Source organism: Bradyrhizobium sp. 17 (genome assembly GCF_023073515.1).
Lineage (GTDB): Bacteria > Pseudomonadota > Alphaproteobacteria > Rhizobiales > Xanthobacteraceae > Bradyrhizobium > Bradyrhizobium canariense_D.
Genome location: NZ_JADPJQ010000113.1, coordinates 39491 through 152472, shown reverse-complemented (window position 1 = coordinate 152472; position 112982 = coordinate 39491). Strand labels below are relative to the sequence as shown.

106 protein-coding genes, 1 tRNA gene and 1 pseudogene (2 of these 108 running past the window's edge) are annotated in these 112982 nt (G+C 64.0%); 53 read left to right on the top strand and 55 right to left on the bottom strand.

Going from position 1 to position 112982, the window contains the following annotated elements; genetic code table 11:
• Positions 1–5, bottom strand: the start of a protein-coding gene (locus IVB13_RS23385) for a hypothetical protein (protein ID WP_247490721.1). The gene continues 475 nt to the left of window position 1, outside the view; the window shows 5 of its 480 coding nt (coding positions 1–5); its start codon is at positions 3–5; the stop codon falls past the left edge of the window.
• Positions 1–624: the 5' portion of a hypothetical protein gene (locus IVB13_RS23380; RefSeq protein WP_247490719.1), read on the bottom strand. The gene continues 3 nt to the left of window position 1, outside the view; the window shows 624 of its 627 coding nt (coding positions 1–624); it begins with the start codon at positions 622–624; its stop codon lies beyond the left edge, outside the window. Before IVB13_RS23380 ends, IVB13_RS23385 begins: the two co-directional genes overlap by 8 nt.
• On the bottom strand, positions 614–859 hold the full coding sequence (locus tag IVB13_RS23375; protein WP_247490718.1) for a helix-turn-helix domain-containing protein: 246 nt from the start codon (positions 857–859) through the stop codon (positions 614–616). Before IVB13_RS23375 ends, IVB13_RS23380 begins: the two co-directional genes overlap by 11 nt.
• Before the next feature lie 315 nt (positions 860–1174).
• On the opposite strand from IVB13_RS23375, the gene IVB13_RS23370 reads away from it, so the two are divergent.
• Positions 1175–1738: a DUF5625 family protein gene (locus IVB13_RS23370; RefSeq protein ID WP_247490715.1), complete on the top strand. Its 564-nt coding sequence runs from the start codon at positions 1175–1177 to the stop codon at positions 1736–1738.
• Positions 1739–1901: 163 nt separating this feature from the next.
• On the opposite strand, the gene IVB13_RS23365 is transcribed toward IVB13_RS23370, so the two are convergent.
• On the bottom strand, positions 1902–2207 hold the full coding sequence (locus IVB13_RS23365) for a hypothetical protein (protein WP_247398498.1): 306 nt from the start codon (positions 2205–2207) through the stop codon (positions 1902–1904).
• Between the two features lie 196 nt (positions 2208–2403).
• Positions 2404–2682 (bottom strand): hypothetical protein, encoded by a 279-nt coding sequence (locus tag IVB13_RS23360; protein ID WP_247490712.1) that lies wholly within the window; start codon positions 2680–2682, stop codon positions 2404–2406.
• Positions 2683–3250: 568 nt separating this feature from the next.
• Here IVB13_RS23360 and IVB13_RS23355 point away from each other — a divergent pair.
• Positions 3251–3568, top strand: a complete 318-nt coding sequence (locus IVB13_RS23355) for a hypothetical protein (protein WP_247490710.1) — start codon at positions 3251–3253, stop codon at positions 3566–3568.
• 511 nt (positions 3569–4079) lie between these two features.
• Here IVB13_RS23355 and IVB13_RS23350 read toward each other — a convergent pair.
• Both IVB13_RS23350 and IVB13_RS23345 read right to left on the bottom strand, forming a co-directional pair.
• A complete protein-coding gene (locus tag IVB13_RS23350) occupies positions 4080–4442 on the bottom strand; it encodes a hypothetical protein (RefSeq protein ID WP_247490708.1) in 363 nt (120 codons plus the stop codon).
• Between the two features lie 108 nt (positions 4443–4550).
• A complete protein-coding gene (locus IVB13_RS23345; protein ID WP_247490706.1) occupies positions 4551–4979 on the bottom strand; it encodes a hypothetical protein in 429 nt (142 codons plus the stop codon).
• Positions 4980–6023: 1044 nt separating this feature from the next.
• Here IVB13_RS23345 and IVB13_RS23340 point away from each other — a divergent pair.
• From IVB13_RS23340 to IVB13_RS23325, 4 genes are all read left to right on the top strand, one after another.
• Complete coding sequence (locus IVB13_RS23340) at positions 6024–6890, top strand: hypothetical protein (RefSeq protein WP_247490704.1); 867 nt, start codon at positions 6024–6026, stop codon at positions 6888–6890.
• 450 nt (positions 6891–7340) lie between these two features.
• Entirely contained in the window at positions 7341–8048 is a 708-nt protein-coding gene (locus IVB13_RS23335) for a hypothetical protein (RefSeq protein ID WP_247490702.1), read from the top strand.
• Positions 8035–8562 carry an antitoxin Xre/MbcA/ParS toxin-binding domain-containing protein gene (locus IVB13_RS23330; RefSeq protein WP_247490700.1) on the top strand — a complete coding sequence of 176 codons (528 nt, stop codon included), beginning with the start codon at positions 8035–8037 and terminating at the stop codon, positions 8560–8562. The genes IVB13_RS23335 and IVB13_RS23330 overlap by 14 nt, the downstream gene beginning before the upstream one ends.
• A gap of 30 nt (positions 8563–8592) precedes the next feature.
• Complete coding sequence (locus IVB13_RS23325) at positions 8593–9174, top strand: RES family NAD+ phosphorylase (protein WP_247490685.1); 582 nt, start codon at positions 8593–8595, stop codon at positions 9172–9174.
• A gap of 6 nt (positions 9175–9180) precedes the next feature.
• Here IVB13_RS23325 and IVB13_RS23320 read toward each other — a convergent pair whose 3' ends face one another.
• From IVB13_RS23320 to IVB13_RS23305, 4 genes are all read right to left on the bottom strand, one after another.
• Positions 9181–9729, bottom strand: coding sequence for a hypothetical protein (locus IVB13_RS23320; RefSeq protein WP_247490683.1), 549 nt, complete (start codon positions 9727–9729; stop codon positions 9181–9183).
• Positions 9730–9841: 112 nt separating this feature from the next.
• Entirely contained in the window at positions 9842–10060 is a 219-nt protein-coding gene (locus tag IVB13_RS23315) for a hypothetical protein (protein ID WP_247490681.1), read from the bottom strand.
• Between the two features lie 95 nt (positions 10061–10155).
• A complete protein-coding gene (locus IVB13_RS23310; RefSeq protein WP_247490679.1) occupies positions 10156–11163 on the bottom strand; it encodes a hypothetical protein in 1008 nt (335 codons plus the stop codon).
• 12 nt (positions 11164–11175) lie between these two features.
• Complete coding sequence (locus IVB13_RS23305; RefSeq protein WP_247490677.1) at positions 11176–11367, bottom strand: hypothetical protein; 192 nt, start codon at positions 11365–11367, stop codon at positions 11176–11178.
• Positions 11368–11709: 342 nt separating this feature from the next.
• Between IVB13_RS23305 and IVB13_RS23300 the strand changes: the two genes are divergently transcribed.
• Positions 11710–11783: transfer RNA gene (locus tag IVB13_RS23300), tRNA-Gly, on the top strand.
• Between the two features lie 4 nt (positions 11784–11787).
• Here IVB13_RS23300 and IVB13_RS23295 read toward each other — a convergent pair.
• Complete coding sequence (locus IVB13_RS23295) at positions 11788–12780, bottom strand: alpha/beta hydrolase (RefSeq protein ID WP_018460107.1); 993 nt, start codon at positions 12778–12780, stop codon at positions 11788–11790.
• Between the two features lie 188 nt (positions 12781–12968).
• On the opposite strand from IVB13_RS23295, the gene IVB13_RS23290 reads away from it, so the two are divergent.
• The gene (locus IVB13_RS23290) at positions 12969–13550 is read left to right on the top strand and encodes an XRE family transcriptional regulator (RefSeq protein WP_247490675.1); all 582 of its coding nucleotides are present in this window, start codon (positions 12969–12971) and stop codon (positions 13548–13550) included.
• Positions 13551–13560: 10 nt separating this feature from the next.
• Entirely contained in the window at positions 13561–14028 is a 468-nt protein-coding gene (locus tag IVB13_RS23285; protein WP_085384941.1) for a GNAT family N-acetyltransferase, read from the top strand.
• A gap of 1 nt (position 14029) precedes the next feature.
• Here IVB13_RS23285 and IVB13_RS23280 read toward each other — a convergent pair whose 3' ends face one another.
• Entirely contained in the window at positions 14030–14557 is a 528-nt protein-coding gene (locus IVB13_RS23280) for a DUF1003 domain-containing protein (protein WP_018460104.1), read from the bottom strand.
• A 111-nt stretch (positions 14558–14668) separates the two neighbouring features.
• Here IVB13_RS23280 and IVB13_RS23275 point away from each other — a divergent pair, with 111 nt between their 5' ends.
• From IVB13_RS23275 to IVB13_RS23240, 8 genes are all read left to right on the top strand, one after another.
• A complete protein-coding gene (locus IVB13_RS23275; protein WP_247490673.1) occupies positions 14669–15727 on the top strand; it encodes a LacI family DNA-binding transcriptional regulator in 1059 nt (352 codons plus the stop codon).
• An 82-nt stretch (positions 15728–15809) separates the two neighbouring features.
• On the top strand, positions 15810–17264 hold the full coding sequence (gene xylB / locus IVB13_RS23270; RefSeq protein ID WP_018460102.1) for a xylulokinase: 1455 nt from the start codon (positions 15810–15812) through the stop codon (positions 17262–17264).
• Positions 17265–18587: a xylose isomerase gene (xylA, locus tag IVB13_RS23265; protein ID WP_026233946.1), complete on the top strand. Its 1323-nt coding sequence runs from the start codon at positions 17265–17267 to the stop codon at positions 18585–18587.
• A gap of 12 nt (positions 18588–18599) precedes the next feature.
• The gene (locus IVB13_RS23260; protein WP_007597833.1) at positions 18600–19358 is read left to right on the top strand and encodes an ATP-binding cassette domain-containing protein; all 759 of its coding nucleotides are present in this window, start codon (positions 18600–18602) and stop codon (positions 19356–19358) included.
• A complete protein-coding gene (locus IVB13_RS23255; protein ID WP_018460100.1) occupies positions 19358–20440 on the top strand; it encodes an ABC transporter permease in 1083 nt (360 codons plus the stop codon). The genes IVB13_RS23260 and IVB13_RS23255 overlap by 1 nt, the downstream gene beginning before the upstream one ends.
• A 94-nt stretch (positions 20441–20534) precedes the next feature.
• Positions 20535–21467, top strand: coding sequence for a sugar-binding protein (locus IVB13_RS23250; RefSeq protein ID WP_247490671.1), 933 nt, complete (start codon positions 20535–20537; stop codon positions 21465–21467).
• A gap of 103 nt (positions 21468–21570) precedes the next feature.
• On the top strand, positions 21571–22548 hold the full coding sequence (locus IVB13_RS23245) for an aldo/keto reductase (RefSeq protein ID WP_247490669.1): 978 nt from the start codon (positions 21571–21573) through the stop codon (positions 22546–22548).
• A gap of 3 nt (positions 22549–22551) precedes the next feature.
• Positions 22552–23400 (top strand): amidohydrolase family protein, encoded by an 849-nt coding sequence (locus IVB13_RS23240; RefSeq protein ID WP_018460097.1) that lies wholly within the window; start codon positions 22552–22554, stop codon positions 23398–23400.
• Between the two features lie 21 nt (positions 23401–23421).
• Here IVB13_RS23240 and IVB13_RS23235 read toward each other — a convergent pair whose 3' ends face one another.
• Complete coding sequence (locus IVB13_RS23235) at positions 23422–24225, bottom strand: RimK-like protein (RefSeq protein WP_018460096.1); 804 nt, start codon at positions 24223–24225, stop codon at positions 23422–23424.
• A gap of 400 nt (positions 24226–24625) precedes the next feature.
• Between IVB13_RS23235 and IVB13_RS23230 the strand changes: the two genes are divergently transcribed.
• The 3 genes from IVB13_RS23230 (at position 24626) to IVB13_RS23220 (ending at position 27668) form a co-directional block, all read left to right on the top strand.
• Positions 24626–25399 carry a ferredoxin--NADP reductase gene (locus tag IVB13_RS23230; RefSeq protein ID WP_018460095.1) on the top strand — a complete coding sequence of 258 codons (774 nt, stop codon included), beginning with the start codon at positions 24626–24628 and terminating at the stop codon, positions 25397–25399.
• A gap of 218 nt (positions 25400–25617) precedes the next feature.
• Positions 25618–27327: an FMN-binding glutamate synthase family protein gene (locus IVB13_RS23225; protein ID WP_198957634.1), complete on the top strand. Its 1710-nt coding sequence runs from the start codon at positions 25618–25620 to the stop codon at positions 27325–27327.
• 98 nt (positions 27328–27425) lie between these two features.
• Entirely contained in the window at positions 27426–27668 is a 243-nt protein-coding gene (locus IVB13_RS23220) for a PilZ domain-containing protein (protein ID WP_018460093.1), read from the top strand.
• A gap of 212 nt (positions 27669–27880) precedes the next feature.
• On the opposite strand, the gene IVB13_RS23215 is transcribed toward IVB13_RS23220, so the two are convergent.
• A complete protein-coding gene (locus IVB13_RS23215) occupies positions 27881–29176 on the bottom strand; it encodes a hemolysin family protein (RefSeq protein ID WP_085349708.1) in 1296 nt (431 codons plus the stop codon).
• A gap of 237 nt (positions 29177–29413) precedes the next feature.
• Between IVB13_RS23215 and IVB13_RS23210 the strand changes: the two genes are divergently transcribed.
• Positions 29414–31489 (top strand): HAMP domain-containing methyl-accepting chemotaxis protein, encoded by a 2076-nt coding sequence (locus IVB13_RS23210; RefSeq protein ID WP_018460091.1) that lies wholly within the window; start codon positions 29414–29416, stop codon positions 31487–31489.
• Positions 31490–31508: 19 nt separating this feature from the next.
• On the opposite strand, the gene IVB13_RS23205 is transcribed toward IVB13_RS23210, so the two are convergent.
• The 3 genes from IVB13_RS23205 to IVB13_RS23195 form a co-directional block, all read right to left on the bottom strand.
• Positions 31509–33491, bottom strand: a complete 1983-nt coding sequence (locus tag IVB13_RS23205) for a carbohydrate porin (protein ID WP_026233943.1) — start codon at positions 33489–33491, stop codon at positions 31509–31511.
• A gap of 393 nt (positions 33492–33884) precedes the next feature.
• Positions 33885–34148, bottom strand: a complete 264-nt coding sequence (locus IVB13_RS23200) for a hypothetical protein (RefSeq protein WP_007597808.1) — start codon at positions 34146–34148, stop codon at positions 33885–33887.
• Positions 34149–34287: 139 nt separating this feature from the next.
• Positions 34288–35094 carry a creatininase family protein gene (locus tag IVB13_RS23195; protein ID WP_085358543.1) on the bottom strand — a complete coding sequence of 269 codons (807 nt, stop codon included), beginning with the start codon at positions 35092–35094 and terminating at the stop codon, positions 34288–34290.
• A gap of 138 nt (positions 35095–35232) precedes the next feature.
• On the opposite strand from IVB13_RS23195, the gene IVB13_RS23190 reads away from it, so the two are divergent.
• Genes IVB13_RS23190 through IVB13_RS23170 form a run of 5 tightly spaced genes read left to right on the top strand, consistent with a single transcriptional unit; the run spans position 35233 to position 39592 of the window.
• Positions 35233–36255: an ABC transporter substrate-binding protein gene (locus IVB13_RS23190; RefSeq protein WP_026233942.1), complete on the top strand. Its 1023-nt coding sequence runs from the start codon at positions 35233–35235 to the stop codon at positions 36253–36255.
• 10 nt (positions 36256–36265) lie between these two features.
• Positions 36266–37096 (top strand): ABC transporter ATP-binding protein, encoded by an 831-nt coding sequence (locus IVB13_RS23185; protein ID WP_085358545.1) that lies wholly within the window; start codon positions 36266–36268, stop codon positions 37094–37096.
• Positions 37093–37911, top strand: a complete 819-nt coding sequence (locus IVB13_RS23180) for an ABC transporter permease (RefSeq protein WP_018460086.1) — start codon at positions 37093–37095, stop codon at positions 37909–37911. Before IVB13_RS23185 ends, IVB13_RS23180 begins: the two co-directional genes overlap by 4 nt.
• Entirely contained in the window at positions 37911–38900 is a 990-nt protein-coding gene (locus tag IVB13_RS23175; protein WP_018460085.1) for a 2-hydroxyacid dehydrogenase, read from the top strand. The genes IVB13_RS23180 and IVB13_RS23175 overlap by 1 nt, the downstream gene beginning before the upstream one ends.
• A complete protein-coding gene (locus tag IVB13_RS23170) occupies positions 38900–39592 on the top strand; it encodes an AprI/Inh family metalloprotease inhibitor (RefSeq protein WP_026233941.1) in 693 nt (230 codons plus the stop codon). Before IVB13_RS23175 ends, IVB13_RS23170 begins: the two co-directional genes overlap by 1 nt.
• Positions 39593–39659: 67 nt before the next feature.
• On the opposite strand, the gene IVB13_RS23165 is transcribed toward IVB13_RS23170, so the two are convergent.
• The gene (locus tag IVB13_RS23165) at positions 39660–41054 is read right to left on the bottom strand and encodes a peptidoglycan-binding protein (RefSeq protein WP_018460083.1); all 1395 of its coding nucleotides are present in this window, start codon (positions 41052–41054) and stop codon (positions 39660–39662) included.
• Between the two features lie 253 nt (positions 41055–41307).
• Here IVB13_RS23165 and IVB13_RS23160 point away from each other — a divergent pair, with 253 nt between their 5' ends.
• Both IVB13_RS23160 and IVB13_RS23155 read left to right on the top strand, forming a co-directional pair.
• Positions 41308–41682, top strand: coding sequence for a hypothetical protein (locus IVB13_RS23160; RefSeq protein WP_018460081.1), 375 nt, complete (start codon positions 41308–41310; stop codon positions 41680–41682).
• A gap of 163 nt (positions 41683–41845) precedes the next feature.
• Positions 41846–42166, top strand: a complete 321-nt coding sequence (locus IVB13_RS23155; protein ID WP_026233940.1) for a glycine zipper domain-containing protein — start codon at positions 41846–41848, stop codon at positions 42164–42166.
• Here the strand turns inward: IVB13_RS23155 and radC are convergent.
• The 3 genes from radC to IVB13_RS23140 all read right to left on the bottom strand — a co-directional run bounded on the left by radC (position 42163) and on the right by IVB13_RS23140 (position 45234).
• Positions 42163–42876, bottom strand: a complete 714-nt coding sequence (radC, locus tag IVB13_RS23150) for a DNA repair protein RadC (protein WP_018460079.1) — start codon at positions 42874–42876, stop codon at positions 42163–42165. The genes IVB13_RS23155 and radC overlap by 4 nt on opposite strands.
• A 101-nt stretch (positions 42877–42977) precedes the next feature.
• A complete protein-coding gene (gene map, locus IVB13_RS23145; RefSeq protein ID WP_018460078.1) occupies positions 42978–43796 on the bottom strand; it encodes a type I methionyl aminopeptidase in 819 nt (272 codons plus the stop codon).
• 121 nt (positions 43797–43917) lie between these two features.
• Entirely contained in the window at positions 43918–45234 is a 1317-nt protein-coding gene (locus IVB13_RS23140) for a mechanosensitive ion channel domain-containing protein (protein ID WP_026233939.1), read from the bottom strand.
• Positions 45235–45445: 211 nt separating this feature from the next.
• On the opposite strand from IVB13_RS23140, the gene IVB13_RS23135 reads away from it, so the two are divergent.
• Together IVB13_RS23135 and IVB13_RS23130 are read left to right on the top strand one after the other, a co-directional pair.
• A complete protein-coding gene (locus tag IVB13_RS23135) occupies positions 45446–47239 on the top strand; it encodes a potassium/proton antiporter (RefSeq protein ID WP_018460076.1) in 1794 nt (597 codons plus the stop codon).
• A gap of 337 nt (positions 47240–47576) precedes the next feature.
• On the top strand, positions 47577–47837 hold the full coding sequence (locus IVB13_RS23130; RefSeq protein ID WP_018460075.1) for a PepSY domain-containing protein: 261 nt from the start codon (positions 47577–47579) through the stop codon (positions 47835–47837).
• Between the two features lie 258 nt (positions 47838–48095).
• On the opposite strand, the gene modC is transcribed toward IVB13_RS23130, so the two are convergent.
• The 4 genes from modC to mepA form a co-directional block, all read right to left on the bottom strand.
• Positions 48096–48758 (bottom strand): molybdenum ABC transporter ATP-binding protein, encoded by a 663-nt coding sequence (gene modC / locus IVB13_RS23125; protein ID WP_018460074.1) that lies wholly within the window; start codon positions 48756–48758, stop codon positions 48096–48098.
• Between the two features lie 2 nt (positions 48759–48760).
• A complete protein-coding gene (modB, locus tag IVB13_RS23120; RefSeq protein ID WP_018460073.1) occupies positions 48761–49456 on the bottom strand; it encodes a molybdate ABC transporter permease subunit in 696 nt (231 codons plus the stop codon).
• 11 nt (positions 49457–49467) lie between these two features.
• Positions 49468–50250 carry a molybdate ABC transporter substrate-binding protein gene (gene modA / locus IVB13_RS23115; RefSeq protein ID WP_018460072.1) on the bottom strand — a complete coding sequence of 261 codons (783 nt, stop codon included), beginning with the start codon at positions 50248–50250 and terminating at the stop codon, positions 49468–49470.
• A gap of 221 nt (positions 50251–50471) precedes the next feature.
• Positions 50472–51416 carry a penicillin-insensitive murein endopeptidase gene (gene mepA, locus IVB13_RS23110; RefSeq protein WP_026233938.1) on the bottom strand — a complete coding sequence of 315 codons (945 nt, stop codon included), beginning with the start codon at positions 51414–51416 and terminating at the stop codon, positions 50472–50474.
• A 459-nt stretch (positions 51417–51875) separates the two neighbouring features.
• Between mepA and IVB13_RS23105 the strand changes: the two genes are divergently transcribed.
• On the top strand, positions 51876–54047 hold the full coding sequence (locus IVB13_RS23105; protein ID WP_247490666.1) for an EAL domain-containing protein: 2172 nt from the start codon (positions 51876–51878) through the stop codon (positions 54045–54047).
• A gap of 53 nt (positions 54048–54100) precedes the next feature.
• Here the strand turns inward: IVB13_RS23105 and IVB13_RS23100 are convergent, their stop codons facing one another.
• Together IVB13_RS23100 and IVB13_RS23095 are read right to left on the bottom strand one after the other, a co-directional pair.
• A complete protein-coding gene (locus IVB13_RS23100) occupies positions 54101–54841 on the bottom strand; it encodes a hypothetical protein (RefSeq protein ID WP_018460068.1) in 741 nt (246 codons plus the stop codon).
• 206 nt (positions 54842–55047) lie between these two features.
• Complete coding sequence (locus IVB13_RS23095; protein WP_026233937.1) at positions 55048–56202, bottom strand: acyl-CoA dehydrogenase family protein; 1155 nt, start codon at positions 56200–56202, stop codon at positions 55048–55050.
• Positions 56203–56479: 277 nt separating this feature from the next.
• On the opposite strand from IVB13_RS23095, the gene IVB13_RS23090 reads away from it, so the two are divergent.
• Positions 56480–57859, top strand: coding sequence for a TAXI family TRAP transporter solute-binding subunit (locus IVB13_RS23090; RefSeq protein ID WP_051113073.1), 1380 nt, complete (start codon positions 56480–56482; stop codon positions 57857–57859).
• A gap of 154 nt (positions 57860–58013) precedes the next feature.
• Here IVB13_RS23090 and IVB13_RS23085 read toward each other — a convergent pair whose 3' ends face one another.
• From IVB13_RS23085 to IVB13_RS23080, 3 genes are all read right to left on the bottom strand, one after another.
• Entirely contained in the window at positions 58014–59123 is a 1110-nt protein-coding gene (locus IVB13_RS23085; RefSeq protein ID WP_253075226.1) for an amidase family protein, read from the bottom strand.
• Positions 59123–59620, bottom strand: a complete 498-nt coding sequence (locus IVB13_RS40060) for an amidase family protein (protein ID WP_253075158.1) — start codon at positions 59618–59620, stop codon at positions 59123–59125. Before IVB13_RS40060 ends, IVB13_RS23085 begins: the two co-directional genes overlap by 1 nt.
• A 108-nt stretch (positions 59621–59728) precedes the next feature.
• Positions 59729–60190, bottom strand: a complete 462-nt coding sequence (locus IVB13_RS23080; RefSeq protein ID WP_018460065.1) for a GNAT family N-acetyltransferase — start codon at positions 60188–60190, stop codon at positions 59729–59731.
• Positions 60191–60691: 501 nt separating this feature from the next.
• Here IVB13_RS23080 and IVB13_RS23075 point away from each other — a divergent pair.
• Positions 60692–60865, top strand: a complete 174-nt coding sequence (locus IVB13_RS23075) for a hypothetical protein (protein ID WP_007604975.1) — start codon at positions 60692–60694, stop codon at positions 60863–60865.
• 14 nt (positions 60866–60879) lie between these two features.
• Positions 60880–61089: a hypothetical protein gene (locus IVB13_RS23070; RefSeq protein WP_085352004.1), complete on the top strand. Its 210-nt coding sequence runs from the start codon at positions 60880–60882 to the stop codon at positions 61087–61089.
• 20 nt (positions 61090–61109) lie between these two features.
• Here the strand turns inward: IVB13_RS23070 and IVB13_RS23065 are convergent, their stop codons facing one another.
• Positions 61110–61448, bottom strand: coding sequence for a response regulator (locus tag IVB13_RS23065; RefSeq protein WP_018460063.1), 339 nt, complete (start codon positions 61446–61448; stop codon positions 61110–61112).
• Between the two features lie 166 nt (positions 61449–61614).
• Between IVB13_RS23065 and IVB13_RS23060 the strand changes: the two genes are divergently transcribed.
• Positions 61615–62388 carry an SDR family NAD(P)-dependent oxidoreductase gene (locus IVB13_RS23060; protein ID WP_018460062.1) on the top strand — a complete coding sequence of 258 codons (774 nt, stop codon included), beginning with the start codon at positions 61615–61617 and terminating at the stop codon, positions 62386–62388.
• A 268-nt stretch (positions 62389–62656) separates the two neighbouring features.
• Here the strand turns inward: IVB13_RS23060 and lepA are convergent, their stop codons facing one another.
• Positions 62657–64468, bottom strand: a complete 1812-nt coding sequence (lepA, locus tag IVB13_RS23055) for a translation elongation factor 4 (RefSeq protein ID WP_018460061.1) — start codon at positions 64466–64468, stop codon at positions 62657–62659.
• 126 nt (positions 64469–64594) lie between these two features.
• On the opposite strand from lepA, the gene IVB13_RS23050 reads away from it, so the two are divergent.
• Positions 64595–66220 (top strand): glycosyltransferase family 39 protein, encoded by a 1626-nt coding sequence (locus tag IVB13_RS23050; protein WP_026233935.1) that lies wholly within the window; start codon positions 64595–64597, stop codon positions 66218–66220.
• 15 nt (positions 66221–66235) lie between these two features.
• Here the strand turns inward: IVB13_RS23050 and IVB13_RS23045 are convergent, their stop codons facing one another.
• The 5 genes from IVB13_RS23045 to IVB13_RS23025 all read right to left on the bottom strand — a co-directional run bounded on the left by IVB13_RS23045 (position 66236) and on the right by IVB13_RS23025 (position 70229).
• Positions 66236–66553 (bottom strand): HPr family phosphocarrier protein, encoded by a 318-nt coding sequence (locus tag IVB13_RS23045; protein WP_018460059.1) that lies wholly within the window; start codon positions 66551–66553, stop codon positions 66236–66238.
• Complete coding sequence (locus IVB13_RS23040; protein ID WP_007597752.1) at positions 66550–66951, bottom strand: PTS sugar transporter subunit IIA; 402 nt, start codon at positions 66949–66951, stop codon at positions 66550–66552. The genes IVB13_RS23045 and IVB13_RS23040 overlap by 4 nt, the downstream gene beginning before the upstream one ends.
• A gap of 133 nt (positions 66952–67084) precedes the next feature.
• The gene (locus IVB13_RS23035; RefSeq protein WP_018460057.1) at positions 67085–67609 is read right to left on the bottom strand and encodes an HPr kinase/phosphatase C-terminal domain-containing protein; all 525 of its coding nucleotides are present in this window, start codon (positions 67607–67609) and stop codon (positions 67085–67087) included.
• A complete protein-coding gene (locus IVB13_RS23030; RefSeq protein ID WP_018460056.1) occupies positions 67606–69411 on the bottom strand; it encodes a sensor histidine kinase in 1806 nt (601 codons plus the stop codon). Before IVB13_RS23030 ends, IVB13_RS23035 begins: the two co-directional genes overlap by 4 nt.
• 116 nt (positions 69412–69527) lie before the next feature.
• The gene (locus IVB13_RS23025) at positions 69528–70229 is read right to left on the bottom strand and encodes a response regulator transcription factor (protein ID WP_007597749.1); all 702 of its coding nucleotides are present in this window, start codon (positions 70227–70229) and stop codon (positions 69528–69530) included.
• A gap of 242 nt (positions 70230–70471) precedes the next feature.
• On the opposite strand from IVB13_RS23025, the gene IVB13_RS23020 reads away from it, so the two are divergent.
• The 3 genes from IVB13_RS23020 (at position 70472) to IVB13_RS23010 (ending at position 75795) form a co-directional block, all read left to right on the top strand.
• On the top strand, positions 70472–71221 hold the full coding sequence (locus IVB13_RS23020) for a DUF2470 domain-containing protein (protein ID WP_026233934.1): 750 nt from the start codon (positions 70472–70474) through the stop codon (positions 71219–71221).
• 63 nt (positions 71222–71284) lie between these two features.
• On the top strand, positions 71285–73879 hold the full coding sequence (locus tag IVB13_RS23015; protein ID WP_026233933.1) for a CHAT domain-containing tetratricopeptide repeat protein: 2595 nt from the start codon (positions 71285–71287) through the stop codon (positions 73877–73879).
• Positions 73880–74178: 299 nt separating this feature from the next.
• Positions 74179–75795 carry a phosphoenolpyruvate carboxykinase gene (locus tag IVB13_RS23010; RefSeq protein WP_018460052.1) on the top strand — a complete coding sequence of 539 codons (1617 nt, stop codon included), beginning with the start codon at positions 74179–74181 and terminating at the stop codon, positions 75793–75795.
• Positions 75796–75944: 149 nt separating this feature from the next.
• On the opposite strand, the gene IVB13_RS23005 is transcribed toward IVB13_RS23010, so the two are convergent.
• The gene (locus IVB13_RS23005; protein WP_018460051.1) at positions 75945–76760 is read right to left on the bottom strand and encodes a thioesterase family protein; all 816 of its coding nucleotides are present in this window, start codon (positions 76758–76760) and stop codon (positions 75945–75947) included.
• Positions 76761–76854: 94 nt separating this feature from the next.
• Complete coding sequence (locus tag IVB13_RS23000) at positions 76855–79371, bottom strand: glycogen/starch/alpha-glucan phosphorylase (protein WP_247490664.1); 2517 nt, start codon at positions 79369–79371, stop codon at positions 76855–76857.
• Positions 79372–79589: 218 nt separating this feature from the next.
• Here IVB13_RS23000 and IVB13_RS22995 point away from each other — a divergent pair, with 218 nt between their 5' ends.
• Entirely contained in the window at positions 79590–79835 is a 246-nt protein-coding gene (locus IVB13_RS22995; RefSeq protein WP_240544159.1) for a hypothetical protein, read from the top strand.
• A gap of 63 nt (positions 79836–79898) precedes the next feature.
• On the opposite strand, the pseudogene IVB13_RS22990 reads toward IVB13_RS22995, so the two are convergent.
• Positions 79899–80188 (bottom strand): annotated as a pseudogene (locus IVB13_RS22990) (GIY-YIG nuclease family protein).
• 188 nt (positions 80189–80376) lie between these two features.
• Here IVB13_RS22990 and IVB13_RS22985 point away from each other — a divergent pair.
• Entirely contained in the window at positions 80377–80808 is a 432-nt protein-coding gene (locus tag IVB13_RS22985; protein ID WP_018460048.1) for a hypothetical protein, read from the top strand.
• A 156-nt stretch (positions 80809–80964) separates the two neighbouring features.
• Here the strand turns inward: IVB13_RS22985 and IVB13_RS22980 are convergent, their stop codons facing one another.
• Both IVB13_RS22980 and pyrE read right to left on the bottom strand, forming a co-directional pair.
• Entirely contained in the window at positions 80965–81741 is a 777-nt protein-coding gene (locus IVB13_RS22980; protein ID WP_247490662.1) for a DUF2865 domain-containing protein, read from the bottom strand.
• Between the two features lie 272 nt (positions 81742–82013).
• A complete protein-coding gene (gene pyrE, locus IVB13_RS22975; protein WP_018460046.1) occupies positions 82014–82577 on the bottom strand; it encodes an orotate phosphoribosyltransferase in 564 nt (187 codons plus the stop codon).
• Between the two features lie 199 nt (positions 82578–82776).
• On the opposite strand from pyrE, the gene IVB13_RS22970 reads away from it, so the two are divergent.
• Positions 82777–83403, top strand: a complete 627-nt coding sequence (locus IVB13_RS22970) for a glutathione S-transferase family protein (protein ID WP_018460045.1) — start codon at positions 82777–82779, stop codon at positions 83401–83403.
• Positions 83404–83443: 40 nt separating this feature from the next.
• On the opposite strand, the gene IVB13_RS22965 is transcribed toward IVB13_RS22970, so the two are convergent.
• The 3 genes from IVB13_RS22965 to IVB13_RS22955 all read right to left on the bottom strand — a co-directional run bounded on the left by IVB13_RS22965 (position 83444) and on the right by IVB13_RS22955 (position 88559).
• Positions 83444–84079, bottom strand: a complete 636-nt coding sequence (locus IVB13_RS22965) for a LysE family translocator (RefSeq protein WP_018460044.1) — start codon at positions 84077–84079, stop codon at positions 83444–83446.
• 121 nt (positions 84080–84200) lie between these two features.
• On the bottom strand, positions 84201–87281 hold the full coding sequence (gene polA, locus IVB13_RS22960) for a DNA polymerase I (RefSeq protein ID WP_247490660.1): 3081 nt from the start codon (positions 87279–87281) through the stop codon (positions 84201–84203).
• Positions 87282–87491: 210 nt separating this feature from the next.
• Entirely contained in the window at positions 87492–88559 is a 1068-nt protein-coding gene (locus tag IVB13_RS22955; RefSeq protein WP_026233930.1) for an acyltransferase family protein, read from the bottom strand.
• 193 nt (positions 88560–88752) lie between these two features.
• On the opposite strand from IVB13_RS22955, the gene IVB13_RS22950 reads away from it, so the two are divergent.
• The 3 genes from IVB13_RS22950 (at position 88753) to IVB13_RS22940 (ending at position 94632) form a co-directional block, all read left to right on the top strand.
• On the top strand, positions 88753–90069 hold the full coding sequence (locus IVB13_RS22950; protein ID WP_018460041.1) for a UDP-glucose/GDP-mannose dehydrogenase family protein: 1317 nt from the start codon (positions 88753–88755) through the stop codon (positions 90067–90069).
• Between the two features lie 147 nt (positions 90070–90216).
• Positions 90217–92694, top strand: coding sequence for an ATP-dependent helicase HrpB (gene hrpB / locus IVB13_RS22945; RefSeq protein ID WP_026233929.1), 2478 nt, complete (start codon positions 90217–90219; stop codon positions 92692–92694).
• Between the two features lie 294 nt (positions 92695–92988).
• The gene (locus tag IVB13_RS22940; protein ID WP_018460039.1) at positions 92989–94632 is read left to right on the top strand and encodes a lysine--tRNA ligase; all 1644 of its coding nucleotides are present in this window, start codon (positions 92989–92991) and stop codon (positions 94630–94632) included.
• A gap of 171 nt (positions 94633–94803) precedes the next feature.
• Here the strand turns inward: IVB13_RS22940 and IVB13_RS22935 are convergent, their stop codons facing one another.
• Positions 94804–95457: a helix-turn-helix transcriptional regulator gene (locus IVB13_RS22935; RefSeq protein ID WP_018460038.1), complete on the bottom strand. Its 654-nt coding sequence runs from the start codon at positions 95455–95457 to the stop codon at positions 94804–94806.
• 204 nt (positions 95458–95661) lie between these two features.
• On the opposite strand from IVB13_RS22935, the gene IVB13_RS22930 reads away from it, so the two are divergent.
• Positions 95662–96006 (top strand): DUF952 domain-containing protein, encoded by a 345-nt coding sequence (locus IVB13_RS22930; RefSeq protein WP_018460037.1) that lies wholly within the window; start codon positions 95662–95664, stop codon positions 96004–96006.
• Positions 96003–97100 carry a quinone-dependent dihydroorotate dehydrogenase gene (locus tag IVB13_RS22925; protein ID WP_018460036.1) on the top strand — a complete coding sequence of 366 codons (1098 nt, stop codon included), beginning with the start codon at positions 96003–96005 and terminating at the stop codon, positions 97098–97100. The genes IVB13_RS22930 and IVB13_RS22925 overlap by 4 nt, the downstream gene beginning before the upstream one ends.
• 132 nt (positions 97101–97232) lie before the next feature.
• On the opposite strand, the gene IVB13_RS22920 is transcribed toward IVB13_RS22925, so the two are convergent.
• The 5 genes from IVB13_RS22920 to IVB13_RS22900 form a co-directional block, all read right to left on the bottom strand.
• The gene (locus tag IVB13_RS22920) at positions 97233–98558 is read right to left on the bottom strand and encodes an MATE family efflux transporter (protein WP_026233928.1); all 1326 of its coding nucleotides are present in this window, start codon (positions 98556–98558) and stop codon (positions 97233–97235) included.
• Position 98559: 1 nt separating this feature from the next.
• The gene (locus tag IVB13_RS22915; protein WP_247490658.1) at positions 98560–99294 is read right to left on the bottom strand and encodes an MBL fold metallo-hydrolase; all 735 of its coding nucleotides are present in this window, start codon (positions 99292–99294) and stop codon (positions 98560–98562) included.
• A gap of 21 nt (positions 99295–99315) precedes the next feature.
• The gene (locus tag IVB13_RS22910) at positions 99316–99618 is read right to left on the bottom strand and encodes a DUF6460 domain-containing protein (protein ID WP_018460033.1); all 303 of its coding nucleotides are present in this window, start codon (positions 99616–99618) and stop codon (positions 99316–99318) included.
• A 119-nt stretch (positions 99619–99737) separates the two neighbouring features.
• Positions 99738–101396, bottom strand: a complete 1659-nt coding sequence (locus tag IVB13_RS22905; protein ID WP_018460032.1) for an ATP-dependent DNA ligase — start codon at positions 101394–101396, stop codon at positions 99738–99740.
• Positions 101393–102430, bottom strand: coding sequence for a ligase-associated DNA damage response exonuclease (locus IVB13_RS22900; protein ID WP_018460031.1), 1038 nt, complete (start codon positions 102428–102430; stop codon positions 101393–101395). Before IVB13_RS22900 ends, IVB13_RS22905 begins: the two co-directional genes overlap by 4 nt.
• Before the next feature lie 65 nt (positions 102431–102495).
• On the opposite strand from IVB13_RS22900, the gene IVB13_RS22895 reads away from it, so the two are divergent.
• The 4 genes from IVB13_RS22895 to pdeM all read left to right on the top strand — a co-directional run bounded on the left by IVB13_RS22895 (position 102496) and on the right by pdeM (position 108290).
• Positions 102496–103422, top strand: a complete 927-nt coding sequence (locus tag IVB13_RS22895) for a methyltransferase domain-containing protein (protein WP_018460030.1) — start codon at positions 102496–102498, stop codon at positions 103420–103422.
• A 114-nt stretch (positions 103423–103536) separates the two neighbouring features.
• Positions 103537–104766 carry an ABC transporter substrate-binding protein gene (locus IVB13_RS22890; protein ID WP_085384950.1) on the top strand — a complete coding sequence of 410 codons (1230 nt, stop codon included), beginning with the start codon at positions 103537–103539 and terminating at the stop codon, positions 104764–104766.
• A 222-nt stretch (positions 104767–104988) separates the two neighbouring features.
• Positions 104989–107565: a ligase-associated DNA damage response DEXH box helicase gene (locus IVB13_RS22885; RefSeq protein WP_018460028.1), complete on the top strand. Its 2577-nt coding sequence runs from the start codon at positions 104989–104991 to the stop codon at positions 107563–107565.
• 53 nt (positions 107566–107618) lie between these two features.
• Positions 107619–108290 (top strand): ligase-associated DNA damage response endonuclease PdeM, encoded by a 672-nt coding sequence (gene pdeM, locus IVB13_RS22880; RefSeq protein ID WP_018460027.1) that lies wholly within the window; start codon positions 107619–107621, stop codon positions 108288–108290.
• On the opposite strand, the gene IVB13_RS22875 is transcribed toward pdeM, so the two are convergent.
• Entirely contained in the window at positions 108287–109150 is an 864-nt protein-coding gene (locus IVB13_RS22875; protein WP_026233925.1) for a LysR family transcriptional regulator, read from the bottom strand. The two genes, pdeM and IVB13_RS22875, sit on opposite strands and share 4 nt — an antisense overlap.
• 99 nt (positions 109151–109249) lie before the next feature.
• On the opposite strand from IVB13_RS22875, the gene IVB13_RS22870 reads away from it, so the two are divergent.
• Together IVB13_RS22870 and IVB13_RS22865 are read left to right on the top strand one after the other, a co-directional pair.
• Entirely contained in the window at positions 109250–110161 is a 912-nt protein-coding gene (locus IVB13_RS22870) for a DMT family transporter (protein ID WP_247490656.1), read from the top strand.
• Positions 110162–110173: 12 nt separating this feature from the next.
• The gene (locus IVB13_RS22865; protein WP_247490654.1) at positions 110174–110950 is read left to right on the top strand and encodes an MBL fold metallo-hydrolase; all 777 of its coding nucleotides are present in this window, start codon (positions 110174–110176) and stop codon (positions 110948–110950) included.
• A 144-nt stretch (positions 110951–111094) separates the two neighbouring features.
• On the opposite strand, the gene IVB13_RS22860 is transcribed toward IVB13_RS22865, so the two are convergent.
• Both IVB13_RS22860 and IVB13_RS22855 read right to left on the bottom strand, forming a co-directional pair.
• Positions 111095–111865: a TIGR02186 family protein gene (locus IVB13_RS22860; protein WP_018460023.1), complete on the bottom strand. Its 771-nt coding sequence runs from the start codon at positions 111863–111865 to the stop codon at positions 111095–111097.
• Entirely contained in the window at positions 111862–112779 is a 918-nt protein-coding gene (locus tag IVB13_RS22855; RefSeq protein WP_018460022.1) for a sulfite exporter TauE/SafE family protein, read from the bottom strand. The genes IVB13_RS22860 and IVB13_RS22855 overlap by 4 nt, the downstream gene beginning before the upstream one ends.
• Between the last annotated feature and the right edge of the window lie 203 nt (positions 112780–112982).

Below are 112982 nucleotides of genomic sequence, written 5' to 3'. Positions count from 1 at the left end.
GACATGGACAGTGTCCCCTGTTGCGAGTGAAGGATGGCCGCCGAGTGTGACGCCCGCCGACTTCGCCATGCTGATAGCCATTTTTGAGGACATGCGGATAATCGAGGTCTGCGCCGCGATCCGATCCCCCTTGAACGACTCATGCCACGGGTTATTGCGGGTCTCTGCGATCGGCTTGTCGTCGCTGTCTTTCTTTGCAACGACGGAGCCGGGACGTTTGCCGGGCGTCAAGCTCACGCCGTCACTGCCCCACCGCTCAGCCATTTCGAGATACGCGGCTTGGCTTCCTAATTCGTTTCTCAACTTGCCGCGCGCCGTCAATGACGGGCGCTCGCCGAAGGCGGCTTCGGCAAGAACGGCCATTTCATCAGCCTCAGCGTAGAAATAGTGAGGCCGGGTATCCTTCAGCGTCGCGATGGCTTCTGCGAGGGAGAGACCATTCCACGCCGGATCGCTGCCGCGGTAAACCAACTCGCTTGACCCGCTCGCTGCGTCATAGACGTGAACGAATTGGGGAGCCTGCTGATCGAGGAATTCGAGCACCGCGCTGGGGCGCACGCCCGCTTCCCGTAGCATTGGCTCGGCTTCAGTCCGTCCATCACGGTAGGTATGCTCAATCGGCATGTTGCTTGTCCTTTTGTTCCCGCGGCTGGCGCGACTTCGTCGTACGGCGCGGCTTCCAATGCTTGCGAACCCAGTCGACGAGATCGATCGTCAACACGCGCACAGCGATGCCGCGTTGATAGGCCCGCAGCTCGTGCGACCTGACCGCATTCAAGATGTGGCGCTCGTGCACGCCGAGAAGCTCGGCTGCCCGCAACAGGCTCACTGCGATGGGTTGTGCTTCAACTTTGATCATGCCGCTATTATCGCGCTCTTCGGATTCGGCGACAACTAGCGTTTTCGATCAGAATTTACCCACGTCCAAACCACCAATTAGACGCGCGTTCGAGGCTACCGATGCGGGAGGTTTCAAGAAGAACGGCTGACGAGAAAGGCGGCCGTTGATATGTCTATTGGGCAAACTCGGAAGTCGGCGGGTGCAGGGTAGATGGTCTGCTCGGCCACTGTGAGCGGACATCATCGGACCCGCTGTTCAGGTCTGCGAAGGGCCAGAAGCAGAAGCGGCGGCCCGTTTACCAGAGGTTAGGACTGCCTGTAGCACAAGCAAGCGATGCGGACGCGGACGTGGCATCGAACGCTTGGTGCGGTACTGCTCTTCCTGCTGGCAGCCGGTGTCTTCCGAGTTGCTGGGGGCTGGGTGTACGGCGAACCTCCGTATGTCCAATACTTAAAATGGGCGCACCATGACATCCCGCGATTTTCCGTTCCGGTGCTGCTTGTCGAGGGAAGACCCTTCACCTTTCAAGCCCGCATCATCGCAAAGAAGCGATATCAGCTGAACCTCGTCGTGTATTTCACGGGAGCAGAGGAGGAGTCTGCTCTTGCGGCTCTCCTTGGCGGTCCCGTCGCACAACCGATCAACGCAGGCTCGCCTCCCGGCAAGCTGCCGACGACATTTCGCGTAACCGTCCGGGATCAGGAGAACCGCGTCGTGCATGATCAGACGGGTAATTCGGACGGGATCGTCGCATCAACAGCTTTCTCCCGCGCTCGTGAACTCGCCTTGTTGCCGCTGGATGAGGGTCTCTACACTCTGAGCATTACGCCCTTGATAGAAGTGTCGGCATTAGCTCCATTCCGGACCGAGATCGAGCTCACTTACTCGGGAAAATAGTCGTCGTGCAGGCGGCGGTCCAAGTGAGCTATGGGTCAAAGGCGGCGGTCCGCGTCGGAGACAACTACTTCTGCTCTGCTCCTGACTCCAGACCTGCCGATGCAGTGCGCCAAACGACGCGATGGGCCCAAAAGGCGACATTCAAGAGCGAAGCCGTTGACCCTCAGCGTGTGCGTGTCTCTCCCTCGATGGTGTTCCACTCTTCTGTAATCGTGACTCGAAGTACGCCAGGAGGGGCAACGCCCACTTTTGCAGAGTCAAGATCAGCTAGGGGAGGACTACACACTTTGATGAAGTAGTCGACGGCATTGCCGCTTACCTTGTCGGCGGGCTCCTGAACCTCAGGTGCGTGCGTTCGGACACAAGCTTTGAGATTGGTAATGATCTCACGCAGCTTCTCGTTTTGCCCTATCTCTGCCGAAGCCGACCAAGGCACGATTGCAAGCAACAGCGTTACCGCAATTCTCATTTGCGCATCCATTGATAGGAGAACCGCGTAAGTGAACTCCCACAATGGGGCTCAAATGCGGGCAAGCTCATCGTCCGATTTGGGTCACCAGCGACGAACTGGCGCTCGGGTGCGAACTTCCGGTCTGCTCCTGTGAGCCGACATGCACCGATACCCCGCCAACGGAAGCGATGGGCCAATTGCCGAAGTGATCGCCTCAGATGGGGTAGCGCCACTTCAATGCGCGGCGCACAAAAAGGAGCGCTGTGATCACGGTGATTAGGGCCACAAGATACACGACGACTGCCGACTGTTCGTGCGGCAAATAAGCCGGGGCAAACATGAGCATCAATAGAGCGCAAAGGAGCGCAGTCTGGGCGTAGAATAGCGGCGAACGCAGCATGCCCGTTGGCTTCAATTCCGCAAGCCGGTCGCCAGCACGCGTCGTGCGACGGTAAAGAAACAATAAAATTAGGAACGCGAAAATCCATTCCATGCAACAGAGCTACCACCTCAGGATTTAGGAGGGCTCAACGTGCTATTGAAAAAGCAATGTATGTCTGGCTTGGGTCGCAGGCTGACTTCGGCACCTGCTTGACCTCGGCTCGGCTTATCTCCTGAAGGCAGACATGGCGGGCCTGTAAGCGAAGGTCAGCAACGGGCCATAAGCGGATTTAATAGTCCGCAAACCCTAATCGTGACAGAGCTGCCAACTAAGAGGGGCCTCGTGCTACTTTAGCGGGCATGTCGCCTTTCAGCATTCGCTCCATCCTTATGCTCGTCCTCGTCGTTGGGGGCACGTCAAGCGCCTACATGTTCCTTGGCCTCAGCCTCGTCGTGGTACTGATAGCATTATGCCTAGCCTGCCTTGTGTACGTTCCACTCGCAAAGCGCTACGGATGGGGCAATGAGCGGCGTCTCGCGAGACATCTCAGTCGTCCGCCGTTCGAAGATGAAAGCCGCAGAGCCGGTTAACGGCGTATGCGCGAGCAGTTCCATCTAAACAAGAGTGGGACGCCTCGCCAGATCTGGATAGCCTCATCGGTTTTCGGAAAGCGCAGAGAATGGTACCGGCAGATTACGTTTTTGGCTTCGCTATCGCATTGGTCGTAGCGCTAAACCTTTATCTTGGCCCGCGTATCGAGAGCGGGCGCGTCGCTATGCAGTGGAGCGCGAATGGTGAACCAACCTGGAACGCTCCGAAATGGCTCGCTTTGTGGGGGATGATCGCCTTCATGGCGGTCGTTCGCCTCTTCATCTGGTTGGCTTCGACATATGCCCCGCAGCATGTGCATGGTGCTGAGTTAGGGATAGTCCTTTTCTCACTGATCGCCGCTGGTTCTCACCTTTTGGTTTTGATGAAGGCGAGAGCGCCCCGCTGAAAGGCGCGAAAGTCAGCTTCGGGTCAATCGCGTCGCTCTGGCGCGCCGCGGTTCACTTCCGGTCCATTCCGAAGAGCGGACGTCCTCGGCGTCGAGCGACGAAACCGTTCGGGTAGACGAGCCTGGACAGGTCTGGAGCTAACGGCTAGTCGGACGCATGGGTTGGATACCGAATTGGCTGCGCCGGGCAGATGTTAAACTACGGCCTAGGGCCGGCGCGCGGGTCGACGTCCAGCCGCTGTCCGAGCGCGGCGGCCGATGGCTCAAGGCGAATCTGTTTCACTTCCCCGGAGCGGTGTGGTCTCGGAAGCGCGGATGCGTAGAGCTGTCGGACGGCGACGTGATCGCGCTGCATCTCGTTGTCGAGCGCATCACATCTGCCGGGCTGAAGGTGCGGTTCTCTGGACGCCTTCGCGGCTGGGACGGGTTGTCGCCTGTCTGGACGGTCCTGGCGCGCGGGAAGCGTTAGGTGTTTGGCTAAAGGCCGGCTCACACTCTAGCACTACAAGCTTCAGGTAGATGGAGTAGCGTCGGAAGCGGTCGCTCGGATATATTCGATCGCCGCCAGATGACCCGCGTAGCCGAACATTCCTGCAAGCGGAACGAAGATCGCGCATGTAACAACCGAGGCTTTGATCTTCAGCAGAAGAAACAGCGCGCCAGAGGCCCATGCGATGCCCAATAGGGCGCACGCAAAATTGCTGTCGTCTCCGCTGAGTTGCGCAATCAGAACCAAGAGCACAGTGAGCGCGACGCCCGTAATCAGCGCAGCATCCCAGCTCCAATAGTGCCAGACCACGAGACAAACCAACACAATCTCGGAATAGACGAGATTGGTATCAGCCTGACGAGGCCGGCGTTTGGTAGCACTCATTTGACATTATCTCGCGAGGTTGTGCCTAAAAGTGGCACAGACCTGCCCCAATGCAAGAGGAAGACCATTTGGCGGTTAGCGAATCGTTGAGAGCTCGGCTGGGGCTGGTCACTTTCGCCGGGCGAGCTGCTTCAGTGTAGCGGCTGGGCGCTTGCCAGCTTTTTGGCACTTGCTGCACACGAGTCGCGAGGCGAGATCATGGACAAAGGTTGTCGGTGGGCGCCGTAGCTCGGCAAGGTCGACGGTGCGCGCGTTGTGGCAGCGCGAGCATTCGAGTTCCAAGATTGGGTAGCCACCATTGAGGGCTTGCGTAATCATCGGAGATGGGTCGACGGGAGCGGCCGGCTTCGACCATCGGCGCTCATTCCAGCTCTGGCAGAGAAGATCGTCGGCCTCGCGGATCAACGCCTCGCCCTGTGCGCGCCGCTCGGCCGATCGCTCAGCAAAGATGACCGTCATGGCTTCCGACTTGGCCAACTCTTTCGTGTAGGCCTTTCGATCGCCGCCGGAGAGGAGTGGAGGGGGTCGCCGTGTCATCCCGCGAGGGTAGCCGGGGTGATCGACGTGGTCGAGCGGATCACCATGTGAGTATCGGGCCTAATCTCTGCCCGTGACGCCGTGACGCTTGTGACACCTACCTCTATAGAGGCTCAAACGAACTACGGTATTTCAGTAGGGCTATATGGTAGGGGTCCGGGAAATGGGGGTCACAGGTGTCACTGCTGTCACAAGGGCTCGTTGCACTATGGGCTTTTTGGACAAAATGGAGCCCGGGTTTTGATAATTGGCGATCGAGCGCTCGGTGGTCGCCAAAAGTGGGCCGTTAACCTTAGCAATTAACCAAAATCAATCGTGAACATCGCAAGGGTTACTTTCAGTTCGCCCTTGCTCGCGCGCGCCGTGGTCTCCGAACAATTTTAATCAAAGGCCTTCTTTCGGGTGGTCCGAACACTCGCCTACATCTCGGAAATACCGAAGTGTAGTTGAGGTCGTTTGTGCACTTACGACCACCACCTATGCGAGAGTTAACAAATCCCTAATGCGTCGGGCACATGGCTGGGGCGGATCGGCGCGAGCCATGCATTTGCTCAGCAAACAGGCTGGCACGCGGCTTGCGCGAGGCGCAAAAGATTCCATAACGGGTACTATGCGAACCCGCTTAACCAAGATGGGCCACGTTGCCTCCGGCTTGGGCAATATCATGGTTAGGAAATCGTTGACGCCAACGAACAGCGATCTCGTGCTGAGCGAGATCAGGTCACCCGAGATTACGCTGCGCATAGGAGGAGCGAGGAAGTCCGTGGAGCAGCCACGGGGTAGGACCCAGCTTAGCGGCCGTCTCCGAAGTTCACTGTGTGCCCTAGCGTAAGCTCTCGATTTCTACGGAACGTCCAAATCGAAAAAATAAGAAAGACGGGCGAAACCCCGAAAGTCGGTCGAGCGCAGTTGAGATAAAATTCACCGCGACTCGTTTTCGAGGCTTCGAGTGGCCGTTAAGCCATTCATGCAAAGCCATTGTATACCTCCGCTGGCATATTGCCTTTGCCCAACAAGAAGATTGTTTTGGCTGGGGACCGATCGATGCAATTCACAAAGGCAGAACGTATTTCGTTGAAGCTGCATCCAGAGCTGAACGAGAGGTGGGTGCAAGACTTGATCGCCAGCGACCCGAATATTCTCGGCCTTGGCGACCTTGTGCTCCGTGACAAGGAAAGGATGCAGCCCCGGGCGGGTCGACTAGACCTTTTGCTTCAGCAGCCGGAAGGAAAGCAGCGCTACGAGGTAGAGGTACAGCTTGGTCCGACCGACGAAACCCACATCATCCGCACGGTAGAGTACTGGGACATCGAACGGAAGCGGTACCCGCAGTATAATCATTGTGCGGTGTTGGTGGCGGAGGACATAACCAGCCGCTTCCTCAACGTCGTGTCGCTCTTCAATGGCTTTATTCCGCTGATCGCTCTGCAGATGCAGGCTCTCCAAGTCGGGCAGCACACCACGTTGGTCTTTACGAAAGTGATGGACGAACTTTCCCGGGGACCAGTGGACGAAGATGAAGATGCGGCAGCGACCCCCACCGATCGGCCTTATTGGGAAAATAAGGGCACCAAAGCGACCGTCCAGCTCGCCGACGAACTGCTGTCGATCGCGCGCGAGATCGATCAATCCTTGGAGCTGAAGTACAACAAAATCTACATCGGCCTATCCAGAGCGGGGCAGCCATTCAACTTTGTAATCTTCCGTCCTAAGAAGAAACACATCCGAGCCGAGATTCGGCTACCACGGGCGGACGATGTAGATGCAAAGATAGAGCAGGCCGGTCTCGAAACGATGGACTATGACGAGACCTATCAGTCATATCGCCTTCCCCTTGGTGCCGACGACATTGCCAAGCACAAAAAATTGTTGCTGGAGCTTATGCGGGCCGCTTATCAGGGGCGCGTGTAGCCGCAGCGGGCCAGCTTTGCGGCAGTGCGGTGCGGCGGGCTTCAGGTGCCGTCCAGCCGAGCCAGGGAGGTCCTTTGTGACGTTTCTGCGCGATCGTGAACACATCGGCAGACGAACCGCGTATGGACAGCGGTGGATCCTTCGAGGAACGCGGCCGCAAAGCCGGCCGCGTCTACTGGGTCTCCGGGTCGTGTCGCCGCTGGCACCCGCCAAGGGTCGCGAGCTGCGCATGCCGGAGGAAATGGCTTTCAGGCACGCGTTGGGCAGGGGCCTTAGAAGGGCGAGCTACGCAAGTCTAGGCCGATCATCTTTCTCCCGGCATAGCGCTAGCATCCCCACCCTTTAACAAGACCGGTCGTATTTACTGGTTCTATCAAGCGCAGTTCTGTCGGCATTGCAGCAGGCCGGCCCGTTGGCTACATTAGCAAGGGCAGAGGAAGCGAGATCACCGTGGCAAAGTTCAGGTATAAGGTCCTGCGGGAGTTCATCCACGTCCAGCAGTATTTCGACGGCATCGCGCTCGAATGGCGAGACCTGCCGCCCCGCTTCTTTAAGTCGCTCCATGGCGCGCTAGCAGAGCGGCTGAATATTCAAGCTTCCGAGCTGAGCGCCAATCCAAGCTCGCGATTGAGTGAGGTGTATGCCCGGTACAATGTCTATGGCGGAAGCTCGGCAGTGACGCTTTTTGCCGACCGAATCGCATTCGATTTTCCGGGTATCACCGGTAGCGACCTTCCGCTGATTTACGAGATCATGGGGGCCGTCCATGACAATTTTCCCGCGGCATTTCCCGAACTCAAATTTGGTCGCGCTGAAGTACAGGACCTTTGCCATTTCGATCTCGGTTCGCAAGATCAGGTAAGCGCATTTTTTGAACGGTTCGTGTTTCAGTCCGTGAGCGATTCCTTCAAGGACTATCCATCGCAGATCACCTTTGGTCCGAAGTTTCAGGTAGTATCGGAAGACGGTCGATTTCGGAGCAGTGCTTTTGTTGAGTCGAGCGCTCTGTCTTCCACCGCGATATTCGGCTCAATCAATTCGACGTTGGCGATGACCGAGGGTTCGAAGCCTTTCCTCGAAAAAGCGCAGTTTATGCAGTCTCTCACACAGCGCTGCCTCAACGGCCTTGATCTGGAGATCGACAATGTCACTTCGTAATGAGGCTGTCGCCTTCGAGCCGCCGCAGCGAGAACAGCGCGAGCTGAGGCCGGCGAACGGCAACTATCCCTCCATCGCTCGCGCTCAGCTTGGTGGCCTTTCTCAGGGCTTAGGAGAGGCGCCGTGGACGCCGGTGCTGCTGCGCCCAAATGCGAACCTGAATGTTCGGCGAGGAGCAATCGAGGGGTTTGTACGCACTTGCGAGCGCTGGAAGCTTTCTCAGGCTGAGCAGGTTTTGCTCCTCGGGTATGGCGGTGATGAACGGGCCGCGCAACCCATCTTCATGGGGCGAACCCGTCCCTCGCAAGATATCCGAGACAGAACCGGATACGTGCTGAGCATCAGCATTGGGCTAGCTGCACTGTACAACGATTCGATTGATGCCGAGATTGATTGGCTGAGGCGGCCTCACGCGACACTTGGTGGCGCGACGCCCCTGGACTTCATGCTCGACGGGAGGATGTTGAGCATGATTCGCGTGCACGACCTGGTAATGATTGAACGAGGACTTTAAGTGCTTGCCGGTTTTGCAAGCGAGCACAGAGTGCTCAACGTCGCCCGTTTGGTCTCTGTTCCATCTAGAAACCTCAATGCGATTCTGGTTTCGAGAGGTATTCCGCTTGAAGACCTGGATGCTGTTGAGGCGGCGCTGCTCGCTGTTGGCCCCGTCATAACAGCCGCCGATGCAATCCGCTTCACGTTCGCGCGCACGCCGATTCCGCCTCAACGATTTAACACGGCCCACTTTCCGGCGCTCTACACAGCGGTCGATGAACCCACGTGCTTGGCTGAGATAAAGCACCATTTGCGCTTCGCCGTGACGGAACAACGATATTATCAGTTTCTGCATGTGACCTTCACAGGCTCGACGTTGGTGACGGCTGGACACGAAGAGGAACATACGGACCTCGTGAGTCCGACTGAGGCAGGCTACACATACTGCCGGGCGCTCGCGACAGAAGCCCGTGCTGCCGGCAATGATGCCCTCTACGCCTCGTCGGCGCGAAACCCGGGTGGGATTTGTGTGCCGATATTCTCCGAGCCAGCTCTGTCGGCTGCATCGATCACGACAACGGTCCGATTTAGTTTTGACGGTGCTAACGTGCAGCATCAACTGCTGCCGTGATTTTGGCTATAACTTCACAGTGCCCGTGAAGATCAGGTAGGCATAAGCAGCGAGAGCGGCAAAGGCGGCGAGCGAGAGCAGATAAACTGCCGAAATCAAAGCAGTATGCCCTCGAAGTTTTCCCAGAGCTGTCTTGTCATTTTCGTTGTGCTCTATTGTAAACAGTCCGGGAAATGTGGCGCCCTCAACATCGAGCCGTCTATAATCGGCGAACAGGAATTGCTGTTCGAGCAGCATCAGAGCGCGCTCGGCAACGTCGATCATTTGTCGGTTTCGCCGATCAAGCCCAAGAAACACCAGGACGAGCAGGCCCCCGGCACATGGAGCAATTATGCTGGGAGAATAACCGAGATAAGTACGCTCCTTAAGAAGGTAGAAGCATCCGCCAAATACGAATGGCGACAAGATTACAAAAAAATGAAAGAGCTGGGTTCTCTGTCGCGCATGAAGGTCGAAATATCGCCACGACAGCTCGAAGCGCATCTTTTCAAATTCCATCGTTGCGCGGGCGTCTTCCGGGGGCGGAGTTCGCGATAAAATGTCAGTAAGAGGCATTGTTGCACCTAGTCGGAGCCAAGGTTAATTGATGAGAATAGGTTAGCATATCGGCGGCACCGGAGCCCGCGAGCGCAATCGCCAATGCAGGAATGATGGCCAACCGAAGCATTCAGCGTTTGACCGGTGCCCAGTTCGAAAACAAGCGGCGCGCGGTGCGGCGCGCTCTTCGCCACGCGTCAATCTCATCAGCGAGCGCACGAATGGTTCGCTCACCTTGGCGCGGCGATTGGACGATCATGGCGCGAAGGTATTGCGCGGCGAAGGCGTCGCTGTCGCCGCCCTGTCGCTCGATCTCGATTGCGATCTGTTGAATGCGGCGCTCGCGCACCGCTCTATCCGTTTCCCTCATGCTCGCCAAGCCTAGAGCGGGCCGGGGTGGAGTCAAGGGATGCAAATGTTGAGCTGCTCTACTCTGCACCGCTGCTATTTTGGCTTCCACGCCTTGGCCGTGGTTGTTGAGACCATCTTGGTTGTTGGGCTCTGATTTAGGGCGATGGGATTTGCGATGCATCGCTCCCAGATGCGATTAAATTCCAAATGGAACAGGTGATAGAAGCCATCCGCGTTTGGCGTAACAGAGACGAGCCAGACTGGGGTCTGATCCACGTGAGGTCCACCCGGTAAATAGTACTGCACCCAAACTGTCGAGTTTGTGATGATCAGCTTCCAATTGGGCTGTCCCTCATAGTAGCGCCCCTCGACAGAATAGGCTTGGTTGCGAAGGGTCCTCAGTCGCTTGACTGATTCTTTGATAGCTTTCTCATAGTCGTTTGAATTGATGCCAACGGCTGCGGCTCGCCCCTTCATCTGCTTGCTGCCTGGTTGGCACAGAATTACTCGAATGTTGCCGCGGAAGTTCTGGAGAGCGTCGTGCAGGGGAGCACCCGGCCTTCCGAACGTATCGATACCATTCGCTCCGAGGATGTAGACGAACTTATTTTCAGGGCTAAGGATTTCCTCGCAGAGGGATTTCCATGGGGCGCCCTCTTCATTCTGCTTGGCGTGTGGGAAGCGGCCTTCAATCCCGGCCTGAGTTACAAGTGCATAGTTTGCATCCGCGCCACTGAGAATGGAACTTTGCAGATTCAAAATCGAATGAGCACGCGACAGTAAGAACCCGAGGACGACCGTGACGACAACCAACAGGAGGATCACTGTCGACAGGAGAGGATGGTCGACGACAGCATCGTACGGTTTTGAAATCAGCCAATCTTGCACAAGGGCCGGCATTCCCTTGGCAGATTTCCAGAGGAGCGCTACCGCTTCATCATGTGTTGGAACATGGTCCAGACTGTAGAAGTTTTGCACAGCGGACAGCGCGTACACGCCCGCAGCAGCGAGAAGAAGACTGCGCACATACTTCCAGCCTTCCGAGAACGCGTCGGTGGCCAAAGTTTTAGCGCCGGATTTGATCCTCGTTGGTAGATTCACCGACGCCCGCCCTTAAGCGGCGCGATGTTCTCCAGAAATCTTGCCGCGCCTGAACTGCGGCGCGAGCACCGGTCGATCCAAATTGATTTTAGACTCATCATAATGAAGCTTTGCGTCCACATAGCGGGAACCAAGGAAAATCCCCCCGGCCACCGCGCCTAAGACGCCGCCAGCTATGCTTGCAACGGTAATGGCTTCAAACATGAAATTCCCCCGGGTTCGGTCTGGTTACCATCTCGGGTTGCACTCCCCTAGAGTGACTTAAGTCGGTAAATGAAATATTGTGTTCCGTTGCACATTCGCAACACCCCCGCAAGCATTTCTTCGCGGAGGGAATGAACGCTCATAACAACGGACCGTTCCCTGCTGGGAGCTGCGTGACCCTGTCGATTGCTTGCGTCCCACAGAATTCGATCACGGCGGCGCACGCGCCAGCCCTTGATCGAACTCCTCGCGCCTGTATGGTGAGGGTAGATTAGCGGCCACACGATGGCCACATGGTCGAAAATCGCGAATCCGACTAAACACTTGATTTAATAGAGATTTGCGGGCGTAGTTCAATGGTAGAACGGCAGCTTCCCAAGCTGCATACGAGGGTTCGATTCCCTTCGCCCGCTCCATCCTTTAGTTCGGCAGGCTCCGCAGAAATTCCACGATCGCCGCGTTCACCTCCGCCGGCCGTTCCTGCTGCGTCCAGTGTCCGCACCCCGGTAGCATCTTGATCTCGCGTAATTGCGGCACCCATTGCTTCATGTTGGCAACGTGCTCGGCGGCGCCAGGGAAGGCCATGACCATGTCGTAGTCGCCGGCGATGAAGAGCGAGGGCACGACCACCTTGACGCCCTCGAAGGCGCCCATCAGCTCCCAGTTGCGATCGATGTTGCGATAGTAGTTGAGCGGTCCGCGAAACCCACTATGGGCAAATTCGGCGCCGTAATAGTCGAGGTCCGCGCTGCTCAGCCACGACGGCAGCGGCACCTGCACCTTCGGCAGCATGCCGTCCTTGCGAGAGACCATGCCGACACCGGCGGTCCGCCCTTGACGCTCGGCATTGGCGCGGATCACCGCCGCGCCTTCGCCGGAACCGCCATAGAGCATCGCGCCGAGCGTTGCGCGCGTATCCCTTTCGAATTCTGCTTCGGCGACACCCGGCTCCTGGAAATACAGTTGATAGAACTGCGCATCCGCCGTCTGTGGCATTACGCTCGTCGGCCGCACCGGACTGCGTGGTCGATAGGGCACGCTAAGAATGGCGGCGGCGCGGAAGCGGTCGGGCCGCAGGCGCGCCGTGTGCCAGGCGATCGTCGCGCCCCAGTCGTGCCCGACGATGACGGCGTCCTTCGCCTCGAAAGCGTCGAGCACGCCGACGAGGTCGCCGACCATGTGGAGGATCGTGTACTGGTCGATCGCTTCGGGCCGGTCGCTCTTGCCGTAGCCGCGCATGTCAGGGGCGACCGCGTGGAAACCGGCTGCCCCCAGCGCCTCGAGTTGGTGACGCCAGGAGTACCAACCTTCCGGAAAGCCGTGGCAGAGCAGCACCATCGGCCCCTTGCCCTGCTCGGCGACGTTGAGGCTGATGCCGTTGGCCTTGATCGTCCGCTGCGTCGGTTCGCCCATGTCGCCGCCTCCCGGTCATCGTCGTTGGGTCTATCCTAGTCGGCCCTATAGGCTCCGCAAAGTTTCTAATATATTGGCCCCTCGCTTCCGGCACGCACGCATCGCCCAGCTTAAGCTTCTCGCGGCCCTGATGGGTGCGGTCCTCGTGTCGGCAATGTTCGGATCAGAGACCAGGACCTGTAAAGAAAATGGACCAGCAGAAACTCGATCGCGCGATCGGTCGTCGCTTGAAGACGCTGCGGACGCAGGCCGGCATGACGCTGAATGAGCTCGCAGGCCGCGCCGGCGTCAGCCGAGCGATGATCGGGCGGGTGGAGCGGGCGCAGAGCAGCGCGACGGCTGCGCTGCTGGGAAAACTCTGCGCCGCGCTCGACGTGTCGCTCAGCGACGTCGTCGCGCTGGCCGAAAAGCCGCCGGAGCGGCTGGTGCGGCTCGCCGACCAGCCGCACTGGCGCGATCCCGACAGCGGCTATCGCCGCCGTCACGCGTCGCCCACGGACGCGGCGAGCGGCATCGAGATCATCGTCGTCGATTTGCCGGCCGGTGCGCGGGTGCCATACAGCCCTTGGGGCCGCAATGCCTTCACCCAGCAGCTCCTGATGCTGGAGGGCGCGATCGCCGTGCACATCGACGCCAAGGCGGTTCGCCTGCGCGAAGGCGACTGTCTCGACTTCGATGTGATGCGCGCGGTGATCTTCGAGAACGAGACCAGACAGGACGCGCGCTACGTCATCATCACGCGCCGCGGCGCGTCCTACGGCAAGATGTGAGACCGTGACGATGCAGATCCGCACCGGCGACACCTTTGATCCGCGCGTCATCGCGCTGCTCGATCATCACGTCACGGCGGCGCGGGCGCAGACCGCGCCGGGCAGCGCCCATGCGCTCGATCTCTCCGGACTGCGCGCGCCCGACATCGCGTTCTGGACCGGCTGGGACGGCGAGACGCTGGTCGCCGTCGGTGCGCTGAAGACGCTGTCAGCCGAGCACGGCGAGGTGAAGTCGATGCACACGCTCCAGACCACGCGGCGGCGCGGCTTTGGCGGTGAGATGCTCCGCCACATCGTCACAGAAGCCCGCGCGCGCGGCATGGCGCGGCTCAGCCTCGAGACCGGCTCGTGGGACTATTTCAAGCCGGCGCTCGCGCTCTACCGGGCGCATGGCTTTGTCCTCTGCGGCCCGTTCGAGGGCTATGTCGAGGATCCCAACAGCCTGTTCCTGACCCTCGACCTGTCGGCCAGCCGATAGCTCAGGAGCGCGTCTCCTCGATCCTGTCGAGCACGCGCTCGGGAGCGATGTCGCGGCTTGCCTCCTCCAGATCCCGTTTCGAGTCGGGCTGGACATCGAGCCGCTCGGCGATCTGCGTAAGGAGGCGGGCAACCTTGGTCAATTCGTGCTCGGCGAGAAGGCTGATCTGGAGATCGAGATCGGCGCGCTTGTCCGCTGCTGCACTCATGCGGTTCTGCGAGATCAGCACGAATGTCGACAGGAAGATCGCCTCGACCGAAGCAATCATCGCCAGCACTACGAAGCTCTCGTCCCAGGCCGGGATTCCCGGCAGCCAATGCAGATTGGCGATGATCCAGAAGCCGAACACAGCGACATGGAGATAGACGAACGCCATGCTGCCGGTGAACGCCGTGATCGCATCGGCAAGCTTTTCCTGACCCTTGGCAGCGCGCTGCTCCCGGCGGCGGCGCTCGACCAGAGCCTGGATGTTGCGCTCGAGCGTCGGGCTCAATCCCTCGCCCGGATCATGGGTGATATCGTTATGCACAGGGCGGCAACGGCGGACGGGAAAGGCTGTTCCTGGGCTGAGCTGCGGGAAAATGCTGCCGCCTCTCAAAATGAGTTGCGTACCTCAAAACACCTCTGCTAGCCTTCAGCCATGGCCGAGACGCTCACCACGACCGCGCTGACGCTGAAGGACATCGCCCGCCAGGCCGGCGTCAGCCTCGCGACGGTGGACCGCGTCCTGCACAATCGGGCGGGCGTGCGGCCGGATACGGTCCGGCGCGTCAAGGAGGCGATCGAGCGCAATTCGTTCCAGCCGCACGTGGCCGCCGCCGAGCTCGCCCGCGGCCGCGCCCGCCGTTTCGCCTTCGTGATGCCGTCGGGGCCGAACCCGTTCATGCAGCAGATCCAGGATTATCTCGGCGAGATGTCGGGCTGGTTGTCGTCCCGCCGCCTTGGCGTCGAGACCGTCGCGACCGACGTGTTCGATCCGTCCATGCTCGCGGCATCCCTGGAAGGGCTCTCGGATGATTACGACGGTGTCGCTGTGGTGGCGCTGGATCATCCCAGGGTCCGCGCCGCGATCGACGATCTCGTCGATGCCGGCGCCAAGGTCGTGACGCTGGTCTCGGACGTGCCGTCGTCGCGCCGGCACCATTATGTCGGCATCGACAACATTGCTGCGGGGCGGACTGCCGGCGCGCTGGTCGGGCGGCTGGTCGGACAAAAGTCCGGCAAGGTCGCGATCGTCGCGGGCTCGCAGGGCCTGCGCGATCATGCCGAGCGCATTTTTGGCTTCAACCAGGTGATGGCGTCGGAATTCCCCGGCCTCACCGTGCTGCCGGTGCTCGAAGGGCGCGACGAGGACGCGCGTTCGGAGCAGGTGTTGACGCGGCTGTTGAGCCGGCATGCCGACATCGTGGGTCTTTATAATGTCGGCGCCGGTACGCAAGGCGTCGCCAACGCGTTGAATGAAAAGGCGTTGAGCGATGCCAGTCGCGACAAGCAGGCGGTGTTCGTCGGACACGACCTCACCGCGTTGACGCGTCGGCTGCTGCTGCAGGGCGTGATGCATGCCGCGATTTCGCAGAACCCCGGACATGAAGCGCGCGCCGCCGTACGTGTGCTGCTCGCGCTCGCCCGTGGCGAGCCGATCTTGCGCGAACAGGAGAAGATCAGGATCGACATCGTGATGCGGGACAATCTGCCTTAGCGGCAGGTGGAATTCAAAACGACCCGTTGCGGGTAAGGCGACTTTGAGTTCGCGCACCGCAACAGGCGAAAGGGAGGACGGCGTGTATCTCGGAATCGACATCGGCACATCGGGTGTGAAAGCGGTGCTCGTCAGCGAAGCCGGCGCTGTTGTCGCGACGGCGGCGCGCGAGCTTGCGCTGTCGCATCCGGCGCTGCTGTGGTCCGAGCAGGATCCCGATGCCTGGGTCGATGCGGCGGTCGGCGCGGTCGACGATCTTGCCGCCCGCCATCCCCGCGAGGTCGCGCGGGTGCGCGGCATCGGACTATCCGGCCAGATGCATGGCGCGACGCTGCTGGACGAGGACGGAGCGCCGCTGCGTCCCGCGATCCTCTGGAACGACGGTCGCTCGCATGCCGAATGCGTCGCGCTGGAGCGGCGCTGCCCGTCGTTGCATACGATCGCCGGCAATCTGGCCATGCCCGGCTTCACCGCCCCGAAGCTGCTCTGGGTCGCCAGGCACGAGCCGAAAATCTTCGCGCGCGTCGCAAAGGTGCTGCTGCCGAAGGCCTATGTCCGCTATCGCCTGACCGGCGAGATGGTCGAGGACATGTCGGACGCGGCCGGCACGCTATGGCTCGACGTCGGTCTGCGCCGCTGGTCGCCCCTGCTGCTGCATGCCACCGGGCTCGATCTCCATCACATGCCACGCCTGGTCGAGGGCAGCGACGTCAGCGCGACGCTCGCGCCGGACTACGCTCAACGCTGGGGCATGACTAGGGATGTCGTGGTCGCCGGCGGCGCCGGCGATAATGCCGCGAGCGCGATCGGGCTCGGCGCCATCGCGCCGGGCGATGCGTTTCTGTCGCTTGGCACATCCGGCGTGGTGTTCCGCGTCACCGATCGGTTTGCACCGGCGCCGGCCGCGGCGGTCCATGCGTTCTGTCACGCGCTGCCCGGCCGCTGGCATCAGATGGGCGTGATGCTGTCGGCGGCGGCTTCGCTGGCCTGGCTCGCGGGCGTGATGGAGACGCCGGCGCCAGCGCTGCTGGCGCCGCTCGGCGAGCGCGTCGATGGACCGAGTCCGGTCAAATTCCTGCCTTATCTCGACGGCGAGCGCACGCCGCACAACGATGCCGCCGCCAGCGGTGCCTTCGTCGGCCTGCGCGGTGCGACCGGGCGCTCCCAGATCGTTCAGGCCGTCCTCGAAGGCGTCGCCTTCGCTGCGCGCGACAATCTGGCGGCACTGAGCGCGGCGGGCGGGCCGCTTCCCGAGGTTGATCTCGTCGGCGGCGGCTCGCGCTCGCCGCTGTGGGCGCAGATCTGCGCCGATGTGCTCGGCATCCCCGTCCACCGCGTCGAGGAGGGCGAGGTCGGAGCGGCGCTCGGCGCCGCCAGGCTCGGACGGCTCGCCGCCACCGGCGAAGACGCGGCTGCGGTTTGCACCCGTCCGCGGCGGCTCGCGAGCTTTACGCCTCGCGCATCGGTCAGCGCGGCCTATGACGAGGCCTATCGCCGCTGGCGCGAACTTTATCCCGCGTTGAAGGAGTGTGCCTGAGTGACTGCGTCAGTGAAATTCTTCGATACAAGCGTACCTGTCGCCTTCGCCGGCGGAGATGCCGGCAACACGCCTGCCTTCCGCTGGTACGACAAGGACCGCCTCGTCCATGGCCGCAGGATGGAAGACCATCTGCGCTTTGCGGTCTGCTATTGGCACTCGTTGTGCTGGCCCGGCGGCGATCCCTTTGGCGGCGAGACGTTCCTGCGGCCCTGGCATCACGGCGCCGATGCGATGGCGCAGGCGCGCGCGAAGGCCGACGTCGCCTTCGAGCTGTTTCGCCTGCTCGACGTGCCCTTCTTCACCTTCCACGACGTCGATGCGGCGCCGGAAGGCAACTCGCTTGGCGAATCTGTTGCCAACCTCAATGCCATCGCCGATCTGTTCGAAGCGAAGATGGCCGCAAGCAAGGTGCGCCTGCTCTGGGGCACCGCCAATTTGTTCACGCATCGCCGCTACATGGCGGGCGCGGCCACCAATCCAGACCCGGAGATATTCACCTATGCCGCCGGCCAGGTCCGCGCCGCGCTGGAGGTGACGCACAGGCTCGGCGGCCAGAACTACGTGCTGTGGGGCGGGCGCGAGGGCTACGAGACGCTGCTCAACACCGATCTCAAGCGCGAGCTCGACCAGCTCGGCCGCTTCGTCTCGCTGGTGGTCGAGCACAAGCACAAGATCGGCTTCAAGGGACCGATCCTGATCGAGCCGAAGCCGAAGGAGCCGACCAAGCACCAATATGATTTCGACGTCGCCACCTGCTACGGCTTCCTCGCGCGTTACGACCTGCTGAAGGACGTCAAGCTCAACATCGAGCAGAACCACGCCATCCTCGCCGGCCACTCCTTCCATCACGAGGTCGCGCTGGCGGAGGCGCTGGGTGTGTTCGGCTCGCTCGACATCAACCGCGGCGACGATCTGCTCGGCTGGGACACTGACCAGTTCGCGATGAACGTGCCCGAGCTTGCCCTGGTGTTCCACGAGCTCCTGAGCCGCGGTGGCTTCAGCTCCGGCGGGCTCAATTTCGACGCCAAGATCCGCCGCCAGTCGATCGATCCCGACGATCTGATCCATGCCCATGTCGGCTCGATGGATGCCTGCGCGCGGGCGTTGCTCGCCGCTGCGGACATGCTCGACGCCGGCGTGCTCACTGGGCCGCTCGCGAAACGCTACGAGGGATGGGCCGGGCCTGAAGGCCGCGCCATTCTCGGCGGCCAGCGCTCGCTTGCCGAACTTGCCGACCGCGCGCACGGCCCGGGCTTTGACCCGCAGCCGCGCTCGGGCCGGCAGGAATATCTGGAATCCCTCGTCAACCGCTACGTCTGAGGAAGGCCGCTGATGACAAATGCACAAGCGACACCGGTCCTCGAGCTGACCGGCATCGGCAAGGAGTTCGGCGCGATCCGCGCGCTGCATGATGTCGACATGCAGGTCCTCCCCGGCGAAGTCGTCGGCCTGATGGGCGACAACGGCGCGGGCAAGTCGACGCTGGTCAAGATCATCGCCGGCAATTTCCGCCCCAGCCACGGCGAAATCCGCTTCGCCGGCAGCGCCGTCCATTTCAACCGGCCCGTCGATGCCCGCGGCGTCGGCATCGAGGTGGTCTATCAGGACCTTGCGCTCGCCGACAATCTCACCGCAGCGGCCAACGTGTTTCTCGGGCGCGAGCTGAAGCGCAGGATCGGGCCGTTCGCGTTGCTCGACCACAAGGCAATGGCGGCGCGTGCGCTGGAGCTGTTCGGCGAGCTGCGCTCGGAGACGCGCCCCGACGATCTCGTCAAGCAGATGTCGGGCGGCCAGCGCCAGGCGGTTGCGATCGCGCGGACGCGGCTCTCCAACGCGAAGCTGGTGATGATGGACGAGCCGACGGCCGCGATCTCGGTCCGCCAGGTCGAGCAGGTGCTCGGCCTGATTCACCGGCTGAAGGAGCAGGGCGTTGCCGTGATGCTGATCTCGCACCGCATGCCCGACGTGTTCGCGGTGTGCGATCGCGTCATCGTCATGCGCCGCGGCGAAAAGCGGGCCGACAAGCCCATCCACCAGACCTCCCCCGAGGAAGTCACCGCCCTGATCACCGGCGCGAAGGAGGCGGCGTGATGGCCATGCCCATGGAATCTCCGATCACCTTCTCGAACATCGGCAAGATTAGATGGTGGCAGCGCGGCATTTTCGCGTCCCAGACCGGCTATGTCCTGCTCGCGCTGGCGGTGCTGCTGGTGGTCATGCATTTCGCCAGCCCGTACTTCTTCACCGAGGGCAACATGCAGAACGTGGCGAAGAATTTCTCCTTCATCGCTATCGCTACCCTCGGCGTCACCTTCGTGATCATCACCGGCGGCATCGATCTGTCGGTCGGCTCGATGATGTGCTTCTCCGCCATGATCACCTCGATGGTGATGACCGAGCTGTCGGCGCCCGGCTCGCCGGCGGGATCCCTGTTCGTGCACATGGCGGCCGACGGCAAGACCGTGCTCGCCAATGTCCCTGGCCTGATCCTGGTGGTCTCGCTCCTCGCCGGCCTCGGCGTCGCGCTGCTCGCCGGCCTCGTCAACGGCTTCTGTATCGCGGTGCTCGGCCTGTCGCCGTTCGTCACCACCCTCGGCATGCTCTCGATCGTGCGCGGGCTCGGCTATGTCGTCTCCAACGGACGGGGCAGCTTTCCCGGTGGGCCGGATGCCGGTTATTTCTACGCGCTCACCTCCGGCGACGTGCTCGGCGTGCCCGTGCCATTCATTTATCTGATCGTCCTCGCGCTGGCGATGGCCGTGGTGCTGCACCACAGCTCGTTCGGCCGTCACGTGTTCGCGCTCGGCGGTAACGAGAAGGCGGCCGAACTCACCGGCATCCCGGTCGTGCGGGTGAAGATCGAGGTTTATGTGATCTGCGCGCTCGCCGCAGGCCTCCAGGGCATCATCATCTCGGGCTGGCTCGGATCGGCGCCGGCCAACATGGCGACGTCCTACGAGCTCAACGTGATCGCTGCGGCCGTCATCGGCGGTGCCAATCTCGCCGGCGGCATCGGTGGTCCACTCGGCGCCATCGTCGGCTGCGTGCTGCTCGAGGTGATCCGCAACGGCCTCGTGCTCGCCCAGGTCAGCTCCTACTGGCAGCAGACGCTGGTGGGCGTGATCATCATCCTGGCCGTATTGGTCGACCGCATCCGCTCGCGGATGATCTGAAACGACGTCGTTCCGGGACGGCAACGAAAATGCCGCCTGTCCACTTCCCGGACGATCTTGAGAGGACAGGCGCCAAAGAAGGGTGGAGGAGACGATGAGGAAATTTCTACTTGCCGGCATCGCGGTGGCGATGATGGCTACGCCGGCGTTTGCCGCAAACTACCGGTTCGTGATCGTGCCCAAGGCGATGAACAATCCGTTCTTCGACTTCGCGCGCGACGGCTGCCTGAAGCGTGCCAAGGAGCTCGGCAATATCGAGTGCATCTACAAGGGGCCGGTCGAGCACGAGCCGGCGACGCAGGCCCAGATCATCCAGGACTTCGTCACCCAGAAGGTCGACGGCCTCGCCATCTCGGTTGCCGACGTCGCGGCGATGACCAAGTCGATCGACGCGGCGACCGCGGCCGGCATCCCTGTCATCACCTTCGACGCCGATGCGCCCCGCGCCAAGCGCATCGCCTATATCGGCACCAACAACAAGGAGTTCGGCGTCGCCCTCGGCAAGGAGCTCCTGAAGCTGCGGCCCGACGGCGGCAAATACGCCATGGTTTCGGGTGGTCCCGGCGCCAAGAACCTCGCCGAACGCGTTGACGGCGTGCGCGAGGCGCTGAAGGGCTCGAAATGGACCGAGGTCGCGGGCTCTCCAACGTTCTGCAACGACGATCCCGCGCTGGCGGTTCAGCAGATGACTGACATGCGTACCGCGACGCCCGACCTCGCCGCAATCGTTCCCATCGGCGGCTGGCCGATGTTCGCCCCCAAAGGCTTCAAGGCCTTCGCGTCCAGGTACAAGAAGGATATCGATTCCGGCAAGTTCACGCTTGTCGTGGCCGATACGCTGAAGATGCAGCTCGAGCTGTTGCGCGATGGCTACGCCAATGCGCTGGTCGGCCAGCGTCCGTTCGAGATGGGCGAGAAGGCGATGGACACGCTGCTCGCCATCAAGAGGGGCGAGAAGGTGCCGGAGATCGTTTATACCGGCCTCGATCTCGTGACCAAGGACAACGTTGCGCAGATGTTGAAGTAGGAGCGTCGCCAGCCCCACGCTCCTGCGTGCCTCTCCCGCTTGCGATTTTCGCAAGCGGGAGAGATGATTTTGGCTGTTGGGGAGGACTGTTGAGGCAATGGGAATGAAAAGGTCGCGGCTCGGCTCGCTCGATGTCACCTCATTCGGCCTCGGTTCTGCCCCGCTCGGCGGATTGTTCACCCCCGTCAGCGATGCCGATGCGGAAGCGACCATCGCAAGCGCCTGGTCGCTCGGAATCCGCTTCTTCGACACCGCGCCGCTCTACGGCTTTGGCCTCGCGGAGCGATGCCTTGGCGCATTCCTGCGGCAACAACCCCGTGACTCCTACGCGATCTCGACCAAGGTCGGCCGTCTACTGCGTGCGCCCGATGGCGCTGCCGCCGAGGACGAGCATTACAAGGGCACGTCGCGCGAGCGGCCGGTGTTCGATTTCAGTTATGACGGCGTGATGCGGTCGGTGGAGGAAAGCCTGGCGCGGCTTGGGCTCGACCGCGTCGATGTCCTGCTCGTGCATGATCCCGACGATCACTATGACGACGCCGTCGCCGGCGCCTTCCGCGCGCTCCAGCGCCTGCGCGGGGACGGTACCGTCAAGGCGATCGGTGCCGGCATGAACCAGTCGGACATGCTGGTCCGGTTTGCAGAGGCCGTTCCGGTCGACTGCTTCCTGCTCGCCGGCCGCTACACGCTGCTCGACCAGGGCGCGCTGGATGCGCTGTTCCCGGTCTGCGCGGCGAAGAATATCGGCATCCTGCTCGGCGGCATCTACAACAGCGGCATCCTGGCCAATCCGCACACGGGCGCGAAGTTCAATTATCAGGATGCCGATGCGGCACTCGTCGCCCGCGCGCTCACGCTCGACGAGCTCTGCCGCAAGCACGGCACCGAGCTGAAAGCCGCCGCGCTGCAGTTCTGCATGGCCCATCCGGCAGTCACGGTCGCCGTGACGGGCGCGCGCAACGCCGCGGAAATTGCCGACAACATCGCGATGTCGGAGATGGCGGTGCCGGCGGCGTTCTGGCAGGAGCTGCGTGGGCGAAAACTCGTCGACGCCCGCGCGCCATTGCCGGCCGGAGCGTAAGGCATGATCGTCGACGCTCACCAGCATTTCTGGGATCCGGCGCGCGCCGACTATCCCTGGATGGACGCGCCCGAGCTCACGCCGATCCGGCGTGCCTTCGGTCCGGCCGATCTCGCGCCGCTTTTGAGCGCGAACGGCATCGACGCGAGCATCCTGGTGCAGTGCCGCTCCGCGCTGGCTGAGACCGAGGAATTCCTGCGGATCGCGCATGCGACGCCCTCGGTGATCGGCGTCGTCGGCTGGGCCGATCTGACCGACGCTGCACTTGGCGATACGCTGGAGCAGTTGCGTGCTTCGCCCGGCGGCGACAAGCTGGTCGGCATCCGCCACCAGGTCCATGACGAGGCCGACTCGGATTGGTTGTTGCGCGAGGACGTTCAGCGCGGCCTCACGGCCGTGTTCGCGCACGATCTCGCCTACGATTTCCTGGTCCGCACCCGCGAGCTGCCGGCCGCGATCGCAACCGCGCAAGCGTTCCCGCAGGCGCGCTTCGTGCTCGACCACGCAGCCAAGCCGCCGATCGCCGATGGCGGAAGCACTGGATGGTCCAACGGCATCGCGGCACTCGCGGCCTGCGGCAATGTCTGGTGCAAGGTCTCGGGGCTGGCGACGGAAGCGGTGTGGAGCGACTGGAATGCGGAACGGCTGTTTCCGTTCGTCGCGCACGCCGCGACATGCTTCGGCGAGGATCGCCTGATGTTCGGCTCGGACTGGCCGGTATGTTTGCTCGCGGGGAGCTATGGTGAGATCACGGGCGCGCTGGGGGCCTGCCTGATGAAGCTCGGGCCGCAGGTGCGGGAGAAGGCGTTCGGCGTGAATGCGAAGGCTGCGTATCGGTTGGCGATTGGTTGAAGCCGCCAGCGCGCGTGTCGCTCAGTGTTTGTCCCCAAACACCCGATCCAGCGCCGCATCGTACGTCGTCTGCACCAGCTCCGGATGCAGCTTCGCCAGCGCCTCCATCATCACGCCGGAATTGATCTCGAGCACGCGCCAGACGCCGTCGACGTGCACGAGGTCGATCGAGGCGAAGGTGATGCCGATGGCCTTGGCGGCGTTGATGGCGAGCTTTGCGCAGGCTGTGCGAAGATCGCCGTCCTGCATCAGCACGGGCTTCGCGCCCGCATCGAGATTGTGCCGCCAACCCGAGCCACGCTGCTTGCTGTAGACGACGAGTGGCACATCATCGAGCAGGACCACGCGTACTTCGTCCTCGATCACGGCATAGGGTGAGATCACGAGTCCGGCGCTCATCGAAAAGGCTTCGCCAACCGCATGATCGAGCTCTGTTTCCGTCGTGACCCTGAAGACGGATCGTCCCGACGTCCCCTCGTTCGGCTTCACCACCACGCCTTGCGGATTGTCGCCAAGCAGCGCCAGCATTGCCTCTCGCCAGCCAACGCCGACAACCTTCTCGCCCAACTTCGGATTGAGGAACAGGCGATGGGGAATGCAGGGCACGCCCTCGAGCGCCAGCACCTCGGCGGTGGCCGATTTGTCATTGGCCAGGCGGTGCGCGATGGCGCTGTTGAGGCCGATGTCGTAGCCGAACGCGAAGTGGCGCTGCTCGCCCCGGCGCATCGCGAGCAGCCAGCCATCGGCGCGGACATCGAGCGCGATGCCATGGGTTACGCAATAGCGCTTGATCGCCTGCACGAAGATCCGCTCGCCGCTCGCCATCTGTCTCTGTCGCCGGTCCTAGTCGCCAGTTCCGGTCGATCTTGGCGCCAAAAGCCGCAAAAATCGGGGAAACGACGCTAAACGGGGGTGAAATCAGAGCTATTCTTAATGAAATTCTCGCGAGCGCTACGGAAATTAAGTGCTGTATTCGAGCCTGGGAGGGAAAAGAAATTGCCTTCCGAATGCGCTGGACAGCAGATCCATTAATGATGTGACCATTTCCGCCGCAAATGCCGGTTTGACCGGCATCAATTGCATCCGGAACGAGGTTGATTATTGGTCTCAATGGCGTAGATCACACTCGCGAAATCCTCCGCCATGGCAATGGTGTCCGCTCCGCTTTCAGGGGCCGGGCAACGCTTTTGCCCTAAAACCGCAATTATTCGGAATATCGAAAATCATGAGCGCGTTTTACCGAGAGAAGGTTCTTTCCGTCCAGCACTGGACCGACACCCTGTTCAGCTTTCGCGCAACCCGCGATTCCGGCTTCCGCTTCCAGAACGGCCAGTTCGCGATGATCGGCCTCGAGGTTGAGGGCCGCCCGCTGCTCCGCGCCTACAGCATGGCGAGCGCTAATCACGAGGAAGAGCTCGAGTTCTTCTCGATCAAGGTTCAGGACGGCCCGCTGACGTCGCGTCTCCAGAAGATCAAGGAAGGCGACACCATCCTGGTCGGCCGCAAGGCGACCGGCACGCTGATCACGGACAATCTCATTCCCGGCAAGCGGCTGCTGCTGCTCTCGACCGGCACCGGCCTCGCGCCCTTCGCCAGCCTGATCAAGGATCCCGAGGTTTACGACCAGTTCGACAGCATCGTGCTGGTGCACGGCTGCCGCCAGGTCTCCGAGCTCGCCTATGGCGAGAAGCTCGTCGCCGGTCTTCGCGAGGACGAACTGTTCGGGGAGTTGCTCGCGGACAAGCTCATCTACTACCCGACCGTGACCCGCGAGCCGTTCAAGAATCGCGGCCGCATCACCGACCTCATCAGCTCCGAGCAGATCTTCAACGACATCGGCCAGGGTCCGCTCGACATCGCGACCGACCGCATCATGATGTGCGGCAGCCCGGCGATGCTCGAAGAGCTGAAACTGATGTTCGAAGGCCGCGACTTCGTCGAGGGCTCGGGCAACAAGCCCGGCCATTTCGTGATCGAAAAGGCGTTCGTCGAGCGGTAGGCCCTCTCGGTCTCGTCCTGGCAAAAGCCAGGACGCTTGCCTGAGTAAAGCGCCTTGACCGGTTAATGCCCGTCCCTCCCGAGCCCTGCTGCACCGCAGCAGCCCGCCCATCGGGCTGATTGATTTGTCCCCGCCGAATTCGCTAGCGTGAAACAACCGCCGCGTCATATCCGTATGACAGGCGCGGGCGTATCGTACCGCCTCATGCTGGCGAGAGGATGGGAATCGTGGCCGACGAGAACAAAACGCAGGAATCGCCCAACCCGTCGGTCAAACGGCTGCCGCTGGCGGAAGAGGGGATCATGGAAACCCTGCTGCTGCCATTCTCTCCGCGCTTCATCGTCCTGACGATCTGCGCGGTGGTCACTGCGCTGCTGACCGGCATCGGATTTGCCGATGGCAAGATCTTCGACATTCTGCTGATCCCGATCCTGATCTTCGGCGCGCTGACGGCGCTTGGCGTCCGCGACCTCATGCAGAAGGGCCACGCCGTTCTGCGCAACTACCCGATCTCGGCCCATATCCGTTTTTTGCTCGAAGAGATACGCCCGGAGATGCGGCAGTATTTCTTCGAGAGCGAGAAGGACGGCATGCCGTTCTCGCGCGACATCCGTGCGGTGGTCTATCAGCGCGCCAAGATGCAGCTCGACAAGCGTCCGTTCGGTACCCAGGAGGACGTCTACCGCCAGGGTTATGAGTGGATGCATCACTCGGTCTCGCCGAAGACGCATGCCGAGGAGAAATTCCGCGTCACTATCGGCGGCCCGGATTGCGCCAAGCCGTATTCGGCTTCGGTATTCAACATTTCCGCCATGAGTTTTGGCGCGCTCAGCCCGAACGCCGTGCGCGCGCTGAATGCCGGCGCCAAGAAGGGCGGCTTCGCGCACGACACCGGCGAGGGCGGCTTCAGCCCCTATCACGCGGAGATGGGCGGCGACATCATCTGGGAGATCGGTTCGGGCTATTTCGGCTGTCGTCATCTCGACGGCGCCTTCGATCCCGAAGCCTTCGCGCGCGTCGCGACCCAGGACCAGATCAAGATGGTCGAGCTCAAGATCAGCCAGGGCGCCAAGCCCGGTCATGGCGGCGTGCTGCCGGCGGCGAAAGTCTCGGAGGAGATTTCCAAGATCCGCGGGGTCGCCATGGGCGAGGATTGCATCTCGCCGGCCTCGCATCGCGCCTTCTCGACGCCTGTCGGCATGATGAAGTTCATCGGCGAGATGCGAAAGCTCTCCGGCGGCAAGCCGACGGGCTTCAAGCTGTGCATCGGTCATCCGTGGGAATTCCTGGCGATCTGCAAGGCGATGATCGAGACCGGCATCTATCCCGACTTCATCGTTGTCGACGGCAACGAGGGTGGCACCGGCGCCGCGCCGCTGGAGTTCATGGACCATCTGGGCATGCCGATGCGCGAGGGCGTCAGTTTCGTCCACAACGCGCTGATCGGCATCAACGCGCGCGACCGCATCAAGATCGGCGCCTCCGGCAAGATAGCCACCGCGTTCGACATGGCGCGCGCCATGGCGATCGGCGCGGACTACTGCAATTCGGCGCGCGGCTTCATGTTCTCGCTCGGCTGCATCCAGTCGCTGAGCTGCCACACCGACCGCTGCCCGACCGGCGTCGCGACGCAGGACCCGACGCGGGCGCGCGCACTCTATGTGCCGCTCAAGATCGACCGCGTGCACAATTATCACCTGGCGACGCTGCACTCGCTGACCGAGCTGATCGCCGCGGCCGGTCTCGAACATCCGCAGCAGCTGCGCCCGATCCACTTCTCCCAGCGCACCTCGACGACGGACGTGAAATCCTTCGCGCAGCTTTATCCGTCGCTGCGTCCGGGCGAACTGCTCGAAGGCACCGAAGACCCACGCTTCCGGGACGCCTGGCGGATGGCACGGACGGAGACGTTCCAGCCGGCGCTGTAGGACGCCGGTCCACTTGCAGGGCCGCGGCCGCGCGCGCAAAAGCATCGCGAGGGGGGTGCGTTTAACGTTTGATTCAACTTTGGGTGTAGATTGTTCCCATGGACGAGCGGCGCGACAAGGCAAGGCATCGCGTGCTGAAGGCCGGAACGATCGAGTTCGGCGGCGGCGGCGCGATCGACTGCACTATCCGCAACCTGTCAGATACCGGCGCCGCGCTCGACGTCAGCAGTCCCGTCGGCATCCCCGACCATTTCAGCCTGCTTGTGCGGGCCGACGGAAAACATCTCGCCTGCACCGTGATCTGGCGCAAGGAAAAGCGGATCGGGGTGAGGTTCGGGTGAGGGTCTAGAGTTTGGCGCAAGCTCTAACCACAAACTCCGCCGTCGTCCCGGACAAGCGCCAGCGCAGATCCGGGACCCATACCGCGTGATCTGTCGATCATGCGCAGACAGCAGCACCGCGCAACTACCAGTCTTCGCCAAGCTCAATCCTGTGGCTATGGGTCCCGGATCTGCGCTCCGCTTCGCTGCGCTTCCGGGACGACGAGAGTGGCTCACCCCGTCTCTACTTCGCTCCGCCGGCTCGCCAGAATCTTGTCGATCCTCCGCCCGTCGAGATCGACCACCTCGATGTGCCAATCGCCAAAGTCGAAGGCGTCGCCGACATCAGGCAGCACGTTGAACTGTTGCAGCACGAGGCCGGCGACGGTGTTGTAGCGGTGCGGCGGCAGTTCGATGCCGAGCAGCTCGCCGAATTCGTCGACCGGCATCCAGCCTGAGACCAGCAGCGAATCGTCCGCGCGCTTGACGTAGGCCGGTTCCGGCGGGCCTTCCTCGGAATGGAAGGCACCGACAATGGATTCCAGAATGTCAGCCGTCGTCACGATGCCTTCGAAGGCGCCGTATTCGTCGTAGACGAGGCCGACATGCACCGGTGCAGCCTTCAGGATCGCCAGCACGTCGCGGGCATCGGCCGAGGCGGGAATGCCGGGCGCCTCGCGGACCAGCACGCGCAAATCCGGCGTGCGCTCGTTCATGAAGGCCACCAGCAGGTCCTTGGCTTGAAGCACGCCAATCGGCTTGTCGCGGTCGCCGTCGGACACCGGAAAGCGCGAATGCGGACTCTTGGCGATGGTCGCTTGAATGCTTTCCGGCGTATCGTTCAGGTCGATCTCGTTGACCTCCGTGCGCGGCGTCATAATCGCGCCGACCGGCCGGTCGCCGAGCCGCATCACGCCCGCGATCATCTCCTTTTCACCTGACTCGAGCACGCCTGCGTTTTCGGCTTCGCTGACGAGATGATGGATCTCATCTTCTGACACTTTTTCTTCAGACTTGCCGCCATGGCCGAGCAGCGTGAGGATCAGCTTGCCGGAGAGATCGAGCAGGAAGACCAGCGGCAGCGAGACCTTCGCAAGCACGTGCATCGCGGGTGCAACCCTGACCGCGATGCTCTCGGGGTCGCGCAGCGCCACCTGCTTCGGCACCAGCTCGCCGACGATCAGGGTGGCGTAGGTGATGAGCGTGACGACCAGCCCCACTCCGACGATGTCGGCAATTCCTGCGGACAGGCCGAGCTCGAGCAGCCATTGCGTCAGCCGCTGTCCGAGCGTCGCGCCCGAGAACGCGCCGGAGAGCACGCCGACCAGCGTGATCCCGATCTGCACCGTCGAGAGGAATTTGCCGGGATCGGCCGCGAGCGTCAGCGCCCGCTCGGCGCCGCGGACGCCCTTGGCGGCGAGCATCGACAGCCGGGCCGGGCGCGACGAGACCACGGCCAACTCGGACATGGACAGCAAGCCGTTGATGACGATCAGGACGACGACGATGGCGAGTTCGGCGGAGAGCATTGATGTTCCGAGGTAAGGGAGTGTGGCGCGGATGGCCGCACAGGTCTTGATATAGGTATTCGAGGAAGAAATGCCGATGATTCTGTCCCATCGGGCATCGCGAAGGAACTTCGGCGACCCCGTCCCCGAAGGCACTCCCCAATACCCCGCGGAACTACGGGCATGCCGTTGCTTAACGGGCTCTTAGCGGCCACCAGCTAGGTCTCGGCATTTGCAGGAATGTATTCGGGGATCAGAATGCGGATCGGGAAGCTCTTTGCGCTGTCGATGCTGACGGTGACGGTGTTTGCAGTCATCCTTGGCGCCGAGGTGCTGATACCCCAGGCGCGCATCTTCACGAACCGCTCCGATGCGATCAAGACGGTCGAGGCCTTCGGTGCGACCCTGATGGTCAGTCAGCACGTTGCCGGCCTTCGTGCTCCCTACATTTCCCCGATCTTCCAGGAGAATTCTGCGACGCAGGTCCAGATCGAAGCCGCCGCAAAGGCGGCGAAAGCGGTCGATGGCGCGTTCGAGGGGGCAAGGCGCGCCATCATGGTGCTGGATGATTCCGGAGCGATGATCGAAAACCTGGACCGTACTGCGCGGCGGCTCAAGGATATCATCACGGCGGCAGATCGCGCGATGAGCGTGCCCCTGGCGACGCGCGACGGCGCTGTAATCAAGGGCTTCCTTCCAGGCGTTGCCGAGGTCATCGGCAATATCGAGCCGATCATGAACCGGCTTGAAGCCAAGGTCATCAATGCCGATTCCTCGCTTGCGGCGCTGTTGAGCCTGGCGCGAACGGCGCAGGATCTGCGCGTCTCGGCCGGCAGCCGCGCCGCCACGCTGTCGCCGGCGCTGAGCGCTCGCCGACCGCTCACGGCGGCCGAATTGTCGCTGATGGATCGGATGCAGGGACGTGTCGAGGCCGACCGCGAGCGCATCGAGGCCGGCATCGACCAGCTCGGAAGCCCGCCCCGGATCGCCACCGCGCTGAAGGCGGCGACGGATTCCTATTTCGGGAAAGCAGCCGCTGCCGTGGACAAGGAGATGCTCGCGGCGCGTGGCGACGGCAAGTACGGCATCAATGCCGAAGAGCTGGCCAACATCATCGTCCCCGCCATCCAGATGTTCTACGGCGTCCGCGATGCCGCGCTGGCGGAAGCTGCCGAGCGCGCCTCGGCCGCGCGCGACGGCGCGCTGGCGATGCTCGCGCTCGCGGGCGTGGCGGTGCTGGCGCTGCTGGGGACACTCGGTGGCGTGACGATGATGTTGCGCAGGCGCGTGGTGACGCCGCTCAGCCGGCTCGCGGACGTGATCGCAACTCTTGCCGCCGGGCAGCACGAGGTCGAGATTCCCGTGACCGGCCGCAATGACGAGATCAGCCAGGTGGCGGGCTCGCTCCAGCACTTCAAAGATTCGCTCTCCGCCAAGAAGGCCGCCGATGAGGCCGCCGCGGTGGAAGCCGAGGCGAAGCTCCGGCGCAGCCAGCGCATGGACCAGATCGCACGCGATTTCGAAGCGTTGATCGGCGACGTCATCAACACCGTGTCGTCGGCATCGTCGGAGCTGGAAGTGTCGGCGGGAACGCTGACGAGCACCGCCGATCAATCGGAAAAGGTCACCGCGACCGTTGCGGCCGCCTCCGAGCAGGCCTCCAGCAACGTGCAGACCGTCGCCGCGGCCGCGGAGGAAATGGCGTCCTCGGTCGACGAGATCAGCCGGCAGGTCCAGGACTCCGCGCGGGTGGCCGGCGAAGCGGTGCAGCAGGCTGCGCGTACCAACGACTATGTCGGCGAACTCGCCAAGGCGGCCGGCCGGATCGGCGACGTGGTCGAGCTCATCAGCCAGATCGCGGGCCAGACCAATCTTCTGGCGCTCAATGCAACGATCGAGGCGGCGCGCGCCGGCGAGGCCGGGCGCGGCTTCGCCGTGGTCGCCTCCGAGGTCAAGGCGCTCGCCGAGCAGACCGCCAAGGCCACCGGCGAGATCAGCCAGCAGATCACGGGAATCCAGAGCGCGACGCAGGATTCCGTCGGCGCCATCAAGTCGATCGGCGACACCATCACCCGCATGTCCGAGATCGCATCGGCGATCGCCTCCGCGGTCGAGCAGCAAGGCGCGGCGACGCGGGAGATTTCCCGCAACGTGCAGCAGGCGGCATGCGGCACCCAACAGGTCTCCGCCAGCATCGTCGACGTGCAGCGCGGCGCGAGCCAGACCGGATCGGCCTCCTCCACCGTGCTCGCGTCAGCGAAGTCGCTGTCCGGCGAGAGCGGCCGCCTCAAGGTCGAGGTCGGGAAGTTCCTGGACGCGATCCGGGCTGCGTAAGTCACGTAGCCGGAAGCGCTCAGAACTCGCCGTGTAGCCGCCCGGAAAATACCGACACCGGGCCGCGATCGGCGTTGTAGGCGGGGTTGACGATCAGCTGGTAGTCGGCGGTGAGGGTGAGACTCTTGTTCAGCGCGTAGGCGTAATAGGTTTCGAGGATGCGCTCGCGGCGGTAGTTGAGCGCGCCGTCGCCGATGAGAACACCGAGGCCGCCGGCGGCCAGGAAGTCGCGATAATCCTGCGAGATGGCATTGATGGCGCCGCCGACGCCGATCACGTCATCCGGCCGGCCCCATTTCGTGCCCTTGATCGACAATCCCGCCGACAGGCTGCGGTGAATGTCGGTGAAGGCCAGCGTCTCGGTCTTGCCGTCGTTCCAGCTCCAGCGGCTGAACAGACCGACATCGTCGGTGATCGCCTGCTCGAGGTTGAGCACGTAGCCATACTTCAGACGGCCGCGTCGGGTCTGCGCGATGTCAAGGTTGAGCGCGGGATTGTCCAGCGTCTCGCGGAAGCTGCCCATATTGGCGCTGTCGAGCCAGCCGATGGTCCTGAGCTTGCCGGGTTGGCCAAGGAGCGAGAAGCGCGTTTCGAGCTCGAGCACGTACTGGCCGCGCTCGCCGACCCTGGTGTCGAAATGATTCGAATTGGACTCGGCGACCATCAGGAAGTAGCCGCCGCGCAGCGCCCACTGCTTCTGGTTCAGCTCGGCGGTGACGCCGTAGGTGAGGCCGACCTTGTCGGCTGAATAGTCGAAGGCGCCTGGCGCCCACAGCGACCAGTTCATGAAGTCCTTGCGGGTGTCCTTGGCGTAGGCGTTGCCGTCGAACACGTCGATCACGGGGAATTTGCCGGCCTGCACCGTGAGCCTGGATACGTCGACCTTCTGTCCGAGCTGCAACTGGCCGCTCGCGAGCTCTTCCTGCTCGCCGCCAAAGCCGAATGTCTGGCGCACGAACAGGCGCGATGTGTTGTAGTGCGGATAGGGGAAGTTCGACTTCTGCGCCTCGCCGTTGGGGAAACCGGCCGCGCCGACCGTGTCGTTCAATCCAAATCCCTGCAGCAGTTCGGGATTGTAGTAGACCTCGCCGCCGTCCCACAGCTTTGCGTTCAGGAACAGGCTGTTGCTCCAGGTCGCCTTGGCCTGCCTTGATGGCGAGAGCGAATTCGGCCCGGTGTAGAGGGCGGGGAACGACGGGTAGCCTTGCGGCAGATAAGTGCTCTGGCCGTGGATCTCCCAGCGATCCGATTCGGTGTCGATTAGCGAGCCGATCCCCAAGCTCTTGGGATTGTAGCCCGGCATGCCCGGCCAATCGACCTTGCGGTTGAGGCCGAGCCGGATCGTTTGGAAGTCGAGCGACGACGAATTGTATTGGGCACCTGTGGAGAAGGCGACATTGGCGCCGTCGAAGCGGCTATAGAGATATTCGAGCCGTGCGCTCCAATGCGGCGCAAAGCCGTATTCGATGCCGGCACCCGCGATCCAGCCGGGCCGCGTGTTCAGGATTTTCGGGACTGCTTCGCCTGCGGCCGGCGTGTCGAAATAGCGCTCGCCCATCCATGCAAAGCCGCCGGTGGCGTAGACCAGCCAGGGACCGCTGGTGTAGCCGACGCGGCCGCGCAGGCTCGCAGTGTAGTCCCATTGCTGCGTGACGGTGTTGGCGGGTGTCGCCAGGAAGGACACGATCGAGTTGGAAGTGATGTAGTTCGGAAACGAAAAATCGCCTTCGACGCCGAGGAGCCAGCCGGAATTGAGCCGGTAATTGTAGCCGGCCTGCACGCCGCCGATCATGCCGCTGAAGACGCCGCTGTCGCTAATGCCTGTGCCGTCGTTCAGCGCGAAGCGCGACGAGCCGAGGCTGTAGCCGGCATGCGCACCGATGTAGAGGCCGGTCCAGTCATAGACGGCCTTCAGCGCCGGTGCCTTCAGCGGCAGATCAGCCGCGCGGCTGCTGGCGGGCAAAGTCAAGACGCCCGTGGCAATCGCCGCGGCCGTTCGCAAATACCTGTAACGGTGACCCCTCAACGTCAAAACGCACGCCCCCAAAGCGAGTGTGTCCACTCGCCGCACTATCCCTGCCGATTCGCGGCGACCCTGTCATCAGGATTAGGTGCTCCGCGATCGGTCGAGATGATCTCGATCCGGCGCGATTTCTTCCCAAGCCCCTGAGTCTCTGGAAACCTTATTGCGATTAATTCGCAGTAGCAACTAGTGCGGATTGTCGCAGGAGATGGTTCGCACCGCGATGTGACGGGACTGCAACAAATTCCAAGGTCCAAAACGGTTGACCCCGCCCGGGGGGACATCCGGGCGGGGTCGGGGGCACGACACGGGGTGGATGAGGCGCCCGTGTCGGACGCGGGATCCACGTGAGATCGGCCTCAGGGACTCAAATCAGAAGCAGGTACGCACGCGGCCGACGTACTGGCCAAAGGCGTTGTACTGGGCGGCCCAGCCGCAGCGGTGATAGCCGTTGTAATAGGGATCGTTGCTGGCGGCGATCGCGGAGCCGACGACGGCGGCGGTGGCGATGCCCAGGCCGACACCGACGCCCCAGCCGAGCGGCTTGGCTTGCGCCTGCGAGGTGGTGGCCACGACGCTGCCGGTCAGGGTGAGCGCGGTGAGGGCAACTGCGAAAATCTTGGTCTTAATCGACATGTGAAACTCCATCCGGGTTGAGGCGGTCCCTTGTGGCCCGCGTACCGAGTTGGACGGAGGCTCCGCGCGTCCGGTTCGAACTCGGCAAAGGCGGAGCTCGAGTCTGGCTCTTTCCTGAATGATTCCAGAAGGATGAGCGCTAGCCGAGCGGGCCTTTTGCGAGCCTGTTCACGTCGAAGTTATCAACCTCGGCAAGCAGCTCGCAAAAAGCGCGGGCGCCCTGGTCGATCAGCTGCTCGCCCTTCGCGGCCACGGCTAGCGTCGCGTTGCCGGCGGCGCCGCTCGCGTGGAGATCCTGCGCCTGCCAGGCGAACGGCGCGGGTCGCTGCGTCGACAGCCAGCGATATTGCTGCTCCATCGCGATGCTGCTCGCGGGAAAATTCGCGATCGCATCCATGCGCACCCGATCGGGATAGCGCGCCAGCATGATCGAGGTTTCAATGGCGCCGCCGTGGATGCCGTGGCGCACTTCGTCGGCCGGGAACAGCTTGTCCGCGCCCGACAGCCGCGACCACGACGTCGTCACCACGAACAGTTTCCGATGCGCGCGAAGATCCTGCGCGACCAGCATCATGGCCGCGCTGTTGCCGCCATGGCTGGTGACGATGACGAGCTTCTTCACTCCGCGGCGCGCGACGTCCTCGCCAATCGCGGTCCATTTTTTCAACGCGATGTCAGTCGGCAGCGTCTGCGTGCCCGGATAGTCGATATGCTCGGTGGAAATCCCGATCGGTTCAACGGGCAGGAAAGTGGCCGGAGCGCGCTCGGGCAGGAGCTCGCGCACGCGCGCGAGATAGGCGTCCGCGATCAGCACGTCGGTCTCGAGCGGCAGATGCGGGCCGTGCTGCTCGGTCGCGGCCAGCGGCAGCACCGCGATCCAGCGCGAAACCTCCGCGAGGCTGGCATCGGCCCAGCGAATCTCGGTCCAATCGCGGGAAGGCGTCATCAAGGTTTCTTTGCCCGAATTTGTCGCGTAATTTAGGGTATCAGGGGACGCGGGCCAGGCCGGCTCGCGTCCCCGAATGTCTTGCGGTTTTATCGCGTTGCTTGGACATCGGCTAGAAGCGATCGACGGAGTCCCATCATGAGCCCCTCTCATCTGCGGCGAGCCTTAACGGCGGGCCTGATGGCCGCTTTCGTCTCGGTCGTCCCGGCCCGCGCCGAAACCCTGGACAAGGTCATGTTCGGCACCAATTGGGTCGCCGAGGCCGAGCATGGCGGCTTTTTCCAGGCCGTCGCCGATGGCACTTACAAGAAATACGGGCTGGACGTCACCATCGTGCCCGGCGGGCCCAACGAGAACAACCGGATGCTGCTGATCGCCGGCAAGATCGATTTCTTCATGGCCGCGAACACGCTGATGTCGTTCGACGCAGTCGCCAACAACGTCCCGGTCGTCACCATCGCCGCGGTGTTCCAGAAGGATCCGCAGGTGATGCTGACGCAGCCCGATGCCAAGGTCGCCAAGATCGAGGACCTCAAGCCGCTGACGCTGTTCGTCTCCAAGGAGGGCATGACCAGCTATTTCCAGTGGCTGAAGTCCGAATACGGCTTCAGCGAGAAGAACGTTCGCCCCTACAATTTCAATCCGCAGCCCTTCATCGCCAATCCCAAGAGCGCGATGCAGGGTTACGTCACCTCGGAGCCCTTCGCGGTCGAGAAGGCCGCGGGCTTCAAGCCCAACGTGTTGCTGCTCGCCGATTACGGCTTCAACACCTATTCGACCCTGATCGAGAGCCGCCGCGACGTCGTCGAGAAGAAGCCCGACCTGGTGCAGCGCTTCGTCGATGCCTCCATGGTCGGCTGGTACAATTACATCTACCGCGACAATTCAGCGGGCAACGCCATGATCAAGAAGCTCAATCCGGAGATGACGGACGAGCTGCTCGCCTATTCCGTCGCCAAGATGAAGGAATACGGCATCGTCGATTCCGGCGATTCGCTGAAGAACGGCATCGGCGCGATGAGCGACGAGCGCTACACCTCCTTCTTCAACAAGATGGTGAAGGCGGGCGTGGTGAAGGCGGACCTCGATTTCCGCAAATCCTATACGCTGCGCTTCGTCAACAAGGGCGTCGGCGCCGAGCTGCGCCCGAGCAAGCCGTAGCGCAGGGCCGATGTCATCAGTCCAAACGTCGGCGGGGGTCGAGACCGGCCTGACGGCTCTGGCTGTCAGCCTGCGCGGCGTGACGAAGGCCTATGACAACGGCCTGATGGCGCTCGGCCCGCTCGATCTTGCGGTGCGCAAGGGCGAGTTCATCTCGCTGCTGGGGCCGTCAGGTTGCGGCAAGTCGACGGCGCTGCGGCTGATCGCCGAACTCAGCGCGCCGTCGTCAGGAATCGTCCGGCTGGCGCGTCGTGAGGGCACACCGCAGCCAGGTCATGTTCACCCAGGTCATGGCATCGGCTTCGTGTTTCAGGAACCGACCCTGATGCCCTGGACCAGCGTGCGCGAGAATGTGCGGTTGCCGCTGAAGCTCTCAGGCGTTCCGAAGGCGGAATCGCGCGCGCGCGCCGATGAGGCGCTCGCAAGCGTCGGGCTTGCCGATTTTGCCGACGCCTTTCCGCGCGAGCTCTCCGGCGGCATGAAGATGCGGGTGTCGCTGGCGCGCGCGCTCGTCACAGACCCTGATATCCTCCTGATGGATGAGCCGTTCGCGGCGCTCGACGAAATCACGCGCTTCCGCCTCAACGACGATTTGCTCGCGCTGTGGCGCAGGCTCGGCAAGACCGTCATCTTCGTCACGCATTCGGTGTTCGAATCCGTCTATCTGTCGCAGCGCGTGGTGGTCATGACCGCGCGGCCGGGCCGCATCCAGGCCGACTTCCGCGTCGAGACGGTCGAGCCGCGTGGCGAGGAGTTTCGCACTTCAGTCGCCTATTCCGATTATTGCCGGAAAGTGTCGGCGGCGCTGGCGCCGTCCTATGCAGGGCAGTCGACGCTATGAACGCGCAAGCTTCCGTCACTGCGAAGCCGTCCGGCGCGCAACGCGCGGTGCGCTTCGCGCTACCGGTCATCGTGTTCGCGGCGGGACTGCTCGCCTGGGAGCTCGTGGTCCGGATCAAGGACATCCCGCCTTACGTGCTGCCGGCGCCCTCGGTCATATTCGCGACACTGATCAAGGATTGGGCGGTGCTGTCGCAATCGCTTGCCGCGACGCTGCTGACCACGCTTGAAGGTTTTGTCGCGGCCAGCGTCGGCGGCATCGCGCTGGCGCTGCTGTTCAACCAGTCCAAATGGGTGGAAGCATCGCTATTCCCCTATGCCGTGGTGCTTCAGGTCACGCCGGTCATCGCGATCGCGCCGCTGCTGCTGATCTATCTGGAGCAGCAGACCGCGGTCGTGGTCTGCGCCTTCATCGTCGCCTTCTTCCCGGTGCTGTCCAATACCACGCTCGGGCTCAATTCGGTCGATCGCAACCTCGCGGGCCTGTTCCAGCTCTATGGCGCCTCGCCACAGCAGACCCTGCGCTATCTCAAGCTGCCGGCGGCGCTGCCTTATATTCTCGGCGGCCTGCGCATTGCCGGCGGCCTGTCGCTGATCGGCGCGGTCGTGGCCGAGATCGCGGCGGGAACGGCCGGCGCCGGCTCCGGGCTCGCCTACAGGATCGCAGAATCCGGCTACCGCTTGAACATACCCCGCATGTTCGCAGCGCTGCTGCTGTTGTCGCTGGCCGGGATTGTCATCTATGGGGTGCTGGCGCTAGTTTCCCACCTCGTCTTACGGCGCTGGCACGAGAGCGCGCTTGGAAAGGACAACTGATGACCACCGGTTCGATTTCGTCCGAAAAGATCGACCTTCTGATTTATGGGCCGGTCCGGCCGATCCTCGAGAACGGGTTTTCCGATCATTTCGTCGTGCACAAGGCGGAGACGCGGGGCGATCTCGAGCGGCTGACGCCGGCGATCCGCGAAAAGATCCGCGGCGTGGCGGTGACCTATCACACCGTGCGCGCCGACCGGGATTCGCTGTCGCAATTGCCCAAGATCGAGATGGTGGCGAGCTTCGGCGTCGGCTACGACCACGTCGATGCCAAATACGCCGCCGAGCATAACATCATCGTCACCAATACGCCCGACGTGCTGACCGAGGAGGTCGCCGACGTCGCGATGGGGCTTCTGATCTCCACGGTGCGCGAGTTCATCAAGGCCGACCGTTATGTGCGCTCCGGTCTCTGGCAGACCCAGAACTATCCGCTCAGCGTCGGCTCGCTGCGCGACCGCAAGGTCGGCATCGTCGGCATGGGCCGGATCGGACAGGCGATCGCGCGCCGGCTCGATGCCTCGCTGGTGCCGGTGGTCTATCACACCCGCAACCCGTCCAAGGACGTCTCCTACAAGCACTACCCCGACCTGATCGAGATGGCGAAGGCGGTGGACACGCTGATGGTGATCGTGCCCGGTGGCGCCTCGACCAACAAGATGATCAACGCCGAGGTGCTGAAGGCGCTCGGCCCGCGCGGGGTGCTGGTCAACGTTGCGCGCGGCTCGGTGATCGACGAACCGGCGCTGGTCCAGGCGCTCAAGTCCGGCACCATCCTCGCGGCCGGCCTCGACGTGTTCGCGGCCGAACCGAACGTGCCGGACGAGCTCAAGGCCATGCAGAATGTGGTGCTGCTGCCGCATATCGGCTCGGCCTCGGTGGTGACGCGCAACGCGATGGATCAGCTCGTGGTCGACAATCTCAAGTCCTGGTTCTCAGGCAAGGCGCCGTTGACGCCGGTTGCCGAAACGCCGTTCAAGGGACGCTGATGGGAGTTCTTCGCGTCGTTACATTCGCCGTCGTGGCCTGCTTGGCCGCGATCGGCATCGCGCAGGCGCAGGATACGACGACCCTGAAGAAGGAGATGCCCGGGCAGTGGGAGCTCTCGACCACCGAGCGCAGCAAGACCTGCGTCGTCACGCTCAAGGCCGACGCCGCGGCGCAGGGCTTCAAGCTCGAGCTGGAGCCGGCCTGCAAGGCCGCGCTGCCTTTCACCAAGGACATCGTCGCCTGGAGCGTCAGGGGTCTCGACATCGTCCGCTTGCAGGATGCGAGCGGTGAGGCCGTGATCGACTTCACCGAGGTCGAGGCCGGCATCTTCGAGGGCCTGCGGCAGGGCGAGGGCGTCTACATCCTGCAAGACCTCGCCGCCGCCCGCTCGATGGCGAAGTCGATGGACCAGATGATCGGCGACTGGTCGATCGTGCGCGGCAACGGCCAGCCTGTCTGCGGGCTAACGCTGACCAACACGGAAGCCGGGCCGGACAATTTCCAGGTCTTCCTCAAGCCGAAATGCGATGCGGCCATCGCGCAGTTCAACCCGACGCAATGGCGGCTAGACCGCGGCCAGATCATCCTGCTGTCGAAGGCCGGCGAGGCCTGGCAGTTCGAGGCCGACGACAACGCGCAATGGCGGCGCGTCCCCGATACCGCCGATCCCCTGATCATGCTGCGGCAGTAGCGCCGCGAAACGCAATCTCGTCCTGAGGGCCCCGCCATAGGCGGGCGTCTCGAAGGATGGTGGCAGGCTACGTCGTCGGCTTGGGCGGCGGCGCTGTGCCTTGGGCCCACTTCTCCATCTTGCCGAGCACGCCCCAGGCTGTGAGCGCCAGCGAGATCGGCATCGCGAACTGGCCGAGGCCCGGCACCGCCGACACGAGCGTCCCGAGCAACCCGGCAAGGCCTCCCGCATTGGGGCTCGCCGTCACCGACGACAGCAGCGCCGTGATCAGCGAGCCGCCGATGCCGAGCGCAGTCTTCTTGCCGTCGAGCATCTTGCCGATGGTCTCGCCGAGCGCGCCATTGACCTGGCCGAGGACGGGCTTGCCGTCCCGGTTGAGCAAGGTGCCGAGCAGGTCGACGACCTGCTTCAACTGGTCGACGGGAGCGGGGCTGGTTGGGGTGAGGGTGACTGGTCCTGGCATGGGGGCTGACTTGTTGACGAGGGAAAAGAGCCGTTCGAACAGGCTGATCGGATCATTGGTGGCGGGCAGCGTATTGCCCGATGTCGTCGTTGCCGGCGTCACACCGCCGACCGGCGGCCGCAGCAATTGCGCGAGGTCCTCCAGCCGCTTCATGATCCGGGAGACATCGCCGGTCGGTCCGGTGGGGCCCGACTGCGCCGCGCGCGTGAGGGCGCCGACGGTGGCGCCGTCGAGAAGTCCGGTATCTCTCAGGCCGTTCTGCTGCTGAAACTGCGAGACCGCGGCCCTGGTCTTCGGCCCGCTGATGCCGTCCTCCGCGAGCGGCGGATTGGCGCCGAGCTTGTTGAGCGCCTGCTGCATGAGGACGATCGTCGACGCCGCGTCGTCCTCCGGCTCGGCGCGGCTTGCGAATTGCGGGCTGCCGTCGAGGGTGATCGAGGAATCCAGCGACATCATCGCATGCAGGATCACCGCGGTGCCGAGCTGGGAATCGACGTGGTTCGAATCGAACACATGATCGCGGACGAATTTTCCGGCCCTTGCCTCGGGCGGGCCATACAGCGTCGAACCGCCATAGAGATAGGGCGAGTTGCAGCCCTTGGCGTGATAGCCGAAGCCGTTGAACGCTTCGAGCCGGAACAGAATCCGCGCGATCCCCCAGTCGTGAGCGCCGACAAAATTCTCGATTCTGAAGGCGTCCACGGCGCCGTCCACGAACGTGGCAAACGGACCGCGTCCTTTCGGAACGAGCGTCGTCGCGCGATGGAGCGTTTCCCCGTTGCCGAGATAGGTGTCGAAATCGAAATTGGATTCGCGGTAGTGGCAGAGGGCAGCGAAATACCAGGGCACGCCGGTCAACCGCTCGATCTGCTGATAGGTCGCCTTGCCGTTGATGGCTTTGCGCGCGATCGCGTTCGCGTCGGAGAGGCGCGAAGGCCGGATCTCGAGATTGGCCCAATTACGCTCGTATTCGCTTTTCAGACTCTCGAATGAAATCATTTTCCGCTCCCGCAATGAATGAGTTTTCGCAACTGCGCGTCAGTCGAAATGAACCAGGTGCCGTGATCAGGGCGTGAGGCCAGCGTGATCTCCTGCAAGTCTGGCAGGCCGCCGGGGCGCCGCGTGTGAAGTGGGTTACAACCTCGCCGGGAAAATGAGCGGCAGGACCGGGATCAGGGCGGCGGTCCGCGACGGAACCGGCAGGGCCGCTGCCCCGTTAGCGACGCGAGGCAGTCTGGCCAGGGAGTCCAACATGACCACGCGCGTCCTCGCGATCGGCATCGAACCCGGCAACGCGGACTACAGCGCATTCCCGCAGCTCACGCCGGAGCTCGTGCGCAACTATATCGATGCGCAGCTGCTGCGCCTGCGCGATCTCGGTTACGAGGTCACGAGTTGCCTGATCGATCTCGATGCCGCGGCGGAAGCCGCCGTCACGGTAGCGTTGCGCGAGGAGAATTTCGACTGCATCGTGATCGGCGCGGGGCTGCGCGAGCCTCGGGAGCGTCTGCTGCTGTTCGAGAAGGTGCTCAACCTCGTCCACCGCCTGGCGCCCGACGCCGCGATCTGCTTCAACACCACGCCAGCCGACACCGCCGAGGCCGTGCAGCGCTGGGTCGATGCATGAGATGAAGCGGCCGGCCCGTGCTGCGCATGCGCCATGGTCTGAGCCGCCTTCGATCCGAGCCTCCGACGCCATAGCGTGACGCGCCGGGTCCCGAAATGGTGATTTTTCTGGTCCGAATCCGGCTGCGGCGCTATGACTCGTCTGACCACAGGGGAGGGCGAGCATGCTTCGAGGTCTTCGCATTGGAAGTTTCGCTATCGCGGCATGTCTGGCGGTCGTGATCGCGATGCCGGCTCATGAGGCGGCGGCGCAGGACGCCATTGGCGGTGCCATCCTCGGTGGCGTCGGTGGAGCGATCGTGGGTGGCGCCATCGGCGGAGGCCGCGGCGCCGCCATCGGCGCCGTCGTCGGTGCCGGCACGGGCGCTGCGATCGCCTCCGAGGGCGAACGCCGCCGCTCCGGCTATTACGCCTATCAGCGCGGCTGCTACGCGCAGCGCCGGGACGGCTCCTATGTCCCGGTCGATCCGCGATATTGCTACTAGATCAGCCGCATCCCGCGCAAACTCGCATGCCCGCTCTTGCCGACGATGATGTGGTCGTGCACGGCGATGCCGAGCGGTTTTGCGATGTCGATGATCGCCTTGGTCATCTGGATGTCGGCCTGCGAGGGCGAGGGATCGCCTGAGGGGTGGTTGTGCACCAGGATCAGCGCGGTCGCGGACAATTCCAGCGCGCGCTTGATCACCTCTCGCGGATAGACCGGGGTGTGATCGACGGTGCCGGTCTGCTGCACCTCGTCGGCGATGAGCTGGTTGCGCTTGTCGAGGAACAGCAGGCGAAACTGCTCTTTGTCGGCGAACGCCATGCTGGTGCGGCAATAGTCGATCACTTCGTTCCAGGACGACAGCGCGTTGCGGCTGTTGACCCCGCCCTTGGCGACGCGATGCGCCGCCGCCGCGAGCAGCTTGAGCTGGTGGATCGCGGACTCGCCGACACCGTCTACCTCGCGCAGGCGCGCCACCGGCGCGTGCACGACCTCGGCGAACGAGCCAAAAATTTTGATCAGCGACTTCGCCAGCGGCTTGGTGTCACGCCGCGGCAGCGCCGAAAACAGTGCCATCTCCAGCAGCTCGTAGTCGCTGAGCGCGTCCGCACCCGCGCTGTAGAAGCGCTCGCGCAGCCGTTCGCGATGGCCGAGATAGTGCGGCGCTTCTTCGGGCTTGCTCTTGTCGTGGTCGGTCTTGGCGGGCATCGGCCGCCAGCATTGCCGCGGATAACCGTTTTTGCAACCGTCAATTGCGGCGGCAAATCCGTTTCACGCCAGCCGGCGAATGCGAACGTCAGCCGCCGGGATCACCCGATCTGCTTCTCGCCGTGCCGCTCCGACAGCGTGAAAATCTCGACGCCGGTGGCGGTGACGCCTACCGAATGCTCGAACTGCGCCGATAGCGAGCGGTCGCGAGTCACGGCGGTCCAGCCGTCGGAGAGGATCTTCACATGCGGCTTGCCGAGATTGATCATCGGCTCGATTGTGAAGAACATGCCGGGCTTGAGCTGCACGCCCTCGCCGGGCCGGCCGATATGGATGATGTTCGGCTCGTCGTGGAACATGCGCCCGAGGCCATGGCCGCAGAAATCGCGCACCACGCTCATGGCTTGCGGCTCGACGAAACTCTGGATGGCGTGGCCGATGTCGCCGGTGGTGGCGCCGGGCTTCACCGCGGCGATGCCGCGCATCATGGCCTCATAGGTCACCTCGATCAGCCGCTCCGCCTTGCGTGCGATCGGGCCGACTGCATACATCCGGCTGGAATCACCGTACCAGCCGTCGACGATGAAGGTGACGTCGATGTTGACGATGTCGCCCTCTTTCAGCGGACGGTCGCCGGGCATGCCGTGGCAGACCACGTGGTTGAGCGAGGTGCAGGTTGAATAGCGGTAGCCGCGATACATCAGCGTCGCCGGATAGGCATTGTTGCTGAACGCGAAGTCGCGGACGAACTGGTCGATGCGGTCGGTCGGAACGCCGGGCCCGACGATGTCGGTGAGCTCGTCGAGGCACTTCGCCACCAGCGCTCCCGCCTTGCGCATGCCGGCAAAGGCGCTTGGTCCATGCAGCTTGATCTGCCCGGTCTTGCGGAGCGAGGTATCGGTAGCTTCGACGTAGCTCATGCGGGCGCAATCTTCTGGGGTGGGCTCGATATCGGCGGAAAGGCTTGATTTCGCGCCCAATTTAATGATTGCGCGCCTTCATGCAAGTCAGGCCTGCCCTGCCTTGCGCCTGAAAGCGGGCCTAATTCGGGACTTCCATGATGGTTTCCACCGGCAGGGCGCCGCCGCGGACGCGGATTTCGCGAACCGGGTAGGGAACCCGGATGCCTTCGCGCTTGAAGGCGTCCCACAGCGCCAGCATCACGTCGCTCTTGACGTTGTCCATGCCGTCGGGGTCGGCAATCCAGAAGGTGAGCGAGAACTTCATCCCGGCTTCGGCGAACTCGGTCAGGATGGAATTCGGCGGCTTGCCCTTCTGCGCGCGCGGGTGAGCGGCCGCGGTCTCGGCGGCGAGCTTGCAGACCAGCCGCGGGTCGGCGTCGTAATTGGTGCCGAAGGCGATCTTCACCAGCGTGTTCTTGTCGGTGTAGGTCCAGTTGACGACCTTCTGCGTCACCAGATCCTCGTTCGGCACCAGGAATTCGCGGCCATCGCCGGCGGCGACGGAAATATAGCGCGTCTTCATCGCGCTGATCCGCCCGGTGTTGTCGCCGATGGTGACGAGATCACCGGGCTTCACCGATTTGTCGGCGAGCAGGATGATCCCCGAGATGAAATTGGCGACGATCTTCTGCAGGCCGATACCGATGCCAACGCCGACCGCGCCGGAGAACACCGCGAGCGCCGAGAGATCGATGCCGACCGTGCCGAGCGCGATCACGATCGCGACCGCAAGCAGGCCGATGCGGATGATCTTGACCAGCAGCACCTGCACCGATGGCGTCAGATCTGTGGTCGAGTTGATCCGGCTCTCGGCGAAATTGCTGGCGATGTTGGTGAGCCAGAGCGCGATGAGCAGCAGCGCACCCGCCTTGATCACGAGCAACGGCGTCAGCCGCAGGCCGCCGAGCACGATGGCGAAAGAGTCGAGCAGGTCGACCGTCGCATCGAGCTGGCCGAGGATCGAGAGCGCCGCGACGAACCAGGCCGTGATCGACACCAGCTTGACGATGAAGGCGTTGCGCAGCACCGAGGTCAAGAGCCGGATCGCGAGCCAGGCCAGCCCCAGCTTGGCGGCGACCATCAGGAGATAGCTGCGGCTCGGCCAGGTCGCGTGGTACATGACCACGCGGGAGACGATCACGAGCAGGGTGAAAACCGCCGTCGAGGCGCTGGAGACCATCACCCGGACGAAGTGCCGGAGCGGCAGCGGCCAGCGCATCGCCAGCGAGGTCATGTCGACGCGGCTGCGAACGGCGGCTTCCGCGGCATAGGCGATGCCGGCCGCGGCCAGAATGAGCCCGAATTGCAGGTAGAACCAGGGCGAGGAGATTTCCGCCCCGACGCTGCGCGCGGTGGTCTGCACGAACTCCATGAAGTCTTTGAGGTCCATGTCTATCGGTCTCGTCGGGGAGCGGGCGGGAGGCGTTGATTCGAGCGCGCCGGAGAATCCCACAAAGGGCGCGGCCGGACCACCGATACACCGCCAAGTGAAGTGCGTTAAGGCCGCAAAATGCGGGCAGATTGCCGCGAGCGGGAGAAAATGGGTTGGCGTGGGAGTCCGCCGACGATAAGGATGCAATTCCAGCGATTTCGTACCCGGAAGGTGGATGGCTTCCCTCGACAGTGTCAGCCTCGCCATATTGCTCGGTGCCGTCCTGGTGTTGGCCGGGATCCTGTCAAGCCTGCTTGCGCTGCGCTTCGGCGCGCCCCTTCTGCTCGTCTTCCTCGCGATCGGCATGCTCGCGGGCGATTCCGGTCCCGGACAGCTGCAGTTCGACGACGTCCGAACCACCTATCTGGTCGGCTCGGTCGCGCTCGCCCTGATTCTGTTCGACGGCGGCTTGCGGACCCGCTTTGCCAGCATCCGCACCGTGCTCGCGCCTTCCATGGTGCTCGCGACCGTCGGCGTGCTGCTGACCTCGCTGATCACGGCGCCGTTCGCGAAATATGCGCTCGACCTCAACTGGACGGAGTCGCTGCTGGTCGGCGCCGTGGTGGCCTCGACTGACGCGGCCGCAGTGTTCCTGCTGGTGCATACCCAGGGCCTGCGCCTGCGCCCGCGCGTCGGCGCGACGCTGGAGGTGGAATCCGGCACCAACGATCCCTTCGCGATCTTCCTGACCCTGATGCTGGTCGAGTACATCTCGCTGGGAACAGGCACGGCCGCGCATGTGCTGATGGAGTTCGCCCAGGAGGCCGTGCTGGGCGCCGTCGTCGGGGTGATCGGCGGGCGTCTGGTCGTCATCGCGCTCAATAAGGTCGCGCTGCCGCAGGGCCTCCATGCGCCGTTTGTCACCACCGCCGCGCTCGTCATCTTCGGCGGCTCGCAGATCATGCATGCCTCAGGCTTCCTCGCGGTCTATCTCGCCGGGATCATCATCGGCAACCGCCCGACCCGCGCGCATAATTCGGTGGTGGCCTTCCTGGACGCCGCGACCTGGCTGGCGCAGATCGTGATGTTCGTCCTGCTCGGCCTGCTGGTCTCGCCGAGCCGGCTCGGCGGCAGCGTGCTGCCGGCGGTCGGGATCGCATTCGTCCTGATGCTGCTGGCGCGGCCGATCGCCGTGTTCGTCTGCCTGGCGCCGTTCCGCTTCAACTGGCGCGAAAAGATCTTCATCGCCTGGACCGGCCTGCGCGGCGCGGTCGCGATCTTCCTGGCCTCGATCCCGATGCTGGTCGGGCTGTCGAAGGCCTATCTCTATTTCGACGTCGCCTTCGTCGTCGTCATCATCTCGCTCCTCCTGCAAGGCTGGACCCTGGGGCCGGCCGCGCGCAAGCTGCACGTGGCGCTGCCGCGCGCCGAACGCGGCCCGCGCCGTGTCGAATTGGACTTGCCCGGCCAGCTCGAGCAGCAGCTCGTCGGCTATCCGGTGCGGTCCAAGAGCCTGTATTTTCGCCGAGGCCTGATCCCGTCCTGGTCGAAGCCGACGCTGGTGATCCGCAAGGAGAACATTTTGACGCCGGCGGAAGCCGAGCCGATCGCGCCCGGCGATTACATCTATCTGCTGGCGCCGCCGGAAAAGGCCGAATCGCTTGACCGCTTCTTCGTCGACATGCAGCCGAGCTCAGCGCCGGACCCGCATCTGCTGGGCGACTTCATGGTCTCCGGCGAGCACACGCTCGCCGAGCTCGCGGAGATCTACGGCGTGGAGGTCGGCGAGGACGAGCGCGGGCACACGCTCGCTGATTATTTCGACGTCCATCTCGACCGCGCGCCGAAAGAGGGCGCGGAGCTCGTGCTGGATCCGATCGTGCTCGTGGCGCGCTCCATCTCCGGTGGCCGAGTCAACGTCGTCGGCCTGCGCCTGCCGGAAGACGAGGAAACGCCCGCGCCGCTGACGCGCAGGCAGGTCCTGCGGCGCAAGCTGGCGGATCTGTGGAGCTCGGTGGCTGGGGTTTAACGCCACATCCGCGTTGGCGGTCATTGATGAAGCGCACGTCTGCTTCTTCGTCGTCCTGGCCTAGTGCGCAATTGCGCACAGGCGCCAGGACCCATACCCACCGTCAGCTGTTTTGCGAAGGCTGGTGGTGACGATCTGGCCCACCCACTCTCCTCTCTGGGGTAATGGGTCCTGGCTTTCGCCGGACGACGGCGGAGAGCGATGGCGACAACGCTGGAACCGCCCCCAAATCGCCGCAACCGCCGAAGATTTGCGCGTCTTCGTGACCGCTGCTCCCGGAACGCTCCGCGATGCCGCTCGTTCTTAGCGGCGTAAACGCATCCGACAGGAGTAATCCATGCGAAAGCTCATCTTGCCGGCCATCGTCGCGATCGGGCTCGGATCGGCCGCGCCCGCGATGGCCTATGACACCGGCGATCAGATCTCGATGCAGGTCGCGCTCGACGTCGCCACCGACATCGGCGTCATGACCGTCTCGCACACCGAGTTCCTCGGCGACGAATGGCAGATCGAAGGCCGTGATCGCGCCGGCCGCTGGATGGAGGTCGATGTGGACGCGCGAACGGGTGAGGTGCGCAACGTCGATCGCGGCTGGTAGTGGCGGGTCTCGGTAGCGGTGTCGGCGAGGATCACTCGGCCGGCACCGCCACCATCCAATGCAGCGCGATCGCCGCTCGCGGTACGATCCATTACCCCGGGGAGTAGTTTTGCGAACACCGGCAGTTACGTTTTCTTCGCTGGTACGCACACCACCTGCCGCTGATAGATCACGCGGTATGGGTCCTGGCTTTCGCCAGGACGACGGCGGAGGGTGGGCCGGCGGCTTGCCTCATCCGTTGCCTGCTCAACGGACCCCTCACGTCAGCACCTTCACCCCGCCGAACGACGTCACGCGGCCCTGCTTCAGCATCACGATCTGCGTCGCGAGCTGGCGCAGCTCGGCGACGTCGTGGCTGACATAGACCATGGGGACGTTGGCCTCATCGCGCAGCCGCACCAGATAGGGCAGGATCTCCAGCTTGCGGCCCTCGTCGAGCGCGCCGAGCGGCTCGTCGAGCAGCAGCAGGCGCGGCCGCGACAGCAGCGCGCGACCGAGCGCGACGCGCTGGCGCTCGCCGCCGGAGAGCTTTCCGGGGCGGCGACCCTGCAGCGCGCCGATGTCGAGCAGCTCGATGACGCGCTTGTGCTGCGCCGGATCGGGCGCGAGGTGGTTCATCCGCCTGCCATAGTCGAGATTTTGCGCGACGTTGAGATGCGGAAACAGCCGCGCATCCTGGAACACATAGCCGATGCGGCGGCGCCAGGTCGGCACATGAATGCCGGCCGCGCTGTCGTCGACCGTCTCGCCGTCGATCACGATGGTGCCGCGGTCGGGCCGCAGCAGCCCCGCGATCATGTTGACCAGCGAGGTCTTGCCGGCGCCCGACGCTCCGAACAGTCCGATGACGCGGCCTTCGCTCGCGAAGGACGCGGACAGCGAGAACTCGCCGAGCTGCTTTTCGATGTCGACGCGCAGCATGGTCAATTCCCGTGCAGGCGCGCGGTGGCGCGGCGGGCGAACCATTCGGCCGCGATCAGCGCGCCGAGCGCCAGCACGATCGAGACGATCACGAGCCGTCCCGCGGCGGCGTCGCCGTCCGGGGTCTGGATCAGCGAATAGATCGCGGACGAAATCGTCTGGGTCTCTCCGGGAATGTTGGAGACGAAGGTGATGGTCGCGCCGAACTCGCCGATCGCCTTGGCAAAGCCAAGCACCATGCCGGCGAGCACGCCGGGCAGCGCCAAGGGCAGCGTCACCGTGAAGAACACTTTGAAAGGAGTGGCGCCGAGGGTCTCGGAGGCCTGCTCGAGCCGGCGGTCGATCGCCTCGATCGACAACCGCATCGGGCGCACCAGCAGCGGAAACGCCATCAGGCCGCAGGCAAGCGCGGCACCGGTCCAGCGGAAGGCGAATACGATGCCGAGATGGTCCGCCAGGAAAGCGCCGACGAGTCCGCGGCGGCCGAAAGTGAGCAGCAGCAGATAACCCGTGACGACCGGCGGCAGCACCAGCGGGAGATGCACCAGCGCATCGAGCACCGACTTGCCCCAGAAATCACGCCGCGCGAGCAGCCATGCCAGCGCAATGCCGAACGGCGTTGCCACCAGCGTCGCGATCACGGCAACCCTGAGCGAGAGCAGGATCGCGGTCCATTCGGCGGGAGAGATGTCGAGCATCAAATCGCAAATTAAGTAGAGGGGCTGATCAGGAACTTGAAACCGTATTTTTCGAGAATGGTCTTGGCGGCGGTCGAGCGCAGGAAGGCGAGATAGTCGCTTGTGTCGCCCTTTGCCGTCGCGGTCGCAGCGACGGGATAGATGATCGGCGGATGCGAATCCGCCGGGAAGGTGCCGACGATCTTCACGCCGGGCTCGACCTTGGCATCGGTGGAATAGACGATGCCGAGGTTGGCCTCGCCACGCGCGACCAGCGTCAGCGCGGCACGCACGCTCTCGGCCATCGCGAATTTCGGCTCCGCCGCCTGCCAGGCGCCCAGGCTCGTCAGCGCCGCCTTGGCATATTTCCCGACTGGTACGGACTTGACGTCGCCGGTCGCGATCCTGCCGTCGCCGGCGAGTTTTGCGAGGTCGAACCCCTGCCCGATGGGGACGTTGTCGAGCCTGGAATCCTTCGGCGCAATCAGCACGATGCTGTTGCCGAGCAGATTGACCCGGGTCGGCTCGTTGATAGTCTTCTTGGAGATCGCGTAATCCATCCAGTCGGTGTCGGCGGAGACGAATACATCGGCCGGCGCGCCCTGCTCGATCTGCCTGGCGAGCACGGAGCTTGCGGCATAGCTGACGATGAATTTGACGCCGGTCCTGGCGGTGTAGGCGGCGTCGACCTCGTCGAGCGCGTTCTTCATCGAGGCGGCCGCGAACACGGTGATGGTCTTGTCCTCGGCTCCAGCAGGCGAAAGGCCCGCGGCCAGAAGGAATAAAGCTGAAAAAAGCACGGAAAGGCGGGACATCGGCAGCGCTCCATGCGCGCGCTCAGGGCACGCAAGGCGGCGCGCGCAAGACGGCGTGGGTTGAATGAGGCTTGCGACCGGCGGAAGCGCTGTTCCGGCAGGCCCGACGGACTTACGGTCCGGCAAGCGATCGCTGGGTCATCATAACAGGGTGGCGGAACAGGTCAAAGGCGACGGTTCGCATAGCGCCAACCAGGAATTCGTCATCCTGGCGGAGAGTTTTACGGCTTCGCATTGCCCGCGTGCAGCACGGCCTTGCACGCCGCCGGCATCTGCGCCAGCGTCATCGGCGGTTTCGGCTTCGGGGGCTCCGGCGGGGGTTTGGGGTGCAGCACGCCGTCGCTGAACCAATAGGCGAGATCGGAGGGCTTGCAGCCTTCGTCCTCGGATTGCGACGGCTGGCCCTCGCAGTCGCTCGCGCCCGCCGGGCAGTGCATGCGGATGTGGAAGTGATAGTCGTGGCCCCACCACGGCCGGATCTTCGACAGCCAGGAACGGTCGCCCTTGGCCTCGCGGCACAGCGCCTTCTTGATCGCGGCATTGACGAAGATGCGCTGCACCGCCGGCTCCTGCGCCGCGTCGCGCAGCACCAGCACATGGCCCGGCGTGAACACCTTCGGATCGATGTCGAGCCGGTCCGGGCGCACCATCATCACCGCCGACATGTCCTCGCGCTCCTCGCGCGATAAGCGATGGTCAGGCATCGGCGTCAGCCAGATGTCGGCATCGAGGCCGATCTGGTGGCTGGCATGGCCGGACAGCGCCGGCCCGCCGCGCGGCTGGGCGATGTCGCCGACCAGGATGCCCGGCCATCCCGCGTCCTTGTGCGCTCTTGCCGCAAGCCGCTTGATCAGCGCGATCATCGCGGGGTGACCATAGCTGCGGTTGCGCGACAGCCGCATCACCTGCCAATTGTCGCCGTTGAGCGGCATCTGCTCGGCGCCGCCGATGCAGCCCTTCACATAGGAGCCGATGACGTGCGCCGGTCCCTTCGACGGCAGCAGCTTTCGCGCGAACAGCTCCTTGGCGCCGATAGTGGGATCGTTTGGATTGGCGAGCGGCGGCAGCGGCTTTGGGTTGACGCTGCCCTTGTCCTGGGCCAGCGCGTCGCCGGCGGCCAGGAGCGTCATGACGAGCAGGAGAGGGGCGAGGCGGCGGGGACTCATGTTGACATTCTTATAACCCAACACAGCGTCAGGGTTAAGGAACAGTCCTTCCGCTGAAATATCGTCTCGAAGTCGTAGTTCCCGGTGCGTCGGCCGGCCGGTTTTTAACAATGCGATAACCCTCTCATGCATTGACCAAAATTCGTGCGTGGGACGCGTACTCACCCCCTTCTGCATGCAAGCGCGCGGGATCCCGGAAATGATTCAAGGCAGCGCGCAATTTTGCGCCATCTCGTTCTCCGATGACGACAATGCGATGCGCTTGGAGCGCCCATCGGCACGGCCGCGCCTTGCAAACGGGCAATGAGGGCTGTTTTGTCGAGACTGCCAGACCGTGCGTCCCATCGCCATGCCACCCAGGATTACCTTTTTTTCAGACACTTGCCCCAAGAGTTGCGGGGCTGGGTGCGACTGGGACGAGTGAAGTTGAGTTTGGGGTTTCGAAAGCCGAAAAAGCGAATGGGCAGCGTGCTCGGCGGCCTGCACCCGCGCAAGCCGCGCTTTGCGCGCCCCCCTCATCTTCCGTCCGAACGCGACGAAGTTCTGCGCAGCCGTGCCGAGGCTGAGGCCGCGATCGCGGAAGCGCGCAAATCCCATGAGCGCCTGCGCCAGGCCATCGAGATCCTGCCGCAAGGCATCGTGTTTCTCGACGCCGAGGGCCGCTACGTCCTCTGGAACAAGCAATACGCGGAGATCTACAGCAAGACCGCCGATCTGTTCGAGGAAGGCGCGCGCCTCGAGGACACGCTGCGCATCGGCGTCGCCCGCGGCGACTATCCCGAGGCTGCCGGCCATGAGGAAGAATGGATCGCCGAGCGGCTGCAAAGGCTCTATCAGCCCGGCGCGCGCCACGAACAGAAGCTGGCGGACGGCCGCGTCATCCTGATCGACGAGCGGCTGACCGACGACGGCGGCGTCGTCGGCCTGCGCGTCGACATCACCGAGCTGAAGCAGCGCGAGGCCTCGTTTCGCCTGCTGTTCGACGGCAATCCCGTCCCAATGATCGTCTGCGCGCTGGACGATGAGCGCATCCTCGGCGTCAACGATGCCGCGGTCGCCCATTACGGTTACAGCCGCGCCGAGTTCGAGCGGCTGACGATCCGTTCCCTTCAGGCTTTCGACAGTGAGCCGCCCTGGACCGCCGATGCGGCCGGCGAGGAGCAGGCCGGACGCACCTGGAAGCACGTCAGGGCCGACGGCGCCCTGATCGACCTTGCGATCTATTCGCGCGAACTGATCTATGCCGAGCGGCCCGCGGTGCTGCTCGCGCTGATGGACATCACCGAGCGCAAGCGCGCCGAGGCGCGGCTCGCCTTCATGGCCCAGCATGACGGGCTGACCGGTCTGCCAAACCGCAATCTGCTGCGCCAGCAGGTCGACGAGATGCTGCTGCATACGAGGCGCAGCACCGACAAGGTCGCCCTGCTGATGCTGGGGCTCGACAATTTCAAGGCGGTCAACGACACGCTGGGACACGCGGTCGGCGACAAGCTGCTGCGTGGCGTCGCCAAGCGGCTGCGTTCGACCTTGCGCGAGAACGACGCGCTGGCGCGGCTGAACTCGGACGAGTTCGCCATCGTGCAGAGCGGCCTGACGCGTCCCGAGGATGCGGTGCTGCTGGCCAAGCGCCTGCTCGAAGCCATCGCCGATCCCTATCTGCTCGACGGCCATTCCGTGGTGGTCGGTGCCTCCATCGGCATCGCGATGGCGCCGGGCGACGGCGACGATTCCGAAAAGCTGCTCAAGAGCGCCGACATGGCGCTGTCGCGCGCCAAGCTGGATGCGCGCGGATCGTTCGCGTTCTTCGAGGCGGCGCTCGATGCGAAAGCGCAGACCCGCCGCAAGATCGAGGTCGAGCTGCGCGACGCCATTCAGAACGACGTGCTGCGGCCGTACTATCAGCCGCTGATCGACCTCCAGAGCGGCCGCATCACCGGCTTCGAGGCGCTGGTGCGCTGGCCGCATGCCGAGCGCGGCATGGTCTCGCCGGCCGAGTTCATTCCGGTCGCGGAAGAAACCGGGCTGATCAATCCGCTCGGCGGCCTGATGCTGCGCCGGGCCTGTCACGATGCCGCGACCTGGCCGGACGACGTCCGCGTCGCCGTCAACCTGTCGCCGCTCCAGTTCCGCAGCGGCAATCTGCTTTCGGTGGTGACGGATGCGCTGAAGCATTCCGGCCTGCCGCCGCGGCGGCTCGAACTCGAGATCACGGAGACGCTGCTGCTGGAGAAAAGCGCCCAGGTGCTGGCGACGCTGCACGCGCTGCGCGCGCTCGGCGTGCGCATCTCAATGGACGATTTCGGCACCGGCTATTCCAGCCTGAGCTATCTGCGCAGCTTCCCGTTCGACACGATCAAGATCGACCAGTCCTTCGTGCGCGATCTCGGCGCCAATCGCGAGGCACAGGCGATCATTCGCTCGATCGTCAGCCTCGGCAAAGGCCTCGGCGTCACCATCACCGCCGAAGGCGTCGAGACCGAAGCCGAGCTGAGCTGCCTCCGCACTGAGGGCTGCGACGAAGGCCAGGGCTTTCTGTTCAGCAAGGCCCGGCCGAATGCGCAGATCATCAGCCTGCTCGCCGCGCAGCGCGGCATCGACGGCGTAGGCGAGGACGCCGCGCTGGTGGCCTAGGGTTAAGGTGCTGACCTGTTGTCTTGCGTCTCGAGATGCACAAACCCGGAAATTCAGTGGCCGACAAGTGTTACGGCCTCGGCAGGAGCGGTTTCATGGGACCGCACGAATACAAAACGGGATGCCGCGGGGATCTGTGCGTCGGCGCTGCCATCCTGGCCGATGAGGATAAGTCCCGCGCCGCCATTGGCTACATTCAAGATGACGGGGGCGCCCTGCCAGGTCCTGATTGGCTCCATTCCGATGATGAGAAACTCACCGATCGGCTGGTCGAAATATTGAAGCCTCAGTTGTGGTCCGACTTCTGCAGCCGCCAGGCCGAAACCCAATTGTTTGGCGCGCGCGTAGATGTCTGCCAGCAACGCAGTGTCGGTCCGAAAGCCCAGTTCGGCTGCCGACACCGTGAAAAGCTCTACGCTCGTTGTCGTGGCGCTCACGGTAAACGTCGGCCGCGCGAGAATTTCGCCGGCCGAGTTTCCGATGCCACAACCTGCCGCATCCAAAGCGTTACTGAGGGCGAAGAAGTTTGCAAACGTCCCGATCCTGATCGTCTTCCACGCAGGGACATCGACGGCGGATTTGATTGGGATTTGCGGCCCAGACGGCGCTTGCTTGAGCTTCAGGTGATTCCGCAGGACGTCTCGCGCCGAGCATTGAGCCACGGCCTCGCTCGCAAACAGGAAAGTGCATGCGATGCAGAGGATGGCGATAATGAGAATGCCACCATGGTGCCATCCCGGCGAACGCCCCTGAATGGCATGGCAACTGACTTTCCTGCCAGCTGTTCGGCCCATAACGGACCTCTCTTGCGCAAATCCAGCGCGCTAAGAAGAATTCGGAATCATCACTTCCATGTGGTCGGCGCGGTTACAGCGGAAAAGCTGTCGTTCCTATAGCTATGGAAATTAGTCGGAGAAAATTCACGAAGGTTCAGCGACGAAGACGCCGGAGGGCAACTCAATATAGGTCAGCGTGCGTGCACTTTCGTAACTGCTCGACGTCAGCGGTCCCCTGAAAGGATCATCTTACCGACATCCTCGTAATGCGTGTCGCGCGCCTGGATCTGCTGAGCGATGGCGTGCATGTCGCGAAAGCGGCGCTCGAACGGATTGCTGCGGAATACGGCGGTCGCGCCGGCCATGTGATAGGCGGTGTCGACCACTTTGGCCGATTGGTGGATGGTCCAGGTCGCGGCGAGGCGAACCGAGCCCCGATGTGCCGCGCTGAATTCGCCGGTCGTACAGAGATCGCGCCACATCGCACTTGCCGTCGCATAGAGATAGGCGCGCGCGGCCCGCAGGTCGCCCTCGGTGCGGCCGATCAGGCCCTGGACCGCCTGGTTGTCGCGCATGGCGCTTGCCGCCAGCGACTGATGCTTGCCGCGCGCCAGCGCGATCGCGGCATCCAGCGTGGCGCGCGCCACGCCGAGCGACACCGCGGCAAAGCCGAGGCTGAACGTCGAGCCGGTGCCGATCCTGTAAAGAGGACCCTGCTCGCGTAGCGCGGACGGCACGTCACGAAACGCGGTGAAGCGCTCGGGGATGAACAGGTCGGCGACCTCGTAGGAATCGGTGCCGGTGCCGGCGAGCCCGATCGCCTGCCAGACGTCGTGCAGCACGCCGCTCGCGACCGGAAACAGGATGGTGCGCACCTCCGCCGAGCCGTCGGCATTTTTCCGCGGCGCGCCGTCGGCTCCGACGATGCGGACATGCGCGCCGAGCCAGCTCGCCTGCCGCGAGCCGGAGGCAAAATCCCAGCGCGCCGTGACGCGATAGCCGCCTTCGACCGCCCGCGCCTCATGCGCGATCGCGCCCCAGGCGAGGATGCCCGGCGCCGTGTTGAAGATCTCCTGCGCGGTGTCGTGGTCGAGCGAGGCCGCGATCATGGCGCAGACCGTGCATTGGCCGAGGCACCAGGCGGTGGAGGCATCCGCTTTCGCGATCTCCTCCAGCATCTGCATGAAGGCTTCCGGCGGCGCTTCGGCGCCACCAAGGTTCTGCGGCAGCAGCGCGCGATAGAGCCCGTTCTCGATCAGCGCGCCGACGACGGGATCGGTCAGTCGCCGCGTCCGCTCGATCTCGTCGGCTTCGCGCGCGATCAGCGGCGCAATAGCCCGTGCCCGCTCGACGAGGCCAAATCCGGAAGTTGCGTTCATGCGCGTTTCCTCGCCCATTCTACCGTGAGCGGTCAATCGCACGATGGTGATCTATTTGGCGAGGGGGATCAAGTTGGTGTGGCGTCAATCCGGCCATCGCCACGTGAAGTGCGGAATCAGAGATGATCGCGCAAGCTCGAAAGGCTCACGCCGGGCCAAGAAACTATTGGGGCTGCTCCGACATTATCGTTTTCCAGAAGAGCATGATACTGTTCCGAAACAGGCAGCGATTTTGGCCTCCAACCGGCAGCGGCAAATGTCCTCGTCTGATGCTCCGATGAAACGCAGTGACGCAGCCCGCAGAGGGCGGAGACAGACGAAGACCCTATTGCTGATTTTAGCCATCGGATTTCTCGTTTTCGGTGCCGCTGCGGGCACGTTGTATTACGCGCTGCGGCCGATAACGCTTCGGATTGCCGTCGGACCGCCGGGAAGCAACGATCACAAGGTGATCGAGGCGATGACCGAGGCCTTTGCCAACGAAAGCAGGACGGTGAGGTTGTCTCCGATCGCGACCGCCGGAGCGGCCGAAGCTCTCGCTCTGCTCGGTGCCGGCAAGGCCGACCTTGCGGTCGGTCGCGGCGATCTGGAAATGCCGGCCGACGCGCAAACAGTCGTCATCTTGCGCAAGAACTTCGTCGTGCTGTGGTCTTCTTCGGGACCGGCGGGCAAGGGCTCCAAGCGAAAGCCGGCGCCCAAAATCAAGGAGGTCGCCGATCTCGCAGGGCGCAGGGTGGGGGTGATCGGCGCGACCCCGGCGAACGCCGCGTTGCTGAGAGTCATCCTGAGCGCCGCCGGTGTGGAGCCGGACAAGGTCACGGTCACTCAATTCGGCACTGGCCAGCTCGAGGAGCTGGCGCGTGACCCGAGCCTCGACGCCTTCATGGCTGTCGGTCCGCTCGACAGCAAGATAACTGCCGACGCCGTCGCCGCGACCGCCCGGGCGCGTGGCGAGCCGAAATTTCTCGCGATCGACGCATCGGAAGCCATCGCCCTGAAGCATCCGCGTTATGAATCGGAGGAAATTCCGCCAAGCATTTTCAATGCGAATCCAGCCTGGCCCGATGACAAGGTGGAGACCGTCAGTGTCAGCCATTTGATCGTCGCCCGGAAAGCCTTGTCCGAAACGACAGTGTCAGCGTTTTACCGCCAGCAATTTGCCCTCCGGCAGGCGATTGCCAGGCAGGTGCCTGGCGCTGCGCAAATCACCAAGCCGGACACCGAGAAGGAAGCCGAGCTGCCGGTTCATCGGGGAGCGGCGGCCGTGATCGACGGGACCGAGCGCACCTTCCTCGACAGATATGGCGACTACTTCTGGTTTGCGCTCCTGCTTCTCTCCGGCATTGGCTCGGCCGGCGCCTGGCTGCGTCAATATCTGAATCGGGATGAACGCGACGAGAACACTGGCCATCGCAACAGAATTCTGGCGCTGGTTTCCAAGGTGCGCACCGCGGAATTCGACCACGAGCTATTGGCCATGCAGCAGGAGGTCGACGCCATCATCGTCGAAACACTTGGCTGCTACGATGACGGCGCCATCGAGGAAGAGGAGCTGGCAGCCTTCGGCCTGGTGCTCGAACTGTTCGATCATGCGCTCAGCGAGAGGCGCGCAGCGTTGCAAACCCCTCCTTCGAACGTGCTCGCCGCGCGGCGGTAGCGATACCGGCTTTGGTATCCGGAAGTTGCGTTCATGCGCGTTTCCTCGCCCATTCTTGGTGTGAGCGGTAAGGAGGCAATCGTGGTCTATCCGGCGGGGAGGATCAAGCTGGTCCTAGCGTCGGTCTCGCCAGCTCGCGCTGACACGGGCGACATCACAGCTCGGGCAGACCCGACGGCGGCCTGCGTGCGTTGGCTGCTTGCTCGAAGGCATACGCCAGACGCAGCAGCTTGTGCTCGCTCCAGGCGCGCCCTGCGAAAGTGACGCCGAGCGGATAGTCGGGCGTGTCTTTGCCGTCGTCTGTCCCCGAGACGAATCCGCCGGGCACCATGACGCTGGGATAACCTGCCTTGGCGGCGATTGCGGCGCCATAGGCGCCGGGGAATAGCACCGCGTCGAGCTCGTGCTGGTTCATATAGGCGTCCATGCCGCGCGTCCTGGCGGAGAGCAGGTCCATGGCACGTGCGGACTTGTACTCGGGCTCGCTCAGATCGCCCCTGGTCAAGTCAGCGGCGAGGAAGTGGTCCTGTCCGAAACGCAGCGCATTGTCGGCGTTTGCTGCGTTGAAGGCCACGATGTCGGCCATGGTCTTGATGTCAGTGTTGGTCGCCCAATCCCTCAGGTAGAGATTGAGATCGTGCTTCAGCTCGTACAGAAAGACGACCGGCGGCCTTGCGACCGTGCCTTTGTGGGCGCTGAGCGGATTGCGGTTGAGCACAGCCATGGTCGTGCCCGGCCCACCGATCCAGCCAAGTGTGGGCATGCTGGCGCGCACGATGACGGCGCCGAGATCCTCCAGCACCTTGATCACCTCAGCCATCAGCTTGGCCGACTTCGCCGGCAGCTTGCCGTAATAGCAATCGTTCAGCGGGTCAGCGGGGTCGCTCGGCACGCCGATGCGCGCGCCCTTCATCGCGTCGGCGACGAGGCCGGCGGTGTAGTCGGCCGGCCGCCGCTGCTCTTGCGTCGCTGGGTCGAGCGGGTCCTTGGCAGCCAGCACATTCAGCAACATCGCGGCATCGCGCACCGTGCGCGTCATCGGACCGGCGGTGTCCTGGCTGTGCGCAAGCGGCAGGATGCCGGCGCGGCTGATCAGCCCGACGCTCGGTTTCACGGTGACGAGGCCGTTCAGGCTGGCGGGGTGCAGCAGCGAGCCCGAGGTTTCGGTACCGATCGAGGCCGCGCACAGTCCGGCCGCCACCGCGACCGCCGAACCCGAGCTTGAGCCCCCTGGGGTCAGAACCGGGATGCCGTGCTCGTCCATCAGCCCTGGTGCGTAGGGGTTCTTACCTGCCCGCCCAGCGATGAATAGCCCGAGGGCATGTCGATCGCGAGCATGTTGGCGAACTCCGTCAGGTTCGCCTTGCCCAGGATCACCGCGCCGGCGCTCCGCAGCAGCTTGACGATGGTGGCATCATCCCTGGCGCGCGCGCCCTCCAGCGCCAGCGAGCCCGCCGTGGTCGGCTGTTCGTCTCCGGTCGCGATATTGTCCTTGAGTAGGATAGGGACGCCCGCCAGCGGCCGCTGGGCCGACGGCCTCGTGCCGGCGAGCGCATCGGGATTGAGTGCACGGACCGAGTTGAGCTTAGGCCCGTCGCGGTCATAGGCCGCGATGCGCGCGAGATAGAATTCCGCCAGCGCTCTCGCGGTGATCCGTCTGCCGGCCAAGGCATCGATGACGTCGCTCATGGGCGCGTGCGCGAGCATCTGCATGGTCGACGCCGGCGGCTCAGTCAGGCCAGCTCTAGGAAGCTCGGACATTTGCCTTTCCTTGCTCCATTCCATCGCGAGTGCGAGAGGCACTATCGTGGCGGATTTGGCGGGGAGGATCAATGAGGGGCGATGGGTTTCGCAAGCGCCAAGCCCATCTTACGAACTGCCATCGAGCAATCGCTCCATGACGATCGTGCGTTCGTCACCATGATAGCTGTCGCGCGCCGCCCTGAATCCAAGGCCGGCGTAGAAGGTTTCAGCGGTGATTGAGGAAGAAAGGGTCAGCGAAGGGATGTTGCGCTCGCGTGCGGTACGCTCGATCTCGGCCATCAGCAGCTTGCCGATGCCGCGGGCCTGAACGTGTGGAGCGACGAAGACAGTGCGGACGACGGACCCGTCGAGGCTCGCGGTCCCGACGATGCGGCTGCGGATGGTAGCGACAAAAACGGTGCGTTGCCCAATGAGCTGCCGCACAGCGTCCGGACTGAAGCCGCGCACGATCCTTTCGATGACCTCGTTCGGATAATCCTTCGCGTTGGTTTCCCGCAGTGCACGCACGATGACCGCGCTGATATGAGCGGCGTCATCTTCAAGTGCAGGACGGATTGTGCATTCCATGGGCCACTCCAGTTCGCGGCGTGAAAAGCACAAAGACCGCTCGCTATTGCAGTCCCAGACCGCTGCAGTACCACGCCATGTCTTCGTGTCTCCAGCCGCGCTTGACGCCTGATTCCTTGCATTCATTGTAGGTCTTGAAGTTAGCTCCGTTTCGGCAGCCTGACGGATAGCTCCCAAAGCCGCCACCCGAGGTGGAACATGCGACCGAACTGGCCGCCGTGGTCGGGGCGACAGTGGCTTTGGGTGCTGCGTTCGCTGATGTGATCGACAAAATCAGCAAGCCCCCTAACGCAAGAACCGACGCTTTCATTGCATTCTCCTGATGGAACGATGCGTATACTATCTCAGGATGCATTATAGCTGGAGGCGCAACCTGAATGAAAGAGACCCGCGCTGCGGGCGCCCTCTGGTTTTCCATTCAACACCAAACCGGACAGCGTTGGTTCCTCTGAAGGAACGGTCAGGAGCTCAAGGCGTTTGAGGTAGCGAAAGGACACTTGCATGACCGAGAAATTCGATCCGGCACCGCCGGACAAGAACGCGGAAGATCTCAAGCGTGGCATCCGACGCGACAAGGCCAGGGACGACGAGCTGGACAAGGGCTTGAAGGACAGTTTCCCGGCGTCGGACCCGGTGAGCAGCACCCAGGCGTCCAAGGCAACACCGGACGCATGAAGGAGGGATAGACTATGGGCCTCGCAGCCTATGATATTGTTGGCAGGGACGGTGCCTGGCACGTCGACCACGATGGCGAAATCCGGAACACTTACCAGACCAAGGAAGCCGCTTTCGAGGCGGCTGTGGCCGCGGCATCGCTCGCCATGCGGCAGGGTCATTCCGTCCGGCTAACGGTGCCGGAGAGCGAGAACACCGTCGGCGCAGAAAATTCGGGCGGATGACCTTCGAGAGCATCCTGGTTCTACACGGCCGCCAGCAAATGGGCGGGCGCAAACGGCTTGCGCAAAAAGGTCGTGTTGGGCGGCAGCGGCGCCATCACCGTCCCGGACATCAGCACGATGTTGAGCCCCGGATGAGCACTGCGAGCGTATTCTGCGAGCTCAAGCCCGGTCATTCTCCCTGCGAGGTTGTGATCGGTGATGAGCGCCCGCAGCTCCGTGCCCGTCGAGGCCACGATAAGCTCCGCGGCTTCCGCAGTGGCGCACTCGACGACTTCGAACCCTTCGTCCTTGAGAAGGTCGGACAGAACTTCGCGCTGGAGTGAGTCGTCCTCGACCAGCAGCATGACGAAATTCGACATGCGGTCATTCCCAACTTATCGGATGTTAATGCGCATCCCGGAAGATTGTTCGGTTGTGATGTCTTCGTTCGGCGCTCCTTGCGCCACGGCATGATCAGTCGAACATGTTGCATTCTCCTTGAGGTTTCGACGCAGGCGCCGAAGCGGGGGTCGAACAGGAGCGGCAATGGCAATCGTCTTCATCACCGGCAGCACGGACGGTCTGGGCCGCGCAGCTGCCCAGTCTCTGCTCGAACAGGGCCACCAGGTCGTCCTGCACGCACGATCAGCGGAACGTGCGACCGCAATCTCCGAGCTTGAATCGCATTCCGCACGGGTCGTGATCGGCGATCTCAAGAGCGCCGCCCAGACGAGACACGTGGCAGATCAGGTCAACGCAATCGGACGAATGGACGCGGTCATCCACAACGCCGGGGTCTATACCGAGCGCAGCCGCGGCCCGACGCCCGAAGGCCACGCCACCACCCTGGCAATCAACACGCTCGCGCCCTATTTGCTCACCGCCCTGATGAAGCGCCCCGATCGGCTGGTGTATCTCAGCAGCGGACTACATCGCGGCGGAGAGGGATCGTTGAGCGATCTCGACTGGACGAGGCGAACCTGGGATCCGGCCAAGGCGTACGCGGAGAGCAAACTGCACATGGTCGCACTGGCCTTTGCCTTGGCGCGGCGTTGGCCGCAGGTGCTGAGCAACGCCGTCGATCCCGGCTGGGCGCGCACCAAAATGGGCGGTGCCGGAGCGCCGGTCGGCGTGGCCACCGGACAACGGACGCAGACCTGGCTCGCTGTGAGCGATGATCCCGCCGCCCTGGTTAGCGGTCGTTACTGGCATGACCTCCGGCAACAAGAGCCGGCGCACGAAGCAGTTGATCCCGATTTTCAGGAGCGGCTTCTGGACAGGCTGGGCGAGTTGACGGGAGTGATGCTTCCACCGGCGTAGAAGCAATTCGCCTGAAGCCCACATCTTCCCAAAGCGTCGGGAGGCCGATGCTGCCTCTCATGCGCACGGCATTGCCACGTGCTGCATGATGCCATCATGCCCCTGTTTTGCCCGACGAGTCAAACGAAATTCTGAAAATCAAAAGTTCAATCCGAACAAGCCCCTCGCTACTGTGCATGGGGTTGTTTTCGCGTTTTTTTGTTTTCGGTCCCGAAAAGCGCGGACCGGACCTGTCTCGCCGCGCTCGCGGCGGCCTAAAGCCGTCGCCTCAGCTGTCCACCTTCAACGCGGCGATGAAGGCTTCCTGCGGGATGTCGACCTTGCCGAACTGCCGCATCTTCTTCTTGCCTTCCTTCTGCTTCTCCAGAAGTTTGCGCTTACGCGTGATGTCGCCGCCGTAGCACTTTGCGGTGACGTCCTTGCGCAGCGCGCGCACCGTCTCTCGCGCGATCACCTTGCCGCCGATCGCCGCCTGGATCGGGATCTGGAACATGTGCGGCGGGATCAAATCCTTCATCTTCTCAACCATGGCGCGGCCGCGCCCCTCGGCGCGGGTGCGATGCACCAGCATCGAGAGTGCGTCGACCGGCTCGTTGTTGACCAGGATCTGCATCTTGACCAGATCGGCCGGCTTGTAGTCGGTGAGATGATAGTCGAACGAGGCGTAGCCCTTGGAGACCGACTTCAGGCGGTCGTAGAAGTCGAACACGACCTCGTTGAGCGGCAGATCGTATTTCACCATGGCGCGGGAGCCGACATAGGTCAGCTCCTTCTGCGAGCCGCGGCGGTCCTGGCACAGCTTCAGCACGCTGCCGAGATATTCGTCGGGGGTGAGGATCGTGGCCTCGATCCAGGGCTCCTGGATCTCCGCGATCTTGACCACATCAGGCATGTCGACGGGATTGTGAATCGAGATTTCCTGTCCGTCGGTCAGGCTCATCTTGTAGATCACGCTCGGCGCGGTCGCGATCAGGTTGAGATCGAATTCGCGCGACAGACGCTCCTGGATGATCTCCAGGTGCAACAGCCCGAGGAAGCCGCAGCGGAAGCCGAAGCCGAGTGCGGCCGAGGTCTCCATCTCGTAGGAGAAGCTGGCATCGTTGAGGCGCAGCTTGCCCATCGCCGCGCGCAAGGTCTCGAAGTCGTCGGCGTCGGCGGGGAACAGGCCGCAGAACACCACGGGAATGGCCGGCTTGAAGCCCGCCAGCATCTCGGTGACCGGCTTCTTGTCGTCGGTGATGGTATCGCCGACACGGGTGTCGGCCACTTCCTTGATCGCGGCGGTGATGAAGCCGATCTCGCCGGGGCCGAGCTCGTCGACCTGCGTCATCTTCGGGGTAAAGAAGCCGACGCGCTCGATGTCATAGGCCGCGCCCGTGCCCATCATGCGGACCCGGCTGCCCTTCTTCATGACGCCGTCGACGACGCGGATCAGCACCACCACGCCGAGATAGACGTCGTACCAGCTGTCGACGAGCAACGCCTTCAGCGTCGCTTCGCGATCACCCTTCGGCGGCGGCAGGCGGGTGACGATCGCTTCCAGCACATCGGGCACGCCGAGGCCGGTCTTGGCCGAGATCATCACGGACTCGGAGGCGTCGATGCCGATGACGTCCTCGATCTGCTGCTTGACCTTCTCCGGCTCTGCGGCGGGAAGGTCGACCTTGTTCAGGACCGGAACGATCTCATGCCCCGCATCGAGCGCGTGGTAGACGTTGGCGAGCGTCTGTGCCTCCACGCCCTGGCTGGCGTCGACCACCAGCAGGGAACCCTCGCAGGCCGCCAGCGACCGCGACACTTCGTAGGCGAAGTCGACATGGCCGGGCGTGTCCATCAGGTTGAAGATGTAATCCTTGCCGTCCTTGGCGCGGTAGGCGAGGCGCACTGTCTGCGCCTTGATGGTGATGCCGCGCTCGCGCTCGATATCCATGGAATCGAGCACCTGCTCCTTGCCCGCCATTTCCCGGTCGGTGAGGCCGCCGGTCATCTGGATCAGGCGGTCGGCCAGCGTCGATTTGCCATGGTCGATATGGGCGACGATGGAGAAATTGCGGATGTTGGAAATGGGGACGGTCGTCATGGGCGCGGGATACCACTCACACCCCCGTGCGGCAACCATATTGCTGTAATTTCAGGGCCTTTGTTCACGCCAAGCTGATTCCACGAAGGCCCGAAACGCGCTACGCAACGCCTGATGTCCAGGCCCATGACGACGACCTCGATCCCGTCTGCCCGAGCGCGCGCGAAGACCCGGGTGAGCTATGCCCGCTTTCGCGCCTGGCTGGTTGCCAGCGCGACCCGCCCCGAGGCGCGCCTCTGGCTGGTGATCCAGCTCGCCATCCTGCATGCGGTGCTCTGGACCTTCATCCTGATCAATCTCAAGGCAGCGCAGGACGTTCACATGGACGTCGCGGAAGCCTGGGGCTGGGGGCAGAAATTCCTCTGGGGCTATGGCAAGCACCCGCCGCTGTCGGGCTGGGTCGCCGGCCTCTGGTTCACAGTGTTCCCGCCGACGGACTGGGCGACCTATGCGCTGGCGATGGCGACCGTCGGCACCGGTATGGTGATCTGCTGGCTCATCGCGCTGCGCGTCGTGGATGCGCGGCGCGCGTTCCTGGTCGTGGTGATGGTCGCGCTCTACCCGATCTTCAATTTCAAGGGTTTCAAGTACAATCCCGACCTGCTCCAGCTCGTCACCTTGCCGCTCCTCGTGCTCGCTTATCTCAATGCGTTCGAGAAGCGGAGCTGGCAGTCCGGAGTGTTGCTCGGCCTTGCCGGCGCGCTGGCGCTGATGACCAAATACTGGGTGCTGACCATGATCGGCGCCATCGGGCTTGCCGCGCTGATCCATCCGGAGCGAATGAGATTCCTGTCGTCGCCGGCACCGTGGGTTGCGATCGCGACGATGGTGGTGGCGATGATCCCGCACATCGTGTGGCTGGCGGACGCGCATTTCGTGCCGCTGACCTATGCCGGCGATACCTACAGCCTCGAGGACAGCGGCCAGGTGCATCAGCTCGTGACCGGCTATGCCCTGCATAATGTCGCGCTGCTGGCATTGCCGGTGGCGCTGGCCGCGCTGGCGATGGCGCTGGTGCCACCTTGGTTCAGGCTGCTCCTGCGTGCGCCCTTGCGCATCGTCACGCGGGACTGGGCGCGCGGCGCGAATTCCAGCGTGAACCTTTCGCAGGCGCGCAACGTCTGGCTCATCCAGATCATCGTCGCGGTCGGCCCCGCGCTCGGCGCGCTGGCCTTCAGCATCTACATGAAGACCGATTGGGGCATCTCGCTGTTCTTCCTGGTGCCCTTGGCGCTGGTCGCGATCCCGGCGTTGCGGGTGCAGAGCGCTGCGCTGTTCAACATTGTCGCGATCTGGCTCGTGCTCAGCGTTGCCACGCTCATTGCCTCGCCCTGGATCGCCGCCCGCGAGATGGCGGCCAATGCCGGCAATACGGCGACTTACGGCGCGCGCTCGGATCTCGCGCGCGAGCTGACGCAGGCCTGGCACGCGCGCTTCGCCTCGCACTGGGCGGTCGTCGCCGGCACCATGGAATCGATCCAGCCGATGGTGTTCTACAGCCCGGATCATCCGGCCGCGTTCACGCCGCTCGAGGCCTGGGGGTCCGGATTGATTTCGCCCGATGACGTCAAGCGATACGGCTTCATCGGCGTGTTCGACCCGGCCGATGGTCGCCTGCCGGCGTTCGAAAAATGGGTGTCCGAAGTTGCGCCGAAGGCCGAGCGCATCGTAATGACGACGCGCCGTTTCACTCACGGCAAAGCCGGTCCGTCGATGAGCTGGAACATCTACATCGCGCCGCCGGGGAATTGATCGAAGCGAATCCGCCTAAATCCCTTCCTCGTTGAATTTGCTTTCAACGAGTTCGGTGATCGCCGCGAGCGCGGCCTCGGCATCATCGCCGGACGCGGCGACCGTGATGGTGGTGCCGGGACCGGCGGCGAGCATCATCAGGCCCATGATCGAGGTGCCGCCGACGGTTTCGCCGCCGCGCGTCACCCAGACCTGCGCGCTGAAACGCTCGACGGCCTGAACGAACTTGGCGGAGGCCCGCGCGTGCAGGCCGCGCTTGTTGATGATCAGGAGGTCCTTGGAGATCGCGCCCGCGGGCACGCCCGTCCCGGCTTGCGGCGCCTCGTCGCTCATTTGCCGGCGAGGACGCGGCTGGCGATGGTGACGTATTTGCGGCCGGCTTCCTGGGCCATCGCGATCGCGTCGGGGAGCGGACGCTCCTCGCGCACCTTGGCGAGCTTCACCAGCATGGGAAGGTTGATGCCCGCGAGCACTTCGACCTTCGGCCGGCTCATGCAGGATATTGCCAAATTGGACGGCGTGCCGCCGAACATGTCGGTGAGGATCGCGACGCCGTCGCCGGAATCGACGCGGTTAACCGCCTCGATAATGTCGCTTCGACAGAGATCGGAATCATCTTCGGCGCCGATCGTGATCGCTTCGATTTGCTTTTGTGGGCCCATGACATGTTCAAGCGCTGCCTTGAATTCGTCGGCAAGGCGCCCGTGGGTCACAAGTACTAGACCAATCATCGGAAAACTCCTCGCGGGCGCTTTTGGTGCACCGCACGAACGCGCCACTTTGACCATCCAGAGCCCCCGCGCAAGAGGGGATGTTGCGTATCTCCCTGAATCTAGACGGATGGATAAGGGGAGCTGCGCCGGTCTATTCGGTCGCGAGTGTGGGGTTCATATGGTTACCATTTCCCTTCAAACAATCGCCTGAAGGGTTAACGGGAGATGAACTCTTGGTAGTGGTCAAGGCCGCGACAACCAGAGGAAGGGGCAAATAGTCGCGGCCGACTGGGATTCGTGGTATTTCGACACCTAAAATGGCTGTTTTCAGGGATTGGGCCGGCGGCAGCCGCTCCGCATCCGCGGCGTCCAGATCGACCACGAGGCCGACGGTCGCATGCTCCACAAAGTCGCAGCGGCGGATTCCCAGCCCCCGGATCTCGATCAGGCCGGCCAGAACCGGGGCGGGGCGGACCTCAATTTCGCGGCCGACTGTCGCCAGATGGACACGGTCATCACCGACCAGAACGGCCGTTTCGAGCACGCCGCTGCGTCCTGCCATGATCAAATCGAAGGCAAGGCGCGACTTGCCGGAGCCCGAGGGCCCGCGGATCAGCACCGCCAGATCTCCAACCTTGACCGCCGAGGCGTGAACGCTGGGGCCACCGTCGCTCATAGCGCCGGCAGCCTCACCACGAAACGCGCGCCGACAACACTGGGCGCGCCGTCCTCGTCCGCCGGGCCGAGGCGGTTCTCCGCCCAGATGCGTCCGCCATGTGCGTCGACGATCTGCTTGGAGATCGACAGGCCAAGGCCGGAGTTCTGGCCAAAGCCCTGATGAGGGCGGTCGGTGTAGAAGCGCTCGAAGATGCGCTCCAGCGCGTCGTCGCGGATTCCGGGGCCGTCGTCGTCGACCACGATCTCGATCTCTCCGCGTACGCGGCGGCAGGTGAGGCGCACCTTGTTGCCGGGCTCGGAGAAGGACTGTGCGTTCGAGAGCAGGTTGGAGACCACTTGTCCGAGTCGCGAATCGTGGCCGGTCACGGCGAAATTGTCGGTCGGGCTGCGGCCCTCGAAACGCATTTCGACCGCGACGTCATGGCCGAGCTTGGTTTCATTGGCGACGGAGACGAGCGTCGTCAGCAGGCGGCGCAGGTCGACCGGAATCGCATCCTGGCGCTGCAGTTCTGCATCGAGACGGCTGGCGTCGGAGATGTCCGAGATCAGCCGGTCGAGCCGCTTGACGTCATGCTCGATCACCTCGAGCAGGCGCGCGCGGCTGTTCTCGTTGCGCGCCAGCGGCAACGTCTCGACCGCGGAGCGCAACGAGGTCAACGGGTTCTTCAATTCGTGCGCGACGTCGGCGGCGAACATCTCGATCGCTTCGATGCGGCTGTAGAGTGCACTGGTCATGTCGCGCAGCGCACCGGAGAGATGGCCGATCTCGTCGCGACGACGGGTGAAGTCGGGAATTTCGACGCGGGTCCTGATCCGGCGGCGGATCAGCTCGGCGCTATCGGCGAGCCGGCGGACCGGACCTGCGATCGTGCTGGCGAGCAGCAGCGACAGCATGATCATGACCGCGGCGGCGACGCCGCCCACTTTGAGGATGGCGAGGCGCTCGGCGGTGACCATCTGGTCGATGTCGTCGCCCTGCGTCGACAGCATCAGCGCGCCATGGATGGCGCGCGAGCGCAGCACGGGGACCGCGACAGAGACGATCACCTCGCCGCGCGCATTGACCCGCACCATCGAGCGCTTCTGGCCCTGGAGCGCGTCGCCGACCTCCGCATAGCCATTGCCGTTCTCGGGGCCGAGCTCGCGATAGAGCGGCAGGTCGCCGCGATTGAGCCAAGTACGGACCGCGACCATGCCGCGTTCGACCATGCCAGGCTTCTCGGCGGACACTGACGGCAGGGGGAAGCGCACCACGGTATCGAGGCTGCGGCTATCGACCAGCAGGCTGCCGTTCGGGTCGTAGATGCGGGCGCGCGTCTTGGTCGGCGAGATCAGCGTGCGCAGCACCGGTGCCACGCGCTCCGGATTGATCGGAAAATCCAGCGGGGAATACTCGTCCGAGCCGCCATAGGTCTCGCCCGGCTTGAGGTCGAGCAACCGGTCGGGGTCGATGGTGATGGCGTTGGTCTGCACCGTCGCGGACGCCGCGATCGCGCCGGCGATGATCTCCGCCTGCACCAGCAGGCTCTGCGCGCGCGCGTCGATCAGGCCGGCGCGGAATTGCGACAGATAGAGGATGCTCGCCACCAGCGCGACCAGGCCGGCGAGGTTGAGCGAGACGATGCGGCGGGTCAGGCTCGAGAAGGACAGCGCGAAGAAGAACTGCCCGGCGCGCTTCAACCAGTTCAGTGGACGCCAGCCCCGCACGGCCAGCTTGTCCTCAGCCAATTGATCCGGAGCGCCGTGGGCGGTGACGTCCTCGGCGTTCTGGTTCTCGTCAGGCTGCGTTCGGTCAAGCAATGCTCACGCCCGCGTTAGGACAGCTCGTGCGAAGGTCCCCGCATCCTAGAGCCATCCCGGTCCCGATGGAATCAGAACCGGCGATGCTCTCGGTCTTTCGTGGAGGCGCGTGCGCCTCAGGCTTCCTTGAAGCGGTAGCCGACGCCGTAGAGCGTCTCGATCATCTCGAACTCGTTGTCGACCACCTTGAACTTCTTGCGCAGCCGCTTGATGTGGCTGTCGATGGTGCGGTCGTCGACATAGACCTGGTCGTCATAGGCGGCGTCCATCAGCGCGTTGCGGCTCTTCACCACGCCGGGCCGGGTCGCGAGCGCCTGCAGGATCAGGAATTCGGTGACGGTCAGCGTCACCGGCTCGTTTTTCCAGGTGCAGGTGTGCCGTTCAGGATCCATGCGCAGCAGGCCGCGGTCGAGCGCCTTGGCGTCGTTCTCCTTCGGCGTGACGGTCGGGTCCTTCGGCGCCGAACGGCGCAGCACCGCCTTGACGCGCTCGACCAGCAGGCGCTGCGAGAACGGTTTGCGGATGAAGTCGTCGGCGCCCATCTTGAGGCCGAACAGCTCGTCGATCTCTTCGTCCTTCGAGGTCAGGAAGATCACCGGCAGGTCGGATTTCTGCCGCAGCCGGCGCAACGTCTCCATGCCGTCCATGCGCGGCATCTTGATGTCGAGGATGGCAAGATCGGGCTGGGTGGTGCGGAAACCGTCGAGCGCTGAGGCGCCGTCGGTATAGGTCATGATGCGATAGCCTTCGGCCTCCAGCGCGATCGAGACGGATGTGAGAATGTTGCGGTCGTCGTCGACCAAAGCGATTGTGGGCATGAGCCTCTGCTTTCTGCTTTCCGTTTGGGTCGTGGCTTGAAAACGGCGAGCAATCCACTGATGCGCCGCATACATGGGTGCCGATGTTGGCATTCGAACCTTGTCACCGAGCAATGCAAGCTAGGCTGAAGTGTGACCAAGTTCCACGAAACACGGCAGATTCGCCGCATCTCGACCCATAACCGGGCCCCGGTTTACCCGAAAAAAGGCCCTCCATGCAACCACCTGACCCGAGAAAGCCGATGCAACCGACCCCCGACTTCGACCCCGGAAAGCTCGCCAAATCGCTGCTGCGGCGGTCACGGCAGGGGGCCTTGGCGACATTGATGGCCGGCAGCGGCGATCCTTATTGTTCCCTGGTCAATCTGGCGAGCCATCCGGATGGCTCTCCGATCCTGCTGATCTCAGGATTGGCCGTGCACACCAGGAACATCCTGGCCGACAGCCGGGTGTCCTTGATGCTGGACGAGCGGGCGGCGGGCGATCCGCTGGAAGGTGCCCGGATCATGCTGTCCGGCCATGCCGAGCCGGCCGATGCCGACAAGGATCTGCTCCGGCGACGGTATCTCAATGCTCATCCCTCAGCGGGAGCCTTTGTTTCCTTTAAAGATTTCTCTTTCTTTCGGATCCGGCCTACGGGAACCCATCTGGTCGCCGGCTTCGGCCGGATCGTCGACCTCAAGCCGGAGCAATTCCTGACCGACCTCACGGGGGCCGAGGACTTGCTGACGGCGGAGGAGGGCGCGGTGGAGCACATGAATGCCGACCACCGCGAGGCCATGGGCCTCTATGCAACAAAACTGCTCGGTGCTGCCGCGGGCGACTGGCGCTGCACCGGCTGCGACCCGGAGGGCCTCGACATGCAGGACGGCCAGACCGTCTTGCGGCTGGATTTTCCGGAGCGGGTGGCTGATGGCACGGCGCTGCGCAAGATGCTGGTTCGCCTCGCCGGCGAAGCGCGCACCAGGATGAACCAGAGCGCAACACATTGAACGCTGCTGCCCATCGCCGCGACCCAAGTTCGTTACCGGTCAGAAGGCGGCGGCGAGAGCGTCATGACAGAATGGAATAGACGGACGCTGGTTGCGGGTTTGACGCTCGCGATCACCGCATCGCTTGTCACGCCTAGCGTCGCCCAGAAAGGTCTCGCCGCGGAGAGCGCGCGGATCAACACCCTCATGAGCGCCGGCAGATATTCGGAAGCACTGCCTTTGGCGCAAGGTATGGTCGCGAACCTGGAGAAGAGCGACACAGGTCGCGAACTCGCCGCCGCGCTGAACAACCTCGGCCAGGTTCATGCCGGTCAGGGCCACGACGATCTGGCGGAGCCGCTCTACAAGCGCGCCATCATGCTGATGGAAAAGTCGCTCGGTCTCGAAACCCCGTTGATCGGAGCCGAACTGAGCAACCTCGCCGCGCTCTACCAGCGGCAGAGCCGCTACGCCGAGGCTGAGCCGCTGTTCAAGCGCGCGCTCGCCGTTCGCGAGAAGGGATTGTCGCGCGAGCATCCCGATGTCGGCCAGTCACTCAATAATCTCGCCACGCTCTATGTGAAGCAGCAGCACTATGCCGAAGCCGAGCCGCTGTTTCAGCGGGCGCTCGCGATCTACCAGAAGGCTGGCGGCTCCGAGCATCCGGCGGTGGCCACCGTCCTGAACAATCTCGGCCAGGTCTATCGCGATCTCAATCGCGATGCGGACGCGGAAGCGCCGATCAAGCGCTCGCTCGCGATCCGGGATAAGGTGCTGGGACCGGATCATCCCGACGTCGCCCGCTCGCTGAACAATCTCGCCGGCCTCTACGAGCACCAGCAGCGCTACGGTGACGCCGAGCCGCTCTATCGTCGCGCGCTGGTCATCCGCGAAAATGCACTCGGGCCCGATCATCCCGAGGTCATGACCTCGACCGGCAATCTGGCTTATTTCCTCTACGTGGCCGGGCGCGCCGCGGACGCATTGCCGTTCGCGGAAAGGACTCTTCGGGGCGATCGCGCCCAGTTGCGCATCGTCTTGCCGGTCCTGTTCGCCGCGCGCCAACAAGATCTGCTGTCCGGCGACAAGGCGCTCGACGAGGCCCTCGCCGCGATCCAGCGCGGCACGCAATCCTCCGCCGCATCCGCCGTGAACAAGCTCGCGGTTCGGCTTGCCGCCGGCAGCGACCGGCTCGCCGAGCTGGTGCGCCGGGATCAGGATCTCGCGGCTGAGTCAGAGGCACTCGACAAGGCGATCGTTGCCGCAGTGTCGAAGCAATCCGCGCAGCGCGATCTCGCAACCGAACAGCGCAGCCGCGCGCGGATTGCAATGATTGCCAACGAGCGTGCGGGCTTGCAGAAGACGCTCGCGGTCGAGTTTCCCGACTACGCGTCACTCTCCAATCCGCTGCCGTTGACGGCAAAGGACATCCGGCTGCTGCTGTCGGCCGACGAGGCGATGGTGCTCTATTCCGTCGTCGACAAGCAGAGCTGTGTCATCGCGATCACGCGCGAGGGCGTCGACTGGAAGGCCATCCCACTCGGCGCGGATGCGCTGACGCAGAAGGTGACGGCATTCCGCAAGGGACTCGACGTCGGCAAAGCGCGCGACGCCTCCGGCAAATCCGGATTGTTCGATCTGGCGCTCGCCAACGAGCTCCATGTCGCGCTGCTCGGTCCGGTCGAGGCGTTGACAAAGCACAAGCACAGCCTGCTGGTGGTGCCGTCGGCTGCGCTGACCGCATTGCCGTTTCATCTGCTCGTCACGGAGAAGCCGCAGGCTGCGATCCCGGACACGCTCGAAGGCTATCGCGGCGCCGCCTGGCTGCTGCGGCGCCAGGCCGTCTCGGTGCTGCCGTCGGTGGGCAGTCTGAAATCGCTGCGGGCCTTCGCGCGTCGGGATCAAAGCGTGAAGCCGATGACCGGCTTCGGCGATCCCGTGTTCAATCCTGCACTGGAAGGGCCCGCCGAGCGGCGCGCCGCGAACGGCAAGGTCGCCGCGCGCAGCATCGCGACCATCGCCTATAGTGATTTCTGGCGCGGTGCCGGCGTCGATCGCGCGCGGCTTGCGCAGGCGCTGCCGCAACTGCCCGACACCGCCGATGAGTTGAACGCGGTGGCCAGGGATGTCGGGGCTTCCGAGGCCGACATTCATCTCGGCCGCGACGCCAGCGAGACGACGCTCAAGCGTGCAGCGCTTGCTCAATACGGCATCATCTACTTTGCCACCCACGGCCTCGTTGCCGGCGACATCAAGGGACTGGGTGAGCCCTCGCTCGCGCTCTCCATTCCCGATCAGCCCACTGAACTCGACGACGGTCTACTCACCGCGAGTGAAGTCGCTCAGCTCAAGCTCAATGCGGATTGGGTTGTACTGTCGGCCTGCAACACCATCGCGGGCGACAAGCCCGGCGCCGAGGCCCTGTCGGGACTGGCGCGCTCGTTCTTCTACGCCGGTGCGCGCGCGCTCCTGGTCTCGCATTGGGCCGTGGATTCGGAAGCTGCCACCCGCCTGACCACGATGACTTTCGAGCTGCTCAAAAACGAACCACAAATCGGGCGTGCCGAAGCCTTGCGCCGCGCGATGTTAACCTACGTTGACGACACCTCGTCTCCGCGCAACGCCTATCCAGCGATGTGGGGGCCCTTCGCGCTCATCGGCGAAGGCGCGGTACGATAGGGCGGGCTGCGATTGTCCTTCAGCTGTCTTGGACATTGTGCGTTGCAATAACCTCAGGAAACGCCGAAACGCACATTTGGTTGCGCGATCATTGTCGATTTTTTGATGCGCCTGCTCAGAGCTGACATGCGCGACGTTTGGCGCGGTCCTTGAATAAACCAAATCCTAAGGGATCAGCTTGGCAACGCCAGCGTTCATCAGTATTAGGTCGTTCCAACCGAGGCCGAACGGCCTGTAATCACGGTGACCGCGGCGGCGCCAAGCATGATCGCGCTGAGTGGGTTCTAGGAGGATTTTTCGTGCAAGAGACGGGCGTGCGCAACGGTGCCTTCGGCGCCGACAAATTCGGCTTAAAGAATCTCAAGCAGGTTCACTGGAACCTCGGTGCGCCGCAACTCTATCAATACGCGCTCTCCGCGGGCGAGGCGGTGCTGTCGGCCGATGGCGCGCTCTGCGCCGACACCGGCGAGTTCACCGGCCGCAGCCCCAAGGACAAATTCACGGTGCGTGACGCCACCACCGACAAGAAGATGTGGTGGGCCGGCAACCAGTCGATCACCGCAGAGCAGTTCGAGACGCTCTACCAGGACTTCCTCAAGCACGCCGAAGGCAAGTCGCTGTTCGCACAGGACCTCTATGGCGGCGCCGATCCGGCTTATCGCATCAAGACCCGCGTCTTCACCGAGCTCGCCTGGCACTCGCTGTTCATCCGCACGCTGCTGATCCGTCCCGAGGCGATCGAGCTCTCGGCGTTCGTGCCCGAGCTCACCATCATCGACATGCCGAGCTTCCGCGCCGATCCGAAGCGCCATGGCTGCAAGTCGGAGAATGTCGTCGCGATCGATTTCGCCCGCAAGATCGTGCTGATCGGCGGGTCTTACTATGCCGGCGAGATGAAGAAGTCGGTCTTCACCACGCTGAACTACTATCTGCCCGAGCGCGGCGTGATGCCGATGCATTGCTCGGCCAATGTCGGCGCCAAGGGCGATGCGGCGATCTTCTTCGGCCTGTCCGGCACCGGCAAGACCACGCTGTCAGCCGATCCGAACCGCACGCTGATCGGCGATGACGAGCACGGCTGGGGCCCGAACGGCGTCTTCAACTTCGAAGGCGGCTGCTACGCCAAGTGCATCAAGCTGTCGCAGGAAGCCGAGCCCGAGATCTATGCCGCCTCGACCCGCTTCGGCGCGGTGCTCGAGAACTGCGTGTTGGACGAAGACACCCGCGTGGTCGATTTCGACGACGGCTCCAAGACCGAGAATACGCGCTCGGCCTATCCGCTCGAGTTCATCCCGAACGCCTCGCGCACCGGCCGCGCACCGCAGCCGAAGAACGTGGTGATGCTCGCCGCCGACGCCTTCGGCGTGCTGCCGCCGATCGCCAAGCTCTCGCCGGCGCAGGCGATGTATCACTTCCTGTCGGGCTACACCGCCAAGGTCGCTGGCACCGAGCGCGGTCTCGGCAATGAGCCGCAGCCGGAATTCTCGACCTGCTTCGGCTCGCCCTTCCTGCCGCTCGACCCCTCCGTCTACGGCAACATGCTGCGCGACCTGATCGCCCAGCACAATGTCGACTGCTGGCTGGTCAACACGGGATGGACCGGCGGCAAGTACGGTACCGGCTCGCGCATGCCGATCAAGGTGACGCGCGCGCTGCTGACCGCGGCCCTCGACGGCTCGCTTCGCAACGTCGAATTCCGCACCGATAAATATTTCGGCTTCGCGGTCCCGACCGCGCTGCCGGGCGTGCCGAGCGAGATCCTCAACCCGGTCAACACCTGGAAGGACAAGGACGAGTTCGACAAGACCGCCCGCGCGCTGGTCGGCATGTTCCAGAAGAACTTTGCCAAGTTCGAAGCCCAGGTCGACGCCGAGGTCCGCGCCGCTGCACCGGACGTGAAGCTCGCGGCGGAGTAAGCTTGCGTCGTTTGAAATTCGAAAGGGCGGCCGCGAGGCCGCCCTTTTGCTTTTCAAGATGTCTCTCCACCGTCATTGCGAGCGCAGCGAAGCAATCCAGAATCCCTCCGCGGAAACAGTCTGGATTGATGGCGAACTCGCGGAAGCAGCTACGCCTTGAAATAGGCGATCTGCGTCGTGGTCGCGAGCAGTCTTCCGTTCGGCGACCACAGCTCGGCGTTCTGGTCGGCGTAGCTCTTGTGCATGATCTTTGAATCGGCCGTCGCCAGCACGCGCGTGATGTCCTCGGCGGCGAGCTCTTCGCTGTCAGTGTGGAAATACGTCGTCAGCGACACCGTGCCGAACGGAACCAGCTCGCGTCGCGCGTGGAAGATGCGGCCGAAGAAGGCGTCCGACATCGACATCAGCGACGGCATGTCGAGCTTGCGCGGTTCGCGATCACTGATCCAGAGCTTTGAGTAAGTGCTGGCGAGCTCGGGCTTGAGCGGGCCGATCCGCATCTCGCCCTCGACGAAGCGGAATTCGTACTGGTTGGCCCAGGACGCCGCGATCTTCGGGAACGGCATCGTCTCTTCGAACGGCTTTGCATCGGGATATTGCGCCACCCTGTGCTCCCAGGACGGCCGGCGTTCGGCGAACACGGCGGTGGCGAGCGTTGCGACCTCGCCGCCGCCTTGCGACAGTTCGACGCTCCAGTGCTGGCTGGAGCGATTAGCCTTCACCAGCCGCACGTCCAGATCGAACGGCCCCTTCGCGATCGGCGCGCAGTAATTCACGGTGAGCGCCAGCGGGTCGCCGGCACGTTCCGGATGCTCGATCAGCGCACGCAGGATAGTCGCGGCGGTGGCGCCGCCGAACGGGCCGACAAAGGCCCAGTAATCGTCGCTGGTGTGTCCCTGCCAGCTGGAGTCACCGGCGGTGACGCGGGTGGCGTCGTCGAAAGGGTGCGGGAGCTTGGCGTGCATTATTCGATCCGGCGTTCAATGACGGACGTCATATCACGTCCGCCGCCGGCTTGTGCAATTACCTCGTGAGTAACCGATTTCACGTCGCGGAAATTCAGCCCGCGACGTCGCGCAAGGTCGGCAGCAGCGGCGTGGTGGGGTTGACCGGCACGTTCCAGATCTCCTCGGCGTATTCGCGAATGGTGCGGTCGGAGGAGAACCACGCCATGCGCGCGAAGTTGAGGATCGAGGCGCGGGTCCAGGCCGGCGCCACCTGCCAGCGCGCATCGACGCTGCGCTGCGCCTCGTAATAAGAATCGAAGTCGGCGCTGACCATGTAATGGTCGAGATAGCGCAGCGCATGCGCGATCGATTCGAAGCGGCCGGGATCGCCGGGCGAGAATTCGCCGGCGCCGATCGCATTGATGGCGCGCTGGAGCTTCGGCGAATTGCGGATCACGTCGGAGGCGTCCAGCCCCTGCTTGCGCCGGATCATGACATCGCCGGCTTCCATGCCGAAGATCGCGATGTTCTCCGCGCCGACATGGTCGCGGATCTCGATGTTGGCGCCGTCGAGCGTGCCGATCGTGAGGGCGCCATTGAGCGACAGCTTCATGTTGCCGGTGCCGGAGGCTTCCATGCCGGCCGTCGAGATCTGCTCGGAGAGGTCGGCCGCGGGAATGATCACCTCGGCGAGGCTGACATTGTAGTCGGGCAGGAAGACGACCTTGAGCTTGCCGCCGATCGCGGGGTCGTTGTTGACGACTTCCGCAACGTCGTTGATCAGCTTGATGATCAGCTTGGCGTAGCGGTAGCTCGCCGCCGCCTTGCCCGCAAAGATCTTCACCCGCGGCACCCAGTTGCCGTTGGGGTCGTCCTTGATCGCCTGGTACAGCGCGACCGTCTCGATGACATTGAGAAGCTGGCGCTTGTATTCGTGGATGCGCTTGATCTGCACGTCGAACAGCGCGTTCGGGTCGACCTTGATGCCGAGGCGCTCGCCGATCAGGCGCGCCAGCGCCGTCTTGTTGTGAAGCTTGACTGCGCGGAACCTCTTCTGGAATTCGACGTCGCTGGCGCGGGCCTCGATCAGGCTGAGCTGCGTCGGATCATCGAGCACGGCGTCGCCACAGGTCTCGCGCAACAGATCGGTCAGTTTCGGGTTCGCCAGCATCAGCCAGCGGCGGAAGGTGATGCCGTTGGTCTTGTTGGTGATGCGGCCGGGGTAGAGATGGTTGAGGTCGTGGAACACGGTCTCCCGCATCAGGTCCGAATGCATCGCCGAGACGCCGTTGATGCGGTGGGAGCCGACGAAGGCGAGCTGGCCCATGCGCACGCGCCGGCCGCTCCGCTCGTCGATCAGCGACACCGAGGCGCGGAAGTCGATGTCGCCGGGGGCGCGCGCCTCTGCGAGCGCGAGATGCTGCACGTTGATGCGGTAGATGATCTCGAGATGCCGCGGCAACAGCCGTTCGAACAGCTCGACCGGCCAGGTCTCCAGCGCCTCAGGCAGCAGCGTGTGGTTGGTGTAGGACAGCGTGGCGACCGTGATCTTCCAGGCCTCGTCCCAGCGGAAATTGTGGTCGTCGATCAGGATCCGCATCAGCTCGGTGACGGCCAGGCTCGGATGGGTGTCGTTGAGCTGCACCGCGACCTTGCTCGACAGGCTGCGAAGCTGGCCGTCCGACGCAAGGTGCCGCTTGATCAGGTCCTGCAGCGAAGCCGAGACGAAGAAATATTCCTGGCGCAGGCGCAGCTCGCGGCCCGCCGGGCTCTCGTCGTTCGGGTAGAGGAATTTACAGATCGCTTCCGCGCGCGACTGCTCGGCGCTGGCGCTGACATAGTCGCCGGTGTTGAAGGCATCGAGCTTCAACGGATCGGGCGAGCGTGCCGACCACAGCCGCAGCGCGTTGACGTGCTGGCCGCGCCAGCCGACGATCGGCGTGTCATAGGCCATCGCCTGCACGGTCTCGGACGGATGCCAGATCGCGCGATCGCGGCCCTTGTCTTCGACATGCTCGACACCGCCGCCGAAGCGAATGTCATAGATCACTTCGGGCCGCTGCAATTCCCAAGGGTTGCCGAAGCCGAGCCATTCGTCCGGATATTCCTGCTGCCAGCCCTGATTGATGATCTGACGGAACAGGCCGTAATCATAACGGATGCCGTAGCCGATCGCAGGGATCGACAGCGTCGCCATGCTTTCCATGAAGCAGGCGGCGAGACGGCCCAAGCCGCCATTGCCGAGCGCCGCGTCCGGCTCGCATTTGCGCAGCTCAGGCAAGGAAACGCCGAGATCGCCGAGCGCGACCTCGAAGATCTTCAATAGCCCCATATTGTTCAGCGCGTCGCTGAAGAGGCGGCCGATCAGGAATTCGAGCGAGAGATAATAGACCCGCTTGCGCCCCGCATCGTAGCTGTGCTTCTCGGCCGTGAGCCAGCGATGCACGATGCGATCGCGCAGCGCCAGCGCCGCGGCCTGGTACCAGTCGTGCTTGGTGGCCATGCCCGCATCCTTGCCGATGGCAAGGCGCAGCTTCGCCAGGATCGCGCCCTTGATCTCAGCCAGAGCGAGTTCGTCGATGGGCTGGTTGGGGGCGGAGAAATTGGGCTGGAACGATGAATCTTGCAAAGTCGTCACTTCCTGGTCGCGAGAACACTACTGACCCTACGCATCTTGCCTCTGTACGGAACCATTGCTGGTGCGACCGTGCACTGCGTTTGGCGTAAAATTATGCAAGGAACGGGCCGATTTGGGAACCCGGACGCATACGGGGAAACGTGGATTTGGTGCTAGAATGGCGGCCAATTCAGCCATCAGTGTGGAGGAGGCGCCCGATGAACTCTCTGATGAGACCTGTGACGCGACGGCTGATCGAAATCGCCGCCGCCACCTTCCTCGTCGTCTGCATCACCGCGTCCAGCGCCGCCTTCGCCGCCGGCAAGATCGGCCGCAGCGCCGACGGCCTGAGCTGCGCCGTCACGCTTCCGCAAAACGCATCCTCCGCCGCCCGCTGCGCCGCCATCAAGCGCCAATGCGGCGGCAAATTTTACGCAAGCGCGTGCGGGGATAAGTTGATGTCAGCGGCGAATTGAGCAGGGGCTGGTGCAACGAAGAAGGTGTCGTCCTGGCGGAAGCCAGGACCCATTACCCGCCTGTCAGATGAGGCCTGACCGATCATTCCAATCGGGATTTCTTCCTCGATCAGCTTGATCTTCCAGTCCCGCTTCCAGAACTTGAGCTGCTTCTCGCGCGCGATCGCCTCCTGCAGTGTTGCGTAGGCTTCGACATGAACGAGGCGGAAGATTTTATACTTGTGCACGAACTTCGAGCCGCGACCCGAACGATGTAGCTCAAGCCGCGCGCGGACGTCGTTGGTGATTCCGATATAGATCGTGTCGTGATGGCGGCTTGCGAGAATGTAGACGAAGTAGCTGCTCGTGCTCATGGCCCAACCCGCAAAAGCAACACTGACCGGGGTAATGGGTCCTGGCTTTCGCCAGGACGACGCTCTCCAACAATCGCGCCTAACATCAGAACAAATTAAGAACACTTTAGCAAGTCTTTGATATATCATTGTGATTCGGCGTGTTGCCGACACCATATCTAGCGTCTGCCAGACTTCGCGAGGACTACATGTCCACCATTGCCTTCGATCAATTTGCCCTCACCAGGATCGCCGATTTCGCGCGCTCGCTGTCGCGGCTGCATCAGGCGGCGCGGCGCCACGCGGTCGACGACGACCAGTTCGACCGCGAGTTCAACGCGGTGTGCCAGTCGATCTGGGGCTACACCATCGACGACGTCAGCGACGATCTGTTTTCGGCGCAGGACCATCTGTTCCTCGACACGCTTGACGAAGCGCATGCGCGCATCTTCGCCGCCGAGCAGGGTTATGATCTCGTCGACGACCAAGGCATGCTCACCGACTGGTGGGGTTTTTGCTGGATGATTTTAGCCGAGAAGCGCGGCCTGCTCACGGCAGACAACCGCGCCGCCGCGCGCGCGGCGATCGAGGAGAAATATCTGGCGGCGCCGAACGTGATCGGCGTGATCATCGGACGGTGACCCACCATCCTCCGTCATTGCGAGGAGCCTCTTGCGACGAAGCAATCCAGAGTGCCTCCACGGAGCCAGACTGGATTGCTTCGCTTCCGCCTTCGCTCTTCGAGCTTCGGCGGACAAGTCGCTCGCAATGACGGCTTGGCTACAGACGAGCCTGAGCTAGTCCAGCCCAGCCCGCTTCGCCGGCTTTTGCGTTTTCGGCACCGTCACGTCGGGGAGCGTCTCGCGCACGATCTCCGCGGCAGGGGCATCCGCCGCCACCGTGTCGGCGCGCACCGGCGCCACCTTCATCTCGCCGAGCCGTGCGCGGACCTGCGCGGTGAGACCGGGATAGGAGGCGACCGGGGTGAAGTCCGCGGCCTGGTCGTTGCCGACGCGGATGCCGGTATAGGCGACGAGACCGTCGCTGGTGGCGATCACGTCGCCGGGCTTTAGCGACGAGTCCAGCGCCAGATCGACCGGAGCAAGGCCGACCGGCTCGCGGCCGTTGCAGGTGCAGTCGGCGCGCAGCGCCTTGCGATAGGCGAACGCGTTCTCGCCATCGGCATAGCGCTCGCCGGTCTGCGACGCCGCGCCGTCGATCGAGGAGCCGAAATAGATCTTGGTGGCGCTTGCAGGACAGAACGCCTGACACATCTGCGCGGGCGAGGTGAGACCGCGCATCAGCGGAAAATATTTGCCGTCGCAGCTGCGCACGCAGAACGCCGGTCCCGAGCCGCCGGCCGCAGCCGAACGTGTCGGCGGCACGTATGGCGGACTTGCGCCGTTCTGCTGGCCGGTGAATGGATCGGCGTAGGAGCTCGGCTGCTGCGGCACCTCACGCTGCGGCCGCTGCTGCTGCTGCATTCCGCCGAAGAAGAAGTCGAACAGGCCTTCGGCCGAAACCGGGGCCGGAGCCGCAACCAGCGGTGCTGCCAATGTGGCGGCTACGAGCATCGCGCGACGCCACCGGCGCGCATGGGACATGACTGTACGCAAACGCTTACTCCACCCGGCGCTACCCAACCGGCCGGGACCATCAGGTCTCAGCACATGATTCACCATAAGGCGGGATGGTAAATGAGCGGTTGAGGGGGGAGGAGCGGTGTCGCCGGACGGGTGGACCTCGTCCATGGCCGGGCTTGTCCCGGCCATCCAGGATCTCTGGTGCGGCAAAGACGTGGATGCCCGGTCAAGCCCGGGCACGACGGCGGAAAAAGTCTAGCCGCTCAAGCCTTCAAGAACTCCGACGCCTTGTACAGCGAGCGGAACGGCAGCCCGGCCGCGCCAAAGGTGTCGTCGGCGCCTTCCTCGCGGTCGACCATGGTCAGCACCAGCACCACTTCCGCGCCGGTCTCGCGCACCGCTTCCACGGCCTTCATCGCCGAGCCGCCGGTGGTGGTGACATCCTCGACGATCACGACGCGCTTGCCCTCCAGCGTCTCGCCCCTGGGCAGCCCCTCGATCGCAAGCTTCGCGCCATGCTCCTTCGGCTTCTTGCGCACGAAGAAGGCCGCGATGGGATGGCCCTTGATCCAGGAGATCTGCGCCAGCGCGCCGGCCAGCGGCACCGCGCCCATCTCAAGCCCGCCGATGAAATCGAGCTGGTCATCCTTCAGCGCCTCATAGGTCAACTCGGCGAGCAGGGTCGCACCCTCCGGGTCGAGCATGGTCGGCTTGAGGTTGAAGTAGAAGTCGCTCTTGCGGCCCGACGCGAGCGTCACCTCGCCGCGGCCGAAGGAGCGCCGGCGGATGATCTCGAACAGGCGGGCGCGGGAGGCTGATTTAGACACGGCGGGCCCTCGGGAGCATTTTTGGAGGTGGCGGAATTTATCCGCGACGGCCTCGACATTCCAGAGGGGGCTTCCCCCGTCAACAGGGATCGGCCATCCCGGGCGGCCGGTTGTGGGGGTGCAACGTTCTGGGGTAGGTGGATGCCGGATATCTCGGGCAAGAAAACCTGCAAGAAGGCTGGGCAAGGACACGCGACAAATGACCATCGAGCTGCACACCTGGAACACGCCGAACGGCCGCAAGATCTCGGTCGCGCTGGAGGAGATGGGGCTGCCCTACAAGGGGATCCCGGTGAATATCAGCAAGGGCGAACAGATGGCGCCGGAGTTCCTGAAGCTCTCACCCAACAACAAGATCCCCGCGATCGTCGATCCTGATGGCCCGGACGGCAAGCCCGTCAGCATCTTCGAGTCGGGTGCGATCCTGCTGTATCTCGGCGAAAAGACCGGCAAATTTCTGCCGAAATCGCTTTCGGGCCGCATTCCCGTTTATGAATGGTTGATGTGGCAGATGGGCGGTTTCGGGCCGATGCCGGGCCAGGTGCACCATTTCATCGCGCTCGAGAACGAGCAGGACCGCGCCTACGGCCTCAAGCGCTACATGGCCGAGACGCGACGGCTCTACGGCGTCCTCGACCGCCGGCTGGAGTCCAGCGATTTCGTCGCCGGCGAGCTCTCGATCGCCGATTTTGCCATCCTGGGCTGGGCCTGGCGTCACCCTCGCCACAAGGTTGACCTGGCCGACTTTCCCAACGTCAAGCGCTGGTACGAGGCCCTGATGGCCCGCCCGGCGGTGAAGCGGGGCATGGAGGCGAAGCTAGATTGATCTTTCTCTCCCTCTCCCCGCAAGCGGGGAGAGGGGAAAATCACACCTTCCGCGCTTCCACCGCCATCCGCACCGCAAGCCCGGCCAGCACCGTGCCCATCAGCCAACGCTGGACCAGCATCCAGCTTGGCCGGCTTGCGAGAAACAGCGCGATCGACCCGGCCGCGAGCGCGATCATCGCATTCACGCTGACACTGATCGCGATCTGGATCGCGCCGAGCACCACTGACTGCGCCAGCACGCTGCCGGCGGTGGGATCGATGAACTGCGGCAGCAGCGCGAGGTAAAGCATCGCGATCTTCGGGTTGAGCAGATTGGTGACGAACCCCATCGCGAACAATTTGCGCGGGCTGTCGATCGCAAGCTGCTTCACCTGGAACGGCGAGCGCCCGCCCGGCTTCACTGCCTGCCAGGCCAGCCACAACAGATAACCCGCGCCGGCAAAGCGCAGCGCGTCATAGGCGAAGGGAACGGCGAGCAGCAGCGCCGTGATGCCGAATGCCGCGCACAGCATGTAGAACAAGAAGCCGAGCGCCACGCCGCCGAGCGAGACGATGCCCGCCGCAGGCCCTTGCGTGATCGAACGCGAGATCAGGTAGATCATGTTCGGCCCGGGCGTGAGCACGAGGCCGAGGCAGACGAGAGCGAAGCCGAGCAGGGCGGAGGCGTGGGGCATGGCTGAACCGGTGCGGGAGACGGCACGGTTCTAATATGCGTGGCGCAGTGGGGCCATCGCGCAATTGCTCGGAGGACAATTCAGCTTGTGCGTGTGCCTTCGCCGGGGCGGTACCGTCCGATCAATGCGCCTCGTCCCAATTGTTCGCTGCGCGTGCATCGACATGCAGCGGCACCGAGAGCAGCACGGCCGGGAACGGCGCGTCCTGCATCACGTGCTGCACGACGGGGAGCGTCGCCTCGACCTCCGCGTCCGGTACCTCGAAGATCAATTCGTCATGCACCTGCAGCAGCATCTGCGCAGACAGTTTCTTCAGGACCAGGGCATCCTCCATCCGCGTCATGGCGCGGCGGATGATGTCGGCGGCGGTGCCCTGGAGCCGGGCGTTGATCGCGGCGCGCTCGTTGAAGGCGCGCACCGAGGCGTTCGAAGCCTTGATGTCGGGATAGTACATCTTCCGTCCGAACAGCGTGGTGACGTAGCCGTGGTTCCGGCAGAAGTCGCGCGTCTCGTCCATGTAGGCGCGGATGCCGGGGAAGCGTTCGAAGTATTTCTTGATGTAGGCGGAGGCCTCTTCGCGCGCGATGCCGAGCTGGTTGGCAAGGCCGAATGCCGAAATGCCGTAGATGATGCCGAAATTGATCGCCTTGGCCCGGCGCCGGATTTCGCTCGGCATGCCCTTGATCGGCACGCCGAACATTTCCGATGCCGTCATGGCGTGAATGTCCAGACCGTCGCGAAACGCCTGCTGCAGCACGGGAATGTCGGCGATCTCGGCGAGCAGCCGCAGCTCGATCTGTGAATAGTCGGCGGAGACCAGCTTGTGCCCTGGCGTTGCGATGAAGGCGCGCCGGATCTTGCGCCCGTCCTCAGTGCGCACCGGAATGTTCTGCAAATTCGGCTCGTTCGACGACAGTCGGCCCGTCGTGGTCGCGGCCAGCGCGTAGGTCGTGTGGACGCGGTGGGTCTGGGGATTGACGTAGGTCGGCAGCGCGTCGGTGTAGGTCGATTTCAGCTTAGAGACCTGGCGCCACTCCAGGATCTTCCGCGGGAGCTCGTGGCCCTGCTCGGCGAGTTCGTCGAGCACCTGAGCGGTGGTCGACCACGCGCCGGTCTTGGTCTTGGTGCCGCCCGACAGTCCCATCTTGCCGAACAGGATGTCGCCGATCTGCTTCGGGCTGCCGACATTGACCGGCTCGCCCGCGATCTGCTGGATCTCGGCTTCGACACGGGCCGCAGTCTGGGCGAAGTCGCCGGAGAGACGCGACAGCACCTGACGATCGATCGAGATGCCGCGCCGCTCCATGCGTGCGAGCACCGCGACCAGCGGGCGTTCCAGCGTCTCGTAGACCGTGGTCATGTGCTCGGCGATGAGGCGCGGCTTCAGCACGCGCCAGACGCGCAAGGTCACGTCGGCGCCTTCCGCCGACAGCGACGCGGCCTTGTCGATCGGCACCTGGTCGAACGTGATCTTGCCCTTGCCGCTGCCGAGCAGCTCGTTGTCTTTGAGCATCGCGTGACCGAACCAGCGCTCGGACAGTTGCTCCAGCGCGTGCGAGCCGCGGCCGGCATCGAGCACGTAGGAGATCAGCTGCGCATCATCGGTGTTGCGCAGTGTGATGCCGTGCTGCGCCAGCATCACCGCGGTGAATTTGACTTCGAAGCCGATCTTGAGAATGCCTGGTGATTCCAGCACCGGCCGCAACGCTTCGATCGCATCAGTGTGCTTGACCTGGTCGGGCGCGAGGCCCGCGTCGAACAGGCCGGCGCCGCCGCCGGACTGCTTGTGCGCCAGCGGCACGTAGCAGGCCTCGTTCGGCGCCAGCGCCAGCGCGATACCGCAGAGGTCGGTCTGCATCGGATCGATCGAGTTTCCCCGGATCTCGACCGCGACATGGCCGGCATCGTGAATGCGCGCGATGAACGCGTTCAATTCCGCGAGCGTCTTGATGGCCTGGTACTTGCTGCGGTCGACCGGAAGCTTGCGCAAAGCCTCTTCCCGCGCGGCGGCGAGCGAAATCGGCGCGCCCTTCGGACTCGCGGCCTTGTCCTCCTTGCTCGCCGAAGGGTTGCGCTGGCCCACCGGAACTTGCGCCGGCGCGCCGGGTCCCGGGGCCGGCACGACGTCCGAAGGCGGCAGCGGCGAGAAGACGCTGGCGCCGCTGGAATAGCCGGGATCTGCATCGACGTTGGCCGGGTCAATCTGCGAGAATTCGGCGACGCGGCGCGTCAGCGTGGAAAACTCCATCGCCTTCAGGAACGCGATCAGCTTGCGCGCATCGGGCTCGTGGACGGCGAGATCGTCCAACGGGACGTCGAGGTCGACCTTGTCGTCGAGCAATACGAGCTGCCGCGAGATGCGCGCCTTCTCGGCGTTCTCGATCAGCGCCTCGCGCCGCTTCGGCTGCTTGATTTCGGTGGCGCGGAACAGCAATTGCTCGAGATCGCCATATTCGACGATCAGCTGCGCCGCGGTCTTGATGCCGATGCCGGGCACGCCAGGAACGTTGTCGGTGGAATCGCCGGCCAGCGCCTGCACTTCCACCACCTTCTCCGGCGGCACGCCAAACTTCTCGATCACCTCGGGGATGCCAATGCGGCGGTCCTTCATGGTGTCGTACATGGTGACGCAGTCGGTGACGAGCTGCATCAGGTCCTTGTCGGAGGACACGATTGTCGCGCTTGCGCCGCGCTCGCAGGCTTGCCGTACATAGGTCGCAATCAAATCGTCGGCCTCGAAGCCCACCTGTTCCAGGCAAGGCAGGTCGAAGGCGCGCACCGCCTCGCGGATCAGCGAAAATTGCGGGATCAGATCGTCCGGGGCCGGCTGCCGGTGTGCCTTGTACTCAGGATAGATCTTGTTGCGGAAGGTGATTTCCGACTTGTCGAAAATGATCGCCAGATGGGTCGGCCGGTTGTCCTCGGGCATCTCGCGCAACAGCTTCCACAGCATGTTGCAGAAGCCGAGCACGGCATTGACCTGCAAGCCGTCGGACTTGCGGTTCATCGGCGGCAGCGCATGGTAGGCGCGGAAGATGTAGCCGGAACCGTCGACCAGGAAGACATGATCGCCCTTGCCGGCCGCCTTCGCGGCAACGGGCTTGGCAGCAGCTGTCGCAGCAGCGGGCTTGGTTTCGGCGGCCTTGGGCGCGGCAGCCTTGGTGTCAGCTTGGGCGGTGGTCTTTGGGGAGCTCTTGGGCATGGCCGCAATGTATGAATTTTTGCGGGATTTGACAGCCTTGGGAGGTGGATTTTTGGCTTGCGGATGCCGCTATCCCCACTGTCATTTCCCGCATCCCCCGCTGTCATTCCCCGCGACGGCGGGGAATCCAGTACGCTGCGGCTTCTCCGTATACGACTGCTGCCCTCTGGAATACTGGATCCCCGCCTTCGCGGGGATGACAGCAGAGTATCACTCCGCCGCCTGCAACACCGCGCTTGTCTTCTTCGGCGCGATCCAGAACGCATCGGGCCGCTCGAACAGGAAGTTGCCGCCAAGGCGCAGTGCGATCTGCCAGATTGCGAGCGAGCCGATCACGCCGGCGATGGTCACGATCAGCGACACCGCACCGATGTCGGGAATGATGCCCGTGCGCAAGAGCAGCGTCCGTGTCGCCGCCATCGGCAGGAAGAAGGCGAGATAGATCACGATCGAATGCTCGCCGCAGAAGCGGAAGACATTCAGCCATTGCACGCGCGCGAGCAGCGTGCCCATCGTGATGATGGCGCAGGCGCCGGCGAAGCCGAGCACGAGCGATACGATTTTCCATTCGCTGGCGCCGAGCGCAACGAGGCCGGCATTGACCAGCACCCATGTCGCGAGCGCTGTCAGCGCCCATGCGGGATGATTGCGCGCGCGGTCCGACAGCGCGAACACGTAGGGCGCGAACAGATAGCCCGAATAGAAATAGATGAAGCGCGCGCAGAACTCGTCGATCGCGGTCCAGCCGGTCGAAATGCGCGCCGTCTCCAGCGCGGCCGCGACGAGCCATATCGCGGGCTGCGGCATGCGCCGTGTCAGTTTTGTGACGACGAAGAAGATCGGCAGGAGGTAGATGAACCATAGCGTGCCGAACGGCTCGACGAAGGATTCCAGATATAGCAATCCGGCGTCGCGCCAGCTCGTTTCCGCTGCGAATGCGGGGGCCTTGAAGCCGAACTGGATTGTCACCCAGACGACATAGAAATAGGCGAAATGCACCATCTTGCGGTCGAGATAGGTTCGCCAGTCCCGGTCGATCACCAGTGACAGGAACAGACCCGAAATCAGGAAGAAATCCGGCATCCGGAATGGCTTCGCGAAGGCCACCAAAACATGCATGAAACCGGTCTCGCCGGCGGCAAGCTCGACCCCCAGCACCGAATGCATCATCACGACCATGACGATGCAGATGCCCTTGGCGTAATCGACCCAATCGACGCGCGCAGCAGCCGGGGCCTTGAGTCCCCCGCTCGCGGCGATTGTGCCTGATGGTGCCATGGTGTCTCTTTTCGAGGCGTGTTCCGCCAGCATCTGTGTGAACGCGGAGCAGTTTGCCGCCTTGCGGCTTACGATTTCTTTACTGGTACAATTGCTGTGCCGTTTTTTGCACGCGGGCTGTTCCCTCACCCCGGGAAAATGCTAAACCGCCGTGGAATTGGGGTTTTGTTAACCAAGCCAAACAGGGTTTTTCATGCGCATTGCTATGATCGGCACGGGCTATGTGGGACTGGTGTCCGGAGCCTGCTTTGCGGATTTCGGCCACGACGTCATCTGCGTCGACAAGGACGAGAAGAAGATCGCGGCCCTTCATCGCGGCGAGATCCCGATCTACGAGCCTGGGCTCGACGAGCTGGTGGCGACCAACGTCAAGGCCAAGCGGCTGGAGTTCACCACCGATTTGTCCAAGCCGGTTGCGGATGCCGATGCTGTCTTCATCGCGGTCGGCACGCCGTCGCGCCGCGGCGACGGCCATGCTGATCTGTCCTACGTCTATGCCGCTGCGAAAGAGATCGCGCAGTCGCTGTCCGGCTTCACCGTCGTCGTGACCAAGTCGACCGTTCCGGTCGGCACCGGCGACGAGGTCGAGCGCATCATCGGCGAGACCAATCCCAAAGCCGACGTCGTCGTCGCCTCGAATCCCGAATTCCTGCGCGAGGGCGCGGCGATCCGCGACTTCAAATTCCCCGACCGCATCGTCGTCGGCACCTCCGACGAGCGCGGCCGCAAGGTGATGAGCGATATCTATCGTCCGCTGTCGCTGAACCAGGCGCCGCTGATGTTCACGGAACGCCGCACCGCCGAGATGATCAAATACGCCGCCAACGCCTTCCTCGCGACCAAGATCACCTTCATCAACGAGATCGCGGACCTCTCCGAAAAGGTCGGCGCCAACGTGCAGGAGGTCGCGCGCGGCATTGGCCTGGACAACCGCATCGGCACCAAGTTCCTGCACGCCGGTCCGGGCTTCGGCGGCTCCTGCTTCCCAAAGGACACCAAGGCGCTGATCAAGATCGCGCAGGACTACGACGTGAGCTTGCGCATCGTCGAATCCGTGCTCGCGGTCAACGAGAACCGCAAGCGGGCGATGGCGCGAAAAGTGAGCCAGGCGCTCGGCGGTTCGCTGCGCGGCAAGACCATCGCCGTGCTCGGGCTCACCTTCAAGCCCGACACCGACGACATGCGCGACGCGCCGTCGATCCCGCTGGTGACCGGCCTGATCGACATGGGCGCGAAGGTGAAGGCCTTCGATCCCGTCGGCATGGAGCAGGCGAAGACTGAGCTGCCCAGCATCACTTATTGCGAAGACGCCTATTCCTGCGCGGAAGGCGCCGATGCGATCGTGATCGTCACCGAATGGGTGCAGTTCCGTGCGCTCGACCTCGACCGGCTGAAGGCAACCATGGCACAGCCCGTCATTGTCGACTTGCGCAACATCTACCGCCCCGAGGAGATGGCTGCGGCCGGCTTCGTCTATGAGAGTGTTGGACGGCCGCCGGTGCAGGGCTAGCGATCCGACCTCGCAACGATTCCGTCATGGCCGGGCTTGTCCCGGCCATCCACGTCTGTTTTCTAGTGTGACGACGTGGATGCCCGGCGACTTCCGTGCGAAGACGCGCTTCGCGCTTTTTGCTCGGGCGTGACGAATGGACAGGCCTTGCCCCTCAGTTTCGACACGCCCCTCCCGATCGATGCCGTGCTCGACGACCTCTCGCGCACGCTGGAGGCGCATCATGCCGCCGTGCTGGTGGCCCCTCCTGGCGCCGGCAAGACCACGCGCGTGCCACTGGCGCTGCTCGATGCCCCCTGGGCCAAAGGCAAGAAGATCATCGTGCTGGAGCCGCGGCGCATCGCGGCGCGCGCCAGCGCCGACCGCATGGCCAAATCACTCGGCGAACGCGCCGGCGAGACTGTCGGCTATCGCGTCCGCTTCGGCTCGAAGATCTCGCGCGCGACCCGCATCGAGGTGGTGACGGAGGGCATCTTCACCCGCCAGATTCTCGACGATCCCGAACTGTCGGGCATCGCCGCCGTGCTGTTCGACGAATTCCACGAGCGCTCGCTCGATGCCGACATGGGCCTGGCGCTGGCGCGCGACGCGCAGCTGGGCTTGCGCGAGGATTTGCGCATCCTCGTGATGTCGGCAACGCTCGATGGCGCCCGCGTGGCAAAATTGCTGGGCGAAGCGCCCGTCGTCGAAAGCGAGGGCCGCGCCTTTCCGGTCGAGACGCGCTATCTCGGCCGCAAGGCTGACGCGCCGATCGAGCGGCAGATGGCGGATGCGATCGCCTCGGCGCTGCGGGCCGATGCCGGCTCGGTGCTGGCGTTCCTGCCGGGCGCCGCCGAAATCCGCCGCACCCAGAATTTCCTCGCCGAACGCATACACGATTCCAGCATTGAAATCGTGCCGCTGTTTGGCGCGCTCGACGCCGCCGTGCAGGATCGTGCCATCTCGCCGGCGCCCAAGGGCACGCGCAAGGTGGTGCTGGCGACCTCGATCGCGGAGACCTCGCTCACCATCGAGGGCGTGCGCATCGTGGTCGATTCCGGTCTCGCCCGCGTGCCGCGCTACGAGCCCGACATCGGCTTGACCCGGCTCGAGACCGTGCGCGTCTCCCGCGCGGCGGCGGACCAGCGCCGCGGCCGCGCCGGCCGCACCGAGCCCGGTGTCTGCTACCGGCTCTGGGACGAACCTCAGACAGCCTCGCTAGCGCCCTACACCCAGCCCGAGATCCTCAGCGCCGATCTGTCCTCGCTGGTGCTCGATCTCGCGCAATGGGGCGTCGCCGATCCTGCCGCGCTGTCGTTTCTCGACCCGCCGCCGCAGCCGGCCTGGAAGGAAGCAAAAAGCCTGCTCTCCGAGCTCAACGCGCTCGATGGCGATGGCCGCATCACCGCGGAGGGCAAGAGCCTGCGCGCGCTGGCGCTGCCGCCGCGGCTCGCGCGCATGATCGTGGATTCGCACCGTGCCGGCGAAGGCGAGGCCGCCGCCGAGATCGCGGCCATCATCACCGAGCGCGGGCTCGGCGGCGACAGCGTCGATCTCGAGCACCGGCGCGATCAGTTCCGCCGCGACCGTTCCCCGCGTGCCGCAAGCGCGCGCGACCTCGCCCGGCGCTGGGCTTCGCAGGTGGCGGCGTCAGAGAAGGCGGCGACCGCAGAAGGTGACCTCTCGACCGGCCTGATGCTCGCCTACGCCTTCCCGGATCGCGTCGCGCGCAACCGCGGCAATGGCAGCTTCGTGCTCGCCAACGGCCGGGGTGCTGCGGTGGATCAGACCTCGTCGCTCGCGCGCACGCCTTATATCGCGGTCGGCGAGATGACCGGCACGGCGGCGAGCGGGCGCATTCTGCTCGCGGCGCAAATCTCGCAGGACGAGATCGAGCGGCATTTCGCCGAGCATATCGAATCCGTCGAGGAGATCTCGTTCGATCGCGGCGCGATGGCGCTGCGGGCGCGGCGCAAGCGCGCGCTGCACGCGATCACGCTCTCCGAGGCGACGCTCGCCGTGTCGCCCTCGGGGGACACTGCGCGCATCTTCGCCGACGGGTTGATCGCCGCCGGACTCGACCGGCTGCCCTGGTCGAAGGTAGCCAAACAATGGCGCGATCGCGTGATGTTTTTGCGCAGGGCCGAAGGCGACAGCTGGCCCGATCTCTCGGACGACGGATTGATCGCGCGGCGCGACGATTGGCTGGTGCCGGCGCTCTACGACATGATCGCGCTGAAGGATATTTCCGCCGGCGATCTCTCCGACGCGTTGATGGCTTTGTTGCCGTGGGAGATGCGCGCGCGGCTCGACCGCGAGGCGCCGACGCATTTCGAGGCCCCGACCGGCAGCGTGCTCGCGATCGACTATGAAGCCGAGCAGGGGCCGACCATCGCGGTGCGGCTGCAGGAATTGTTCGGCCTCAACACCCATCCCTCGATCGCCGCCGGCAAGGTGCCGCTGGTGCTGGAACTGCTGTCGCCGGCGCAGCGCCCGGTGCAGGTGACGCGCGATCTCCCCGGTTTCTGGCGCGGCAGCTACAGTGCCGTGCGGTCCGATTTGCGCGGCCGCTACCCGCGCCATCCCTGGCCGGAAGATCCGGCGAATGCGCTGCCGACCCGGCGGGTCAAGCCGCGCGGGACGTGAGGCGCAAGAAGACCCTCATGGTGGGGAGCGCGGCCCGCCCTTCACGGGCATCCTTCGAGACCCGCTCCTATGGAGCGCTCGTTAATCCAAGCACGGCACCGACCTCTAGCTGCCGCCGGAGTGGGGCTGTTTATCGCGGTAAATGGCGGCTCTGAGTTCGTCAATGAGTTATCATTTATGCGCTGCGGAGGCGCTCCGAACGAGCAAAAGCGTCACAAGCTCTCAGGATGAGGGTCTCACAAAATTGCATTCTGCCCGGAAATCGCTATTTTCCGCGGCCCGGAGGCCCCTTAGATGTCTGTTATCGATCTTGCCGCGAATCCGAGCGATCTGCGTGCGCTCGCCGAACAATCCAACGCCTGGCCGTTCGAGCAGGCGAAGGCCATTGTCGCGCGGCTGAAGAAAAGCCCGAAGGACGAGGTGCTGTTCGAGACCGGCTACGGGCCATCAGGCCTGCCGCATATCGGCACCTTCGGCGAGGTCGCGCGCACCTCGATGGTGCGGCACGCTTTTCATGTGCTGACCGAGAACAAGATCAAGACCCGCCTGCTCGCGTTCTCCGACGACATGGACGGGTTTCGGAAAGTGCCCGACAACGTCCCCAACAAGGAGATGCTGGCCGCGCATCTCGGCAAGCCGCTGACGCGGGTGCCGGATCCGTTCTCCAACGAATACCCGTCGTTCGGGCACCACAACAATGCGCGGCTGCGCGCCTTCCTCGATCATTTCGGCTTCGACTACGAATTCGCGAGCTCGACCGACTATTACACGTCCGGCCGTTTCGACGCGACGCTGCTCAAAATGCTCGCGGCCTACGACAAGGTGATGGCGATCATCCTGCCGACGCTCGGTCCCGACCGCCGCGCGACCTATTCGCCGTTCCTCCCCATCAGCAAGACCACGGGTGTCGTGCTGCAGGTGCCGATGATCCGCCGCGACGTTGCGGCCGGCACGGTGACCTACCTCGATCCCGATACCAACCAGGAAGTCGAGACGCCGGTCACCGGCGGCAACGTCAAGTGCCAATGGAAGGCCGATTGGGCGATGCGCTGGGTCGCGCTCGGCGTCGATTACGAGATGGCCGGCAAGGACCTGATCGACTCGGTCAAACTCTCCGGCGCGATCGCCAGGGCGCTCGGCGCCACGCCGCCGGAGGGCTTCAACTACGAGCTCTTCCTCGATGACAAGGGCCAGAAGATCTCGAAGTCGAAGGGCAATGGGCTGACCATCGACGAATGGCTGCGCTACGCCTCGCCGGAATCGCTGTCGCTGTTCATGTATCGCGAGCCGAAGGCGGCCAAGCGGCTGTATTTCGACGTCATCCCGCGCAATGTCGACGACTACCAGCAGTTCATCGACGGCTTTGCGAAGCAGGACGCCAGGCAGCAGCTCGGCAATCCGGTCTGGCATGTCCACAATGGCCATCCGCCGAAGTTCGACATGCCCGTCACGTTCCAGCTCCTGCTGACGCTGGTGTCGTCGTCGAATGCGGAGAATGCCGAGACACTGTGGGGTTTCATTGGTCGCTACCGACCCGGTGTGAGCCCGCAGACGCATCCCAAGCTCGACGCGATGGTCGGCTATGCCATCAACTATTATCGCGACTTCGTCGCGCCGACGAAGACGTTCCGCGAACCGACCGAGACCGAGCGCGCGGCGCTGCAGGATTTGCGGGATGCATTATCGCAGCTTCCGCAGGACGCCTCGGCCGAGGACATCCAGAACGTCGTCTACGAGATCGGCCGCCGCGAGCCGTTCCTCGACCAGGTCAAGAAGGGCAAGGACGGCCGTCCGGGCGTGACGCTCGACTGGTTCAACATGCTCTACCAGGTGCTGCTCGGCCAGGAAAAGGGCCCGCGCTTCGGCTCCTTTGTCGCGGTGTATGGCGTGCAGAACGCGGTCAACATGATCGACGGCGCGCTGGCGCGGAGTGCGTGAGGGCTACGGAACTGAGTTGTAGGCGCGACCTATCTCCCCGATTCGTCCTGGCGAAAGCCAGGACCCATAGCCACCGCCGGATGTGGTTACGGAGACTCGGAGTGGCCAATTGGTGCCACAACTTCTCCCGAGGTAATGGGTCCTGGCTTTCGCCAGGACGACACCGAGGCCTCACTGGCTTGCCCACACGATCCGCGCGATCCACACCACCTCGCTCGCCGCCATCCTGCGTTCGGCCTGCGTCGCATCGAGCGGCTGCAAATCCAGAGCCTTTGCGGTGCGGCGCTTCAGCGTCGCCACCGTCAGCTCGCCCGCGTTGGTCTTCACCACCACGCGATCGCCTTTGTGGATCGGCGCGCCGGGCGCGACCAGGATGATGTCGCCGTCGCGATAGGCGGGCGCAAGCGCTTCGCCGGACATCTGCAGCGCGAAGCTATGGTTGCCCTCGAAGGCGGGAAGGGCAAATTCGGTCCAGCCCTTGCCGACGGGAAAGCCGGACTCGTCGAAGGCGCCGCTCGCGCCCGCCAGTGCGAAGCCGAGCAGCGGCACCGAACGGCCGCCGCCTGCCTCGTCGCCGACCAGCCTGGCAAAAATGTCGATCGACGAATCTGCCGCCGCCAGCGCTTTCGCGATCGATTCGGTCGAGGGCCAGCGCTCGCGGCCGTCGGAGGTAACGCGCTTGGACTTGTTGAAGGTGGTGGGATCGAGCCCGGCGCGCTTGGCGAGGCCGGACGGCGACAGGCCGGCACGCGCCGCCAGCCGATCCAGCGCGCCCCAGATCTGGTCGTGGGTGAGCATCCTCTGCGCTTTGGCCTGCCTGACCATGGAAGGTCCAGCCCGTCGCAACTCAGGAAAACTATCCTCAAATCAATCGGTTTTCCGTTTTCGGTGCAAGAGGCGGCGTCTAAGTCTTGAGTTCGGCAGGGGTGGCCTTTACGGTCCCGCCCGGGATTTAACGACCCACGAGAGACGAAAATCCCCAGGAGACTCAAAGAGCTGTCTCCCCGGGCAAACAGGGCTGCGTAAGCGGTGGTCAAGATCTACAAAATCTGTCCGGCCTCGGCCTGGCGCGAGGCGGAACGGCAGGGCGTTTATCGCGGCAGCGCGGACGATTCGCGCGACGGATTCATCCATTTCTCGACCGCCGCCCAGGTTCCCGAGACCCTGCAGAAGCATTATGTCGGGCAGCGCGCGCTGTTCCTGGTCGAGGTCGACGGCGATGCGCTCGGCAGCGCGTTGCGCTGGGAGCGCTCGCGCAATGAGGAGCTGTTTCCGCATCTCTATGGCGAGCTCGATCTCGGCGCGGTGATGGCTGTGATGAACCTCAACACGCGCTCCGACGGCGGCCACGATGTTCCGGAGCTTGCCCCGTGATCCGCGCTTTCGACGCTCTCTCGCTGCCGGTGCTGCGTTGGCTCGATCCGGAGGATGCGCATCGCCTCGCGATCCAGGGCCTGCGCTTCCTGCCGCCGGGCAAGCCGCACGCTGACGATCCCAAGCTTGCGGTGCGTGCGTTCGGGCTCAACTTCCCCAATCCGATCGGCATGGCCGCGGGCTTCGACAAGAGCGCCGAAGTGCCGGATGCGCTGCTGCGGCTCGGCTTCGGCTTCGTCGAGATCGGCTCGGTGACGCCGAAGCCGCAAAGCGGCAATCCGCGACCGCGGCTGTTTCGTCTGGAGCGCGACGAGGCCGTGATCAACCGCATGGGCTTCAACAATGACGGTGCGGAGACAGCCCTGCGCCGGCTTGCGGCGCGCGCGCAGCACGGCGGCATCGTCGGCGTCAATGTCGGCGCCAACAAGGATTCGCCCGATCGGGTCAATGATTACGTCAAGCTGATCGAGACCTTTGCGCCGGTCGCGAGCTATTTCACCGTCAACGTCTCCTCGCCGAACACGCCGGGCCTGCGCAATCTGCAGGAAGGCGCGCTGCTCGACGATCTCCTCGCCAGGGTGATCGACGCGCGCCAGCGGGTGCGCGAGAGCGCCGGCGACACGCCGGTGCTGCTCAAGATCGCGCCGGATTTGAGCCTCGCCCAGCTCGACGACGTCGTGCAGGTCGCGCGCTCGCGCCGGGTCGATGGCATGATCGTATCGAACACCACGATCGCGCGGCCGAGTACGCTGCGCGAGGAGATGCGCGCCAAGGAGCAGGGCGGCCTGTCCGGCCGGCCGCTGTTCCGGCTGTCGACGCGGATGGTCGCGGAGACCTATGTGCGCGTCGAGGGCGCATTCCCCCTGATCGGTGTCGGGGGGGTGGACTCGGGCGGCGCCGCGCTGACGAAGATCCGCGCCGGCGCGAGCCTGATCCAGCTCTATTCGTCGCTGGTCTACAAGGGCCTCGGCATCGTCGACGAGATCAAGCGTGACCTCGCCTCGACCCTATTGCGGACGGGGCGGGATTCTCTCTCCGAGATCGTCGGCTCCGACGCCGCCACGCTGACGGCGGAAGACTGGCCGGGGATGTAGGCGGTCTCGTGCCCCGAGCGCAGCGCAGCACGTTAGTGATGCACTGCTGAACCGGGGCCCACGCTCGCGGCATTCTGGGTCCCGGCTCCGCGCAGCAGCGTTTCACCCTGCAGCGTGTCCGGGACACGAGAGCTACGACCTCGAAAACGTCTTCCTGTACAGCGCCGGATAGCGCGCGGCCTGCAAGCCGCCGCGCGAGACGTAGGAGGCGATCAGCGCGCTCCACAGCCCGGCATTGCCGAACGATTGCAGCGCCCAACATGTGGCGAGGAAGATCGCGAGCGAGGCCAGCATCAGATTGCGCATCTCACGCGCCCAGGTCGCGCCGATATAGATGCCGTCGAAGCCGAAGGCGAACACGCCGGGAATCGGCGCGAGCACGACGAACGGCAGGAATTCCCGCGCGCCGCGACGGACGCTTTCGCTCGCCGTCATGAAATCGATTAAGTTCGGCCCGAATACCGCGAATAGCGCGGACACGACCAGCGCGAAGCCGAGCCCCCATAGCAGCACCAGCCGGGTCGAATCAGCAAATCCCCTGGCGTCGCGTGCGCCGAGCGTACGGCCGCAAAGCTGCTGGGCTGCGTTCGCTAGACCATCGAGAAAGAAGGCGCTGACCAGCAGAAAATTGTTGAGCACGGAATTCGCGGCCAGCGTGACGTCGCCGGCCCGCGCGCCCTTGGCGGTGAAGAACAAGAACACGGCGATCAGCGCCGCGGTACGGATCAGGATGTCGGAATTCACGGCCAGCAGCCGCATCAGCTTGGCCCGGTCGAACAGCTCTGCGTACGGCACCGCGAACCCACCGTCCGCATAGCGGCGGCAGACGATCATGCCGAGGCCGAATCCGGCCGCTTCAGACAGCAGCGCTGCGATCGCAGCACCTGCGATCCCGGTGTCGTAGACCAGCACCAGCAGGATCGTCGCCGCCGCGTTGACGAGATTGATGACGATTTGGAGCGCGAGCGCCGGGTTGGCGCGAGCCTGGCCGACCAGCCAGCCCAGGATAACATAATTGACGAGCGCCAGCGGCGCCGACCAGATCCGGATCACGAAGTAGGTTTTCGCCGCGCGCGTGACGCCTTCGCTGCCGCCCATCAGGTCGAACAGCACGGTGGCCAGCGGCAGTTGCAGCGCGATCAGTGCTACGCCGATCAAGCCGGCGACGATGAAGCCGCGCACCAGGATCGCGGTCAGCTCGCGCGTCTCGCCGGCGCCGAGCGCCTGCGCCGTGAAGGCGAGCGTGCTCATGCGCAGGAAACCGAACAGCCAGAACAGGCAATCGAAGATGACGGACGCGATGGCGACGCCGCCGAGCAGCGCGGCGTCGTCCAGCCGTCCGATCGCGGTGGTCGAGACCACGCCGATCAGTGGCGTGGTGAGGTTGGCGACCATCGCCGGGCCTGCGATGGCGAAGACCTGACGGGAACCGATCTTCAAGTGAACGGGTGCGTGCATGTCAGAACACGAGCACCATGCCGTCTTCGGCGGCGAGATGGGCGATGTCGTCGAGGCGCGACAGCACGTCTTCGCTCATATGGGTGAGCACGAGGCGTTTTGCGCCGATTTCGGGAAGGTGCTGTTCCAAGGTCGTCAGGCTGAGGTGATTCTTGACCACCTTCTCGTACATATAGGCTTCGGCGATGAAAAGGTCGGCGCCATGCGCCAGCGGAATGAGCGTCTCCGTCCATTCGGTATCGGCGCTGTAGGCCAGCGTGCGACCCTCGGCTTCGACGCGATAAGCGAGGAACGGTCCACCGGATTCGCCGTGCACGACGGGATAGGGCGTCACCGTCACCGCGCCGAAGCTTTGGCTCTGCTCGGGCGCGAGCTCGACGACGGACAGCTCGAAGCGCTGTTTCGTCTTCGAGGAGTGCTCGAACAGAGCCTCCATCACCTCACGCAGCCGCGTCTCGATGCCTTTGGGGCCGGCGATCGTGAGCGGCCGCGTCCGCCGCGAGAATTGTGCGTCGAGCAGGACAAACGGCAGCCCGGCAAAATGGTCGCCGTGGAAATGCGTGATCAGGATGAGATCGATCTCATTGCGGTCGATCTCCAGCCGCTTCAGTGCCGGCAAAGCCGACGCGCCGCAATCGATCAGGAAGTTGGCTTCGCGCCCCGAGACGTGGAAGCAGGTATTGAGCCTGCCGCCGCATCCGAAGGCGTCGCCGCAGCCGACAAAGCGCAATTGCATCGGCCGCCAGCTCCAAATCCTTTACCTGCGTGGCGCGCCGAAAACGCGCATCAGCAGCCAGATCGGAATCACGATGACAGCGCCGAGCAGGAAGTAGCGCCACAGCCAGTTCACGGTATCGAAGCCGAGATCCCACAAACGCTGGAACAGAAGACGAATGCTTAAGATGATATTCCAGGGGTCGAAGCCGATCGCCGCCAGCACGACGCCGACGAGGATCGAGAGCAGCACCAGGCGAAACGCGACCGCCAGCGGCGAGCCGCCGAGAAAGCGGTGCAGGCCGTCACTGCGGCCGGCCGGCAAATCTCTGACGTCGTGGGCCATCTCAAACTCCTCAGGGGATTCGACCTATCATAGGGCAAGGCGGGGACATGGGGAACCTGTGAGGGGGCGTCAATCGGCTTACGGGATTTTAATTCGGGCAAGCACACGCCCGGGGCTTCTTAAGCCTCAACCTCGGCCGCCTCCGCTTTCAGCATCTTTTCCAGCGTTTCCAGCCGGTCGGCCTCCCGCGGCGGCTTGTCCCAGCGCAGCCGGCTGATGCGGGGAAAGCGCATCGCGACGCCGGATTTGTGCCGTGGTGAGCGCTGCAGCCCCTCGAAGGCGACCTCCAGCACCAGCCCCTTGTCTGGCTCGTGCACGACGTGGCGGACGGGGCCGAATTTTTCGGTGGTATTGCGACGCACGAAGCGGTCGATCTGGAGCAGCTCCTCGTCCGTGAAGCCGAAATAGGCTTTTCCGACCGGCACCAGTTCGTCACTGCCCGGCCCTGCGGTCCAAACGCCGAAGGTGTAGTCGGAATAGTAGGACGAGCGCTTGCCGTGGCCGCGCTGCGCATACATCAGCACGGCGTCGATGATGTGCGGATCGCGCTTCCATTTCCACCATTGTCCCTTCGGCCGCCCCGGCAGATAGGGTGCGTCGCGCCGCTTCAGCATCACGCCTTCGACGGCGTCCGCGTCCTCGCCCGCACCAGCGCTGGCGGGATCGGCGCGTGCTGCGGTCAGCGCCTCCCAGCTTGCGAAGGCGACGGTGGGCGACAGATCGATGCGGGGATCGTCGAGCTTACCGATGAAGGTCTCCAGCCGTTCGCGCCGCTCCGCGAAAGGCAGCTCGCGCAAATCGTTCTCGTCGTCGCCGAGCAGATCGTAGGCGCGCAGATGAATCGGAAATTCCTTGATCAGCTTCGGAGACACGACCTTGCGGTTGAGCCGCTGCTGCAGAAAATTGAAACTTTGCACGCGCCCTTCGCGCAGGATCAGAAGCTCGCCGTCGATGGCGCCGGGCAGCCGCAGCGACGGCACGAGGTCCGGAAAGCTCCCGGTGATGTCCTCGCCGGTGCGCGAATAGAGCCGAGCGGTGATGTGGCCGTGCTCGTCGCGGCCGGCCACCGCCTGCACGCGGATGCCGTCCCATTTCCATTCGGCGATGTAGTCGGCGGGATCGAGTGCAGCGAAATCGGTGTCCTCGATCGCATGCGCCAGCATGACAGGACGGAACGGCGCGGGATCGCGATTGACTGGCTTGTCGCCGCGGCCTTCCAGCCAGGCGAACAGGTCGAGATAAGGCGGCGCGAGACCGGGCCAGATCAGCTCGACCTCATGCGGGTCCTTGTCGCCGAGCGCGGCGGCCGCGGTCTTTGCCAGGCGCGCGGAGATGCCGATGCGCAACGCGCCGGTGACGAGCTTCAACAGCGCCCAGCGGCCGGTCTCATCCAATTCGTCGAGCCAGCGCTCGAGCTGCTTCGGCAGCTCGGTCTTGCCGAGGGTGCGCAGGGTGGTGACCACCTCGGTGAGGGTTGGGGGAGGTGGGTTGTTGTGGACACCCACGGCCTTCGGCCACATCAGCGCGATTGTCTCGGAGAGATCGCCTACATAGTCCCAGGATAGGCCGAACAAGACCGGGTCAGTTCGCTGGGCGATAAGATCGCGCAGCAGAGAAGGTTTTGCGTGCTTGAAACTCAGCGCACCGGTCAGCGCGGCCAGCGCGTAGCCGCGATCGGGATCGGCGACCTCGCGAAAATAACTCGTGATCAGCCGCAGCTTGTTGTTGCGGCCGGGTTCGTAGGCGAGGCGGTCGAGAAGTTCGGCGAAGCGGTTCATGCTTCGGCCTCGTCAGCGAGCGGCGTCTCGGTCTCCTCCTCGTCGCCATAGCCGACGAGATCGAGCGGCCGCGACCGCAAACCCTTGCTTTGGCACCAATGCACCAGCGCGTCTTCCTGGCCATGGGTAACCCAGATCTCGCCGGCACCGGTCGCGGCGATCGTGGCGGTGAGGCCGTCCCAATCGGCGTGATCCGAGATCACCAGCGGCAGCTCGATGCCGCGTTGCCGCGCGCGGGCGCGCACCCGCATCCAGCCAGAGGCGAATGCCGTGACGGGATCGGGAAACCGGCGGGTCCAGAGATCGGATGTTGCAGAGGGCGGCGCCAGCGTGATGGTGCCGGCGAGCGCCGCCTTCTTGACGCCCTTCGCCGGCCGCAACTCGCCGAGCTCGATTCCGCGGCTCTGATAGTAATGCGTGATCTTCTCCATCGCGCCATGCAGATAGATCGGCGCGTCGTAACCCGCTTGGCGCAGCAGAGCGATCACGCGCTGCGCCTTGCCAAGCGAATAGGCGCCGACGAGATGCGCGCGCTCCGGAAATAGCGCCACCGACGCCAGCAGCTTCTTGACCTCGTCGGCCGCATCGCCATGGCGAAACACCGGCAGGCCGAACGTTGCCTCGGTGATGAAGACGTCGCAGCGTACGAGCTCGAACGGCGTGCAGGTCGGGTCGGGCGCATCCTTGTAGTCGCCGGAGGCGACGATGCAGGTGTCCTTGCAGGTGACCGCGACCTGCGCCGAACCGAGCACATGGCCGGCCGGGTGAAACTTCGCGCTGACGTCGCCGAGCCGGATCTCCTCGCCATAGTGGATTGCTTGGGTGGAGCCGGCAAAATTCTCGCCATAGCGCAGCCGCATCATGTCCAGCGTTTCCTGCGTCGCCAGCACCGCGCCGTGGCCGGCGCGGGCATGGTCGGAATGGCCGTGGGTGATCACGGCCCGCTCGACCGGCCGGACGGGGTCGATATGGAAGCCGCCCGGCTTACAGCATAGGCCGGCGGCAACTGGCAGCAGGATGTCTTGCGGACGCATGCCTGTTATATAGGTCGCGACCCCGCATCTTCGAGTCATCACCGCTTCGTTCCCTGGTTCCCACAATGCCCCTGCGCTTGTTCCTGACCTCCGGCGATCTCATGGCTGACCGCCGCTTCGAGTTCGCGCGCGACCTCCAGCTCAAGGGCGATCTGGCGGCCGCCGCCGACCTGCTGGAGCAGACCATCGAGATTGCGCCGAATTTCACCTCGGCCTGGTTCACGCTCGGCGAAATCCGCGCGCAACTCGGCGAGCGCGACAAGGCCATTGCGGCCTTTCGCAAATCGCGCGAGTCCGACCCGAGCGATCAGCATGGCGCTCATCTGCATCTGATACGCCTCGGCGATGCGCAATTGTCCGAGATGCCCAAGGCCTATGTGCAGGCCTTGTTCGATCAATACGCCCCGCGCTTCGAGCACGTGCTGATCAACGATCTCGGCTATCGCGCGCCGTCGCTGATCTTCAAGGCGGTGGTGGCTGCCCGCGTCGCCGCGAAGAAGCCCGCCCTGTTCAAGCGCGCCATCGATCTCGGCTGCGGTACGGGGCTCGCGGCCGCCGCCTTCGCCAAACAGGTCGACCAGTTCATCGGCATCGATCTGTCGCCCGGCATGGTCAAGGAGGCGCGAGCCACCGGCCTCTATGCCGAGCTCGAAGTCGCCGACATGATCGAAGGCCTGCGCAGCAGGAGCGAGGCGAGCGCAAACCTCGTCGTCGCTGCCGATGCGTTCGTCTATCTCCCCGATCTCGCACCGGTGCTCGGCGAAGCCAGGCGCGTGCTCGCGCCCGGCGGCGTGCTTGCGTTCACGCTGGAGACCCATGACGGCAGCGGCATCGTTCTCGGCGAAGGCCTGCGCTATGCCCATTCGGCGGAATATGTGCGCGATGCGATGGCGAAGGCCGGCCTCAAGCTCCTCACATTGGAGCAGGCCTCGCCACGCACCGAGAACAACGAACCGGTGGGCGGCCTCGTCGTGGTCGCCGAGAAAACTTGAGTTTAGGCGCTATAAGCGGCGCTTTAAGCGTCATTGCGTCGCAAAGCCGCGACTTCCCACTTGCGAGCCGTGCGGCGATGCCAGCACAATGCGCGCACCAGGGAGAAACAAACAATGACCAGGAATCCATCGCGGCGCGATTTCAGCGCCGCCGCGCTCGCGACCATCGCGGCCTCCACCTTGCCCGCGCCCTATGTCTGGGCCGCGGAGAAGAAATACGATTCCGGCGCCAGCGACACCGAGATCAAGATCGGGCAGACCGTGCCGCATTCCGGCCCCGGCTCGCTCTACGGCGTGCTCGGGCGCGTCGGCGAGGCCTATTTCCAGATGCTGAACGAAAAGGGCGGCATCAACGGACGCAAGGTCAAATTCCTCACCATGGATGATGCCTACAGCGCGCCGAAATGCGTCGAGGCGACGCGGCGCCTGGTCGAGCAGGAGGAGGTGCTCGCGCTCTACGGCTCGCTCGGCACCGCGCCGCAGACCGCCGTGCACAAATACCTCAACTCGAAGGGCGTGCCGCAGTTGCTGCTCAACACCGGCGCGTCGAAGTGGAATAACCCGAAAGAGTTCAAATGGACGATGGCTGGCTTGCCGCTCTATCCGACCGAGGCGCGGATCCTGGCGCGGCACGTCGTCAGCGTGAAGCCGAACGCGAAGGTCGGCATCCTGTACCAGAACGACGATTTCGGCCGCGACTTCCTCGGCCCCTTCAAGAAGGTTCTGGAAGACGCCGGCGGCACCGCCAAGGTGATCATGGAGCAGACCTACGATCTGACCGATCCGACGGTCGATTCCCAGCTCATCAACCTCTCGAAGTCGGGTGCGGACGTCTTCTACAACATCTCCACCGGCAAGGCCTCGTCGCAGTCGATCCGGAAAGTAGCCGAGCTCGGCTGGAAGCCGCTGCAGCTGCTGTCGGCCGGCTCGACCGGCCGCTCCATCCTCAATGCCGCGGGCCTCGAGAACGCCGCCGGCATCGTCGCCATCCGCTACAACAAGGAAGTCGGCCTGCCCAAATGGGAGAAGGACCCCGACGTCATGGCGTTCGAGGAGCTGCGCAAGAAGTACACGCCGGCGATCGATCAAGACAACACCATCGCCTTCGCCGGCTACGGCCAGGCCGTCACCATGGGCGAGATCCTGCGCCGCTGCGGCGACGAGCTCACCCGCGCCAACGTGCTGAAGCAGGCTTCCAACCTCAAAGGCTTCCACTCGCCTTATTTCCTCGACGGCGTCACTTACGACTACACGCCTGACGATTACACGCCGATGAAGACGCTCTTCATCTCCACCTTCACCGGCAAGGACTGGGACATCTCCGACAAGCCGATGTCGGAGTAGGGGCGCTTTCTTCTCCCCTTGTGGGAGAAGATGGCGCGAAGCGCCGGATGAGGGGGCTTTCTCCGCGTACTCGAACGATGCTCTTTCGCGGAGAGATACCCCTCACGCGTCTCGCCGCTTCGCGGCGATCCACCCTCTCCCACAAGGGGAGAGGGAACGGCAGTATCGCCCTCGTCGTTCACCCCCTCGACGAACCCGTCCCCACGGCTTACCTGTGATGCCGTGCCGCCCCGCATCCGCAAAATCCCGGTCGAACCTGCCGCGCTGCTGCCCGACCGCTTCAAGGCGTGGTTCGCGGCCCGCGGCTGGTCGCCGCGCGCGCATCAATTGGCGCTGCTGGAGAAGGCGCGCGAGGACCGATCCGCATTGCTGATCGCGCCCACCGGCGCCGGCAAGACGCTGGCGGGATTCTTGCCGACGCTGGTCGAGCTGAGCTCCGCGCCCAAAGCTTCGGCGAAATCGGTGATCTCCACCGGCCGCAGTCTGCAACGCACCGGCGGCCTGCACACGCTCTACATCTCGCCGCTCAAGGCGCTCGCGGTCGATATCGCGCGCAACCTCGAGCGCCCCGTCGCCGAGATGGCGCTGCCGATCAAGATCGAGACCCGTACCGGCGACACGCCGACGTCGCGGCGGCAGCGGCAACGGCGCTATCCGCCGGACATTTTGCTGACGACGCCGGAGCAGCTTGCGCTGCTGCTGTCCTCCGACGACGCGCCGTTCCTGTTTTCCTCCTTGAAGCGCATCGTGCTCGACGAGCTGCACGCGCTGGTGACGTCCAAGCGCGGCGATCTGCTGTCGCTTGGACTCGCGCGGCTGTGGCGGTTGGCGCCGCAGATGCGGGCGATTGGCCTGTCGGCGACCGTGGCCGAGCCTGAATCGCTGGCGCGCTTCCTGGTGCCGCAGCCCGGCGGCAAGGAAGCGGCGGCCGACATCGTCCTTGCCGGCGGCGCCGCACCGCCGCTGGTCGAGATGATGGACACGCGCGAACGCCTGCCCTGGGCCGGCCACAGTGCGCGCCACGCACTTCCCGAGATCTACGAGCTGATCAAGGCGAACAAGACCACGCTGGTTTTCGTCAACACCCGCAGCCAGGCCGAGATGCTGTTCCAGAATCTCTGGAGCATGAACGACGACAATCTTGCCATCGCGCTGCATCACGGCTCGCTCGACGTCGCCCAGCGCCGCAAGGTCGAAGACGCGATGTCGGCGGGCAAACTGCGCGGCGTGGTCTGTACCTCCTCGCTCGATCTCGGCGTCGACTGGGGCGACGTCGATCTCGTCGTCAATATCGGCGCGCCCAAGGGCTCCTCGCGCCTGATGCAGCGCATCGGCCGCGCCAACCACCGGCTCGACGAAGCCTCGCGCGCGGTGCTGGTGCCCGCGAACCGATTCGAGGTGCTGGAGTGCCGCGTCGCGATCGACGCCATCGCGGAGAATGCGCAGGACACGCCGCCGCTGCGCCTGGGTGCGCTCGATGTGCTGGCCCAGCACGTGCTCGGCTGCGCCTGCGGCGAGCCGTTTTTCTCCGACGAGCTTTACGGTGAGGTCCGCACCGCCGCGCCCTACGCCGATCTCACGCGGCAGGACTTCGACGACGTGGTCGATTTCGTCGCCTCCGGCGGCTACGCGCTGAAGACCTATGAGCGTTTCGCGCGGATCAAGCAGGACAAGGAGGGACGCTGGCGCGTCGCCAATCCCAGGGTGCGGCAGAGCTACCGGATGAATGTCGGCACCATCGTCGAGGACGACATGCTCAAGGTGCGGCTGGTGCGCTCGCGCGGCGGAGGTCAAGGAAAAGCAGGCGGGTCGACCGGCGTGATCGCGCGCGGCGGCAGGCTGCTCGGCGAGATCGAGGAAGCCTTCATCGAGGGTCTCAGCCCGGGCGACACCTTCGTGTTCTCAGGAGAGGTGGTGCGCTACGAAACCCTGGTCGAAGACCAGGTCTATGTCTCGCGCGCCAACGACAAGGACCCGAAGGTGCCGTCCTATATGGGCGGCAAGTTTCCGCTCTCGACCTATCTTGCCGAACGGGTTCGCCGCCTGCTCGATGACGGGCGCGCGTGGGGCGCCTTGCCGGAGCAGGTGCGCGACTGGCTGTCGCTGCAAAAGGACGTCTCGCGCGTGCCGGCGGTGCGCGAGCTGCTGGTCGAGAGTTTTCCCCGCGCCAACAAGCATTACGTCGTCTGCTATCCCTTCGAAGGCCGTCTCGCGCATCAGACGCTCGGCATGCTCTTGACGCGCCGGCTGGAGCGCGCCCGCGCCCGGCCGCTCGGTTTCGTCGCCAATGAATATGCGATCGCGGTCTGGGCGCTCGGCGACATGTCCTCCATGATCCGGGACGGCAGGATCGACCTCGACGCGCTGTTCGATCCCGACATGCTCGGCGACGACCTCGAAGCGTGGCTTGCCGAATCCGCGCTGATGAAGCGCACGTTCCGCAATTGCGCGATCATCTCCGGCCTGATTGCGCGGCGGCACACCGGTGAGGAGAAGAGCCGCCGTCAGGTGCTGTTCTCGACCGATCTCGTTTACGACGTCCTGCGCAAGCACCAGGCCGATCACGTGCTGTTGCGCGCCGCCCGTGCCGATGCCGCCACTGGCCTGCTCGATCTGCGACGCCTCAGCGACATGCTCACCCGCATCCGGGGCCGCATCACGCATCGGGAACTCGACCACGTCTCCCCGCTCGCCGTCCCCGTGATGCTGGAAATCGGCCGCGAGTCAGTCTATGGCGAAGCTGGAGACGAGCTCCTGGCGGAGGCCGCCGACGAGCTCGTCAAAGAGGCGATGGGATAACAGCAGGTTTTGACGTGGGGGCAGGCGCGCTGGTTTCAGGGGATATCGAGGACATGCGCGTTTCGAATGTCAGCATCAGCAGCGTGACCTTCGCGGCCGATCTCTCCGGCGCGCTATTCTGGGAAGAGCAGCGCCTGCTCGTCGTCTCCGACCTGCATCTGGAAAAAGGTTCCAGCTTCGCCATGCGCGGCGTGCTGCTGCCGCCTTACGACACCATCGCGACGCTCAGTCGTCTCGCTGCTGTCATCTCCCGCCATGATCCCCGAATCGTCATCGCGCTCGGCGACAGTTTTCACGATCGCACGGCGCATGGACGGCTGTCGGCGGAGGATCGCGACGCGGTCGCCGCCTTGCAGGCTGGCCGCGACTGGATCTGGATCTCAGGCAATCACGATCCGGCGCTGCCGCGTGATCTCGGCGGCACCGTCGCCGACGAAGTTGCGATCGGTCCGATCACCTTCCGCCACGAGCCGACGGGCGCGAGCGGCGAGATCGCCGGCCATCTTCATCCCAAGGCGCGTGTCTCCGCGCGCGGCCGCTCGATGGAGCGCCGCTGTTTCGCCTGTGACGGCGAGCGTGCCGTGATGCCCGCCTTCGGCGCCTACGCCGGCGGCCTCAGCATCCGCGATGTGGCGTTTGCAAAGATCTTTCCAATGAACGGTTTTGTCGCGCACCTGCTCGGCGACCGCCGCGTCCACGCGATCGCCGCGTCACGGTGCAGCTAAGCCGCTTTCGCCTGCACGTCGTCGCAGAACTCCGCCAGCCGATCTGCCAGCCGCAACGTCGCGGGACTTGCGCCCGGCGCGGCCATCAGCGCCACTTCGGTCCGGTTGATCGGCGCAAAGCCGTCCTTCGCGCTCAGCACGCGGTGGTCGGACTGGATCGCCATCTCCGACAGGATGCTCAAGCCCATGCCGGCCGCGACCGCGGCCTGGATGCCGGCCAGGCTCGATGACGTATAGGACATGTGCCAAATGCGGCCCGCGCTTTCCAGCGCATGGATGGCGCCGGCGCGGTAGAGGCAGCCGAGCGGAAAGCCGATCAGCGGCACGGAGGCGACATCGGCGTGGATCGGATGGCTCTTGCTGGTCACCCAGTGCACCTGCTCCGGCCACACCGCAATCGCGCCTTTCTCACCGGCCGCGCGCTTGAACAGCGCCAGATCGAGCTCGCCGCGATCGAGGTCGCGGGCGAGATTCTTGCTCTGGTCGGCGCGCACATCGAGCCGCAGGCCCGGATGCGAGCGCGAGAACGCGCCGAGCAGTTTCGCCAGCCGATACGCCGCAAAGTCCTCGGGGATGCCGAGCCGGATTGCGCCTTCGCCGTCGGGCTGGCGCAGCACGTCGCGCGCCTCTTCCGCAAGCGACAACAACCGCCGCGCATAGGACAGCAGCCGCTCGCCGGCTTCGGTGGGGCGCACGTCCTTGCCGTCGCGATGCAGCAGGACCTGGCCGACATCCTCCTCCAGCCGCTTGATCTGCTGGCTGACGGTCGATTGGGTGCGATGGACGCGCTCGCCGGCGCGGGTGAAGCCGCCGGCATCGACCACCGACACGAAGCTGCGCAGGAGCTCCAGATCGAGCATGGCTGCCTCCATTCGAAAATCCACTGGCTGGAAGTTAATCATTTAATTTCCAAATGACAAGCCGGCTCCCTAGATCGAGGGCTCAGGAGAATGCCCCTCATGTCGCTCGCCCCTTCGCTTGCCGTTCCGCGCAGCCGCTTCAACACGCTGCCGCTGGCCATCGGCCTGTTCTGCCTGCTCTGGAGCTACGCCTTCGTCGCCGGCAAGATCGGCGTGACCCATTGCCCGCCGCTGATCCTGCTCGCCGCGCGCTTCTCGCTCGCCGGCATCTTGATCCTCGGTGCCACGCTGGTCCGCGGCGACGACTGGTCGCTGTCCTGGCGCGATGCCACGATCTTCGCCGTGCTCGGCGTCGCCAACAACGCGCTCTATCTCGGCCTCGGCTACACCGGACTGCAATCGGTCTCCGCCGGCCTCGGCGGCCTGATCGTGTCGGCCAATCCGGTGTTCACGGCGGGCCTCGCCGCGCTTCTGCTCGGCGAAGGCATGACCTGGCGCAAGGCGAGCGGCCTCCTGCTCGGAATCATCGGCGTGACCTTGATCGTCTGGCACCGCCTGGCGGTCGGCACCGACTCGCTGCACGGCATCGTGTTCACGCTGGCCTCGCTCGCCTCTCTCGTTGCCGGCACCATTTTGTTCAAGCTGCTCGCGCCGAAGGGCTCGCTGTGGGTCGGCAATGGCGTGCAGAATCTTGCCGCCGGCATCGTGCTGACGCCGGTGGCGCTCACCTTCGCCGACGTTCATGCCATCGACTTCACGCCGGGCCTGATCGGCGCCTTCGCCTTCCTCGTGCTCGGCGGCTCGATCCTGGCGTACTGGCTCTGGTTTCATTTCTTGAAAGTGTGTGGCGCGACGGCTGCCAGTGCCTATCATTTCCTGATGCCGCCGCTCGGCATGCTGTTTGCGTATCTCGTGCTCGGCGAACATGTCGAGGCGCGCGATCTGCTCGGAATCATCCCGGTCGCACTCGGCATCTACCTGGTGACGCGGCCCGCCAAATCCGTCTCGTAAGAGGAGTCCATCATGCCCATTTCCATCACCCTGATCGGCGGTCCCACTGCGCTGATCGAGATCGACGGCTTCCGTTTGCTCACCGATCCGACCTTCGATGACGCGCACACCGCCTATCAGCTGCCGCATGTGAAGCTGGAGAAGACGATCGGCCCTGCGCTCAAGGCCGATGCGATCGGCCCGATCGATGCCGTGCTGCTCAGCCACGCCCAGCATTCGGACAATCTCGACAATTCCGGCCGCGACTTTCTCAAACATGTGAAGCGCGTGCTGACCACCGAGGCCGGCGCGCAGCGCCTCGGCGGGCATGTCGAAGGTTTGGCGCCGTGGGGCACGGCGCATCTGAAAGATCGTGACGGCAACTCGCTGACGATTACTGCGACCCCGGCGCGTCACGGGCCGGCCGGCATCGAGCCGCTGTCAGGCGACGTCATCGGCTTCGTGGTGTCGTCGAGCCGGACCGACACCACATCGGTCTACATCAGCGGCGACACCACCTGGTTCGACGGCGTCGCCGAGGTCGCGCGCCGTTTCAAATGCGGCGTGGTGATGCCTTTCGCCGGCGCCGCGCAAACGCGCGGGCCGTTCCATCTGACCATGGACACCAACGACACCATCGAGACCGCGCGCGCCTTCCCCGATGCGATGATCGTGCCGGTTCATACGGAGGGTTGGGCGCATTTCCGCCAGAACAGCGAGGATCTACGCAAGACCTTCGACGTGCTCGGCTTCGGGACGCGGCTGCGATTGCTCGAGCCCGGCGTGCCGACGGTGGTGCAGGCGCCGTAGCCCCGACTGTCATGCCCCGGCTTGACCGGGGCATCCAGTACGCCGCGGCGGTAATTGTGAGAGCGAGTCGCCTAACGCAGGCCTCTGGAATACTGGGTCGCCCGGTCGAGCCGGGCGACGACGAGAGGAGAGAGCGTAGTCTCCTCAATCCTTGCGAAACACGATCGAAGCCATCCATCCCGTCATCAGCGCCATCGCGGCGGTGACGAGGCCGTAGATCAGGCCGTTCTGCCGCGCGGTGGTGGCGACGAACTGCTCGAAGCCGACCTTGACGATCTCGAACGCGGTCTCGGTCTTGCCGATGAACGCGCCGTCGGCAAACAGCTTGATCTCCACCTCGTAAGTGCCGATCGGCACCTCCGCCGGCAGCGGAATGCCGGTGCGGAACAGCGTCGGCGTCAGGAATGTCACCGCGCTCGGATCCTCGCGGTAGAGACCGCGCTGGGTGCGCAGGCGGATGAAGGCGGAGCGGAACACGTCGTTAGGCACCACATCGGCATAGTCGCCGCTGACACGCTGGGTCAGCAGCACGTTGTTAAGCCCGATCTGCTGACGCCGCGCGATCTCGGGCGAGGTGATGACATCGAAGGAGCGGTTGGCAAATAGCGCGAGATAGCTCGGCACCTCCAGGAACTGGCGGTAGTCGGTGTTGATCCAGATCCCGAAGGTGCGCTCCTTGCGCCGCGTCACCATCTCGGCGCGCGGGCCCATCACGGTGACGACGAGATCGTAGCTCTTGCGATCGGCGGGCGTGGAGGCGTCCTTCTCGACCGAGCCGAACAGCACCAGCTCCTCGCCGGAATAATTCGGCGTCACCGTGACGCGATGGTTGGAGACCGACACGATCAGCCGCTCGGCGCGTGCGACGGAGCCGAGCAGCAGAACGAGCAGGACCGCGAGAGCTGTGCGCATCATCCGTTCACCCCCAGCTCGCGGATGGTGAAGAGGTCTTCGGGCCGGATCACCAGCTCGATGGCGAAGCGAACGCCGACCGAGAGGATCAAGAGGCCGAGCAGCAGCCGCAGCTGCTCGCCGCGGATCTTCTGACCGGCGCGTGCGCCGAACTGCGCGCCGGTGACACCGCCGACCATCAGGATCAGCGCCAGCACCGCGTCGACGAGGTGATTGGTCACCGCATGCAGCAGGGTCGCAAACAGCATCGTGACCAGCGTCAGGACCATCGAGGTGCCGATCACCGTCGAGGTCGGCACCCGCAGCAGATAGATCATGATCGGCACCAGGATGAAGCCGCCGCCGATGCCCATGATGGCGCCGATGAAGCCGATCAGGACGCCGATGATCACGACCGGAATGACCGAGAGGTATATCTTGGAACGCTTGAACCGCATCTTCAGCGGCAGGCCATGGATCCAGTTGTGGGTGCGTCGTGGCGGCACCGCGCCGCGCCGGGTCCGCATTAGGGCGCGCAGGCCTTCGGAGAACATCAGGCTGCCGACGGTGGTGAGCAGCACGACGTAGGACAGTGCGATCATCAGATCGAGCTGGCCGAGCGCACGCAGCTGCGTGAAGGTCCACACGCCCAGCGCCGTCCCGGTCACGCCGCCGCATAACAGCACGCTTGCCAGCGCCGGGTCGATCGCGCGTCGCCGCCAATAGGCGAGCGCGCCGGAAAAGGACGAGGCGGCGATGTGGCTCGCGACGGAGGCGACCGCGACCGCCGGCGTGATGCCGATGAAGATCAGAAGCGGCGTCATCAGGAAGCCGCCGCCGATCCCGAACATGCCGGAGACGAAGCCGACCGCCGCGCCCATCGCTAGCACGAGGAAGACATTGACCGGAAGATCGGCGATCGGGAGATAGAGCTGCATCGAGAGACCACGCTTCCCGCGAGACGGATCGATTGCGCGGAATGCTCGCAGGAGGGCAGAACGATTGCCGCGCCCTTCAATAGCGGAATTCGGTGGCCGGCGGGACCAGGAATTTCAGGCGTGGTGAATGGGCTAAGAGAGATCAGATCACGGCTCGCAGCGAACCGAGCATTCCGCCACCTTCTCCGCCGTCATGCCCCGGC

Coding starts and splice junctions, on each gene's coding strand:
- IVB13_RS23375 (WP_247490718.1), bottom strand. CDS start 859: ATGATCAAAGTTGAAGCACAACCCATCGCAGTGAGCCTGTTGCGGGCA.
- IVB13_RS23370 (WP_247490715.1), top strand. CDS start 1,175: ATGCGGACGCGGACGTGGCATCGAACGCTTGGTGCGGTACTGCTCTTC.
- IVB13_RS23365 (WP_247398498.1), bottom strand. CDS start 2,207: ATGAGAATTGCGGTAACGCTGTTGCTTGCAATCGTGCCTTGGTCGGCT.
- IVB13_RS23360 (WP_247490712.1), bottom strand. CDS start 2,682: ATGGAATGGATTTTCGCGTTCCTAATTTTATTGTTTCTTTACCGTCGC.
- IVB13_RS23355 (WP_247490710.1), top strand. CDS start 3,251: ATGGTACCGGCAGATTACGTTTTTGGCTTCGCTATCGCATTGGTCGTA.
- IVB13_RS23350 (WP_247490708.1), bottom strand. CDS start 4,442: ATGAGTGCTACCAAACGCCGGCCTCGTCAGGCTGATACCAATCTCGTC.
- IVB13_RS23345 (WP_247490706.1), bottom strand. CDS start 4,979: ATGACACGGCGACCCCCTCCACTCCTCTCCGGCGGCGATCGAAAGGCC.
- IVB13_RS23340 (WP_247490704.1), top strand. CDS start 6,024: ATGCAATTCACAAAGGCAGAACGTATTTCGTTGAAGCTGCATCCAGAG.
- IVB13_RS23330 (WP_247490700.1), top strand. CDS start 8,035: ATGTCACTTCGTAATGAGGCTGTCGCCTTCGAGCCGCCGCAGCGAGAA.
- IVB13_RS23320 (WP_247490683.1), bottom strand. CDS start 9,729: ATGCCTCTTACTGACATTTTATCGCGAACTCCGCCCCCGGAAGACGCC.
- IVB13_RS23305 (WP_247490677.1), bottom strand. CDS start 11,367: ATGTTTGAAGCCATTACCGTTGCAAGCATAGCTGGCGGCGTCTTAGGC.
- IVB13_RS23295 (WP_018460107.1), bottom strand. CDS start 12,780: ATGGGCGAACCGACGCAGCGGACGATCAAGGCCAACGGCATCAGCCTC.
- IVB13_RS23290 (WP_247490675.1), top strand. CDS start 12,969: ATGGACCAGCAGAAACTCGATCGCGCGATCGGTCGTCGCTTGAAGACG.
- IVB13_RS23285 (WP_085384941.1), top strand. CDS start 13,561: ATGCAGATCCGCACCGGCGACACCTTTGATCCGCGCGTCATCGCGCTG.
- IVB13_RS23275 (WP_247490673.1), top strand. CDS start 14,669: ATGGCCGAGACGCTCACCACGACCGCGCTGACGCTGAAGGACATCGCC.
- IVB13_RS23260 (WP_007597833.1), top strand. CDS start 18,600: ATGACAAATGCACAAGCGACACCGGTCCTCGAGCTGACCGGCATCGGC.
- IVB13_RS23255 (WP_018460100.1), top strand. CDS start 19,358: ATGGCCATGCCCATGGAATCTCCGATCACCTTCTCGAACATCGGCAAG.
- IVB13_RS23250 (WP_247490671.1), top strand. CDS start 20,535: ATGAGGAAATTTCTACTTGCCGGCATCGCGGTGGCGATGATGGCTACG.
- IVB13_RS23245 (WP_247490669.1), top strand. CDS start 21,571: ATGAAAAGGTCGCGGCTCGGCTCGCTCGATGTCACCTCATTCGGCCTC.
- IVB13_RS23240 (WP_018460097.1), top strand. CDS start 22,552: ATGATCGTCGACGCTCACCAGCATTTCTGGGATCCGGCGCGCGCCGAC.
- IVB13_RS23235 (WP_018460096.1), bottom strand. CDS start 24,225: ATGGCGAGCGGCGAGCGGATCTTCGTGCAGGCGATCAAGCGCTATTGC.
- IVB13_RS23230 (WP_018460095.1), top strand. CDS start 24,626: ATGAGCGCGTTTTACCGAGAGAAGGTTCTTTCCGTCCAGCACTGGACC.
- IVB13_RS23225 (WP_198957634.1), top strand. CDS start 25,618: ATGGGAATCGTGGCCGACGAGAACAAAACGCAGGAATCGCCCAACCCG.
- IVB13_RS23220 (WP_018460093.1), top strand. CDS start 27,426: ATGGACGAGCGGCGCGACAAGGCAAGGCATCGCGTGCTGAAGGCCGGA.
- IVB13_RS23215 (WP_085349708.1), bottom strand. CDS start 29,176: ATGCTCTCCGCCGAACTCGCCATCGTCGTCGTCCTGATCGTCATCAAC.
- IVB13_RS23210 (WP_018460091.1), top strand. CDS start 29,414: ATGCGGATCGGGAAGCTCTTTGCGCTGTCGATGCTGACGGTGACGGTG.
- IVB13_RS23200 (WP_007597808.1), bottom strand. CDS start 34,148: ATGTCGATTAAGACCAAGATTTTCGCAGTTGCCCTCACCGCGCTCACC.
- IVB13_RS23195 (WP_085358543.1), bottom strand. CDS start 35,094: ATGACGCCTTCCCGCGATTGGACCGAGATTCGCTGGGCCGATGCCAGC.
- IVB13_RS23190 (WP_026233942.1), top strand. CDS start 35,233: ATGAGCCCCTCTCATCTGCGGCGAGCCTTAACGGCGGGCCTGATGGCC.
- IVB13_RS23185 (WP_085358545.1), top strand. CDS start 36,266: ATGTCATCAGTCCAAACGTCGGCGGGGGTCGAGACCGGCCTGACGGCT.
- IVB13_RS23180 (WP_018460086.1), top strand. CDS start 37,093: ATGAACGCGCAAGCTTCCGTCACTGCGAAGCCGTCCGGCGCGCAACGC.
- IVB13_RS23175 (WP_018460085.1), top strand. CDS start 37,911: ATGACCACCGGTTCGATTTCGTCCGAAAAGATCGACCTTCTGATTTAT.
- IVB13_RS23170 (WP_026233941.1), top strand. CDS start 38,900: ATGGGAGTTCTTCGCGTCGTTACATTCGCCGTCGTGGCCTGCTTGGCC.
- IVB13_RS23165 (WP_018460083.1), bottom strand. CDS start 41,054: ATGATTTCATTCGAGAGTCTGAAAAGCGAATACGAGCGTAATTGGGCC.
- IVB13_RS23160 (WP_018460081.1), top strand. CDS start 41,308: ATGACCACGCGCGTCCTCGCGATCGGCATCGAACCCGGCAACGCGGAC.
- IVB13_RS23155 (WP_026233940.1), top strand. CDS start 41,846: ATGCTTCGAGGTCTTCGCATTGGAAGTTTCGCTATCGCGGCATGTCTG.
- radC (WP_018460079.1), bottom strand. CDS start 42,876: ATGCCCGCCAAGACCGACCACGACAAGAGCAAGCCCGAAGAAGCGCCG.
- map (WP_018460078.1), bottom strand. CDS start 43,796: ATGAGCTACGTCGAAGCTACCGATACCTCGCTCCGCAAGACCGGGCAG.
- IVB13_RS23135 (WP_018460076.1), top strand. CDS start 45,446: ATGGCTTCCCTCGACAGTGTCAGCCTCGCCATATTGCTCGGTGCCGTC.
- IVB13_RS23130 (WP_018460075.1), top strand. CDS start 47,577: ATGCGAAAGCTCATCTTGCCGGCCATCGTCGCGATCGGGCTCGGATCG.
- modC (WP_018460074.1), bottom strand. CDS start 48,758: ATGCTGCGCGTCGACATCGAAAAGCAGCTCGGCGAGTTCTCGCTGTCC.
- modB (WP_018460073.1), bottom strand. CDS start 49,456: ATGCTCGACATCTCTCCCGCCGAATGGACCGCGATCCTGCTCTCGCTC.
- modA (WP_018460072.1), bottom strand. CDS start 50,250: ATGTCCCGCCTTTCCGTGCTTTTTTCAGCTTTATTCCTTCTGGCCGCG.
- mepA (WP_026233938.1), bottom strand. CDS start 51,416: ATGAGTCCCCGCCGCCTCGCCCCTCTCCTGCTCGTCATGACGCTCCTG.
- IVB13_RS23105 (WP_247490666.1), top strand. CDS start 51,876: ATGGGCAGCGTGCTCGGCGGCCTGCACCCGCGCAAGCCGCGCTTTGCG.
- IVB13_RS23100 (WP_018460068.1), bottom strand. CDS start 54,841: ATGGGCCGAACAGCTGGCAGGAAAGTCAGTTGCCATGCCATTCAGGGG.
- IVB13_RS23095 (WP_026233937.1), bottom strand. CDS start 56,202: ATGAACGCAACTTCCGGATTTGGCCTCGTCGAGCGGGCACGGGCTATT.
- IVB13_RS23090 (WP_051113073.1), top strand. CDS start 56,480: ATGAAACGCAGTGACGCAGCCCGCAGAGGGCGGAGACAGACGAAGACC.
- IVB13_RS23085 (WP_253075226.1), bottom strand. CDS start 59,123: ATGGACGAGCACGGCATCCCGGTTCTGACCCCAGGGGGCTCAAGCTCG.
- IVB13_RS40060 (WP_253075158.1), bottom strand. CDS start 59,620: ATGTCCGAGCTTCCTAGAGCTGGCCTGACTGAGCCGCCGGCGTCGACC.
- IVB13_RS23080 (WP_018460065.1), bottom strand. CDS start 60,190: ATGGAATGCACAATCCGTCCTGCACTTGAAGATGACGCCGCTCATATC.
- IVB13_RS23075 (WP_007604975.1), top strand. CDS start 60,692: ATGACCGAGAAATTCGATCCGGCACCGCCGGACAAGAACGCGGAAGAT.
- IVB13_RS23070 (WP_085352004.1), top strand. CDS start 60,880: ATGGGCCTCGCAGCCTATGATATTGTTGGCAGGGACGGTGCCTGGCAC.
- IVB13_RS23065 (WP_018460063.1), bottom strand. CDS start 61,448: ATGTCGAATTTCGTCATGCTGCTGGTCGAGGACGACTCACTCCAGCGC.
- IVB13_RS23060 (WP_018460062.1), top strand. CDS start 61,615: ATGGCAATCGTCTTCATCACCGGCAGCACGGACGGTCTGGGCCGCGCA.
- lepA (WP_018460061.1), bottom strand. CDS start 64,468: ATGACGACCGTCCCCATTTCCAACATCCGCAATTTCTCCATCGTCGCC.
- IVB13_RS23050 (WP_026233935.1), top strand. CDS start 64,595: ATGACGACGACCTCGATCCCGTCTGCCCGAGCGCGCGCGAAGACCCGG.
- IVB13_RS23045 (WP_018460059.1), bottom strand. CDS start 66,553: ATGAGCGACGAGGCGCCGCAAGCCGGGACGGGCGTGCCCGCGGGCGCG.
- IVB13_RS23040 (WP_007597752.1), bottom strand. CDS start 66,951: ATGATTGGTCTAGTACTTGTGACCCACGGGCGCCTTGCCGACGAATTC.
- IVB13_RS23035 (WP_018460057.1), bottom strand. CDS start 67,609: ATGAGCGACGGTGGCCCCAGCGTTCACGCCTCGGCGGTCAAGGTTGGA.
- IVB13_RS23025 (WP_007597749.1), bottom strand. CDS start 70,229: ATGCCCACAATCGCTTTGGTCGACGACGACCGCAACATTCTCACATCC.
- IVB13_RS23020 (WP_026233934.1), top strand. CDS start 70,472: ATGCAACCGACCCCCGACTTCGACCCCGGAAAGCTCGCCAAATCGCTG.
- IVB13_RS23015 (WP_026233933.1), top strand. CDS start 71,285: ATGACAGAATGGAATAGACGGACGCTGGTTGCGGGTTTGACGCTCGCG.
- IVB13_RS23005 (WP_018460051.1), bottom strand. CDS start 76,760: ATGCACGCCAAGCTCCCGCACCCTTTCGACGACGCCACCCGCGTCACC.
- IVB13_RS22995 (WP_240544159.1), top strand. CDS start 79,590: ATGAGACCTGTGACGCGACGGCTGATCGAAATCGCCGCCGCCACCTTC.
- IVB13_RS22985 (WP_018460048.1), top strand. CDS start 80,377: ATGTCCACCATTGCCTTCGATCAATTTGCCCTCACCAGGATCGCCGAT.
- IVB13_RS22980 (WP_247490662.1), bottom strand. CDS start 81,741: ATGCTCGTAGCCGCCACATTGGCAGCACCGCTGGTTGCGGCTCCGGCC.
- IVB13_RS22970 (WP_018460045.1), top strand. CDS start 82,777: ATGACCATCGAGCTGCACACCTGGAACACGCCGAACGGCCGCAAGATC.
- IVB13_RS22965 (WP_018460044.1), bottom strand. CDS start 84,079: ATGCCCCACGCCTCCGCCCTGCTCGGCTTCGCTCTCGTCTGCCTCGGC.
- polA (WP_247490660.1), bottom strand. CDS start 87,281: ATGCCCAAGAGCTCCCCAAAGACCACCGCCCAAGCTGACACCAAGGCT.
- IVB13_RS22955 (WP_026233930.1), bottom strand. CDS start 88,559: ATGGCACCATCAGGCACAATCGCCGCGAGCGGGGGACTCAAGGCCCCG.
- IVB13_RS22950 (WP_018460041.1), top strand. CDS start 88,753: ATGCGCATTGCTATGATCGGCACGGGCTATGTGGGACTGGTGTCCGGA.
- IVB13_RS22940 (WP_018460039.1), top strand. CDS start 92,989: ATGTCTGTTATCGATCTTGCCGCGAATCCGAGCGATCTGCGTGCGCTC.
- IVB13_RS22935 (WP_018460038.1), bottom strand. CDS start 95,457: ATGGTCAGGCAGGCCAAAGCGCAGAGGATGCTCACCCACGACCAGATC.
- IVB13_RS22920 (WP_026233928.1), bottom strand. CDS start 98,558: ATGCACGCACCCGTTCACTTGAAGATCGGTTCCCGTCAGGTCTTCGCC.
- IVB13_RS22915 (WP_247490658.1), bottom strand. CDS start 99,294: ATGCAATTGCGCTTTGTCGGCTGCGGCGACGCCTTCGGATGCGGCGGC.
- IVB13_RS22910 (WP_018460033.1), bottom strand. CDS start 99,618: ATGGCCCACGACGTCAGAGATTTGCCGGCCGGCCGCAGTGACGGCCTG.
- IVB13_RS22905 (WP_018460032.1), bottom strand. CDS start 101,396: ATGAACCGCTTCGCCGAACTTCTCGACCGCCTCGCCTACGAACCCGGC.
- IVB13_RS22900 (WP_018460031.1), bottom strand. CDS start 102,430: ATGCGTCCGCAAGACATCCTGCTGCCAGTTGCCGCCGGCCTATGCTGT.
- IVB13_RS22895 (WP_018460030.1), top strand. CDS start 102,496: ATGCCCCTGCGCTTGTTCCTGACCTCCGGCGATCTCATGGCTGACCGC.
- IVB13_RS22890 (WP_085384950.1), top strand. CDS start 103,537: ATGACCAGGAATCCATCGCGGCGCGATTTCAGCGCCGCCGCGCTCGCG.
- pdeM (WP_018460027.1), top strand. CDS start 107,619: ATGCGCGTTTCGAATGTCAGCATCAGCAGCGTGACCTTCGCGGCCGAT.
- IVB13_RS22875 (WP_026233925.1), bottom strand. CDS start 109,150: ATGCTCGATCTGGAGCTCCTGCGCAGCTTCGTGTCGGTGGTCGATGCC.
- IVB13_RS22870 (WP_247490656.1), top strand. CDS start 109,250: ATGTCGCTCGCCCCTTCGCTTGCCGTTCCGCGCAGCCGCTTCAACACG.
- IVB13_RS22865 (WP_247490654.1), top strand. CDS start 110,174: ATGCCCATTTCCATCACCCTGATCGGCGGTCCCACTGCGCTGATCGAG.
- IVB13_RS22860 (WP_018460023.1), bottom strand. CDS start 111,865: ATGATGCGCACAGCTCTCGCGGTCCTGCTCGTTCTGCTGCTCGGCTCC.
- IVB13_RS22855 (WP_018460022.1), bottom strand. CDS start 112,779: ATGCAGCTCTATCTCCCGATCGCCGATCTTCCGGTCAATGTCTTCCTC.